Origin of the sequence: Moraxella caprae DSM 19149 (assembly GCF_000426885.1) — a bacterium.
GTDB lineage: Bacteria > Pseudomonadota > Gammaproteobacteria > Pseudomonadales > Moraxellaceae > Moraxella > Moraxella caprae.
On the sequence record NZ_KE384583.1, the window covers coordinates 31,061 to 119,321 of the forward strand.

81 protein-coding genes, 1 tRNA gene and 1 pseudogene are annotated in these 88,261 nt (G+C 45.6%); 36 read left to right on the forward strand and 47 right to left on the reverse strand.

Annotated elements, in window-relative coordinates; genetic code table 11:
* The coding region (locus K941_RS16020; protein WP_036388511.1) for a WG repeat-containing protein at positions 1-555 on the forward strand (555 nt) is incomplete at its 5' end.
* Between the two features lie 162 nt (positions 556-717).
* Here the strand turns inward: K941_RS16020 and K941_RS0112755 are convergent.
* On the reverse strand, positions 718-1,476 hold the full coding sequence (locus K941_RS0112755) for a sulfite exporter TauE/SafE family protein (RefSeq protein WP_029103884.1): 759 nt from the start codon (positions 1,474-1,476) through the stop codon (positions 718-720).
* A 10-nt stretch (positions 1,477-1,486) separates the two neighbouring features.
* Positions 1,487-2,701, reverse strand: a complete 1,215-nt coding sequence (gene coaBC, locus K941_RS0112760) for a bifunctional phosphopantothenoylcysteine decarboxylase/phosphopantothenate--cysteine ligase CoaBC (protein ID WP_036388479.1) — start codon at positions 2,699-2,701, stop codon at positions 1,487-1,489.
* Between the two features lie 107 nt (positions 2,702-2,808).
* Here coaBC and K941_RS0112765 point away from each other — a divergent pair, with 107 nt between their 5' ends.
* Both K941_RS0112765 and K941_RS16620 read left to right on the forward strand, forming a co-directional pair.
* Entirely contained in the window at positions 2,809-3,084 is a 276-nt protein-coding gene (locus K941_RS0112765) for a hypothetical protein (RefSeq protein WP_029103886.1), read from the forward strand.
* A gap of 102 nt (positions 3,085-3,186) precedes the next feature.
* Positions 3,187-3,456, forward strand: a pseudogene (locus tag K941_RS16620) (PIN domain-containing protein); the annotation flags it as partial.
* Positions 3,457-3,543: 87 nt separating this feature from the next.
* Here the strand turns inward: K941_RS16620 and K941_RS0112775 are convergent.
* Positions 3,544-4,293, reverse strand: coding sequence for a TSUP family transporter (locus K941_RS0112775; RefSeq protein WP_029103887.1), 750 nt, complete (start codon positions 4,291-4,293; stop codon positions 3,544-3,546).
* A 127-nt stretch (positions 4,294-4,420) separates the two neighbouring features.
* Between K941_RS0112775 and K941_RS0112780 the strand changes: the two genes are divergently transcribed.
* The 3 genes from K941_RS0112780 (at position 4,421) to K941_RS0112790 (ending at position 7,626) form a co-directional block, all read left to right on the forward strand.
* Positions 4,421-5,701 carry a dicarboxylate/amino acid:cation symporter gene (locus tag K941_RS0112780; protein WP_115341007.1) on the forward strand — a complete coding sequence of 427 codons (1,281 nt, stop codon included), beginning with the start codon at positions 4,421-4,423 and terminating at the stop codon, positions 5,699-5,701.
* A 213-nt stretch (positions 5,702-5,914) separates the two neighbouring features.
* Positions 5,915-7,144, forward strand: coding sequence for a Na+/H+ antiporter NhaA (gene nhaA, locus K941_RS16030; RefSeq protein ID WP_036388482.1), 1,230 nt, complete (start codon positions 5,915-5,917; stop codon positions 7,142-7,144).
* Between the two features lie 149 nt (positions 7,145-7,293).
* Positions 7,294-7,626 carry a hypothetical protein gene (locus K941_RS0112790; RefSeq protein WP_029103889.1) on the forward strand — a complete coding sequence of 111 codons (333 nt, stop codon included), beginning with the start codon at positions 7,294-7,296 and terminating at the stop codon, positions 7,624-7,626.
* Here K941_RS0112790 and K941_RS17295 read toward each other — a convergent pair.
* A complete protein-coding gene (locus tag K941_RS17295; protein WP_156892350.1) occupies positions 7,586-7,759 on the reverse strand; it encodes a hypothetical protein in 174 nt (57 codons plus the stop codon). The two genes, K941_RS0112790 and K941_RS17295, sit on opposite strands and share 41 nt — an antisense overlap.
* Before the next feature lie 275 nt (positions 7,760-8,034).
* Between K941_RS17295 and K941_RS16625 the strand changes: the two genes are divergently transcribed.
* On the forward strand, positions 8,035-8,508 hold the full coding sequence (locus K941_RS16625; protein WP_029103890.1) for an MliC family protein: 474 nt from the start codon (positions 8,035-8,037) through the stop codon (positions 8,506-8,508).
* 99 nt (positions 8,509-8,607) lie between these two features.
* The gene (locus K941_RS0112805) at positions 8,608-9,081 is read left to right on the forward strand and encodes a DUF2799 domain-containing protein (RefSeq protein WP_051226082.1); all 474 of its coding nucleotides are present in this window, start codon (positions 8,608-8,610) and stop codon (positions 9,079-9,081) included.
* Positions 9,082-9,290: 209 nt separating this feature from the next.
* On the opposite strand, the gene K941_RS0112810 is transcribed toward K941_RS0112805, so the two are convergent.
* Positions 9,291-9,887 carry a hypothetical protein gene (locus K941_RS0112810; protein ID WP_029103892.1) on the reverse strand — a complete coding sequence of 199 codons (597 nt, stop codon included), beginning with the start codon at positions 9,885-9,887 and terminating at the stop codon, positions 9,291-9,293.
* A 468-nt stretch (positions 9,888-10,355) separates the two neighbouring features.
* Between K941_RS0112810 and aroE the strand changes: the two genes are divergently transcribed.
* The 3 genes from aroE (at position 10,356) to K941_RS0112835 (ending at position 14,222) form a co-directional block, all read left to right on the forward strand.
* On the forward strand, positions 10,356-11,147 hold the full coding sequence (gene aroE, locus K941_RS0112820; protein ID WP_029103893.1) for a shikimate dehydrogenase: 792 nt from the start codon (positions 10,356-10,358) through the stop codon (positions 11,145-11,147).
* Positions 11,148-11,295: 148 nt separating this feature from the next.
* Positions 11,296-13,116, forward strand: coding sequence for an acyl-CoA dehydrogenase C-terminal domain-containing protein (locus K941_RS0112825; protein ID WP_029103894.1), 1,821 nt, complete (start codon positions 11,296-11,298; stop codon positions 13,114-13,116).
* 197 nt (positions 13,117-13,313) lie between these two features.
* A complete protein-coding gene (locus K941_RS0112835; RefSeq protein ID WP_115341008.1) occupies positions 13,314-14,222 on the forward strand; it encodes an exodeoxyribonuclease III in 909 nt (302 codons plus the stop codon).
* A 34-nt stretch (positions 14,223-14,256) separates the two neighbouring features.
* On the opposite strand, the gene K941_RS16040 is transcribed toward K941_RS0112835, so the two are convergent.
* The 6 genes from K941_RS16040 to lnt form a co-directional block, all read right to left on the reverse strand.
* Entirely contained in the window at positions 14,257-14,916 is a 660-nt protein-coding gene (locus K941_RS16040; protein ID WP_051226083.1) for an FKBP-type peptidyl-prolyl cis-trans isomerase, read from the reverse strand.
* Between the two features lie 104 nt (positions 14,917-15,020).
* A complete protein-coding gene (locus K941_RS0112845; protein WP_051226084.1) occupies positions 15,021-16,187 on the reverse strand; it encodes an HlyD family type I secretion periplasmic adaptor subunit in 1,167 nt (388 codons plus the stop codon).
* Positions 16,188-16,198: 11 nt separating this feature from the next.
* A complete protein-coding gene (locus K941_RS16045) occupies positions 16,199-18,409 on the reverse strand; it encodes an ATP-binding cassette domain-containing protein (protein WP_084137776.1) in 2,211 nt (736 codons plus the stop codon).
* 204 nt (positions 18,410-18,613) lie between these two features.
* Positions 18,614-20,173, reverse strand: coding sequence for a TolC family protein (locus K941_RS16050; protein WP_051226086.1), 1,560 nt, complete (start codon positions 20,171-20,173; stop codon positions 18,614-18,616).
* Between the two features lie 478 nt (positions 20,174-20,651).
* Complete coding sequence (locus K941_RS17300; protein WP_115341009.1) at positions 20,652-21,140, reverse strand: flagellar basal body-associated FliL family protein; 489 nt, start codon at positions 21,138-21,140, stop codon at positions 20,652-20,654.
* Between the two features lie 205 nt (positions 21,141-21,345).
* Positions 21,346-22,977 (reverse strand): apolipoprotein N-acyltransferase, encoded by a 1,632-nt coding sequence (gene lnt, locus K941_RS16060; RefSeq protein ID WP_051226094.1) that lies wholly within the window; start codon positions 22,975-22,977, stop codon positions 21,346-21,348.
* Between the two features lie 200 nt (positions 22,978-23,177).
* Between lnt and K941_RS0112880 the strand changes: the two genes are divergently transcribed.
* The 3 genes from K941_RS0112880 to K941_RS0112890 all read left to right on the forward strand — a co-directional run bounded on the left by K941_RS0112880 (position 23,178) and on the right by K941_RS0112890 (position 27,684).
* Positions 23,178-26,051, forward strand: coding sequence for a valine--tRNA ligase (locus K941_RS0112880; RefSeq protein WP_029103897.1), 2,874 nt, complete (start codon positions 23,178-23,180; stop codon positions 26,049-26,051).
* A gap of 91 nt (positions 26,052-26,142) precedes the next feature.
* Positions 26,143-26,340 carry a hypothetical protein gene (locus K941_RS0112885; protein ID WP_029103898.1) on the forward strand — a complete coding sequence of 66 codons (198 nt, stop codon included), beginning with the start codon at positions 26,143-26,145 and terminating at the stop codon, positions 26,338-26,340.
* A 129-nt stretch (positions 26,341-26,469) separates the two neighbouring features.
* Positions 26,470-27,684, forward strand: coding sequence for a hypothetical protein (locus K941_RS0112890; RefSeq protein ID WP_147287533.1), 1,215 nt, complete (start codon positions 26,470-26,472; stop codon positions 27,682-27,684).
* 6 nt (positions 27,685-27,690) lie between these two features.
* On the opposite strand, the gene K941_RS0112895 is transcribed toward K941_RS0112890, so the two are convergent.
* The 4 genes from K941_RS0112895 to K941_RS0112910 all read right to left on the reverse strand — a co-directional run bounded on the left by K941_RS0112895 (position 27,691) and on the right by K941_RS0112910 (position 30,481).
* Positions 27,691-28,590 (reverse strand): histone deacetylase family protein, encoded by a 900-nt coding sequence (locus K941_RS0112895; RefSeq protein WP_036388484.1) that lies wholly within the window; start codon positions 28,588-28,590, stop codon positions 27,691-27,693.
* Between the two features lie 5 nt (positions 28,591-28,595).
* Positions 28,596-29,270: a hypothetical protein gene (locus K941_RS16065; RefSeq protein WP_051226087.1), complete on the reverse strand. Its 675-nt coding sequence runs from the start codon at positions 29,268-29,270 to the stop codon at positions 28,596-28,598.
* A gap of 525 nt (positions 29,271-29,795) precedes the next feature.
* Positions 29,796-30,197: a hypothetical protein gene (locus tag K941_RS0112905; protein ID WP_029103901.1), complete on the reverse strand. Its 402-nt coding sequence runs from the start codon at positions 30,195-30,197 to the stop codon at positions 29,796-29,798.
* A gap of 44 nt (positions 30,198-30,241) precedes the next feature.
* On the reverse strand, positions 30,242-30,481 hold the full coding sequence (locus K941_RS0112910) for a hypothetical protein (protein ID WP_029103902.1): 240 nt from the start codon (positions 30,479-30,481) through the stop codon (positions 30,242-30,244).
* Positions 30,482-30,645: 164 nt separating this feature from the next.
* Here K941_RS0112910 and ccmA point away from each other — a divergent pair, with 164 nt between their 5' ends.
* The 5 genes from ccmA (at position 30,646) to K941_RS0112935 (ending at position 34,061) form a co-directional block, all read left to right on the forward strand.
* Complete coding sequence (ccmA, locus tag K941_RS0112915; protein WP_029103903.1) at positions 30,646-31,248, forward strand: heme ABC exporter ATP-binding protein CcmA; 603 nt, start codon at positions 30,646-30,648, stop codon at positions 31,246-31,248.
* Positions 31,245-31,904 carry a heme exporter protein CcmB gene (locus tag K941_RS0112920; RefSeq protein ID WP_029103904.1) on the forward strand — a complete coding sequence of 220 codons (660 nt, stop codon included), beginning with the start codon at positions 31,245-31,247 and terminating at the stop codon, positions 31,902-31,904. Before ccmA ends, K941_RS0112920 begins: the two co-directional genes overlap by 4 nt.
* Before the next feature lie 126 nt (positions 31,905-32,030).
* Positions 32,031-32,459, forward strand: coding sequence for a hypothetical protein (locus K941_RS0112925; RefSeq protein ID WP_029103905.1), 429 nt, complete (start codon positions 32,031-32,033; stop codon positions 32,457-32,459).
* A gap of 222 nt (positions 32,460-32,681) precedes the next feature.
* Positions 32,682-33,275 (forward strand): hypothetical protein, encoded by a 594-nt coding sequence (locus K941_RS0112930; protein WP_029103906.1) that lies wholly within the window; start codon positions 32,682-32,684, stop codon positions 33,273-33,275.
* A 96-nt stretch (positions 33,276-33,371) separates the two neighbouring features.
* Positions 33,372-34,061 carry a hypothetical protein gene (locus K941_RS0112935; RefSeq protein ID WP_029103907.1) on the forward strand — a complete coding sequence of 230 codons (690 nt, stop codon included), beginning with the start codon at positions 33,372-33,374 and terminating at the stop codon, positions 34,059-34,061.
* Between the two features lie 88 nt (positions 34,062-34,149).
* Here K941_RS0112935 and tsaD read toward each other — a convergent pair whose 3' ends face one another.
* On the reverse strand, positions 34,150-35,184 hold the full coding sequence (gene tsaD / locus K941_RS0112940; RefSeq protein ID WP_029103908.1) for a tRNA (adenosine(37)-N6)-threonylcarbamoyltransferase complex transferase subunit TsaD: 1,035 nt from the start codon (positions 35,182-35,184) through the stop codon (positions 34,150-34,152).
* Between the two features lie 354 nt (positions 35,185-35,538).
* Between tsaD and coaE the strand changes: the two genes are divergently transcribed.
* The gene (coaE, locus tag K941_RS0112945) at positions 35,539-36,186 is read left to right on the forward strand and encodes a dephospho-CoA kinase (protein ID WP_029103909.1); all 648 of its coding nucleotides are present in this window, start codon (positions 35,539-35,541) and stop codon (positions 36,184-36,186) included.
* A gap of 312 nt (positions 36,187-36,498) precedes the next feature.
* On the opposite strand, the gene lysM is transcribed toward coaE, so the two are convergent.
* The 6 genes from lysM to K941_RS0112980 form a co-directional block, all read right to left on the reverse strand.
* Positions 36,499-36,990 (reverse strand): peptidoglycan-binding protein LysM, encoded by a 492-nt coding sequence (lysM, locus tag K941_RS0112950; protein WP_029103910.1) that lies wholly within the window; start codon positions 36,988-36,990, stop codon positions 36,499-36,501.
* Between the two features lie 203 nt (positions 36,991-37,193).
* The gene (gene acpP, locus K941_RS0112955) at positions 37,194-37,427 is read right to left on the reverse strand and encodes an acyl carrier protein (protein ID WP_029103911.1); all 234 of its coding nucleotides are present in this window, start codon (positions 37,425-37,427) and stop codon (positions 37,194-37,196) included.
* A gap of 157 nt (positions 37,428-37,584) precedes the next feature.
* On the reverse strand, positions 37,585-38,313 hold the full coding sequence (fabG, locus tag K941_RS0112960) for a 3-oxoacyl-ACP reductase FabG (RefSeq protein WP_029103912.1): 729 nt from the start codon (positions 38,311-38,313) through the stop codon (positions 37,585-37,587).
* A complete protein-coding gene (fabD, locus tag K941_RS0112965) occupies positions 38,303-39,250 on the reverse strand; it encodes an ACP S-malonyltransferase (RefSeq protein ID WP_029103913.1) in 948 nt (315 codons plus the stop codon). The genes fabG and fabD overlap by 11 nt, the downstream gene beginning before the upstream one ends.
* Before the next feature lie 286 nt (positions 39,251-39,536).
* Positions 39,537-39,719: a 50S ribosomal protein L32 gene (gene rpmF / locus K941_RS0112975; protein ID WP_029103914.1), complete on the reverse strand. Its 183-nt coding sequence runs from the start codon at positions 39,717-39,719 to the stop codon at positions 39,537-39,539.
* A gap of 174 nt (positions 39,720-39,893) precedes the next feature.
* Complete coding sequence (locus tag K941_RS0112980) at positions 39,894-40,445, reverse strand: YceD family protein (protein WP_029103915.1); 552 nt, start codon at positions 40,443-40,445, stop codon at positions 39,894-39,896.
* Positions 40,446-40,555: 110 nt separating this feature from the next.
* Here K941_RS0112980 and K941_RS16070 point away from each other — a divergent pair, with 110 nt between their 5' ends.
* Positions 40,556-41,236, forward strand: a complete 681-nt coding sequence (locus tag K941_RS16070; protein ID WP_051226088.1) for an elongation factor P hydroxylase — start codon at positions 40,556-40,558, stop codon at positions 41,234-41,236.
* A 71-nt stretch (positions 41,237-41,307) separates the two neighbouring features.
* Positions 41,308-41,856 carry a Sua5/YciO/YrdC/YwlC family protein gene (locus K941_RS0112990; RefSeq protein ID WP_029103916.1) on the forward strand — a complete coding sequence of 183 codons (549 nt, stop codon included), beginning with the start codon at positions 41,308-41,310 and terminating at the stop codon, positions 41,854-41,856.
* A 91-nt stretch (positions 41,857-41,947) separates the two neighbouring features.
* On the opposite strand, the gene minE is transcribed toward K941_RS0112990, so the two are convergent.
* The 5 genes from minE to K941_RS0113025 form a co-directional block, all read right to left on the reverse strand.
* Positions 41,948-42,223, reverse strand: coding sequence for a cell division topological specificity factor MinE (minE, locus tag K941_RS0112995; RefSeq protein WP_029103917.1), 276 nt, complete (start codon positions 42,221-42,223; stop codon positions 41,948-41,950).
* A 1-nt stretch (position 42,224) separates the two neighbouring features.
* Positions 42,225-43,040 (reverse strand): septum site-determining protein MinD, encoded by an 816-nt coding sequence (gene minD / locus K941_RS0113000; RefSeq protein ID WP_029103918.1) that lies wholly within the window; start codon positions 43,038-43,040, stop codon positions 42,225-42,227.
* Positions 43,041-43,425: 385 nt separating this feature from the next.
* Entirely contained in the window at positions 43,426-44,265 is an 840-nt protein-coding gene (gene minC, locus K941_RS0113010; RefSeq protein WP_036388535.1) for a septum site-determining protein MinC, read from the reverse strand.
* A 262-nt stretch (positions 44,266-44,527) separates the two neighbouring features.
* The gene (locus tag K941_RS0113015; protein WP_051226089.1) at positions 44,528-45,634 is read right to left on the reverse strand and encodes a hypothetical protein; all 1,107 of its coding nucleotides are present in this window, start codon (positions 45,632-45,634) and stop codon (positions 44,528-44,530) included.
* 365 nt (positions 45,635-45,999) lie between these two features.
* Entirely contained in the window at positions 46,000-46,959 is a 960-nt protein-coding gene (locus tag K941_RS0113025) for an acyltransferase (protein ID WP_029103923.1), read from the reverse strand.
* A 600-nt stretch (positions 46,960-47,559) separates the two neighbouring features.
* Between K941_RS0113025 and K941_RS0113030 the strand changes: the two genes are divergently transcribed.
* On the forward strand, positions 47,560-48,204 hold the full coding sequence (locus K941_RS0113030; protein ID WP_029103924.1) for an OmpA family protein: 645 nt from the start codon (positions 47,560-47,562) through the stop codon (positions 48,202-48,204).
* 118 nt (positions 48,205-48,322) lie between these two features.
* Entirely contained in the window at positions 48,323-48,991 is a 669-nt protein-coding gene (locus K941_RS16075; protein ID WP_036388489.1) for a M48 family metallopeptidase, read from the forward strand.
* A 5-nt stretch (positions 48,992-48,996) separates the two neighbouring features.
* Here the strand turns inward: K941_RS16075 and K941_RS0113040 are convergent, their stop codons facing one another.
* Positions 48,997-49,893 (reverse strand): hydrogen peroxide-inducible genes activator, encoded by an 897-nt coding sequence (locus K941_RS0113040; RefSeq protein WP_029103925.1) that lies wholly within the window; start codon positions 49,891-49,893, stop codon positions 48,997-48,999.
* A 202-nt stretch (positions 49,894-50,095) separates the two neighbouring features.
* Between K941_RS0113040 and ahpC the strand changes: the two genes are divergently transcribed.
* Together ahpC and K941_RS0113050 are read left to right on the forward strand one after the other, a co-directional pair.
* Positions 50,096-50,662 (forward strand): alkyl hydroperoxide reductase subunit C, encoded by a 567-nt coding sequence (ahpC, locus tag K941_RS0113045; protein ID WP_029103926.1) that lies wholly within the window; start codon positions 50,096-50,098, stop codon positions 50,660-50,662.
* 165 nt (positions 50,663-50,827) lie between these two features.
* Complete coding sequence (locus K941_RS0113050; protein ID WP_029103927.1) at positions 50,828-51,430, forward strand: hypothetical protein; 603 nt, start codon at positions 50,828-50,830, stop codon at positions 51,428-51,430.
* A gap of 121 nt (positions 51,431-51,551) precedes the next feature.
* Here the strand turns inward: K941_RS0113050 and K941_RS0113055 are convergent, their stop codons facing one another.
* Positions 51,552-51,773, reverse strand: coding sequence for a YdcH family protein (locus K941_RS0113055; protein ID WP_029103928.1), 222 nt, complete (start codon positions 51,771-51,773; stop codon positions 51,552-51,554).
* Between K941_RS0113055 and K941_RS17305 the strand changes: the two genes are divergently transcribed.
* Together K941_RS17305 and ahpF are read left to right on the forward strand one after the other, a co-directional pair.
* Positions 51,772-51,936, forward strand: a complete 165-nt coding sequence (locus tag K941_RS17305; RefSeq protein WP_156892351.1) for a hypothetical protein — start codon at positions 51,772-51,774, stop codon at positions 51,934-51,936. The genes K941_RS0113055 and K941_RS17305 overlap by 2 nt on opposite strands.
* 100 nt (positions 51,937-52,036) lie before the next feature.
* Positions 52,037-53,593, forward strand: coding sequence for an alkyl hydroperoxide reductase subunit F (gene ahpF / locus K941_RS0113065; protein WP_029103929.1), 1,557 nt, complete (start codon positions 52,037-52,039; stop codon positions 53,591-53,593).
* 208 nt (positions 53,594-53,801) lie between these two features.
* Here ahpF and K941_RS0113075 read toward each other — a convergent pair whose 3' ends face one another.
* From K941_RS0113075 to K941_RS0113120, 10 genes are all read right to left on the reverse strand, one after another.
* The gene (locus K941_RS0113075; RefSeq protein WP_029103930.1) at positions 53,802-54,443 is read right to left on the reverse strand and encodes a hypothetical protein; all 642 of its coding nucleotides are present in this window, start codon (positions 54,441-54,443) and stop codon (positions 53,802-53,804) included.
* A gap of 100 nt (positions 54,444-54,543) precedes the next feature.
* On the reverse strand, positions 54,544-55,071 hold the full coding sequence (locus tag K941_RS0113080) for a cytochrome b (RefSeq protein WP_029103931.1): 528 nt from the start codon (positions 55,069-55,071) through the stop codon (positions 54,544-54,546).
* An 85-nt stretch (positions 55,072-55,156) separates the two neighbouring features.
* Positions 55,157-55,657: a hypothetical protein gene (locus tag K941_RS0113085; RefSeq protein ID WP_029103932.1), complete on the reverse strand. Its 501-nt coding sequence runs from the start codon at positions 55,655-55,657 to the stop codon at positions 55,157-55,159.
* A 126-nt stretch (positions 55,658-55,783) separates the two neighbouring features.
* Positions 55,784-56,893, reverse strand: a complete 1,110-nt coding sequence (locus K941_RS0113090; protein ID WP_228130424.1) for a chemotaxis protein CheB — start codon at positions 56,891-56,893, stop codon at positions 55,784-55,786.
* A gap of 30 nt (positions 56,894-56,923) precedes the next feature.
* Positions 56,924-65,068 carry an Hpt domain-containing protein gene (locus tag K941_RS16630; RefSeq protein WP_051226090.1) on the reverse strand — a complete coding sequence of 2,715 codons (8,145 nt, stop codon included), beginning with the start codon at positions 65,066-65,068 and terminating at the stop codon, positions 56,924-56,926.
* A 75-nt stretch (positions 65,069-65,143) separates the two neighbouring features.
* Positions 65,144-66,013, reverse strand: a complete 870-nt coding sequence (locus K941_RS16085) for a CheR family methyltransferase (protein ID WP_051226091.1) — start codon at positions 66,011-66,013, stop codon at positions 65,144-65,146.
* Positions 66,014-66,033: 20 nt separating this feature from the next.
* Complete coding sequence (locus K941_RS17895; RefSeq protein ID WP_036388490.1) at positions 66,034-68,097, reverse strand: methyl-accepting chemotaxis protein; 2,064 nt, start codon at positions 68,095-68,097, stop codon at positions 66,034-66,036.
* Positions 68,098-68,377: 280 nt separating this feature from the next.
* Positions 68,378-68,908: a chemotaxis protein CheW gene (locus K941_RS0113110; RefSeq protein ID WP_029103935.1), complete on the reverse strand. Its 531-nt coding sequence runs from the start codon at positions 68,906-68,908 to the stop codon at positions 68,378-68,380.
* A 3-nt stretch (positions 68,909-68,911) separates the two neighbouring features.
* The gene (locus K941_RS0113115; protein ID WP_029103936.1) at positions 68,912-69,286 is read right to left on the reverse strand and encodes a response regulator; all 375 of its coding nucleotides are present in this window, start codon (positions 69,284-69,286) and stop codon (positions 68,912-68,914) included.
* Between the two features lie 63 nt (positions 69,287-69,349).
* The gene (locus tag K941_RS0113120) at positions 69,350-69,697 is read right to left on the reverse strand and encodes a response regulator (protein ID WP_036388546.1); all 348 of its coding nucleotides are present in this window, start codon (positions 69,695-69,697) and stop codon (positions 69,350-69,352) included.
* Positions 69,698-69,931: 234 nt separating this feature from the next.
* On the opposite strand from K941_RS0113120, the gene K941_RS0113125 reads away from it, so the two are divergent.
* The 4 genes from K941_RS0113125 (at position 69,932) to K941_RS0113140 (ending at position 74,690) form a co-directional block, all read left to right on the forward strand.
* Positions 69,932-71,254, forward strand: a complete 1,323-nt coding sequence (locus K941_RS0113125) for an efflux RND transporter periplasmic adaptor subunit (protein ID WP_115341010.1) — start codon at positions 69,932-69,934, stop codon at positions 71,252-71,254.
* Between the two features lie 232 nt (positions 71,255-71,486).
* Positions 71,487-72,209 carry a response regulator transcription factor gene (locus K941_RS0113130; protein WP_029103939.1) on the forward strand — a complete coding sequence of 241 codons (723 nt, stop codon included), beginning with the start codon at positions 71,487-71,489 and terminating at the stop codon, positions 72,207-72,209.
* A 126-nt stretch (positions 72,210-72,335) separates the two neighbouring features.
* Positions 72,336-74,030 (forward strand): HAMP domain-containing sensor histidine kinase, encoded by a 1,695-nt coding sequence (locus tag K941_RS0113135; RefSeq protein ID WP_029103940.1) that lies wholly within the window; start codon positions 72,336-72,338, stop codon positions 74,028-74,030.
* A gap of 408 nt (positions 74,031-74,438) precedes the next feature.
* Complete coding sequence (locus K941_RS0113140) at positions 74,439-74,690, forward strand: helix-turn-helix domain-containing protein (RefSeq protein ID WP_029103941.1); 252 nt, start codon at positions 74,439-74,441, stop codon at positions 74,688-74,690.
* A gap of 88 nt (positions 74,691-74,778) precedes the next feature.
* Here the strand turns inward: K941_RS0113140 and K941_RS0113150 are convergent, their stop codons facing one another.
* The 7 genes from K941_RS0113150 to K941_RS0113180 all read right to left on the reverse strand — a co-directional run bounded on the left by K941_RS0113150 (position 74,779) and on the right by K941_RS0113180 (position 82,753).
* Positions 74,779-75,618 carry a 2OG-Fe(II) oxygenase gene (locus K941_RS0113150; RefSeq protein ID WP_051226092.1) on the reverse strand — a complete coding sequence of 280 codons (840 nt, stop codon included), beginning with the start codon at positions 75,616-75,618 and terminating at the stop codon, positions 74,779-74,781.
* A gap of 73 nt (positions 75,619-75,691) precedes the next feature.
* Entirely contained in the window at positions 75,692-78,499 is a 2,808-nt protein-coding gene (infB, locus tag K941_RS0113155) for a translation initiation factor IF-2 (RefSeq protein WP_029103943.1), read from the reverse strand.
* A gap of 198 nt (positions 78,500-78,697) precedes the next feature.
* Entirely contained in the window at positions 78,698-80,179 is a 1,482-nt protein-coding gene (nusA, locus tag K941_RS0113160) for a transcription termination factor NusA (protein WP_029103944.1), read from the reverse strand.
* A gap of 24 nt (positions 80,180-80,203) precedes the next feature.
* Positions 80,204-80,701: a ribosome maturation factor RimP gene (gene rimP, locus K941_RS0113165; protein WP_029103945.1), complete on the reverse strand. Its 498-nt coding sequence runs from the start codon at positions 80,699-80,701 to the stop codon at positions 80,204-80,206.
* 50 nt (positions 80,702-80,751) lie between these two features.
* A complete protein-coding gene (locus K941_RS0113170; RefSeq protein ID WP_029103946.1) occupies positions 80,752-80,931 on the reverse strand; it encodes a hypothetical protein in 180 nt (59 codons plus the stop codon).
* Between the two features lie 207 nt (positions 80,932-81,138).
* Positions 81,139-81,215 (reverse strand) — tRNA-Met (locus tag K941_RS0113175).
* Positions 81,216-81,520: 305 nt separating this feature from the next.
* Positions 81,521-82,753, reverse strand: coding sequence for a multidrug effflux MFS transporter (locus K941_RS0113180; protein WP_036388492.1), 1,233 nt, complete (start codon positions 82,751-82,753; stop codon positions 81,521-81,523).
* A 268-nt stretch (positions 82,754-83,021) separates the two neighbouring features.
* Between K941_RS0113180 and K941_RS0113190 the strand changes: the two genes are divergently transcribed.
* From K941_RS0113190 to K941_RS0113205, 4 genes are all read left to right on the forward strand, one after another.
* A complete protein-coding gene (locus K941_RS0113190; protein WP_036388497.1) occupies positions 83,022-84,329 on the forward strand; it encodes an MFS transporter in 1,308 nt (435 codons plus the stop codon).
* A gap of 139 nt (positions 84,330-84,468) precedes the next feature.
* Positions 84,469-85,104 carry a uroporphyrinogen decarboxylase/cobalamine-independent methonine synthase family protein gene (locus K941_RS17650; RefSeq protein WP_208854389.1) on the forward strand — a complete coding sequence of 212 codons (636 nt, stop codon included), beginning with the start codon at positions 84,469-84,471 and terminating at the stop codon, positions 85,102-85,104.
* A 65-nt stretch (positions 85,105-85,169) separates the two neighbouring features.
* Positions 85,170-85,610, forward strand: a complete 441-nt coding sequence (locus K941_RS17655) for a uroporphyrinogen decarboxylase/cobalamine-independent methonine synthase family protein (protein WP_208854390.1) — start codon at positions 85,170-85,172, stop codon at positions 85,608-85,610.
* A gap of 181 nt (positions 85,611-85,791) precedes the next feature.
* Positions 85,792-86,946, forward strand: a complete 1,155-nt coding sequence (locus K941_RS0113205; protein WP_029103949.1) for a cytochrome P450 — start codon at positions 85,792-85,794, stop codon at positions 86,944-86,946.
* A gap of 124 nt (positions 86,947-87,070) precedes the next feature.
* Here K941_RS0113205 and tuf read toward each other — a convergent pair whose 3' ends face one another.
* Positions 87,071-88,261 carry an elongation factor Tu gene (gene tuf, locus K941_RS0113210; protein WP_029102688.1) on the reverse strand — a complete coding sequence of 397 codons (1,191 nt, stop codon included), beginning with the start codon at positions 88,259-88,261 and terminating at the stop codon, positions 87,071-87,073.

Genomic DNA, 88,261 nt, shown 5'->3' on the forward strand with positions numbered 1-88,261 from the left:
GGCAAATGGGGGTTTATTGATAAAACAGGTAAAGTGGTTATTCCCATTCAATATGATTGGGCTTTGGGTTTTTCAGACGGCTTGGCAGAAGTCAGACAAAACAACAAATACGGTTTTGTTGATAAGACAGGTAAAGTGGTTATTCCCATTCAATATGATAATGCTTGGAGCTTTTCAGACGGCTTGGCAGAAGTCAGACAAAACAACAAATACGGTTTTGTTGATAAGACAGGTAAAGTGGTTATTCCCATTCAATATGATAATGCTTGGAGCTTTTCAGACGGCTTGGCAGAAGTCAGACAAAACAACAAATGGGGGTTTATTGATAAAACAGGTAAGGTGATTATTCCCATTCAATATGATGATGTTGAAAGCTTTTCAGAGGGCTTGGCAAAAGTCAAACAAAACGGCAAATGGGGGCTTATTGATAAAGCAGGTAAAGTGGTTATCCCTGTTCAATATGATAATGCTTGGGTTTTTATCGATGGTAAAGCCAAAGTGCAACTAAACGGCGAAGAATTTTATATAGACGAAACAGGCAAACGCCTAAATTGATTTTGGCACTAGATTTTTAAAATAAATCCAATAAAAAACACGGTGATTATCGTGTTTTTTATTGTCATCGTACCCAAAAATGATTGTTTTTACAGAGAGTTTTGTCAAATAAATTCAGGGCGAATTGCAATTCGCTCCTACACGTCCAAATCTTAAAAGAAGTTACAACCAAACCCCCTGCACCCCTTGCCAACCAACCTTAATCCCAAGTCCGATAAGCACCCACAGGATAAGCGTGCGGAATTTGTCGGACGGTAGGCGTTTGCCAAGTTTTGCTCCGATGACGATACCGACCACAGACAGCACGGTCAAGGCGATTATCATCGTCCAAGTTTGGGCAGGCACTTCTAATAAAACTTCTTTTAAAATAATGGCTTGTACCAATTTATTAACAAAATAACACAAATTACCGACCTTGATAATCGTGTCCTTATCATCAGTCATTGAACGTAGATACATCAAAAGCACGGACGACATCGCATTAGTTGCCCCGCCGACCACGCCTGCGACAAAGCCAATCACCACAAGCGATGTGGTGGCATTGGGTAGGACGATTTTTTTACCCATCAGACTCGTAGTCGCATACCACAGCACCACCACCGCTAGGGCAAGCATTAGATAAGCAGAATTAACCACCAAAAGCAAATACGCCCCCAACGCACTGCCAAGAATGGACACCACAACGAGCAACCAATATTTTTTAAGATAAAAAGTGGCGTTGCGCCATACACCGCCTGAGCCACCGACCCACGCAATCAGATTAAGCACCGCCGTTGGCACCAGCACCAGCACAATGGCAGAAGTCAGCCCATAAACCCCCGACAACGCCCCAATGGTAATCAGCGGAAAGCCCATACCTGCAATGCCGTGAAGTAGGCTTGCGATAAGAAATAGGGGAATGAGCCAAAGTTCAAATTTCATAAAAGTCCTTTTATTTTAATAAGTTGGCAACACACCCCACCAACCGCTCGGCAATCTTATCCTTACTCATTTTTGCCAAGTTGACCTTATCAAGCCCATATTTTTCGGCAAAAAATACCGTCATCGCATTGTCATCACTGCCAAAGCCAATCGTCTTATCCGAGACATCATTGACTGCAATCATATCCAAATTTTTGGCGATGAGTTTACCTTTGGCATAATTTTCAATATCTTGTGTTTCGGCAGCAAAACCAACGGTCAAAAGGTGCGGATAAGTGGTGGAAATTGTTGCCAAGACATCGGGGTTTTTGACAAGGTGCAAGGTCAAGCCGTCATTATCAGCCGTTTTTTTAAGTTTTTGTGTGGCGATATTGGCAACCTTAAAATCCGCTACGGCAGCGGTGGCGATAAAAATATCCGCCTTTTCACACACTTGTAAGCATACCTTTAACATCTCGTCCGCCGTACCAATCGTGCATTTTTCTGCTCCAAGTGGCGTGGGCAAGCTTACCTTTTCGCCTGCGATGATGATAACCTTCGCCCCTGCACCCACGCACGCTTTTGCCAGAGCATAGCCCATTTTGCCTGTGGAGTGGTTGGACAGATAGCGGACGGGGTCAATGGGTTCAAGCGTTGCCCCTGCGGTGATGACGACCATTTTGCCCGCCAAAGTTTGGGCGGTGTTTTGGACGGTTAAAAACTGGGAAATTTGCTCGCACAAGGTTTCAGGCTCAGGCAATCGCCCCGCCCCGACATCGCCACACGCCTGCTCACCGCTGTCGGGGGCAATGATAGTAAAGCCAAAACGGGCAAGTTTTGCCAAATTGTCCTGCACAATGGTGTTGCCCCACATCGCTTGGTTCATCGCAGGGGCGAGCATCACAGGGGCGGTGGTGGCAAGAATCACGGCAGTGACAAGGTTGTCGGCAAGTCCGTTTGCCAGTTTGCCAATGGTGTTGGCAGACGCTGGGGCAATGACAACCAAATCCGCCCATTTGGCAAGCTCAATATGCCCCATGCCACGTTCGGCTTGTGCGTCCAAAAGCTCGGTGTGGACTTCGTTGCCCGTCAAGGCTTGGAAGGTCAAAGGCGTGATAAACTCGCAAGCTGAAGGGGTCATCATCACACGCACTTGATGTCCGTTTTTGATAAGTAGGCGTGCCAAAATGGCGGATTTGTAGGCGGAAATCCCGCCCGTAATGGCAAGTAGGATTTTGGGGGTCATTGACTTAAAGATAAATTAAAAAAATGGGCTATTTTAGCATAAATTGGCGGTGTTTGCCATTTGGGGAGATTTTATTTATAATGGGAATAAATTTTGGAGCAATTACAATGCAAGTTACCGCTATTATTCAAAATAACACTTTAATCATTCCTAATGTGGATTTGTCGCAGTTAAAGCTATTGGCTGATGAAAATGGGTTAATTCATTTTGATTTGCCGATTTTGGATAGGGTTAAACCCACCCAAGCCGAAATACCCAAGCCAAGCAAAAAACTGTCTTTGGCTGAATTATTGGCAAAAAAGACCATCAAAACCGACATTGTGGCAACGATTGAAGAAATGAATGAGAGTATTGCCGAAGTATATGCAAGCAGGGAGATTTAAATGGTTTCTTTGGATACCAATGTGCTGGTACGATTTTTTACCCAAGACGATGATGAGTAATTTTTAAAAGTTACCCAACTATTTGCCAACTTAGAAAATGAAAATACCAAAGCCTTTATTCCAATGTTAGTTCTTTTGGAAGTTAATTGGGTGCTGTCGCATTTATACAAAATCAAAAGACAAGAAATTATTGATAATTTATTGTTATTATGCGACACAAAATTTTTGGTGGTAGAAAATGCCAATCACGTCAAAAATACTTTATTACTTGCCAAAAACAATACTTATGATTTATCCGATTTGTTAATTGCTTGTCGTTGTCAATCAGCAAATAATTTACCCGTGATGACTTTTGATAAAAAAAGCGTCTAAGCATTTGAATTTTGAGTTGCTTGAATAATGGTGTTATTTGGATTTTAAAGATTGCCTATTACGCACCTTCCCCCAATATCAATCCAATCAAAAGAAAACATATTTTACCACCATACAAAAACACACCACCACAATCACAGGGCGGATAAATTTTGCCCCGCCTTTAACCACAAAATGACTGCCCAAAAACGCCCCAATGATTTGCCCGACCATCATCACAAGCCCCACCACCCAAACAATCTGCCCGCCAATGATAAAAAATATCAAACTGGCAAAATTGGTGGCAAAGTTTAACAGTTTCGCCCGAGCGGTGGCTTGCACCAATTCTCGTCCACGCAAAACCACCTGCGACAGACTAAAAAATGTCCCCGTTGCAGGTCCAAAATAACCATCATAAAAACCAATCAAAGGGGCAATGGTGCGTTCGTAGGTTTTTTGGCTCATTTTTGGCGTGGTTTGAAGTTTGCCCAAATTGGGCGAAAACAGCGTATAAAGCCCCACCAGCCCAATGACAAAGGGCAACGCCTTTTTTAAAAAATCAGGGGGCGAGAGCTGTACTAAAATCGTCCCTACGCCTGAGCCAACAAAGGCAAAGAGTAAGGCAATTTTCATCATTTTGGGGTGGATTAGCCCCTTTTTTATCATCGCAAGGCTTGCCGAGAATGAGCCAGCGGACGCTTGTAATTTGTTGGTGGCAAGCACCGCCACAGGGTTCATGCCTGTCAAAAGCAAGGCAGGAATGGTCAAAAGTCCGCCCCCACCTGCCATGGCATCAATAAAGCCTGCAAATAACGCCACAAAAAAGAGTATGGAAATAAGCTGAGTGGTGAGTTCCATAAATTGCCTTTATTTTAAGTTTTATCACAAAAACTTATTTTATCATAATTTATCCCAAAAAATCCTTTTTATGTTAAAATACGCAAATTTTTGTTATTTTTAGTTATCATTCACATAGGGCATTTCAATGTCAAAACTTTTTTCATGGTATTTTAAGCCAAACTTATTATTAAGAATCCTAATCGGCTTAATCCTAGGCTCAATCTGCGGTATCATTTTTCAAAATGCCCAAACCGCCATTAGCATTTTATCGCCCATTGGCGAGCTGTTCATTCGTCTGCTAAAGATGATTGTCATTCCTGTCATTGCGTCCACGCTCATCGTGGGAGCAAGCTCAATCACACCTGCCCAGCTTGGGCGTATCGGCATAAAAACACTCATTTATTATACCATTACGTCCATTTTTGCCATTATCATCGGGCTTGGCGTGGGCAAGCTCTTTAACCCTGGTTTGGGGCTAGAACTCATCGCCGACACCGCAAGCGAAGGCAAAACCGCCGAAGCCCCAAGCATGCTTCAAATCCTGCTTGAAATCGTCCCCACGAACCCAATCGGTGTGATTAGTAGCGGTCAAGTTTTGCCCATGATTTTCTTTTGTTTGATATTTGGCATCGCCCTTGCCTTTGGGCGTGATAGCGATGATGAGAATGTCAAAAAAAGCTCGGATACCGTGTTTTATTTTGTGGACGGGGTTAGCCAAGCGATGTTTAAGATTGTCGGTTGGGTCATGCAGTACGCTCCGATTGGCGTGTTTGCGTTGATTTTTATTGTTTTTTCAAAAAATGGGGCAACCGCTTTTGGTTCCTTGGCAAGCGTTACGGCAACCGTTTATGTCGGCTTTATCATGCAAATCCTACTGGTGTACTGCGTGATTTGTGCGTTGATGAAGCTCTCCCCACTTGTCTTTTTGAAAAAGGCTCGCCCTGCCCTTATCACAGGCTTTGTAACCCGCTCATCAGGGGCAACCTTACCTGTGTCTATCCAGTCATCGCAAAGCATGGGTGTGCCTAAGAACATTTATAGTTTTGGCTTGCCTGTCGGCTCGACGATGAACATGGACGGCACGACTGTATATCTTGGCGTGTGTGCGATTTTTATCGCCAATGCGGTGGGTGTACCGCTTGACGGCTCGCAAATGCTGACCATCACGATGACTGCCGTGCTTGGGGCGATTGGGACAGCAGGTGTGCCAGGGGCAGGGGCGATTATGCTACTTATGGTGCTAGAATCCATTGGCTTGCCTGTGGAAGCTGGCTCGGCGGTGGCGATTGCCTATGGCATGATTTTAGGCATTGATGCCTTGCTTGATATGGGACGCACTGCCCTAAACGTTGGGGGCGATATCGCAGGGGTGGTAACTGTTGCCAAACAAGAAAATACGTTGGATAAAGAAGCGTGGGATTCTTGATTATTTTTGAAAAAACCGCTCATCTTTTGTTGGGCGGTTTTTACTTGCATTTGGCAAATATATAGAAAGAAAACTTACACAAATAATCACAAAACTGCTTTCGTATTATTAATTTTTGTGATATATTCACAAGATTGGTTAATTTTTATTTATAACTAATTTTTATAATTATGGGTTTTGTTCCTTCATTTATATTTATAGGAAAAGATAGTCATGTCGATGAGTCGCATAAAAACCTTTTTTGCCTTAGAAGCCGCTGGGGGCATCATCCTTGCCTTAGCTGCCGTACTTGCAATGATTGTTGCAAACTCACCTTTATCTGAACTTTATAATGCTTTTATTCATGCTCCTGTCGTGGTGCAAATTGGTCAATTTGAGATTGCCAAAGACGCTCATCATTGGATTAATGACGGTCTGATGGCGGTCTTTTTCTTTTTGGTGGGGCTAGAATTAAAACGTGAGGCTTTGATAGGTGAGCTGTCCGATGTCAAGCAAATCGTCCTGCCTGCCATCTGTGCCATCGGTGGCATGACTGCTCCTGCTTTGGTCTATTATGGACTAAATTATGGTGATGCTGAGGCTCTAAAAGGCTGGGCAATCCCTGCTGCCACGGACATCGCCTTTGCCATTGGCGTGCTTAGCTTGCTCGGCAACAAAGTCCCCAATGCCTTAAAAGTATTTTTGGTATCCATTGCCATCTTTGATGACATCGGGGCGATTATCATCATTGCCTTGTTCTACACGTCTGAATTATCATTGATATCACTGGGCGTGGCAGCGGTGTGTTTGCCCTTTTTATTCCTACTAAATCGTCTAAACGTTACCCGTCTCACGCCTTATCTGCTTATCGGGCTTATCCTATGGGCCGCCATGTTAAAATCGGGCGTGCATGCAACCTTAGCAGGCGTACTTTTGGCATTTTTTATTCCTTTGAAAAACAACGCCGACCCTGAGCATTCGCCCCTAGAAGAGCTAGAACACGATTTACACAATACTGTCGCCTTTGGTATCTTACCTCTATTTGCCTTTGCCAATGCAGGGATTTCGCTGGCGGGGACTAACATGGGCGAGCTCATGCACGGCGTACCCATGGGTATTGCCCTAGGTCTGTTTATTGGTAAACAGCTTGGCGTGATAATTCCTGTGTTTTTGGTCGTCAAAATGGGTTTGGTCAAACTGCCCACAGGCACAAACTTCATGCAAATCTATGGCGTATCTCTGCTTTGCGGTATCGGCTTTACCATGTCGCTCTTTATCTCAGGACTTGCCTTTGGTGGCATTCCTGAGGATTATGACCCACGCTTGGGCATTATCCTAGGTTCGCTTATCTCGGGCATTGTGGGTTATCTTGTCTTGCGTGCCAACATCAAAGACGCTGACCATCCCACCCTTGCCAAAAATGATGAGATGTATCTGGGTGTTGGCGAACCGCCCAAACATTAATCATGCCAAAAACAAAAAAACAAAAAGCGGGTAACATGTCCGCTTTTTGTTATCTGCTCTTTTCATTTATCCGTGTTTGTCATACAATAAACCAACTTCATCACCCATCAGTGCCATCATTATCAGCCCCATGATTTAAGGAAACTCCCATGTCTTATCGCACCGTCCTTGGTTTGGCGTCCGCCTTGTCTGATACGGACAAACTAAAACTGGCTCATCATCTGCTCGGGCAACTCATGCTCGCCCCAAGCTCATCATCCGCCCCTACCGAAAAACTGCCACCCTCTGCCGATTATGACTATTGCTTGGAGCGAGTGCTAAAAAGTAAGCCCAATCGCCTGCCTGCACTACGGACATTTTTGGAAGCGATTTTTAGCTTTCGAGGCGGTCAAAATACCGATATCGATGACATCATCAAACGTTTAGAGCTTAACCATGTCATCAAAAAAGACGGCGATAACGTGGTGTATTTGGTTGATTAGGGCATGCCGTTAGTCTTGCCACAAGCTCACTCATAGACTCATCACGGCAGTCCGCCACGCCCACACCATTCCATAGGCTCATCAGCTCGCTGTTTTGGGTGGTTGCTCCATAGGCTCGCAGGGATTTTGTCATGGCGTTTAGCGTGAGATCGTGTGGCAAGTCATTAAAATATAGCTTTTAGGCAAAACAAAGTCAAGGCATGATGGCTATTTTAAAAGAAAATGATGATTAGGGCATACCCGCCTTTTATCACATCAGTTTTTCACAATAAAAGTTGTGTTAAAGTTTTTTACAAGTTTACTCTTATTTTGAAAAAATTTGTTACAAAAGTCATTGGAATTTCATTTATAATAAATATATCATTTAAATGATAACTGATTTTATTTTTATCTTTTAAGGAGATTGTCATGCAAAAATTATTGATTGCGACTGCTGTGGGTGCCTTGGTATTGACAGGCTGTACCACGAATAACAGCCAAACCATCAAACAGCCCAAACCCCAAGAAATGCAAGGCAAGCACGCCCACAAATATGGCGACAAGCATGAGCATAAGCACGGCAAAAAACATCATTATGGCGAGATAACCGAAAAGTACCTGTGCGAAAAAGACGGTAAAGTCACCGCCAAATACAACCCTGACGCAGGTCATGCCCTGCTAAATATCACCGCTCCTAGCCTTGGGTTAGAAAGTGTTGATGTTGAAATGCAAACTGCCAAATCCGCCTCTGGCATGCTGTTTGTTAATGATGTCAATCCTGAGTCAAAATACGAATGGCACACCAAAAACAAATTTGGCGTGTTGGATGTAACCACTGCTGATGGCGCTGTATATAGCCTAAAATGCGAAGGTACTCGCCCCATGCACAGCCATGCTCACTGATGGTAGCGAACAAGTTAGCTTGTCTTGGCTAAATACAGCCAAATAAAACGCATAAGCCATGCTTGTGCGTTTTTTATCAATAATAAAAGGCAATCCGTCATGAAACCTATCACAAAACCTATCACAAAAAAAGCATTCCTACTCACCGCCCTACCCATGCTCGCACTCACAGGCTGTGCTACAACTGCCACATTAAAACAAGCCGACTGCTCGTCCGCCAATTGGGAGCAGGTGGGTCGTGCTGACGGTCTGCGTGGGGCAAGCAGTCAAGAGATATTACGCCATGCCAAAACCTGCCAAGGGCTTGCCACGCCTGACCGCGCCTTGTGGGAGCAAGGTCGCCAAGCAGGGTTAAAATCCTACTGCACCATAGACAACGCCTACAACATGGGGCGAATGGGCTACACCCTACAAGGCGTGTGTGATGTCGGCGACAGCAAGACCCTAGAAGAGCTACACCGTGCCAATATGATGGGCTTAGAGCAACATCAGATGAGCGAACGCATGACCCGCATGCATTATGGTTATGGCGGTTGGTATGGCTATCCTTACCGTCCTTATTGGTGGTGGTAGAGCCAATTTGGGTGATTTTTAAAATATCAGTCCAATAAGCAGTGTGTGTTACACGCCCTACGGTTGCTCATGATAATAGACTTCTTTCCAAACCCCGATTTTTGTAGATTTTTAAAAACTTCAAACCCAGTGTTTATCAGGGTTTATTTTTAGTTTGAAAAGAGATTTAATATAGACAATGTAAAATACCCTTACACCTTTTTATTTGTCTATTTTTTCATGATAAGCTGGCAGGTATAATTGACGCATTCTGCCTTTAATATGCCATGTTTTTGTAGTAGCTCCGCCCCGACCGATTGCTCTGTCAGCATTTGCTCCAACACCGCTTTGCCGTCATCGCCATATAAGGCGGTGGCAAGGGCGTGGGCTTTTTGGGCATGGGCGTGGCTTGCCTGCTTGATGGTATCGCTGTCTTTGGGGTGAGCGTAGTACCATGCCAGCTCAAAGAGTTTATCCGACTCGATGACATATAGAGGCGGTTCGTGTCCTGATGTATAGCTGTATTTGTCCGCCATAGCCCCATGAAAATCCAAGGCGTCCGACTTGGTGGCGGTCAGAGCTATCAGCGTTTTGGCACGCTCAAACCTGCCTCGCCCTGTCTCATTGATGGTAGGATTTGCTTGCCAATTTGCCACGTCATAGACCACTTTTTCATAAACCTTTGGCTCGCCGTCATCTTGCACCACATCCTTGTGCGTGGCAGGACGAAAAAACAACGCCAATACCACGGTACAGGCGATGATGACCGCCCAAATGATGGGGGTTTTAAAGGATTTTTTGGCAGGAGCAGAATTGGTGTCGGTCATGGCTGATATAAATGGTAAAATGGCTTGTGTTAATGATAGGGCGTGCCTGCCTTTGGTATTTGCAATGAAAAATAGGGGAAATCGCCCGTTTTTCAAGGAAAAGTCCGCAGTTGATATTGCAATATCAACAAGGATTTTGACGAAGAAAAACCAGATTTAGCCATTTTTCATGCAAAAATGGATTGAAATCATCAAATCTTTGTCATATCCTATAACAATGTTATCAATGGCAGGCACGCCCTACATATATGGGAAAATAATGGCAGTTATTGTAGCCGTTTTTGGGTCATTTTAACAGTTTTTATTTTGGTAGTAGTCTAAAAAGTATGCCAAACTAGGTTTTCCGTTCGCCCTGAGCCTGCCTACGGGTAGGAAAACCGTTAGGTTTCCCAAGCTCGCCACGAACAGTTTTCTTTGTAGCATACTTTTTGAACCAGAGCCTTTATTTTAAATTCATCAGGACAATGTATGCACCACTTTATCGTCATCGGCAACCCAATTAGCCACTCTAAAAGCCCTGCCATTCATACCGCCTTTGCTCGCTCTGTGGGGCTTGACATCAGCTACAACCGCCAATTTTGCCCTGATGATTTTGGCAGTTTTAAGGCGGTCATCGAAGCGTTTTTTCATGGCGGGGGCGTAGGGGCGAATGTAACCTTGCCCTTTAAAGAAATGGCGTTTGACATCTGCCAAGAAGTCGGCACATTAAGCGAATACGCCAAAAACGCAGGGGCGGCAAACACACTTGCCATAAAAGACGGTAAGCTCTATGGCGATAACACGGACGGTCGGGGGCTGGTGGCGGATTTGGTGGGGCGTGGCGTGGATTTGAACGGTAAAAAAGTCGCCATACTCGGGGCAGGTGGGGCAACTCGGGGAGCGATTTTACCGCTTATCCAAAGTAGTGCGGTGGTGTCGGTGTTTAATCGCACACTTACCAAAGCCCAAATACTCGCCCAAGATTTTGCCAAGCAGGGCATTATTATCAACGCCCACGGCTTAGACGAGCTGACAGGACATTTTGATGTCATCATCAATGCCACGTCCGCCACGACCACAGGGCAAAGTCTGGATTTGGGTGGTGTGTCGGCTGATGTGGCGTATGACATGATGTATGGCAAACCGTCTGCTTTTTTGGAGCATTTTAACACCGCCAAACAGATAGATGGCATGGGCATGCTTATCAATCAAGCTCGCTTATCCTTTGAGCTGTGGACAGGTCGGGCGGTGGATTTGGATAAGGTGGTGCTAGATTTATAATTTATTTTTATAAAAATAATAAAAATGTATGAAAAATAGTTATTTTTAACACAAAACCCCTAGTATAAATCACAAAATAAGGTATAGTAAGGAAATGATGTTTTCACACATTTCCCCTATCTTATTTTTATCACAAAGGAGCTGTCTTATGCTAACGTACAAAGCCCCCCTACGGGACATCAAATTTCTCATCAATGAAGTCTTTGATTATCCAAGCCACTACAAAACCTTTGAGCATGGCAAAAATGCCGACAGCGAAACGGTTAGCATGATTTTAGAAGGCTTTGCCGACTTAGCCGAAAACGTCATCGCCCCCCTGTATCAGTCAGGCGATGCCGAAGGTTGTCATTTTAAGGACGGCGAGGTTACCACGCCCCAAGGCTTTAAAGAAGCGTACGAGCAGTTCGCCCAAGGGGGCTGGCAAGGCATTGCCTACCCTGAACAGTATGGCGGTATAGCTCTGCCAATGTCGCTTAATCTCATCAAATCAGAGATGCTTGGCACCGCCAACTGGTCATTTGCCATGTATCCAGGGCTATCGCTTGGGGCGGTCAATACCATTTTGGAGTACGGCACGACCGAGCAAAAAGACCTATACCTACCTAAGCTCGTTACTGGCGAGTGGTCTGGCACCATGTGTCTGACCGAAGCCCAGTGCGGTACCGACCTAAACCAAATGAAAACATCCGCCAAGCCTAACAATGACGGCACTTATGCCATTAACGGCTCTAAGATTTTCATCAGTGCTGGCGAACATGACCTAACCGAGAACATCGTACATATCGTACTGGCACGCCTGCCTGATGCCCCTACTGGCACCAAGGGCATTTCACTATTTATCGTGCCAAAATTCCTGCCTGACAATGACGGCAACATGGGCGAGCGTAATGGCGTGAGCTGTGGCTCTATCGAACACAAAATGGGTATTAGTGCGTCCGCCACGTGCGTGATTAACTTTGACAACGCCACAGGGTTTTTGATTGGTGATCCAAACAAAGGGCTAAAAGCGATGTTCACCTACATGAACACCGCCCGTGTCGGCACTGGCATTCAAGGCTTGGCTCACATGGAGCTTGCTTTCCAAAACTCACTGCCCTATGCCAAAGAACGCCGTTCTATGCGTGCCTTGTCTGGCACCAAAGAGCCTGACAAACCAGCTGATGCCATTCACTATCACGCCGATGTCCGCCGTATGCTATTGACCCAAAAGGCATTTACCGAAGGGGCAAGAAGCATGATTTATCATGTTGGGCGTTATTCGGACAAACTGGCGGATGCGACCGTGCGTGGCGACAAAAAAGAGATTGAGCGTTGGGAAGACAAAATGGGCTTTTTCACGCCTGTACTAAAAGGCTTTTTGACCGAAATCGCCCAAGAGTCTGTGAAAAACGGCTTGCAAATCTTTGGCGGTCATGGCTACATCAAAGAATGGGGCATGGAACAAATCGCCCGTGATGCTCGTATCAGCACGCTGTACGAAGGCACGACAGGCGTACAAGCCCTAGACTTGCTCGGTCGCAAGGTACTGCTACAAGGCGGTGGTAAAGTGGTGCGTGATTATACCGCCAGTATCATGAAGTGGTGTGGCGACTATGCTCTGGATAAAGACATGCGTAAATACGTCTGGGCATTGACCAAACTGTGTGCCGAATGGAACGCCTTGACCTTACGCCTTGCCATTACCGCCAAACGCAAAAACCGTGAGATTATCTCGGCAGCGTCCGAAGACTATCTCATGTACTCAGGCTATGTGATGATGGCGTACCACTGGGCAAGAATGGCGGTGATTGCCTTTGATAAGATGAAAAATGGCGGTGAACAACCCCGTGAGTTCTACCTTGCCAAAACCCAAACGGCAGAGTTTTACTTTGATAAAATCCTACCACGCACGAGTGGGCTTGCCGACAGCATGACCGCCCCAAGTGAAGTGATGACCGACATGGACATTGAGCATTTTATCATTGATTAATTATTGGCTTACAAATCATCAAAAACCACTCATCAATTTGGGTGGTTTTTGTTTGGCTTGGGCGTGATAAATTTTTATAAAATACAAATAAATGTTATCAATATTCAATACGCCCTTATCAATCACGATTTACACAAATATTCATGACATTTTGTGGTAAAATTTGCCTTTTGCAAATCTTTTAAATAAACGACACCATGACCGACATCAACCCATTACACCCCAACCCACAAGCTCCAACCGCCCTAAACCCCAAGCCCAACGACATCATACCGCCAAAATCCGCCCACCTTGCCAAACATGGCGACAAGCGTATCCTAAGGGTGGTATCTATCAATGTCAATGGACTAAGAGCGTCCGAGAAAAAGGGCTTATTTGACTTTATCATCAACTCAGACGCAGACGTGATATGTATGCAGGAAACACGGATAACCCATGAACAATGGACGGATAAATTTAAGCCTGTGGGTTATCATACTCATCTATTCCCTGCCGAGCGAGCGGGATATGCAGGGGTGGCGATTTATAGTAAATTGCCCTTTGTCCCAACGGACGGGCTGGGCTTTGACATTGCCGACACGCAAGGGCGGTTTACCTGTGGGCAGTTTGACCTAAGTGAATGGGGACTAGATACGCCTATACACATTGCGTCTTTGTATTTGCCGTCTGGCTCGTCAGGCGATGACGCTCAGGCTCGTAAAGATGAGTTTTTGGAAAAATATAAAGCCATTTTAAAACGCTGGCGAGACGAGAACAAATCCATCATCGTCTGCGGTGATTATAACATTGTGCATAAACGCATTGACATCAAAAACTGGTCGGGCAACCAAAAAGCGTCTGGCTGTCTGCCCCACGAGCGGGCGTGGCTTGACCATATTTATGATGATTTGGGTTATGTGGATACGTTTCGGCTGGTGCGGTTTGACAGCGACATTTATTCGTGGTGGAGCAATCGTGGGCAGGCTCGTGCCAAGAATGTCGGCTGGCGGATAGATTATCACGCTTGCTCGCCCGACTGGAAGGCTCGCACAGTAGGGGCGTGGGTTTATCGTGATGAATGGTATTCTGACCACGCCCCTGTGGTGATTGATTATGTGATTGGTTGATATTGGGTTAAAAAGTTGGGCGATTTTTTCGCCCTTATTTTACTTCCAATAATTTGATTTTAAAAATCAAAGTCTCCCCACCCTCAAACAATGGCGTCCCCATTTCTGCATACGCCAAATGGTCAGGGATATACAGCTCAATTTCGCCACCTGCTCCAATATATTGTAAACCTTCATTAAATCCTTGAATTAAATCTTTGCCAATCCGTGCCTCAAATGGAGGGCGACCATAAGAACTATCAAACTCTTTGCCGTCTATCGTCCACCCTTGATAGTGGAGTGCAACCTGCGAATTTGGCTTTGGTTTTTTGCCTGTGCCTTGTTTGATGATTTTGTATTGTAAGCCTGATTTTGTGGTGATGATGCCTGACTTTTTGGCGTTTTCGGCTAAAAATTGCGTGCCTTTGGTGCGATTTTCTGCAATTTTTTCAATCCGTTCATGCTGTCTTTGCTGTTCAATATTTGCCATTGCCAGCAAAAATTCTTCATCAGAATAACGGCTTGGATTGCCTGCCAAAGCATCTTCTACTGCTTGCTTGATTGCGTCAGGATAATTTTTTAGCTCATCTGACGTGGCGATGTCTTTTAAATATTCATAAACCGCTCGGTAGGTATAGATTTCGCCGTCCATAGGTTTGGCATAACTTGGGCTGGCAAACAAACATAATGCTAAGGCTAAAATTTTATATTTCATGTCACCTCCTAACATATGGATTTGATTGGCTTTTTATAAACAGAGTTTGGGGTTTATTGTTGATAAACCGCCATTTTAACTCTTTGCACATTCACGCTTTTTTATCATCGCTCGCCCAGACCCTCGGACAATGTCTTGGTAATCGGTTTGGTCAGATAGGATAATACCGTCCGCTCCATTGCCTTGATGTCTACACTGGCGGTCATACCCGGCTTGATGACAATCTCATCTTCACGAGCCGCCACCTGAGCCCCTGCAATACGAATCTGCACCCGATAATAGGGCTTATCTCCTTGCGGGGTTTTCTCCATGAGCGTGTCTGGGCTGATGTAGATGACCTCGCCATTCATCGCCCCAAAGATAGAATAATCATAAGCGTCCAGTTTGACACTGGCGGTCTGACCTTCTTTGACATAGGCGATGTCCACAGGCTGAACCTTTGCCTCCACAATCAAATCACTACTGGTCGGAAGCAGTTGCATGATCGTATCGCCCGGTCGCACCACCCCGCCAATGGTCGTAACAGCGATGTTATTCACCTTGCCATCCACAGGAGCAAATAGCCGTTTTTCTTCTAATACTTGCGTGCGGTCTCTGAGCTGTTCGCTCTCAGATTCTAGCTCTTCTTGGGCTTTGGTAAGCTCGGTTTGGGCATCTTCAAAGTATTTATTGCGTTTGTTGGTAATCTGCGCCTCGATGTCTGCCACTTGACGGCGAAGTCTGATCACGTCCGCCTGACTGACGTCGCCATGAGCCAATAGCGGTTCGTTCATGGCAAGCTCTCGCTTGGCAAGGTCAAGCATTTTTTGTAATGACGCCACATCTTGGGTGATGGCTTGGCGGCGACGGTTGTATAGCTCGGTTTGGTTTTGGACGTACTCGGTGTACTTTTGCACTTCTTCTGGGAAATTTAGTGGGCGGTCAAAAATCTCCGCCTCCAAACGTGCCACTCTCGCACGCAGGGCTGCCGCTTTGGTTGCTGAGTTATCCAATGCCGCCTTAGCACGCTCTTCTTCTAATATCGCCAATAGGTCGCCTTTTTTGACATCATCGCCCTCTTTGACCAGCAGTTCTGACAAAATACCATTGTCCGCCGCCTGAATCTCTTGGGTGCGGTCAGATGCGATGACAGTCGCCTGAGCTCTGGTCACTTGGTCGATTTTAGCAAATGATGCCCATGTAATAAGCACAATGATGGTCACCAGTGCCACCCAAATAATCGCACTGGGCTTACTGCGTGATTTGGCTTTTTGATAGTTTTTTTGACTCACAGTATCTCCCTTTATGGTTGCTTGGGTGTATTAGGGTTGATGCCGATATTTTGTGTGGCACTAGTCTGCTCTACTTTTTTCATGGCATCTTTGGCATTTTGCTCATTTTGGATAAGTCGTGATAGCACCGCCTGCTTAGGTCCATCCATGACCACTTTACCATCTGCCATGATGATGATGCGATTCACCAATGCCAAGAGTCCCATTTTATGAGTTGAGACAATAAGTGTCTTGGTGGGGTCTTGGAGTTCTTGGGTAAGCACTTGCAAGCATTGATTCTCTTGCATGTTATCCATGGATGCCGTTGGTTCATCAAGTAGCCACACCGATGGCTTGGTCAGCACTAAGCGGGTGAAAGCAACCAGTTGTTTTTGCCCGCCTGACAGACCCTTGCCACCTTCGCTAATGGGCAAATCTAGACCGCTAGAATGCCCTGACACCAAGCGGATAAGCCCCGTGCGATGTAGCTCTTGCCTGATGACATCATCAGGCGGAGCAGGCATGCCAATGAGCAAATTCTCGCGAAGCGTCCCTTGGAACAGACGATGGTCTTGTTGTAGATAGCCCACCTGTTCGCTCATAGATTCACGACTGATGTGACTGATGTCTAGACCATCTAATAATACATGACCGCCTGTGGGCATATACAGACCTGATAGGATTTTTAGCAAAGTGGATTTGCCAGAGCCGATAGAGCCCAATATCGCCACCCGCTCGCCTGCCTTAATGTCCAAATGCTCAATATTTAGGGCATTTCGCTCATTGCCCGCATAGCTAAAAGTCATGTTATGGCACTGATACCAGCCATGAATGCGAGATGGGGCAAGTGGGTGAGCGACGTCGTTATTGTCTTGCTCTAGCTCAAAGAGTCGCTCAATGTTAGCTTTGGCGGCTTTGGCGTGCGAATATTGCACCAATAGGTTCGGGGCATTCATAATGGGAGCCAAAATACGTCCGCCCAAAATAGTACAAGCAATCAAGCCACCGATGGTCATGGCTTGCGACATCACCACAAATGCCCCCGTGATGACAATCCCCACATAACTGATTTGTTGGAGCATTTGTACGCTATAATTTAGATTGTCATTGGCGTGACGCATTTTTAGGTCATTATCAATGGTATCGCCTGTTACATCTAGCCATTTGGACAAAAACTTCCAGTTACCCGAACCTGCCTTGATGGTCTCCACGCCCTCGACCGTCTCCACCAAAATCCCCGTTTTTAGATAGGATGCGGTGGCATTTTCAGCAGAGATTTTGTCAATCTTTTTACGGCTAGATAAACCCAACATGATGCCAATTACTGCAGCGACAAGTGGAATGACAGCAACAATGGGCGAGCCGATGACCGCAATCAAAATGATGAACAAAATACTCATCGGGATATCGACAAGCGTAAAGAGCGTACTTGCCGTAAAGAATGAACGCACCTGCTCATAACCACGAAGCTGTGCCGCCAGCGAACCTACCGAACCTGGCATTTTATCCACACGCACCGCAAGCAGTCGCTCAAAGATACTGCGAGAGAGCCTCTCATCAACACCAATGACCATCTTATCCATGACTTTTGAGCGAGCAAATTTCATCGCTGCCTCAAATAAAATCATGATTGCCACACCTGACGCTAGAATGATGAGCGTGTATTTGCTGTTTGTCGGGATAACGCGGTCATAGACCTGCATGGAAAATAATGAGACAGCAAGGGCAAGCAGGTTAATGATGAGAGATGCCACAACCGCCTCCACCACCACACGCTTGTGTCCTTTAAGGTTCTCCATAAGCAGGTCGTGAAAGCTGACCTTTTTTTCACTAACCAACCTGTCAGACACCCTAATTTTTGCCACAAAATCCAAGTCCGAACTCTGACAACTCACTCGCCCTTCGGCACTCTCAAACAGCCAGCTTAGACCGTATTTTTGTACAATGCGACCATAGCCTAACTTTTGGTGATGAGCAAACAGGGGCATGTAAGCAGCATCTGGCTCATCCATGACATCTGGCTCATCGAGGATGCCCAAGATGCCAAGCAAATGGGTCAATCGCTCTTCATGATCATCAAGGTCTGACACACGACCAAGTGCGGTGTCCAGACGATTTTTATCCACGGTCACGCCCACGTCTTTTAAAAGTTCAAACACCGCAATGCCCAAGGCATTATTACTGGTGTATTGTTTTGGCAGTTGTTGGTTGTCTGGGTGGTCAGTGGTTTGGTTTAACGACATCAGTTATCCTTGGCTTGTCACACTTTGGCATGACAATATTTGATAAATATAATTTGTAAATATGGGTAAAAAACTTAATTACGACACCATTTGGCTTAAAATAGACTTGCACCTGCCGGTGTTGAAACATGCCGTCATCATTTTGTCAGCCGATAAGTTTAATACAACCATTTTTTATAGGCTCAGATTGAGTTATTGATTTGCTTATTTAAAGTCATCAGTGGTCAAAGGCGGTATTGACTCATCCACAGACTGAACTTGCTCGCCCATTTGCACACCTTCACCATCAATAATATGCTCCATCTGGGCATCTGATGAATGAATCTCATCAATCTCGTTATCCATCTCATCTGCTAAGCGAGGTGGCTCTATCCATAAATCCTGCTGATTAACAAAACTGCCATCAGCCATTGGAGTGCTTAGCTTTGGTGTTGGCTGAGCATTGGTCTTACGCCATGCCAAAAATGTGCGATAAGGTCGAAACTCACTGACAGGTGCATGGATACTACCGTACTCCGACTGCCAATCCATCGCCCCAAAATCTACTTGTAGCTTATAAAAGCTTGCCACCATCTGACTTTGCACTTCCAAGAGTTGCTGTTCGTATTGGGTGTGTTCACGCACCGCATTTAGCACTTCAAGCCATGATTTTCGCCCTGCGATGAACTGACGACCATAAGAGTCCACCACCAATTTTGCCCCATCGATGGCAAGATTGATGGACTGCTCCCTGTCTCGTGCTGAAGTAAATTCTTGATACTGAGTCTGCAAACCCTCCATAACCGTTCGTCGTGTCGCTTCTTGGGTTTGGATTAGGCTCATGGCACGAGCATTGGCAGCACGGGTTAAGGCAAGTGATGAAAAACCCGCCCCCGGGTCATAGGACATACCCACCGAAAAATCGCCATCATCTTCGTTATTCTCATGCTCAAAGGTGTGTTGGTATTGGGCATAGATATTAGGATAACGCCCTGCCGCCTGAGCTTTGGCTTCTTGTTTGGCAGCTTCTACCTGAAAATATTGACGCACTACGCTAGGGTGATGACTGCCTGAATTGCCAAACACCTGCGTCTCAAAATTTACCGACTGTGCTTTGGCATAGTCTGTTAGGGACTTCATGGTGATGTTGTATTTTTTTTCGCCCAACTCTTCACCGATAAGCTGTGAGAGTCTGGCGGCAGCAACTCGCTCTTGTTCTATGGCATTTTGCAGTGAGTTTTGATCTTGATAGATGCGATTTTTGACCAAATCAAGCTCAATCTTTGCCGACACGCCTTGAGCCACCCGACGCTCCATCATCGCTTCAAACTCTTTTAGGCGCGCCAAGCTGTCAGCATACAGCTCCTGCAAGGCAACAGCGTAGATGTAGCCCCGCCAGATGTCGATGGTGTTTTTGGCGACGGTGTTTTGCTGTTCAAATACATAAGCATTAGCGGCTTTATTATCATAAATACTTTGGTTAATTTGTGCTGTCAGTCGCCCCCCTGTCCACAGTGGCTGACGAATGGCGATGGTACTCACCAGTCCATCATCCTTATCATGTCCTGCACTAATGGTCGGTGTGGGCAACAGACCCAACTTTGCCGCTTTCATGCCTTCAACCGCAGCCATCTCGTCCGCTTTGGCTGCATTCACCAAGGGGTGTGTTTGAGTGGCACGGATGAGTAATGCATCCAAATCCAAAGGATTAATGTCGGCAGACACCAACACAGGTAGCAGTCCCAATCCTAAGAGCAAGCATTTTTTTAAATTATGGTGAATCATCAAGAAGTCCAATTACTTATCACTAATAATAAGCAAAGATTATGCCAATATTGGGGGCGTATTGAATATGAATAATATTAAACTGCCTGCAAAACCAGTTTTGCGTTCACTCTAAGCTTATCAAAGGGTGGTGGAAAACAGTTAGATTTTCCAATCTCACCATGAACGGTTTTAATTTGGAGTTTTGTAGGAAATTCATTGGGGCGTGCCTACCATTGATAACATTCTTATAGATATGGTAAAAGTTGACAATTTCAATCCATTTTTGCATGAAAAATGGCTAAATCTTGTTTTTTATTACAAATGTTAAAGTTAAACACGCCTTTGCATATGATAACAAATTTTACAAATAATTGCTGAAAAATTTGGATAAAGTGCAGGATTTACCCCATCGATTCAAGTTTATTACCTTGTCAAATACAAACAAAAAACCCACCCCAAACTGACCTTCAGCATGGCGTGGGCTTATATCTGCCAATCAGTTGGTTGTTTCTTCTGCTTTTGGCTCTGCTTCGGCAGTTGCTGTGTTATCGGCAACCTTATCTTCGGCTGTTGTGTCATGTGGTGCATCGCTTGTTGCCACGTCACTGGCAACAGGCTTATCCTCTACCGCTTTTTCTTGGACAGGTGTTTGGGCATCGCCATTTGAATCCGCTACTTGGGCAGCTGCTTCTTGCTCTGAGGCGGGGCTGGCAGGAGTATCTGCGGTCGCATCCGGTGCGGTCGCTTCTGCCACAGCTTGTGCTTTTTGGGCATCAGTCGGGTTTGCCTCTTTTTGAGCAAGTTCATCCAAGGCTCTGCCCGCAGGTGTGGCTGAGACGGTTGCAGGCTCATGATTGCCCGCTGGGCGTAACCATGCAAAAACGGCAATACCGCCGATAATCACCAAAAGTAGAACCACGCCAATCAAAGCATGAATGATTTCTTTGGTTGGGTTATTTTCAGAAGCATCATGTGCGTGTGCCATAAATCACCTGTCGTGTTGATGGGTTTGATTTAACCATTTATTTGGCATTTGATTTTATTTAAAATTTTAACATTTTAAAAATCACTCATCAAATGCGTGAGTTTTGTTTTTAAACGAAATAAACTTTGCCCTATTATATACCAATTTTTACCATTTTGTACAATCCCCCATTAAAATTATGGGTAATTTTTACATTTTTATGCCATCAATCTCGCACACCCTCACCCTGATAATACAGCTCATGACTGGCATCATAGCGACTTTGACGTTTGACGATAAAGCTAAGCCCGACCAAAATGAACGCCAACAGCAGTATCGGGTAACTGCCCCATCGCATAAAAGGCGTCACCCCCATCATCATAGGCACCTCCCCACGCAGGACGGTCGGCACAAAGGGGGTCGCTTGGCTGACGATACGCCCCTTATCATCGATAAAAGCCGTCACCCCCGTATTGGTCGCTCGTGCGAACCACCGCCCTGTCTCCATGCTTCGCATTTGCACCATTTGTAGGTGTTGCAAAGGGCCTGCGCTTGTGCCAAACCATGCATCATTTGAGACGGTCAAGAGAAATTGGGTGTCTTTGGCATTTTTGCGAGTGGTGTCAGGGTATGCCACTTCATAGCACACCGCCGACCCCATGGGCTGATTTTTGACCAGTAGTGGCTTTTGGTTGTCATCACCACGGCTAAAACTGGCCACATCTTGCATGCCTGCCAAATCAGGTAAAATATTCAACATCCCCTCAAAAGGAATGTACTCGCCAAAAGGGACAAGATTTTGTTTTTTATACAGACCGCCACTGTCCTCGCCCAGTGCCAACACACTGTTATACAAATGCGGATATTCTCGTGTGGCAGGGTCAAAGTTTTCCACATCCTTATAGGGAATGCCCGTGACCCACGTCGCCCCCTGCATGCGTGCGTGCGTATGCACCTCGTTGATAAACTCCCACGCCTCATCTTGGAACATGGGAATGGACGCCTCAGGCCACACCACGACATCTTGCCCCCACTCGCTCGCTGACAGCTCGGCATAGATTCTTAGGGTCTCGTAGCGGTACTCGGTCAGCCATTTTAAATCTTGGGGAATGTTGCCCTGTATCAAGGACATGGATAGTTTCTCGCCCGTAGGGGTGGTCCATTTGGGGCTGATGACCCACATCATCATGGCAAACAGCACCAAAAAAGCACTGATGAGCAAAAAGCCCAGTTTTTGGCGAAAGACTTCCACCACACTCGCTCCAAACAACACCGCCACAAAGCTAATGGCAAGCACCCCAAACATCGGTGCCAGTGAACTTATCCATGCCACATCAGTAAAGGCATAACCCACAAACAGCCACGGAAAACCAGTCAGTAACCATGTCTTTACCCATTCTTGTAACACCCACAACGATGCAAATGCCAACGGCTGACGACCCACAAAACGCACAAACGCCCACGCCATGACCGCATGAAATAGCCCCATGATAAACGCCATCAAAGCTATCATGATAAGGGCAAGCCATGTCGGGATGTTGCCGTACTCATGAATGGATGTGTAGAGCCAAAACGCACCCACCACCCACAGCCCAAACCCATACGCCTGCCCTATCCAAAACGCACGCCCTGCCCTATCTTCACCCACCAAACAAGCATACAGCACCATGGGCGAGAGTATGGCTATCGTCCATAGCTTATACGGGGCAAGCGACAGTGAGAACATCGCCCCCACCCCCAGACACAGCAGGATAGGAATGATGAGTGGTAGGCGTTTTTTGGTGGCAATTTTTTGGCGAGTGGCGCGCTTGGCGATGCCGACGGTTGGCGTGGTGACAGGGTTTGATTGGTAAGTCATGATAAAAAATTGGGGCAAATAACCGCTTATTTTAGCAAATTTTTGGGGCAAATGCTTATCTTTTCATTTGCAATCCAATCTGAGTGTACTGTCAAAATTACTCCAATAAACAAAAATACCCTTTCCCAAACCCCCAATTTTACGGTAAAATTAGGGGTTTTTATTTTTATAGTTAATTCAAAGCATTTAAAGGTACTCTCATGACCCTACCCACCACCTACACCCCGTCCGACATTGAACAAAAATGGTACACCACTTGGGAAGACAAAGGCTATTTTCGTCCCACCCTTGACAAGCCAAAATCCTTCTCTATCGCAACTCCCCCGCCAAACGTAACAGGCTCGCTCCATATGGGACACGGCTTTAACAACACCATTATGGACGCTCTGACTCGCTTTCATCGCATGAAAGGCTACAACACCCTATGGCAACCAGGCACCGACCACGCAGGGATTGCCACGCAAATGGTGGTGGAGCGTCAGCTAGGTTTGCAGGGCATTAGCCGTCATGACTTGGGACGTGAGAAGTTCATTGAAAAAGTGTGGGAATGGAAAGGACAGTCAGGTGGCAACATCACTCGCCAAATCCGCCGTCTAGGCTCGTCTGTGGACTGGTCTCGTGAGCGCTTTACCATGGACGATGATTTGTCCAAAGTGGTCAAAGAAGTCTTTGTGCGTTTGTATGATGAAGGGTTGATTTATCGTGGCAAACGCTTGGTAAACTGGGACTGTAAACTACACACCGCCCTATCTGACCTAGAAGTGGAAAGCGTGGAAGAGCAAGGTAATTTGTGGCATTTTAGATATTATTTTGCCGACAAAAGTTTGACAACCCAAGACGGTAAAAATTACCTTGTCGTGGCAACCACACGCCCCGAGACCCTGCTTGGCGACAGTGCGGTGGCAGTACACCCTGATGATGAGCGGTATGCCCATTTGATTGGCAAAACCATTGTCCTGCCGATTAGTGGACGTGAAGTGCCGATTGTGGCGGACGATTATGTAGAAAAAGACTTTGGCACAGGGTGCGTCAAAATTACCCCTGCTCACGATTTTAACGACTATGAGCTTGGCAAACGTCATGACCTGCCACTTATCAATATTTTTGATGAAGATGCGTGCGTCAAGACCGAGTTTGACTTTATTGCCAAAGTGGGCGAGCAAATTTCCGACCACATTACCGCACCAGCCGAGTATGCAGGACTTGACCGTTTTGTCGCTCGTAAAAAACTCGTGGAGCAAGCCCAAAACGAAAACTGGCTTGAAAAAATTGAACCCTACACCCTAAAAGCCCCTCGTGGCGACCGCTCTGGCGTGATTGTTGAGCCACTTTTGACCGACCAATGGTACGTCAAAATCGCCCCCCTTGCCGAGCCTGCCATACAAGCGGTGCAAAATGGCGACATCAAATTCGTCCCTGAGCAGTACACCAATATGTACATGGCGTGGATGCGTGATATTCAAGACTGGTGTATCAGCCGTCAGCTGTGGTGGGGACACCGCATTCCTGCGTGGTATGATGATAATGGCAATTTTTATGTCGGTCGCAGTGAAAACGAAGTGCGTGAAAAATATAATCTGGGCGATATTGCTTTACGCCAAGATGACGATGTTTTGGATACTTGGTTTTCATCAGCTCTTTGGACTTTTTCAACGCTTGGCTGGAAAGGAACGGATGAAGATTTTGATAATGCCATTTTACAAAACTTTCACCCCACAAGCGTCCTAGTTACAGGCTTTGACATCATTTTCTTTTGGGTTGCCCGTATGATTATGATGACGCTTCATTTTGTCAAGGACAAGGACGGCAAGCCACAAGTGCCATTTCATACCGTCTATGTACATGGCTTGGTGCGTGATAGCGAAGGGCAAAAGATGAGTAAATCCAAGGGCAACGTGCTTGACCCCTTGGATTTGATTGATAGTATTGACCTAGAAAGTCTGGTCGCCAAACGTACCACGGGGCTGATGAACCCCAAAGATGCCGTTAAAATTGAAAAAGCCACTCGCAAAGAGTTCCCCGAAGGTATTCTTGCCTATGGCACAGATGCGGTGCGTTTTACCTTTGCAAGTCTAGCCAGTACAGGGCGAGACATCAATTTTGACCTAAAACGTGTGGAAGGCTATCGTAACTTCTGCAACAAAATTTGGAACGCCACTCGCTTTGTCTTGATGAACGTAGAAGGCAAGCCAATCAGCGACACGCCCCGCCCCGAGTTTTGGGAATTATCCGAAAAATGGATAATAAGCCGACTACAAAAATGCGAACAAGCGGTAAACTTGGCGTTTGAGACCTATCGTTTTGACTTGGCAAGCCAATCTATTTATGACTTTATTTGGAATGAATACTGCGACTGGTATGTGGAGCTTGTCAAGCCTGTCCTAAACGATGAGAGCGTGCCTGATGAGCGTAAAGCCGAGATTCGCCGTGTGCTGTTGTCAGTGCTGGAAGTCGCCTTGCGTTTGACACACCCCATTATGCCGTTTATTACCGAAGAGATTTGGCAAACGCTTGCCCCCATGCTTGGGCAGACAGGCGAGAGTATCATGCTCGCTCCATTCCCTGTGGCGGACGATGAACGCATTGACGAGCAAGCCGAAAATGATATGGCATGGCTACAAAGCCTTATCGGTGCGGTGCGAAACATTCGTGGCGAGATGAAACTGGGCAATGCCGTGCGTTTGCCTGTGCTACTGCAAGGCGTAACGGACGAAGAGAGAGCAAGCCTTGCCCGCATTGAAAGTCAGTTTAAAGCCCTTGCTAAGGTTGAGCGTTTGGAATTTTTAGGCAATGATGAAAAAGCCCCGTTATCATCATCTAGCGTGATTGGGCAAGCGGTTGTTTATGTGCCGATGAAAGGCTTGATTGACCCTACGGTGGAATTGGCTCGTCTCAATAAAGAACTGGAAAAACTTACCAAACAATACGACCAAATCGCAAATAAACTTGCCAATGAAGGTTTTGTTGCCAAAGCACCGCCTGCGGTTGTTTCGGCTGAACGAGAGAAATTAAGTGAGCTTGAAGGGCAGATTGGGAAGGTGAAAGAGGGTATGGGGGAGATTGAGGGGTTGTAAGTTTGAAAAATACTTCCATTATCATCCTAGTATATACTCTTTTGGAGTTGAATGCTCCAAAAGATATAATTTAATTAAATGAGGTAATTTTATGTTAGTTTATGCAAATCATTTTGAAATCATAGGCAAAGACCGTGAAAGTGAAGTTTTTCGAACGATTAAAGGTTGGTTAAAAAGTATCACAAAACTTGATTTATCTATCAATGACCTAAAAAGTGGTAGTGATTTTTCGGATGAGAGTAAGTATTATTTCATTAGAACAATCAAAGATGATGATAGCAAACAGTAATCAATCTCTTTATTTCATTATGATATAGAAATAAAAGGTAGAGAGTGGAAAACGGAAATTGGTATTAAAAATAATACAGATACTTTATTTATGTCATTAAAGGTTGAAACGATAGAGCAAAGCACACTTGTGAGTGTTCAGCCTCAATCTACACGACCTAAATTGATTAATTTTTTACAACAAAATTGTAATTTTAACTTAAATACAATAGGTTCAAGTCATGTTAATGTAGATAACTTTAATGATTTTAAAAATATAGTTTTTGATCCTAATAGAGATTATCCAATAGTCTTGGTTAGTTGTATGAATGACAGTGGATTGTCATTTGTTGATTGTGAAAAACTACAAGAGCATTTGTTTGGGTTAGCTCAGGTTTATTTTTTAGAAAATAATATCAATTCTTACGAATTTGAGAGTTTTATGGGTACTACCAAATGTTGTGCTTGGGATGGTGCAATAAATATTATTTACCCGATTAATAAATACAGCAATATTTCCAACACACTATTTTCCAGATCGAAATTAACTGAACTTGATAAGGAATCGAGTGCTATTTTTAGAAGTATTTTGTCTTATGTTACAAATTATACAAATATCCGTAAAAAATCTAGACATTTGAGCCCTTATGACGTAAAGTTAGAAGGCTTGAAAAATCGTAGAAACAAACTGAAGGCTGAAATTAGAAATTTAAATTTTGAAAATAGTTCTGATGAGTTAGTTGAATATAAAAAATTGGCTAATGAATTATTTGAAGAATTAGCAAATGCGGAAGAAAGTTTTTCAGAAAAAATTAAGCAGCAGGAAAATAGTTTTCTTGAAATGTTATCTCAAAGTGAGGAACAAGTTAATAAACTGTCTGATGAAAATAATAGATTGAATTCTAGAATCTATCAACTTGAATATTCTAATTCTAATACCATTCAAAACAAAGTTGGGGACAATTCTATTATTATAAATTTAAATGAAAATGATTTATATAATAATGAAATTAAACTTTTTATTTTGGAGGCAATACAAAACTATTTTAATAGTTTGCCCCAAGATGATAAAAGCACAAGAAAATATCATATTTTCAAAAACTTATTGGATTGCAATCAAGGTTTTTTAAGTCAAAAAGATGACTTTTTTAATAGATTGAAAGTTGAATTTAAGGGTTATACTAAGTTAAACAAGAAACAAAGAGATGTGCTATCAGAATGCAATGTCGAGTTAAAAAATGAAATCTCTCATAATACTATTGGGTTTATTGGGGATGATAGATACACAATGACATTCGCAAAAACAGCTAGCGATGCCAAAGCTGGTGATAACATTGTTCGAGATATTAAGAAACAGTTGTTTTAACATTTCTTAAAATATCCCCACCACCCCAAACACCACACTATGCCCCTGCACAATCACATCAATATCAGGGGCATAGCCACCACCCATTGTTACCGCCATTGGAATTTGCCTATTAAACATCGTCTCTACCACATAGCGTTCTCGCTCGTACAGTCCATCCATTGTTAGATTTATCCGCCCAAGCCTATCATCAGCCAGCACATCCACCCCTGCTTGATAAAAGACAAAATCAGGGTTAAAGTCATCCAGCACTTTGGGCAAATGGTATTTTAACAAACTTAAATACTCATCATCGCCCACACCGTCCGCCAAACCAATGTCCAAATCCGACTTAGGCTTATGATAGGGATAATTTTTCTCACCGTGCATACTCATCACAAAGACATTGGCATTATCCGCCATGATAGACGCATTGCCATTGCCCTGATGAACATCTAAGTCAAGGATTAAAATGCGTTTGGCAAGCCCTTCTTTTAACAGCACATTGCTCGCCACACAAATGTCATTTAAAATACAAAAGCCCTCGCCACTGTCCGCAAAGGCGTGGTGCGTCCCACCCGAAGTGGACAGGCTAATGCCGTCCGTCAAGGCATAATTGGCACATTCTATGGTTGCCCCAACCACCAGCCGTTCACGGTCTATCAGGGACTTACTCATTGGCAAGCCAATTTTTCGGCAGTCTTTGGGCGATAAGGTCAGATTATCAAGGGCGTGCCAATACTCCACCGTGTGCGTGGTCAAAATCTCGTCCACGCTTGCCATTTTTGGGGTAAAAAACTGCTCGGGCGTGGCAATGCCGTCCGCAATCAGTTTTTTGGGCAAAAGTTCATATTTTGCCATGGGGAAACGGTGTCCATCTGGCAAGGGCAGGGCAAACTCGGGGCAATGAGCGATTTTAAAGAACATAAAGATTATTGGGCGGTGTGAGTGGGCAGAAAAAACGTCCGCTTTTCATCGTCCACAACCGCCTTTATCTCATCGCCCACGTCCACATAATCCCCTGCAAACTGGCTTGGCTCATCGTCCGCCAGCACGAGCGTCATGATACCCCGAGCCACTTCGGTAAGTCCTGCTAGGGCTTGTAGATAACAGCCGAGCGATTTGTCGGTTAATGGGTTAAACTCCACGTCAAAGGCAATCTTGGCACGCACTTCGCCGTCTGTGGGGTCAAACTCAATCCCGCCAAAACTTACGTTCATGTTCATCTTGGCAATCTCCATAAGCATGGCGGTATAATGACTCGCAGGCACGCTGTCGTCTAATATGCCAAATGCCGAGACAAGCTGATTGTCTTCGTTGATACGAAACACGCACGTCCAGTCGTTCTCACGGTCGGTAAAGCCCATGATAAGATGATGTGTGTGTCCGCCGTCATCAGGTGGGCGGTGGTCGTATTTCCAGTCTTGTTTATCAAGCCATGCCATGATGTCACGGGTTATGGGGTGCGATGTGGGCTTGGCGGTTGGAGCGGTTAGGATTTGTTTGGGTTTGGCGGTTTTTAGGGTGTCTTTTGCCTTGCCCGCTACTTTATCCGCTGTCGTGTCGGGATTGGGTTTTTTAAATAGACTTTTGATTTTTTTAAACATAAGATTGCCTTGGTTGTATTTTAAAAGATTGATATTTACCGCGGATTTGTAGGGGTTGGCTCCGCACACCCTTTGATGACATTACCGTACAAAGCGTGCTTGGCACGCCCCTACATCCACACATCATTGCGTCTGTAATAATTTTAAAATTTCTTGGGCGTATTTCAAGAATTAGCATAACAAAAAATAAGGAAATTAAAAAGCATTATTTGGGTTTTTTGGGGATTTTTCGATTTGACAGATTTTAACAAGGCATATTTTAAATCATCATTTACTTACTAGACTTCCTGCAAAACTAGGCTTTCCGTTCGCCCCGAGCTTGTTGAGGGGTGGCGGAAAACCGTTATGGTTCGACAAGCTCACCACGAACGGTTTTCCTTATTTTGGGTTTTGCAGGAAGTCTACTGTTAAATACTGTGGTGTAGGCAACCAAAATGATTTACACTCTACAAAATGAAAAAGTACCACGGTTTCCGTTCGTGGTGAGCCTGTCGAACCATGACGGAAACCGACCCTTCGACAAGCTCAGGGCGAACGGTTTCCGTAGTAAAATTCAATTTTGTTAGCTGTATCATAACGGTAATGGTCGGTACAATCCACGATGATGATACTGTCCTGCTTTTCATGCCAAATAAAGTGTAGCACCATATCAGACGTGTGATAACGCCCCGTTGGGCTTAGGCGGTAGGACGGTATGCCAATGTGATAATGCCACAAATGATTAGTGTAGGTATAGGTATAATTGGGGTCGGTTGGCGATAGATTTTTCCAAGACGGGCTGATTTTGCCTTTATAATGACAAAAAACGGCATGGTTAAATCCATGTTGCTCAACCAAATAAATAAAATCCACAATCGCATTTTGTAAATTGGGCGGAAAATTAGGATATTCTTTTACAAATTCATCGCCAAGTAAAATATCGGTCATAAAAAAGCCCTGTTTGTCATCAGGGCGTATTATATCAGGATTGTTTAGGCATGGTTAATTTGTTTGGCACGGTTTAACAAAAACGCATGAATTTGTGATTTTTCCAGCCCTTTTGGCAAAGCAACCCTATCAGCACGAATGGCTTTATCCATACGCTGTCGGTCTAAGGCAATGGGCGAGTAATCGTCCGTCATATGTTTATCATAATAATATGCCACGATAGACGTGCGTACATATTGATGATGTACGGCATGGGTATTGTCAATGATAGGGGTAAATAACATGAAAAACTCATAAATACTATGCAGTAATGCATATTTTAAACATTTTTAACTGATAACACAAGTTATCATTTTTAATCCCACAAAACAATCATCATTTTTGCCGTCATCATTCAAATTTCCCCCAAAATTTGCTATGATAATACTTTATAATCAAGAACAGCCCCATGACCCATTCAGCAACCCTACAACTGCACCAAGTCGCCATTGGACGGGGCGATTTTATCTTGTGCGATGACGTCAATCTTACCCTACACGCAGGCGATGTGTGTCATCTGGTCGGCGAAAACGGACTGGGCAAGACCACCCTACTTAACCAAATCGCAGGACTACTCCCCACCACGCACGGCACAATCACCAAATCCCCACTGGTGTACGTCTCTCATCAACTGGGTATCAGTCCTGTCTTGACGGTCGCCCAAAATTTGCGGTTTTTGTTTTCGCTGTATGATGTACAAGCGGATAATGACACCATTGACACCGCCCTAGACATGGTTGGACTGTATGGCTTGGGCGATACGTCCAGCGTTCAGCTATCAGCAGGACAAAAAAGACGGATCGGACTGGCACGGCTGTTTATCATGACCCCCACCCATGCCCCCTTATGGCTACTTGATGAGCCTTTGACTGCCCTAGATGTGGCAATGGTCGCCAAATTAGAAAAACGCATGGGCGAGTTTGCAAACATGGGCGGAGCGGTGCTTGCCACAAGCCACCAAGCTATGCAAGGGGCAAACCGTGTGCTAGACTTAGCGGAGTTTGCCCTATGAAAGCCCTACTACAACGAGAATGGCAAATCAAACGTCAAGGGGCGGTGCAATGGCTCTACCCCTTGGTGCTGTTTTTGCTTATCATCACGCTGTTTCCCTTGGCTATCGGGGCAGAGCCTGCCACACTGTTACGCTTAGCAAGTTCGGCGGTGTGGATAGCGGTGCTGTTGTCGCTCGTTATGGGCATAGAAGAGCTGTTTCGCCCCGATTTTGACAATGGCACGCTTGCCGAGCTTGTCGTCTCAAACGCCCCACTTGCCACATGGGTAGCCGTGCGGTTGGCGGTGCATTGGCTGTTTAGTGCAGGCTTTGTGGCGGTGTTGTCATTTCTAGCGATACCGCTGTTTGGCTTGCCTATGGGCGACACGCTCATGCTTGCCGTCTCTATCGTAGTCGGCTCGCCCATGCTTCTCATGCTGTCCGCCATCGCAAGCTCGCTCACATTGACCCTAAAAAACGGGGCGGTACTTGTGCCACTCATCGCCCTACCCATGCAATTGCCTGTGCTGATTTTTGCCACAGGGGCGGTGGATTTGCACGCCACAGGGTTAAATGGCTTACCCATTCTTGCCATGCTCGGGGCGGGCAGTATTTTGGCAGTGATGATAACGCCTTTTGTGATTGCAGGGATTTTAAAAATGGCGTGGGCGGATTGATTGTGATTTAACCACCGCTTGATATATTTACAATACATTACAAAAAATTTATTAACTGTGGATTGACAAAAAAAAAATCAGATATCCTATAATTACATTTTTGTTACTTTATTTAGGGTATATTTTATGTTAGGTTTTTTACTCTTGGTTGTCATTCTCTTGGCTGTCATTCCAGTATTTATTGGTGCTAAATACTATGACTTTAGGAGATACACAAAAGGATATGCAGATGCAATTGAATATGCAAGGAAAAATGCAGGTGTTGATTTTCAGCCAGACTATCTATTAAAAACTAGCATTTTAAAAGTCCCTGTATTTGGCATTGACTCTGAAAAAAAGCTTTTTTATATTTATGGTCGTAAAAGCTGTGGAATATTTCACGCATCAGAAGTTACCAATATCAGCCTTGATCAAAGACCTAGCGGCAATGCTTTTAAAACGTTCTTAACTTTAACTGTAAAAGACTTAGATGAACCTAAGCGATATGTCATATTTGGCAATATGATTGAAGCGGAAACTTGGTTTGGTAGAGTACAAGCCGTTTGGAATAGTTAATTTGAATCAGTCCAATAACATTTTAATCGACAATGAATTAAGGGTAAAGCTCGTGTTTGGATGGATTGGGTAGTTTTGCAGGAAGTCTATTATTTGATATGGTAAAATAACGCTTATCAAATTCACGTTATATTTATTAAATAAAGCACCCGAATTATTCAAACACTGGTTTCACCGCCAATTCACCAAAATATTTGTAATTTTGATTTAAAGGATTTAGTAATGAAAAGATGTTTTTTATTATCTTTAATGGTTGTTGGTTTATCAGCTTATGCCAATAACGCACACGCCAATGACACTGCCACGATTGATGGCTATAAATTACACGGTTGTACCACAGGCGGAGGCAAAAATTACTGCACGACTGATAAAAAAGAAATTTCCAAAATTATCGGCAAAAGTAAAGAGTTAAAGACAGCGAATTTCGCCCAAAATAAAAAGCTAGTACAGCTATTTTATCAAGGAAAAAACTCCCCCATCACAGACATCTTTGTCATTGATGATAAAGCAAAATCCATCTATCTTTATCCGCAATTTGCTTGGTTTAATTGGAGCATTGAGGAAAAGCAAACCTACCCCAAAAGAGCCCCAAAGGTCATTTCAAATAAAAAAAGTAACACTTTCTGTCTGCATCAGCCCTACGCATGGTTTGATAGTTACGAACAAGAAGGGCAAATTGTCACAAGGGCGATGGTGGAATATGACATGGATGATGAGTTGCGGTATGTATGTACCAGTTTTGACAAATATGGCGACAAAGAATTTACATCAGATGAGCTCATCAAAGCCAAGGACTATCTTAAAATGGTAAAGTAATTTTAATTAAGGGGCTTTTTAAATGCTGCAGAATGCCTAGCACACCCCCCTTTTAAATGAAAAGGCATATTAAAGCGTAAACACTTAGGATTTTTTATGAAAAAAATTATTTTTTGCACCTTGATGATGGCTTTGGCAATGATGAGTCATGCTGATGAGTCGTATTGGTACGACATTCACTCTAACATCCCCCAAAAAACCATGAACAGCTATCGCATTCAGTGCTATTCAAAAGATGACATCTATTTGAAGATCGAGACCCTTGACAGTCAGCACCAGCCCTTTAACTTCTGTGCACAGCCTGTGGTGAATGAAATTTTAAAGACCGCTCATGACATCAAGTCTCCGAATTTTGCCAAAGATTTAAAACTCATTGAATATCGACCTTATAATAACAAAACCTATAAAATGGCGGTCATCATTGATGAAAAAGACAAAAAAATCATTCCATCAACGTTTGTGTATGGTCATAGGGAATATTTTTTAAATAACACTAAAAAACCAATCAAACCTACATTAAAGGCATCTAAAGATTCCTATATGTACTGTTTTTCAGGTGATGCGAACGTTACTACCATAGATGAAATGATGGCGGGTTCCAATCGCTCAAAAAATCATCTCTGTACGGTATTTTTGGGAGAGATTGATGGTTATTATGATTTTTTAGTGTTAGAAAGAGGCTATTATTTCGGTGCAAAACTACCTGAACAGGACAAAGAAATCTCACAGATGATGACGCACCGAAACGCCAAAGAGCTAATTAAAAAAGCCAATCGCAAAAAATGATTGCTTAATATTGAGGGTGTGGGGCGAGATAGAATATAAACCCCCACATCATCAATAGTATTTAAGACTCCTTACAAGCCTAAGCCTTTCACACGCTTAGGCTCTCCATGCTCCACCGTGGCACGCACGCCACCGACAAATCGTCTGTTTGTCCCATGCTAAGACGGCAATACCCTGCATAGGCTATCATCGCCCCGTTATCAGTGCATAGGTGCAACGGGGCATAATGCACGCTCGCCCCCATCTTGGCAAGGGCGATCTCCAAATGCGCGCGTAGGCTCGCATTGGCGGACACACCCCCTGCAATGACGAGCTGTGTTAGCCCTGTTTGTTTTAGGGCTTTGGTGCATTTTTTGACGAGTGTATCCACCACCGCATACTGAAAACTTGCCGAAATGTCCGCCCGCACCACAGGATCAGTATCACTCCCTTTGGTGTCCTTGATGAGATTATGCACGGCTGTTTTCATGCCACTAAAACTAAAATCTAGCCCACGACCCATCATCGGACGTGGCAAATCATAGGCATGGGGGTTGCCCCCTTTGGCAAGTCGCTCCACGTTCGGCCCCCCAGGGTAAGGCAGACCGAGCATTTTGGCGGTTTTATCAAAACACTCACCCACCGCATCATCAATGCTCTCGCCCAATATCTCATACCGCCCCACGCCGTCCGCTCGCACCAGCATAGTATGACCGCCCGAGACAAGCAGACAGACAAAGGGAAAATTGACCCCCTTATCATTTTCTATCATCGGAGCCAGCAGGTGCCCTTCCATGTGATGAACGCCAATGGCAGGCACGCCAAGCCCATAGGCAAGCGTCCGCCCAAATAACACTCCTGTCATGAGCGCCCCAATCAGCCCCGGCCCTTTGGTGTAGGCGACCGCATCAATGTCGGATTTGGCGATATTTGCCTTATCCAGCAGCTCATTAAATAATGGTACAAGTTTACGAATGTGGTCTCTACTGGCAAGCTCAGGCACGACCCCGCCATAAGTGGCGTGTAGCTCAATCTGGCTATACAGCACCTGTGCCAACAACCCACCTTGACCGCCGTTTAGCTCACTGTCATAAATGGCAAGTCCTGTTTCATCGCAGGACGTTTCTAAACCTAATACTTTCATGATTTCTTTTCCAAAAATTTGGGGTATTATAGCATTTTTTAGATGATTGACATTCAGATAAAGATTTTTGATTTTTAATATTGTTAAATTTTATTTTATAAATCATTGATAAGATTAAAATTATTTAAAAATCACAATCTACCCCTACCAATTGCCAAACCTTTATTATAAACTACACCCAGCGAATTTGATATTTACCACGGCTTTGTAGGAACTGGCTCCGCATGTCCTTTGATAACAAATCAATTTTTATAGGCGTGCTCAGCACGCCCCTACACCCACACATCATAAATTTGTGGTAATTTGAAAGTTCTTTGATTATAAACATCCTTTGATCATTTAAAAAGACAAACCATGCCAAACACCCCCACCCCCCCTTTTATCATCGGCTTAACAGGCGGTATCGGTAGCGGAAAAACCGCCGTGAGCGACCATTTTGCCACGCTTGGCACAGATGTGATAGACGCTGATGTCATCAGCCACGCCATCACCGCCAAAGGCTCACCTGTGTTAGACGAGCTTGCCCACGCCTTTGGGACGGATATTCTTACAGACGGCGTGCTTAACCGAACTTACCTGCGTGAGCTTGTCTTTGCTGACCCTGCCAAACTTGCCACGCTAAACGCCATCACCCACCCTGCCATACGCACCCAAATCAAGCATGAGCTTGACCACGCCAGTAGCCCCTACGCCATATTATCCGCCCCGCTTTTGTTAGAGAGTATCAAGGGCGATGATAAGGGCTTGACCGCCCTTTGTGATAGGATTTTGGTTGTGGACGTGCCGACAGAGTTGCAAGTTCAGCGAGCTGTCAAGCGAGACGGACAGGGCAATAAGGACATTTTGGCAATCATTGATAAGCAAATCAGCCGAGATATACGCCTATCCTATGCCGATGACGTGATAGATAATTCAGGCAGTTTAGATGATTTATACCGCCAAATCAATGCGTTACATCAAAAATATCTGGCTATGGCAAACGATTTGGCAAAAGACAAATGATTTAAAAAGCACCTTGTAAGCAAATGCTTACACGCATTGATGACATTGGCGTATTTTCTTAGGGGCTAGATTTTGGCATAATACACCCATCAGCAAGGAGACGGCAAATGGATAAGCCAACATGGACGAGAGCTGATATTATGGAAGCCTTTACGGATAACGCAAGTAGCAAAACCCCTATAAAACCACAAACTCCCCCAAGTTTGTGGTTTTGTTTTTATGGTTTCATGCCATTATTAACTTTTAAAATTATCAGCACACCAAAAATAAAAAAGACAAACATTGAAGTTTGTCTTTTTTATGAGTCAGTGATTAAGCAGGGATACGCAACACTTGTCCCACATAGATTTTGTCAGGGTGTGATAGCAGTGGCTGATTCGCTTCAAAGATTTTGTTGTAATCATTGGCATTGCCGTACATTTCTTTGGCGATTTTAGATAGGGTATCGCCTGATTTGACGGTATAAAAACGAGACTCAGGCTCAGGGGTTGCTAAGGTTAATTGGTCGTCCACTTGGGCAACGTGCTGAACGTTACCTGCGGCAAGTACCGCTTTTTCACGGTCGGCTTGTGAAGCGGCGGTACCTGACAGCACCACCGTGTCAGTGTCGCCATTGTAGCTGACTTTTAAGCCGTCAATCTTGGCATTGGCTTGCACACGAGATAATAGCAAGTTGGCAATCTCTTGGGCATTTGGCTCAGCAGGGGCTGATGGTGTCGCCACAGGGGCTGGGACCGACTCTTCTTTTTTGTTACGGTTAAATACTTTATCGCCGATGTCTTTGGCAAAACTAAAAATACCCATGATGACTCCTTATTTGGATTTGATAGAAAGTGTGTTGACATTTAGATGATTTGTCTAGCAACCATCCTTAAAAAACTCCTTACTATCTTAGTATAAAATGATAAAAATTTGCACTGCATTTATGCGTAAAATTGTTATACTTATGTAATAAAAAAACCACTTTTTAAAACTAAAAAGTGGCGTGTGTTTGACTTCTACCTAATTTACACTTTGGCAGACACGTAGTCAATGGCTTTTTGAACGGTGGTTAGCTCAGCTGAATCTTCGTCAGGAATGGTAATACCAAACTCATTTTCAAACGCCATCACAAGCTCCACTAAGTCAAGAGAGTCTGCACCTAGGTCGTCCATGAAAGACGCTGCATTGTTAATTTCGTCAGCATTTAGGCTAAGTTGCTCGGCAACGGCCGCTTTTACTTTGGCTTCGATATCGCTCATAAGAGTATCCTTTTTAACATGGGAATTTAAGAAAATCAGCACCAATGATTTGATGACTGAAAACTTGTGTATGATAAAACATTTTTGTCATTTATGCAAGTGCTATTAGTACGCTCGTTCACAAATTTACATAAAATCGTGACGTACACGTGACAAATCACATGTACATGCCACCATTGACCGCCAACACTTCGCCTGTGATGTAGCTTGCCCCATCACTTGCCAAAAACGACACCGCTGCGGCAATCTCCTCAGGCTGAGCCATACGCCCAAGCGGTACAGCATCTAGCATAGAGTTTACCAAACGCTCGTCTAGCTCTTCGGTCATGTCCGTCTCGACAAAACCAGGGGCGACACAGTTTACCGTAACCCCACGAGAGCCAATCTCACGAGCCAACGCACGGGTAAAGCCTTCCACGCCTGCCTTGGACGCGGCATAGTTGGTCTGACCTGCGTTACCCATCTGCCCGACCACGGATGTGACGTTGATGATACGTCCAGAGCGGGCTTTCATCATGCCACGCACCGCACGGCGACTCATGCGATAGATGGCGGTTAAGTTGGTATCAAGCACGCTCGCCCAGTCTTCATCTTTCATACGCATGAGCAGACCGTCTTTGGTAATGCCTGCGTTATTGACCAGTACATTGACCGAGCCGTACACGCTGTCAATCTCTTCAAAGAGTTTATCAATCGCCGCATCATCACAGACATCAAGCACACGCCCGATACCCCCCGACTCGGACAGATACTCTTCTATCGCTTCCGCTCCACGCTCGCTGGTGGCGGTACCAATGACAAAATGCCCTTCACTGGCAAACTGCTCGGCAATGGCACGCCCGATACCACGGCTCGCCCCTGTGACTAGGATAATCTTACGACTCATGTAATTGCTCCAATTTTTCTAAACGTGCTAATTTGTCCGTCGGCAAAGCGACAATCGGTGTCTCTTGACGTTTGGCAAGATTAGACAGGACATTGCCCGGCCCGCACTCAATCACAACATCGATTTGTTTATCGGCAAGTTTTTGCATGGTTTGTGACCACAGCACTGGCATGGAGAGCTGTTCGGTGAGAGCGGTCTTGATGTCGCTGACATGCTTATGCACTTGGGCATGACGGTTTTGGATGACAGGGATTTGGGCGGTGGCAAATTCGGTCGTATCCAAAAGTTTTGCCAATGCGTCGCTGGCAGGGTTCATCAGCTCACAGTGCGACGGCACAGAGACTTTGAGTGGCACCGCCTTTTTGCCCAGTGACTCTACCGCTGACAGCACATGGCTCACACCCACTTGTGTGCCTGCAATCACCACTTGTCCGGGGTTATTAAAGTTGGCAGGACCCACAATGCCTGCGTTTTCGGTAGCATCTTCGCACAGACTGGCAACCTGCTCATCATCCAACCCCAGCACCGCCACCATCTGCGTGTCTATCCCTGCCACCGCCCCTGTCATGAGCTTGCCACGCTCATGCACGAGCTTGACCGCATCTGTCAGGCTAAGCACGCCACTTGCCACCAGTGCCGAGTACTCACCGAGCGAATGCCCTGCCAAGCACAGCGGTGTTATCCCCTGTGCTGACAGTTTGTCTTTGACAATCTGCCAAATCGCCACGCTCGCTGTGAGCAGAGCAGGCTGAGTAAATTCGGTCTTATTAAGACGGCTCTCATCATGGGTTATCTCCCACAAATCCACGCCCAACGCACCACTTGCTTCGTCAAACGTAGTCTTTACCACACTAAAATGCTCGGCAAGCTCATCCATCATGCCAATGGTCTGCGACCCTTGACCAGGGAAAATCACTGCCACACGTTTTGTTGTCATGTTACACCATTTTTTATCAAACATTCATCACGCTGATGAACGTATCATTTTACCATAAATAATAAACATTTGTTTACAAATTATCGATTAAATTTACAAACAAATTTTTTACAATTTAATGTCCGATAACCATTTTTATAAAACAGCTCTTGTTTAAAGCAAACTACACCATAAAAGCAGGCACGTCCCACTAATGGCAATCAATAATTTAAAACAAAAAAGCCAAGCTCATGCGGTCATGGAACTTGGCTTAGGCTTGGTTTTTACAAGGTAGAAACCAAACAAATTAGCTTTCGGCGGCTACTTTAAATAGCTGACGACCACGGTAAAAACCGTCTTTGGTCGCATGATGACGAATGTGTTTTTCGCCAGTGGTAGAATCAATGCTTAGAGTGGCAACGCTGATACGGTCGTGAGAACGACGCATATCACGGCGTGAACGGCTTTTGCGGTTTTGTTGAACTGCCATGATAGCTCCTAAAATAAAGTACGGCAAATGACTGCCAAATTTAATGAAAGTGGGTATCTGTGGCGGTAGCATCATTTTCGCCTAATCAAATGGGTGCAGATACATTAAACGCCCTATTATACCAAAAATTTGACATTTTAAAAGCCTATTTTTGCAAAATTTACAAAATATTGCTTAGCCCGACAGTTTACCCTTTAACTGCTCCAACACAGCAAAGGGGTTTTCGGCAGGTTCGTCCGCCACATCGCCCACGCTGTCCGTGTGCATGTCGCAGTCGTCATGGCGTGGCGAGAGCGGAATGGCAAGCAGTAGCTCATCTTCTAGCATGTCCTCCACAGGGAGTATTTTTTTGCCATCGGGACAAATCTCATCTAGCAGGACATAATCTGCCGTCTCATCTAGGGCTTCTAGGTAGCCAATCTTGTTTTCGCTCTCTAAGATTGCCATGCGGTAATTGCCCGAGACATCCACAGGCATGGAGTTAAGACAGCGTTGGCACGCCACGGACAGCACCGCTTTGACATCATAGGTTAGCCACAGGATTTTGTCTTGTCGGGCGAGCGTTAAGGCAACGCTTAGCACATCATCACTAGCGATAACCTGCCCTGCTAGGCGTGGCAAGGCAGTCACAGGAACATCGCCCTGCCATGTAAAGCCGATGTCTGCCCATTTGTCAAAGGCGATGTTTTGGGGCAGTGTGGCTGATTGGTGCGTGGGTGCGGTCATCTTGTCATCATCATAAAAATTTGGCTTATTATTTCATAAAACCTGCCAAAATTCACGCAAAATTTGTGGAGCGTGGTATAATTTTTGTTTTTAGATTCAGATAACACCCCATGAGCACCACTGATTTTAGCAAGCTGGGTCTGCACACCCAAACATCACTCTGGCAAGCCTTTTATGATGACAAAACCATACAGGCGTGCGTGGCAGACGTGTGCCGTTTTGATGAGACATATCGCACGCTAAAACAGACATGGCAAACCCTAAGCGATGATGAGCATGAACAGACCGACTGGCTCATCACCCTATTTAATCATCTCTATCAGCACAGCGCCATGCCGACCCTACTTGTACGTGGTAAGAGCGAACCTGAATACTTTGCTGGCAAAGACGGCATGCCTGCTCGCATTGAGTTCGCTCACGGGTTTTTCCAAAGTGCGTTGCATGAGATAAGCCATTGGTGCGTGGCAGGGGCGACACGCAGGGGACTTGATGATTTTGGCTATTGGTACTGCCCTGACGGGCGAGATGAGATGACCCAACGCCAGTTTGAGAAGGCAGAAATCAAACCCCAAGCCATCGAATGCCTGCTGTCATTGGCGTTGGGGCGGTATTTTTATGTCTCAGCGGACAACCTAAATGCCGATTTTGACACATCAAACAGCACCTTTGCCACAGACGTGTACGCCCAAGCTCATGCCTATTTGCAAAATCCACACGCACCGTCTTGCCTTTTATCCAAAGATGCCAAACGCCTGATTTGGGTGTGTTTAGACATGAATATGGCAAGGTAAACGGGGAATTTATAAATATCATTTGCCCCCATAAACCCATCTAACACATTATCAATTTGTAAGGACAATCCATGAAAACACTCTATATCCATCCCGACAACCCCCAACCCCGCCTGATAGACGAAACGGCAACTACCTTATCATCAGGCAAAGTCATCATCACACCGACCGAGTGTGGCTATCGTTTCGCCTTTGGGATGAATGCCAAAGACGCCTTTGAACGCTTGGTGCGTCTGGGACTAGATGAGTCCGATTTGCTACTGGTGTGCCAAAACATCAGTCAGCTGTCGGACGTGGCGGTCGTGGCAAATGATGCTTTTCGTACCCTAAAAAGCGACTTTACACCCCATCACGCCTTTGTCTTGGAGCCGACCAAAGTGGTCAATAAAAAAATCATCAGCAAAAAATCACTTCGCTTTACCACGTCCGCCACGCCCGTGATGATGGCACTGTTAGAGCAAATTGGCGAGCCGTTTTTCATCGCTCCACTCGTCTATCAAGGCGAGCCTGTCAGCGAACATTATGACATCACGGACAAATTAGACTCACAAGCAGACATTTTTGTGGATGTGGGCGTGATTGATGATATTGAGATAAGCGTGGTTGATTTGATGGATTAGGATTTATTTTTAAAATCCAAACCTTAACTCAATAATACCAATTTTAAAAAACAAAAAAGTGCAAATCGCACCTTTTTATCTGCCCTGCCTGTTATTTACGGTCGGGCAAATTGATGTTCATTTCAAGCACATCAAGGCTTTCTTCATGACGCTGTTTGATATTGACATCATCAATCTGTACGCCACTAATGAATTTATTGACCACCGCCAAAATCTCACGCTTCATCTCATCCACACGCTCAGGGGTCAGGCGAGTGTTTAGGCGGTCGTGGCTTGCGACGATGACTTTTAGGCGGTCTTTGGCGATAGACGCACTGGTTGGCTCATCGCCCCCACCAAATAACGTACTCCAAAATCCTTTTTTCATATCAGCCCCCGAACAACTTAGCAAAGAAACCTTTCTTTTTGACATCAATGTGACGCAAAGGACGGTTTTCACCCAAGAATCGTGCCACGATGTCATCATAGCATTGACCTGCTGCCGAGTCTTTAAAATAAATGACAGGCTGACCGTGGTTTGACGCTTCTAGCACGGCATTAGACTCTGGAATGACACCGATGAGTGGCACTTTTAGAATGTCATTGGCAATGTCATCAATGCCCATCATCTCGCCGTGGGCGGCACGCTCTGGGTTGTAGCGAGTAATGATGAGATGTTCTTTGACGCTACCACCTTCTTCGACACGTTTGGTGCGAGACTGCAAGATACCAATGATACGGTCAGAATCTCGCACGCTCGATACTTCTGGGTTGGTGACAATCAAAGCTTCATCGGCGTGATACATGGCAAGCTGTGCCCCACGCTCAATCCCTGCCGGACTGTCGCAGATGATGTAGTCAAAGCCCAGCTCATCAGACAGCTCTTTCATGACCGCCGCCACGCCTTCATCGGTTAAGGCGTCTTTGTCACGGGTTTGCGAGGCAGGCAGAATGTACAGATTTTCCTGCTGTTTGTCTTTGACCAGTGCTTGTGAGAGCTTGGCATTACCACTGATGACATCCACAAAGTCATAAACAATGCGGTTCTCACAGCCCATGATAAGGTCAAGGTTACGCAAACCCACGTCAAAGTCGATGATGACCGTCTTATACCCACGCTCTGCCAGACCTGCCCCAAAAGACGCACTGGTGGTGGTTTTGCCCACACCGCCTTTACCTGATGTTACTACGATGATTTTTGCCACAGGGCAACTCCTTATAATTTGGTATTGCTACATTTAGCAATTTAAAAATACTTTGTGCTCAACTGTCTTTTTTATCATTGCTGTTATTTTTACTCTATTCATCAATGATTTGCCACCAGTTAAGATTTAGAAAAAATTTATCTATTTTACCATAATTTTAGGGCATGTTGAACTTTTGTATTTGCAATGAAAAATGAGAAAAATCGCCCGTTTTTCAAGGAAAAAGTGAAGTTTGATAGTCATTCTATCAAACGAGCTTTTGACGATGAAAAACAAGATTTAGCCATTTTTCATGCAAAAACATCATTTTATTTTTTAAACTTTCTAAAATGTAAATTGTGTTACAAAGGTTCAACATGCCCCGAACAATAATAAACCAAACCCATCACGCCATGAGCGTAAAGATAAGTCCCTTATCTTCATCATAGCTGACCTGCACTGCCTTATCTATCATCTCAGGCGGAATGGCGTCGCTTAGGCAGTAGGTGCCTGCCACTGAGACCAGCGTGGGGTTGAACTTTTGGCAAAAAATACGGGCGTGTTTGTCGCCTGTTGCCCCTGCCACCAATCGCCCTTGTCCATGTCCATAGATGTGCAAACTGTTGTCAGTAATGGCTTCTGCCCCTTTATTGACCCCACCAATAACAATCAAATCACCGCCCAAATGTTGCAGGCTCTGACCCGAGCGAAGCATTTGGCTGTGTACGCTACTGGTGACGCCCTGCTCTTGTTTGGAGGTGTTATCGGCAGTGTCCAGCCCTAGGGGGGCGGTTTGAGTTTGGGTGGCGGTCGCTTCTTTTTGGGCTACGGGCTGATTGGCGGACTCGCCTGCTTGTCCTGATGGCGTAGCTTCTGATGACTGAGTTTCTGGTGATTGGGCATTATTGGCATTTGTATCGTCCGCCTTTATGGAGGCAGGACGTGAATCGGTCGGCTTGATACGCTCCATGCGTTTGCCATCGGCAGGAAAAGTCGCCAGTCGCAGGGCGTTTGCCTGCTCGCTTAGCACGCCATCAACCACACCTATCGGCTGTACGCCCATCTGCCACAACATCTCAATCAATGCCGACAAATCAAGCTTACACTCACTGTCTAGCACCACAGGCACGGACGTGTTGTCTTTTAATAGAACACTTAGTTCATCTTGAATGGCGGTCAGGTCGTCAGTGTGCAGTTTTAGACGGCTAAAACTGAGCATTTTGCCAAATAAAGTAATCGGTTTCATAACATCATCACCTAAAATTTTGCCAATTTTACCATTTTTTTGGTGTTTTGGGGCAAAATCATCGCCTTTGGGTGGCGATTTTGGCATTTTTGGTGATGAGTGGCGTGGGTTTATTTGGCAAAATGATAAATCCTTTGCCTCATTCTCACTTTGTATCAGTGATTGATTTATCAAGGGCGAATGTAATTCATCCCTACAATCCGAAAAATAATCATTGAAAAATCAATAAGTTGCAACTTTAAATTGAGATTAAAGCACCCTCTTATAAATGCAACTGCTCTTTGTGCTTCCACTGCTGGACTTTGACTTGCTTTTCAAAGGCATTTAGAGCGTCATCAATCACCCCACTCACGAGCTTTTGTAGTTGTGGGTGTGTGGTATCAATGCTTGCCACCCCTTTGGCGACATTGACCATCAGGGCGTCTAGGGTTTTTTCATCAAACAAATGCTCATTGACCGCCATGGTAACATTCTCGCCAATATGACGACCCACACTCGTAATCTGCGACTCTATCATGCCCCCTGCGATGGGAATGAGTTTAAGATAACGTCTTAGCTCAGGCGTGTCAAGCAGTGCCTGCTCAACGGACGTGCCGATGTCATGCGAGAGCTGTTGCCCTGTCTGTGACAAAAACGCCTGCTGTAACTTCGGGGCAAGCTCACGGCGAAGCAAATCAAGCACCACACTCTCAAACTCAGCACGGTTACGGTCAATGGTCGTCTGAATCAGCGTGCCATGCGTCTTGGACTGCGCCATCTGGTCACGAAAGTTATCAATGGCGGTCAAAATCACCCTGTCCGAGAGTTCTTCTAAGATGACATGGTAATAAAACTGGGCGGATGTTATCCATTTTTTGGGAATGACCATCACACCTGTGTCGTGCAAGCGTTTGATGATAATCCCTGCTCGCAGTAGCCTTAACGCACGAAGCATGGGAAAACACGCCAGCACTTCATACCAATGCACAAAAGGAAAAAAGAACCAACGATAATAAGTGCGACGCTTGATGGTAAGCAGCCACCGCACCAACAGCTCACTCACCCAAAACAGCGTAAACATCCCCCCGATGGCGGATAAACTAACATGGTATCGCTCTTGATAAGCACTAAGCATGCCACTAAATCCGCCCCACTCGGCAAGTTTGGTCACAAGTCCGCTCATCAAAATGTTATCGGCAAATATCAAACACAGGTCAATAACCAGCAGGATAAGCATGCCGACATCGTAGATGATTTTGGTGCGACTTTGCTTAGCGGTCGGCTCTCGCTCGTCTTTGTCCGTGCCAAAGAGCGGAATGACATCATCTGGCACATCAGATGGTTGGGGGATTTCTAGGTCGGACAAATGGGGTGTGTGTTTGCTACTCATGGTGTTTTGCTATGATTAAACTTGTAAACATTGGGGTATTGTAAAACTTTTTGGGCGGTTTTAAAAGGTTTGGTTTTTCTGTCTTGTTTTCAGCTTTATACACCCAAAAAACTTCAAAATTACCACAAACGCAAGATGTTTGGGTGTAGGGGCGTGCTGAGCACGCCCCTAAAAATGACATATTAAAAGATGTGTGAAATGACATATTAAAAGATGTGTGGAGCCAATCCCTACAAAACCGTGGTAAATATCAGGTTTGTTGGGTATAGGATATGGGGCAAATATCATTTACCCCACCATGAAAAATAATCACTGATAAATCAATAGGTTAGAATTTTAAGCTAAGATTGGCATTTTAAGCCATGCTAGACCTGCTCAAACTCACGCATCATCTGCCCAATTCGCTCATCTTTGGCAGTCCACGCCTTATCCAAAAAGTCAAACAGCTCCGCCTTGACCGTCTCATCGCTGTCGTATTTGCCATCTTTTAAATCAGCAAATAACCGCTCATCCATTTCCAGATGACGAATGTCCACGCCCAAACGGGTCATCTTACCTGCCCACAGCTCGCCATAGTCAGGCACGCCATCAGGATAGACCACCGTCATGTCCAGTATGCCGTCTATCTTATCGCCCAAACTGGCGATGGCTAAGGCAAAGCCCCCTGCTTTGGGCTTTAATAGGTGCTGATAAGGCGAGTTTTGGCGGGCGTGCTTGTCCTTACTAAACCGTGTGCCTTCTAGGTAGTTGAGCAGAACAAATGGCTTATCAGCGAGCAGGCCACAGGCACGTCTGGCTTCTTCCAAATCCCGAGTGGCAAGGGCAGGATTTTTGGCGATTTGTGCCTTAGAGTGGCGTTTCATCATCGGAAAATCCAAAAAATAAAACGCCTGCCCCACGATAGGAATATAGAGCAGTTCATGCTTGGCAAAAAATCGAGTAATCGGCAACCGTGACTCGCTCACATACTGCACCACGCTTGTATCCACCCATGACTGATGGTTGCACACGAGCAGATACCGCCCGTCTTTTTTTAGGTCGTCAGGCATCGATATCCGCCAGTCACGCTTTGGCATGAGCGTATCTAGCAGGCGGTTATTGGTGTTAATCCAGTGATTGGCGATAGATAGTACCGCCTTATCGCCCTGCTTTGAGCCAAGCAATGTCTTGGCAAGCCCCGCCCCATATAACGGCACGCTGATTGCCACGCTGTTAGCAACCATCGTCCCAAGCCCCGTACCTAGGCGGAGTTTTTGGGCAAGTTTGGGGTGTTTGTCATGGATTTTTTGAAAAAAGGAGGTGGTATTAGGGTTATTTTTATGCATACGAAAACCGCCCATCAGATAAATATAACAACTTGTGTCAAAATCTACTCGTCATCAACCCATCAGGATAAGTACCATACCGCACCCCGATGTCGCTTGATGATGGGTGTATTATTATGCACTATTTTAGCAAATTTTTATCAAAATAATCAAAAAAACATCAAAAAAAATAATTAAAAACCATCAAAGTTTTCAAAGGCTTTTTAAAAAATGACTTTAAAAACTAAATAAGTCGATTTTACCATCGTTATTAATTTAAAATAAGTAAAAAATCTTGGTAAAAACCGCCCTTTTTGACAAATTTTGATACAATTTTACCAAAATTTTATGCATTTTCCTGTAAGGATTGTCCCTATTTTAGGGCGATTGTGCAAAATGCCAGTCCATTTTTACAATTAAAATAACCGATTAACTACATACTTATAACAAATAAGAGAGTTTTTTACGGCATAATAGTCTCATCACTCATCAAATGGTTTGGGCTTGGTTTAAATGCGTTTAAATATCTGTTTAGATTTTAATATCTAAACACCCATATCAAAGTTAAGCCCAAACCGCATTTGAGGACTTTCATTTTACCATCTCTAATAGGAGTATCCCATGAAAAAAATTCTTACCATCACCGCCGTTTCTGCAAGCATGATTTTGGCAGGTTGTGCCAGCACTGGTACCACGGGTGTGAATGACACCACCAAAAAAGCAGGTCTTGGTGCATTGGGCGGTGCTGTCCTAGGTGCTGCCATCTCTAAGGCGACAGGTGGCGAACACACAGGTCGTGATGCTGCCATTGGTGCTGCCATTGGTGCAGGTGTTGGTACTTACATGAGCAAGCAAGAAGCCAAATTAAGACAGCAAACCGCAGGTACAGGCATTGAAGTACAAAGAGACCCTGTCACCAACAACATTAACTTGTCTATCCCAGAGGCGATTACCTTTAATGTTGGCAGATATGACATCAAGCCTAGCTCGTACAACACCCTAAACCAAGTGGCGAGCACCCTAAACCAATACAACCAAACCACGGTTATGGTAAACGGCTATGCGTCTATTGAAGGTAACGCCAACGCCAACCAAGTACTATCACAAAACCGTGCCGCTGCTGTTGCCAACTACCTAGCAGGTCAAGGCGTGAGTGCTAGCCGCATCAGTGCTGTTGGACGTGGTGCAACCACTCAGTTTGGTAGCAGTTATGAACCAAACCGCCGTGTTGAGCTAACCATCCTAGCCCCACAAAGCATGAACTAATCTTATCCCCTTGGGTAAACCAAAACAGGTCATGTATGTGACCTGTTTTTTGTTTTTTAATTTTTCTTTTTAAAAGCCATCATGTTAAAATATTTTTAAACTCAATACATCACCATCCATGCCCCACACCGATTTATTCGCCCATTTTGACAAACATGACATCACGCTCATCATCCACAAAAAAGCCGTCAAAAACGTCAATTTTCGCCTAACATTCATAAGCGCTCGCCCCTGTTTTGCTGTCAGCGTGCCACGTCATCTGTCTGATGGTGACATCCACCGCCTTATCATGTCCAAGTCCGCATGGGCAATGGCTCACGCCCACAAACGCAAACATACCCACGCCGACCACAGCTCAAGCCATGCCCATTCCAAGCTGTGGGGCGAGTCTTTTGATGTGGCAGATTATCTAATACAGCACCCCATCAGGCCATCAAAACAGCAACGCCAAGACCTCCACGCCTGCCGACTTGTCATCTATGAGCATGAACTCAAAGCTCGCCTGCCTGCTCTGGCAGACACATGGCAACCTGTGGTCGGTCACTTTGCCGATGAGATTCGCACCAAGAAAATGCACACTCGCTGGGGCAGTTGCAACACCCATGAAGCTCGCATTTGGCTATCCACTTATCTGCCTGCCTATCCCTACCCCTGCACCGAATATGTCTTTGTGCATGAACTGTGCCATCTTATCCATCCCAACCACAGCCCTGCTTTTTGGCATGAAGTCAAAAAAGCCATGCCTGACTATCAGACATGGCATAATTTGCTAAAAGGTAAGCCCTAATTGGCTTAGCCTTTGGCTTCATGGGCGGTTAAGGCTTCATTAAAAATCTCGCTTAGGATTTTGACGTCATTGACCCGTGCATAGTTTAGGCGAGTAACGAACGCGAGTCGTCTGTGTGGTCCTGTCTCATTTAGGGGTAAGGCAGTTACGTCATCGCCGATTTGCTCTAACGCCATCTTAGGTACTAGGGTTGTCCCCATGCCCGCTTTTGCCATCTGAATGAGTGTATTAAGACTGGCGTCCGAAAAGCCTGATTTTAGCTCGTTTTTATTCATGGTACAAACCGACAGCACTTGGTCGGTCAAACAATGCCCTTCACCCAGTAGCAACACGTCATTTTCAAACAGCTCCATGCTTGAAATACTCACTTTGTCATACTTGCCATCTTTGGGGAAAATGGCATAAAAATTCTCCGCCCAAAACTCAAAGGCATGCAGACCATCAACCGCATAAGGCAGTGCCACGATGGCGGTGTCAATATACCCATAACGCACCTGCTCTAACAGGCGTTCGGTCTGCTTTTCGGTCACCGCCATCTCAAACTGGGGGTACTTGTCTTTGATTGTTGGCAAAACTTTGGGGAGCAGATACGGAGCGATGGTCGGGATAATGCCTATCGTCATCGGGTAGGCAAGGGGCAACTGATGGCTGTGGGCTCGGGTCGTTAAGTCGCTAATCTCGCTAAACACCCGCTGGGCTCGCTCCAACAGCTCTTCGCCGATGGGCGTGATAAGCACCTGCTTGTTATTTCGCTCAAAAATCTGCGTGTCTAGCTGTTTTTCAAGCTCGGCAATGCCAAGACTTAGGGCAGATTGGGAAATGTTACACTCTTCGGCAGCACGTTTAAAATGCTTGTGCTTGGCAACGGCAAGGGCGAACTCTAACTGACGCAAGGTAATCATCACGCATTCCTTATTTTAAAAAATCGTACCTGCTATTTTACACCTAAGTTTGATAAAACAAAACCTTTTATTTAAAACTTTTAACTGCATAAACCGTTAATTTTTGTTATCATATAATGCTTTCAAGGGTTTTCCCTTTATGACAAAGCTACTTTTACTCTTTTTGTCGCACCATTTTGAACAACAAACCATAGGTGACAATATGACTGCTATCATCAACCAACAAATTCCAGAATTTACCACCGAAGCTTTTGTAAATGGTGAGTTCAAAACCATCTCATCAGAAGACACCAAAGGCAAATGGTCTATCTTCATGTTCTATCCACACGACTTTACGTTCGTCTGCCCAACTGAGCTTGAAGACATGGCTGACCACTACGAAGAGCTAAAAGCCCTTGGTGTAGAAGTGTATGCCGTCTCTACCGACAGCCACTTCGTTCACAAAGCATGGCACGACTCATCTCCTGCCATCGGTAAAGTAAAATACCCAATGCTAGGCGACGGCACTGGTAAAATCACTCGTGGCTTTAACATCATGATTGAAGACGAGCACGCCGCATTGCGTGGTACTTTCTTGGTAGACCCAGACGGTCTTATCAAAGTTGCCGAGATTCACGACCTAGGTATCGGTCGCTCTGCCAAGGACATGATTCGTAAAGTCAAAGCTGCCCAATACGTGCGTGAAAATGACGGTGAAGTCTGCCCAGCCGCTTGGGAAGCAGGTCAAGAGACCTTAAAGCCAAGCCTAGACCTAGTTGGTAAAATCTAATCTAATAATTTAGTTACTCTGAGATTTTAGATAACCCAAACCGCTTAGCCATCAGGTTAGGCGGTTTTTATTTTATGACAAAAACATCGGTCAAGTTGGTGAATGTGTGTTAAAATTGTTGCTCTCCATTTTTAGACATTTTGTTAACAACATTGAGACAATTATATGAAGCTCTACCGCACCCTATTGGCAGTTGCCGTTTCTGCCACCCTACTGACCGCTTGTAACAAGACCGAAGCCCCAGCCGAACAGCCTGCCAACACCGCAGAGACCACCCAAACTACCCCTGCTAAGACCACCAGTGTCAATTTGGATAACTCACCAAGCATTGCCATGATGAACAAAATCTTGCAAGCGTCCACGCTCATGCATTTGGCACAGACCAATCCTAACATCACCGACGAGCAAGGGGCTTGTCTGATGTCCAAAGACGGCGAAGCGACCTATCATGAGACCAGCAAGCAGACGCTCGTGGACGCTGTTGGCGTTGAAGGCATCCAAGAAGCAGATAAATTCTATGAAAGCGAAGTCGGTCAAAAGGCACTAAAATACACCGAACAACAAGAAAAACTGGCTCGTGGCGAGAGCATTGATGGTGAACCTATTGTCATGACCGAAGAAGACCAAGCCAAGATGGTAGAGATGAGTCAGAGCGAAGCCAATCAAAAGCTAGAAGCTGCCATACAAGAGAGCATTACCCCCGAGAAGATGAAAGCACTCATCGAAGACTTTGCCACCAAAGAAAAAGCTCGTTGCAACATCAGCTAATTTTGATAAATCACAAAAATCGCTCAATATGTTGGGCGATTTTTTAGCATCAAAAAATTACAGCCAAACAAAAACACAGGTCGTCTGGCCTGTGTTTTTTATCACTTAAACAAGCGATTGATTATGCTTTGGTCAAAAGATACTGATAAAGTTCATCTTTTAGAGCCAATTTTTTGCGTTTTAGCCCTTCGATTTCTTCGGCACGGCTGTTGGCGGCAACAGGGTCATTTTCAAGCTTGGTGATTTCTTCGTCAAGCTCGTTATGCTCATCAAACAGCTTAACAAAGTGCAAATCATTTTCGGTTTTTAGTTTGGTGATGAGTTCACGGTATTCTGGGAACATGAAAATTCTCCTAATTTATCAATGGGTTAGTAATATTCCAATAGCTGATTTGATGGCAACTTACCCACCAAATCCACTTATTTGGCATGGCTTTATCTTAGCAAGAATTGACGGTATAAGCAAGCAAAATTATGGCTTTTTATGGCTTTTTGCAATTAATTGACTTTGATAAATATTGTCTTAAAAACATTTAATTTCATCAATGGTAAAAAATCCCTTATAATATAGTCAAGTTTATTGACCATGATACAATAAGGCTCCCTATGCTAGACAAATCTTTACTTGATGCCATCAAGACTTACAGCACCAACATGACTCGCCCCATTGCCATGATTTTGGGACAAGGCGACCATGCCAAACGTGCCGAGCTTGTGGACTTTTTGGAGCAAATCGCAAGCTGTTCAGACAAAATCGGCTTTGATAAAACCGTTGTGGACACCGACCTGTCGCCCATGAGCTTTAAGATTACCACCGACAACCGTGATACGGGAATTGTGTTTAGTGGCATCCCCGGCGGTCATGAGTTCACGTCCCTGCTACTTGCGATTTTGCACGCAGGCGGTCATACCATGAAGCTAGACGAAGGCATTCAAGAGCTTGTTAAACGCATTCAAAAACCACTTAAATTTCAAACCTTTGTCTCGCTATCGTGCCACAACTGCCCTGATGTCGTGCAAGCGTTAAACCAATTTGCCATCTTAAATGACGGCATTGAAAACGAGATGATTGACGGTGGTGTATTCCCCGAGCTTGTCGAAGCCAACAACATTCAAGGCGTGCCTGCGGTATTTTTAAACGGCAAGCCATTTTTAAACGGTAAAGTCGATACCGCCCGTATCATTGACAAACTACAAGCCGAGTACCCCGACTTACTTGCCGAAGGTCAAAGCGAAGAGCTAGAAACCCAAGACGTAACCGTCATCGGTGGTGGACCTGCGGGCAGTGCGGCGGCGATTTATACCGCTCGCAAGGGACTTCGTGTGGCACTCGTTGCCGACCGTATTGGCGGGCAAGTCAAGGATACCCAAGACATTGAGAACTTAATCTCAATCCCACTCACCAACGGCAACACCCTAGCAAGCAACCTTGCCACACATATTAAAGAATACAACATCACGGTCAAAGAACACGTGAGCGTGTCGTCTATCGAAGAAGTCAAAGGCGGTTATCAAGTTACCCTAAACACAGGGGCAAGTTGGACTTCACGCACGCTCATCATTGCCACAGGAGCCAAATGGCGTAAACTTGGTGTCAAAGGCGAAGATGAAAACATCGGCAACGGCGTGGCGTATTGCCCACACTGCGATGGCCCCTTCTTTAAGGGCAAGCCTGTGGCGGTCATTGGGGGCGGTAACTCAGGCGTGGAAGCGGCGTTGGACTTGGCGGGTATCGTTGCTCACGTTACCGTGTTAGAGTTTGGCGATAAACTACGTGCCGACCAAGTCCTGATTGACAAAGCGAGTGCCAAAGACAACATCACAATCATCAAAAACGCCACCACGCAGGAAATCACGGCAAATGGCGGTAAAGTAGATGGTCTTATCTATCAAGACCGAGTGTCGGGCGAGAATGTAACTTTGCCACTATCGGCGGTATTTGTGCAAATCGGACTGGTGCCAAACTCTGATGTCGTCAAGGGCTTGGTCGATGTTACCGTTCATGGCGAGATTGAGATTGATGTCAAATGTTGCACGAGCAAAGCAGGCGTGTTTGCTTGTGGGGACGTAACCACCGTGCCTTATAAGCAAATCAACATTGCCATGGGCGAAGGCTCAAAGGCAGGGCTGTCGGCATTTGAGTATCTCATGATGAATTCTTGATTTTTTAAGCAATAAAAACACGCTCCGAGTTTGGGGCGTGTTTTTTGTGATTGGGATATTCCTGCCCTTTATAACACAATTTACATTTTAGAGCGTTTAAAGAAAATGATGCTTTTGCATGAAAAATGGCCATCCGACCACTTAATTTAAAAAAAGTTAAGCTAAAATTCTTAAAATTTACATGACTAAGTGGTCGGACTGTTTTTCATCATAACCCCTGCAAATCTGGGCGTACTGCGTGGGTTATCTCATCAGTCAGATAACCTTGCACCGTACAAGCAAGGGCGACTTTGTCCTGATACTCTTCGACAAATAACACCTTTTCTGCCGAACCTTTGACAGGGGCGGTGCCACCTACGGCATTGTCGTTAATTGTCCAGTGGGTTGATTGGTTAACATCATCAATAATCCATGTCTTACCTGCCCAATGTCCATCACTTTGGGCGGTCAGGTGTAATTGTGGTAGTCTTTTGGCAAGCTCAGCAGGGCGAGTTGTGCTATGCAAACCCCAATAATAGACATCAATGGTATTCAACGGCAATGCTGTATGCTCTTGATAAAACCCTGTAAACGCCACACCATTGACCATCATGGGTCGTTTAAAGGTAATGCGGTTGTTTTTGGGGTCGCCACTGGTTTTAAAATAGGCAATGCCATTTTTACGCTCAATGGGAGCATATTTTTCTAAGGCTCGCTGATTGGCATGAATAAACTCAAATAATGACGCATCGCACACGGCTAATTTTTGTACAAATTGCATTTCAATGCTTGGCGTGGCTTGGGGTGCTTGGTCAGGACTAGCACCCAATACCGCCAATAACCCCGCCAACGAAAATGATGAAAATTCCATAAATAACAACCAAATAAGAATGATGATTGATTATAACAAAACCACACCCAAAAACAAGCCCCAAACAAATGTTGGGGCTTTTTACCATTGCATTAACACTTTACTTCATGCGACTTATCAAATTATCTTTTATCACAAACTGATGATACAACGCCCCACCAACGTGGGCGATGACCAGAAATACCAACACATAAAACACCGCCCCTGTGTGCAGTCCGTTCATCACCTTTGCCATCTCTCTGTCAATACCCACCACGCTCGGGAAACTAAACAGCCCAAACACGCCCACGCCACGACCGCCATACATACTCATGAGCATACCTGTAATAGGCATGGCAAGCATGGCAACATACAAGCCCAAATGGGTCAGATGGGCCATCGCCGTTTGCCATTTTGGCATGGGCGGGTGCGGTGGGACTTTGATGACAAAGCGGTTAATGATACGCAAAACCGTCCAAATAAAAAAGCTCGCCCCGATGGATTTGTGCAGACCGATATACTCATCGCCCATATTAATAGTCACAAATGCCACGATGATAAGTAACACCCCCATCCAATGAAAAATGCGAGTGGCAAGGCTGTATTTATCGGTGTGGCGTGTCGGCTGGCTCGTGGCTGGCGTGGTCATGATGCTTCCCCTAAATAAAAAACTTCGTTTTATTATAACGAAGTTTTTGGTAAAAATTATAAGACAAAAGTAGCTTTTTGGTAAATCAGCTGTCCAAATCCACCAAGCGGTGAGCGATTAAGTCCAAATCAGGCACGACATACATCTCGCCATCTAACATGACCGCTTGGTACAGATAGTTTTCTTGTCTTTGCTCACGGTTAGGTAGATTAGGAATGGACAGCTGAATGTTAGCAATCTCTTCATCACTTAGAATAATATCTGTCACATCTGAGATACGAACCCTTCTGGTTGTCAGCTCGCCTGCGGTTTGTAGTGCCAAACGGTGAACGTCCGAGTTACCTTCTAAGATGACGAGCTTGTCCACTTCGATGTCTTTGGGAATCAGATGGTACACCGAGACCTCTTGACCTCGCCACAGATATGTCCAGATTCGCTCATGGTATTCGTCCACGCTTATGATAAGGGCGGTTGGCACCAGCCAATCAGGCTGACCGATGGCAGGAATGGCGGTCACCTCAATGGTACCATGCTCAGCGGTAAGCAAGCTTACAGGTTCAAACTGGTGTTTTTGAATTTTTCTCATAACTATTCTCAATCAATGGTAAATGATGACATCATCTTTAATATTCATCATGCTATTTTGCCAAGAATCATCCATCCGTGATACATTTGGTGGCACGCTTAAAGCAAATTTAGGCATCTCTGTTTGTCATTGTGAACATTTAAGACCCCGAAGCATGTGATTGATGCGTTTGGCAAGTTCCAAAGGTGTCCCAAAAAATTGGCAAAATCCTGAATCAATCATCGCTTGGGGCTGGCTAGGACAACCACTACTCTCAGGGCTTTGAGCCCACAGATGGCTTTTGTTTTGGGCAATTTGGGCAAGATAGGCAGAACCATCATCACCCATGCCAGAGAATATGATGCCAATAAGTTCACTGCCATACACGTCGCTGGTGTTTTTAAGGAGCTGACTGATGTTTGGCTGATATTCACCCTCCCACGGCTTATCGAGTAAAATCACTCGCCCTTCACTGTCACAGACGATTTGTTGCTCAATCGGGGCAATCAAGCAAGTCCCCGTTTGTAATCGCTGACTGATGCCAATTACCCGACATCGCCAGTCATTATTGCGAGTGAGTATCTTTGGCAGACCATGAATCATCTCTTTATCAAAATGATGAGCAATTAAAACAGCAAGCGGCAACTCAGGGGAGATGTTATCCAAAAATACCTTCAAAGCATCAGGTCCGCCCATCGATGCTCCCAAAAATAGCACGTATCTCCAAGGGCGTACAGACACATGGGAGATGGCCGTGGATTTTTTATCCGTAGTCTTTATCGTGGGCATGCCAAGCGAGTTACAAAGACGGCGTAGCAGTGAACGTTGCCATTTTTTATAACTCTCATCATGCTTTGGATTGGGAGCCTCTTGAAAACCCACCAACATCAGGCGTGGCTTATGACCATCAATGAGTACCTGCAACCCATCCAATAAAGGTGGCTCCACTAGCCACACCATCGCTTTGGGCAATTTTGACTGTATCATCACATCAAGCTGTTCGGTGCTAAAACAGCCAATAACGTCAAAGCCTGCCTCACGCAAACCATCATCAAAAGCAAGTCGCTGACTGCGTTGGTCACTTATCACAATGACCTTAATATCCTTAATCTGCTCGTCAGATGGCATGATTTGATGGGTGCAAATATCATCAACATCCGAGTGCTGAAAAGTAGGGCTAACACCAATCTTGCTTTGCCAGTACCGTGCCGCCACACTCAAAGGTCTTTGTTTCGACACATCTTTGTTAGATTCCATCGCCCACCATCATCTTTCATGAACGAACCGCTAAATGTTTAGCAGTTTGCCAATACGTTCCAAAAGCTCCACTTCTTGGAACGGCTTACCCATGTAGTCATTAACACCAATCTCGAAGGCACGGTCTCGATGCTTTTCGCCCGTTCGCGATGTAATCATGATGATTGGTAGGTGACTCAAACGGGGACTGTGACGCACCTGAGTTGCGACCTCAAAACCATCCATGCGTGGCATCTCAATGTCAAGTAGCATCAAATCGGGAATATTGTCTTGTAAAATCTCAATGGCATCAACGCCATCTTTGGCAACGATAACCTCAAAACCTTGACGTTCTAAGAAACGAGATGTGACCTTGCGTACTGTCACAGAATCGTCTACCACCATGATGAGGTGACGACGACTGACGACAGGTTCCACCTCTTTGTTTTCTCGTTTCGCCTGAGCGGTACGCATGAGTGCCAACAGATCAAGGATGAGCATGACCGAGCCATCACCCATGATGGTTGCTGCCGAGATTCCCGATAGGTTAGAAAGCTGACGACCTAATGGCTTGACCACAATCTCAATACGAGAACCCACAATCTCATCCACCTGCAAAGCAAGGGCTTGCCCTGTCTGAGTTTTGATGATAATCACAGGCAAACTCACTCCTGAGACAATCTCATTAAAATAATTGCCTGTTAAGATTTCATTAAGATAACGCAAACGATAGTTTTTGTTATCAATCTTGATGGTGTTATTGCCCGATTGATGATAGGTTAATAGTTCTGTGGCATTCATCTGCACCACACGCTCAATCTGCACCAGCGGGATGGCGTATTGGCGGTCAGCCACACGCACAATCAGTGCATCTGACACAGATACAGTCAATGGCACACGGATGATAAAACGAGAGCCCCTACCAAACTCCGACTCCACCGATACCGAACCACCCAATTGACGAATCTCTGTACGCACCACATCCATACCCACGCCACGACCTGAGATTTGGGTTACTTTGTTTGTGGTGGACAGACCTGCATTAAAGATATACTGCATGATGTCGTTATCAGCAAGCTGTTCGTCGGGGTGAATCAATCCTTGACTGATGGCCTTATTACGTACCGCATCTACATTCACGCCTGCCCCATCATCAGATAGCAAGATAACCATCTCACCCCCTTCACGTAGCACCTCTAACGTGATATGACCTGTTAATGGTTTGCCAAGCTCACTACGCTTAGCAGGCATTTCAACACCATGATCAACAGCATTACGAAGCATGTGTTCTAGCGGTGATGTAATGCGGTCAAGAATACTTCTATCCATCTCATCATCAGCATTAATCACCGTCAGCTCTACGTTCTTGCCAAGCTCGCTTGCGGTTTGACGCACAATGCGTTGGAGGCGTGGGGTCAGTCGTGAAAATGGCACCATCCGTGAATTCATCAGACTGTCCTGCAAGTCTGCTTGGGTACGTGATAATTGTAACAACAAGTTTTCACCATCACGGGTTTTGTCTAGCATGGTCGCTTTAATGTCTAGCAAGTCTGATGCTGACTCCGAGAGTGATTTGGACAACTGGTTAAGTGACGAATACTGGTCCATCTCCAAGGGGTCAAAATCTTCATCAAACGTACCATCATCAATCTGTGCCAGAATCTGCTCTTCTAGTTCAATATCCATGCGACGTAGCTGGTCAAACAGACGCTGAACCGTAACCCCCATCTCCTCGATACTGCCTGTGATACTAGCAAGGTTCATGTCAATACGAGCACGGTTAATCGCCGCCTCGCCTGACAAGTTAATCATGCGTTCAAGCAGTGGGGCTGAGATACGAATCATCTCATTGTTACTGCTACTGTCCACACTTTCTCCAAACACACCTTTCATGGGTGGCATGCGGCTGATATCACGGGTATTTTTTGATTCTGCCAAGAAGGCTTGATATTCACTGATGAAATCAATTTCATTCTCAAGCGACACCACAGGCACTTCGTTTAGGTCATCGGGGTTTTTGATGAAACAGTGCAAAGCATCTACTAACGGCGTAGGGCGAGGTGGGTTGTAGTTATGTTCTAGTAGCCCAACCGCTGATGTGATCCAATCATGACATGCAAAGAGTAGATTTGCCACCATACGTGTTGCAGGCAGACGGCGGTTACCCAAGCCCTCATAGACCGTTTCCATCTCGTGAGCGAGGTCAGCCACACCATTGGCAGAGACCATTCTTGCTCCACCTTTGATGGTGTGTAGCTTACGTTGCAATGCTTGCAAACTTGCCACGTCCGATGTGTTATTACGAAATGCCGCAAAGTTCTCACTACTGCTCTCAGCAAGCTCTTTAGTTTCTTCTAAGAATACACCCAAGATGTCTTTGTCAGGCAAGTTGCCCTGCCAAGAGTCTTTAATAAAACTTTGGTATCTGGCTTCTTCATCAAGCTCAGGTGTAGCAGGTTGGGCAGATGCACTCTCTTCTTTTTTGGCATCAAGCACAGGAATGGCAATCACAGCCCCCTCTGGCACTTCTCCTGCGGATAAATAAGCCTGTAAATCAGCAATGGTGTTATCTGCAAAGAAAGACTGCTTGGTATTTTTAACCGCATCTAGCTGCAAGGATAATACATCCTGCACACGTTGCATGGTGCGAACCCACGGGTCGGTGACGGTCATTTGTTTATTGGTAAAGCGTTCGTATACACTCTCTGCTTCGTGAGTTAGATCGCCAATACTGCTAATACCTGCCAGTCTCGCTCCACCTTTTATGGTGTGCAAATGTCTTTGCAGGGTTTTTAGATGGTCAAGATTTTCCTTATCATCTCGCCATTGACCGAAAACTTCAGTTACCTCAGCATCAAGCTCCAACGCCTCATCTAAAAAGATCTCCAACAGCTCATCATCTGTGGCAATCATCTCTAAACGAATAGGTGCTTGAGAATCAGACTGTGATACTCCCTTATCAATTGATGCCTTAGATGAATCGGCATCCTCTTTAATCTTAGACTGCTCTTTTAGAGTATTGCCAAGCTCTTGATAATAATTCTCTCGCTCTAACGTAATGGTACTTAGGTTATTTAGAATTGATTTATCCACCGTTAACGCCATGCTACCTGCCATGGCGTCAAAGAGCCCAATGAGCTCATGATGAACCGCAAGCAAGGCATCAATAAAACTGTCATCTTTGGCTTGTTCGGCATGCTCTGCCATCAGTTCATAGGCAGGCTTTAAGGACGCAAGCAGGCTTTGAAATTTTGGCAAATCTTGCGTACGCGCTAAAAGCATGTCAATCTGAGTAAGCTGTGTTTTGGCATAATCACAAATCACATTTTGTTCTTTGGCACTCATGCCCTCCAATTCAAGCTCAGCATCAAGCAGCTCATCAATCCCATCAATCAGACTCTCTACATGATAAACATTAGTCTCATCAAGCATGAGCTCTTCAATTTCTTGCTTATCCTCAGCCAATTCCCCCAACTCTTGGGCGGTGATGAGACCGCCATCGGTTTGGTTGTAGGCATCAAGATAGCCATCAATAAATGCCACTGCATTTTTGAGTGCTTGTTTGTGCTTATCACCCATCGGTGCATCATGATGTTGCAAACTTTGCAAACCACGCTCAATAATAGCACCCACCTCACCCACTGCCACCAGTGGTGCCAAGCCTGATGCTCCACGCAAGGTGTGAAATGCACGCACCACCTTATTGTCCACGGGTGTCTGAGTATCTGCTTCATGTGCATTTAAAAATATTGTCACCTCCGCCAATAATTCTCTGGCTTCTTCGATAAAGATTTGGCACAGCATGTCCTCTTCATCATCTACAGGACTGCTTGGCGTGGTGTTAGACATGATCTGACCTGCCTGCTCCACCAAACTAAGTGCTTCGTGAGTGGGCTTGGTCTTCTTGTCAGTCTCATCATCTTGGGTGCGGTCTGTTTGTTCAGTGGTTTTGTCATTGATGACGTCTAGATTTGACTCACCTTCTACTGATGACGCCACCAAAACAAGCTCAGGCACCAATACTCCATCATCTAATGACTGCAAAGCGCCATTATCGGCAACACTGTCAATGTCATCACCGTTTTCTGTATTGGCATTTTGTATATCGGTGTTTTTGTCCAACCCATCAGCTACATCCAATGTGCGATAGTCAAACTCCTTGCCATGCCCTTTGCTATAAGCGTGAGCGACCGCCTCCCACAGTTTTATCTTGGCAGGGTAATCGTCAGATTTGGATTCAAAGATGGATACCAACGCACCAAACTCGCCCAACACGTCACCGATGAGTGCCTGCATGCCATCATCCATCGGCACGGTCTCATCTAGGACACGGTTTAGCATGTTCTCAATCGACCAAGCCAGCTCACCAAGCTCATACGCCCCAACCATACGTCCTGAGCCTTTTAGGGTGTGAAAGCCCCGGCGGATATCGGTCAGCGTGCCTTTGTCAGGACTGCTTTGGTATTTATCAAAAAGCGGAATGATGGTCTCTAAGACCTCGCCTGCCTCTTCGATATAAATCTCGCGAATGTCTTCATCGACCTCCATCGGCTCATGCGTGGTTGCTTTGGCAGTCTCGATAAATGGCAATAGTACCGCAGGCATGTCCGCTGTTTGGACTTGCTCATCATTGGTGGTATCATCAACAATCTCCTCAGAAACACTTTCGATTTCATCAGCATTTGCCAACTCATCACCAATAGACTCATCGTCATCCTCGCCAATCATGATGTTGTCATCTGCCACATCATCACCGACCGACTCGTCTGTCTCTACTAATGGCTCGTCTTGCACCTCATATTCTATGCTCTCGCCTGCTAGGTCAGGTCTGCCTTCATCCATGGGTCTACCCGCCAAGATATTATTGGCACGCATGACTACCAGTGCATTATCCACGCTCGGGGGTTGACTGCTTGCAAAGTCCTGCACCATAACAGGGATAATTTCGGCAGTCTCACTAACGATGGCCACCACATCAGGACTGACTTTGATCGTCTCGTCTAGAACACGGTTAAGCATATTTTCAATGGCCCAAGCAGTCTCACCCACTTGAAATGCCCCAACCATACGCCCTGAGCCTTTTAGGGTGTGCCAATTACGGCGAATCTCTTTTAGCGGTTTGAGATTTTGGGGGTCAGCTTGCCATTTTGGTAGGTGCGTGTGCATCTCTTCCATGACTTCATCGACCTCTTCGATGAAAATCTCACGGAATTCTTCATCATGACTAAAATCATCTTCTTTTAGGCTTGCCTTGGCAGCAAGATAAACCTCACTTAGCCCATCTGTAGCCTGCCCCTCTGCTACGTCTTGTTTTGTCTCACCAAGAACTACCACTTGCTCATCAGACTCTTTTTGGGCAAGTTTTTCATCGGCAATATCAGCAATATTGATATTATTCGTATCGTCTGCATCATCTATATCGTCAAAAATAACATCAGCTTCGCCAATCATCTCATCATCAAAGACGACTTCATCAAACACATCTTGGTCTGGCAAATCTTGGCTATTGTCGGCTTGAACAACATCTACATCATCGACAACCATCTCATCTTCGTTGGTGCCATTTTCAGGTAGCTCATCAGTCAATAACTCACTACTTGCAAGACTTGGTACAACATTATCCACCGTGCCTTCATTGACATAATCAGACAACAAAATTTCATCATCTTCTTGGGTTGCATACACACCATCTTCTGCCGTGTGAGGCTCTTGGTCGGGCAACTCATCCACCATAAGTTCATCGTCGTCAAGCTTCTCATCATCCAAGGTCAATGCAATACTGTCATCAAATAAATCTAACTCAATATCTTCATCAGGCAAATGATTGATGATTTGTGGCTCATCTTGGACTGGGTCATCATCTAAGCGTGGATTTTGGCTTTGGTCGCCTACTTGACCGACTGCCAAAACTGGTTCATCAACAAAAATATCATCAAACAGCTCATCATCTGCCACATCAAAGTCGACTGTTTCACTCTTTGTGGATGTTTTGATGTCATCAACACCAAAATTATCATCAAAGGTAAGCGTATCATCAAACAAATCATCAAAATCATCTTGGCTGATTTGGTTGTCTTGGGCGACTTGATGGCTGATATTAATACTCTCATCAGGTGTTATGATGGCTGTCTTATGAGCATCATGAATGTCTAGACCAATCTCATCCAAAGTCTTATCATGCATGCCATCAATGCTAACGTCAATAACATCAACATCATTCTCTGCTTTGGCATCATCCAAAGACATGTCATCCGCTGGCAACTCATCGATGGTCAATGTACCATCTAACTCAAAATCATCAATAACCTGCTCGGTTTGATTTTCATCTTGGGCATTTTTTTGCACAGACGGCTCAACCATCTGACTTTCAAAGACGACATCATGAGCCAGTTCTCGCCCATCTTCTGCTTCGCTGTCTTGCCCATCATTAACATCTAGATTGACATCAATACCTAATCCCAAATCCACATTTGTATTTGTGTCTGTATCCAAAACATCTTGGATGCCATCTTGAGCGTCGTCAAGGTTTGTTTGTGATGGCAAAGTGGGGACATGCTCGCCTGCGTCATCATAAACCGTGACATGCTGATGAGCAGAGTGACGTGCCATCTCCACATCATGCAGTTCAGGCTCGCTTAGATTGGCATCAAGCAGTAGTCTTTGAGCATCATCGGTGCATTCTTCTGTTCGGATGAGTAGAGCATGGTCAAATACTTGTTGTGCCAAATTATCAAGAAACATCTCAAACAAAGACAAACACTCGGCAGTCTTATGAGCGATTTGCCATGGGATATGATTTGGTGATTTTTCTTGGAGCAGGGTAAATACCCCCGCAATTTTTGTTGCCACTGTCGCCGCATCAAATAACCCTAGGTCATTAAAGTTTTTAACCAGTAACTCAAAATTCTTAGATGATGGCAGTTTATCAGCTTGTTTATGGTTTAGGTAATCTGAGAACTTATCTTTGACTTCTTCTATTAAGATACGAACTTCACGAAGCACATCTCGCTCATTGGCAACAATGTCATCATGACGACCGCCTTTGGTGTTGATAACCTCGGCGGTACTGGCGATGGCAGTATACAAATCTTGGAGCTGAGTGTTGAGTTGCCATTGCATTTGGGCAAACATCTCATCACTGCTTTGGGCGGTGGTTGCATCACTAATGATTTGCTCCACATAACGGGCATAGAAAGACCAACCACGTGCTGACAGTTGCTCTTGCAAGGCGTGTAGCACATCCATCTTAATCTTGTTGTCCGCCAACGAAAATACCAGCCCCTCCACGGTCGCCAATACATGGGGAAAGAAAGCTTGGTCGTCTGCCAACATCTCATTGAGATGCTTTAAGAGGTTTTGAGCTTGCTCATTTAACACGTCCAGATTAGCAAGTACTACATAAATATCAGCAATAACATTTTCAAGCCAAATGCTTGCTTCAAGCTCTGGGGCAATGTCTGCCTTTTGAAAAGCAATCACACGATCAAGTTCGCCCAAGATATGAGCATAATAAGATGGCAATGGCTTGGTGTTTAATGAGGTGTTTTCAAGCCATAGTACCGTGATGAGCCATAGCTTTTGTAGCACAGGCTCCGTTGCTGCTCCTGCTAGGTGCGTGCCAAGATTACGCAGTTTGGTTAGTTGTTCGCCATTAGCCCCACTTTGGATAAGCTGTCCTGCCAACGCCCGCCAAGCCTGATTAATCTCTTGATAGCTTTTGTCATCTAGCGTGCCTGACTGAACCACTTTTAAGTCTATTTGCTCGCTAAACCGTTCATGAACCACCGACTGCAAGATGCTTTGTTTGTCTATCTTGCCGCCCACATGAGCCCCTACCAAGTTAAGATAATAAATGCGTGAATTTAGTAAAGGACGTCGCAAAAAACCTGTGGTGGCATAGCGTTTTATCTCATTTTGCAACAGATGGCTGGCGTAGATGATTTTTGGCGCCAAAACCGCAGGGTTGCCCGTTTTTGCAAAATACTCAGCAGTCTCACCGATGGTTTTGGCAAGTTTGGTAAACTCAGGCAGATTTGCCATGACAAGCACATTGCCAATAACACCATATTGGCGAGCAAAATAAGCCAACATCTCAGATGCTGACGGGGCTGTATGGGCGTGCAATGCTTGAAATTCTTGGTTTAACGGGTCAATCAGCCATTCTAATGCCACTAATTCATTGGACTGCTTAATCATATTATCATCCTAAAACAATACTTTAATTGGCTTGTGCCATTTTTTAAATCATCATTTGACATGGGTACAAGTCAGTCATTGGCTTATTTTTTGCCAAGCGTTAATCTGACCGTTATCGACACGCCTCATATTAGGGTGTTGCCAAAACATGGCTTCATTAGGAGCAAACAAAACACAACCGCCAATATCTAAATTCTGCACAAAATATGCCAAAATGTCTCTTTGGTCAAATTTTCTAAAATAAATCAGCACATTTTGACAAATAATCACCTGTTGCTTGGGCAAGTCAAGCGGTTGTTTTGCAAAAAGGTTATGCCAAAAAAATTGGGTGTGTTGCCGAGTTTTTATGTCCACCTGCCATATTTTTTGGTGATTAAAAACGCCCACCCCATCGTGCGTGGCATGAAGCTGGGAGTGGTAACGGGCAGGGATTTCATTAATTTGTCTGCCTGTATACTCGCCTTTTTTTGCCAACGTCAGCGAGCGTACGGACAAATCCGAGCCATTGACCTGAAACGGCAAAGGTCTGACAAACTGCCGAGATATCAAGTCAAGTGTCATTGCCAACGAATACGTCTCTTGACCTGTAGAACATCCTGCACTCCATACCGAAAACATCGACGGAACATCAAACGATGGTGTTGCCTTATGCCACTTAGTAATATAAGATTTGTACAGCTCTCCTACGAATGTCAAAGACGGCTCATGGCGAAAAAAACGACTCTCCGCAATGAGCAAGTTATCAAGTAGCGACTGAGTCAAGGCTGGCAATGGTTCTGATGGTACAACAATATCATGTTGCAAAGCATCATACAACTCATGTACGCTCATGTTGTGACTTTGGGCGGTGGTCGTGATGGCATAAATGAGCCAATTATGTTGCACCGACGGCAACACAAATCCACAGATTCGCTCTATGTACGCTTGCCACAAAGGCAAATTCATCACGCCCCCCATGCTAACAATCAGTTGTCAGCAAAAACATCATCGTTGGATAGCTTAAAGCCAGATACTGACTCTTGCAAGGCTGCCGCCATCTCGTTTAGACGACCCACCGAACGAGCAGTCGCCATCGTACCTGATGAAGTTTGCGAGGTAATATCTTGAATGATGTTCATCGTGCTAGAAATATGACCTGCAGAGGTGGCTTGCTGACGGGCAGCGTTTGAGATGTTTTGGATTAAATCTGCCAGTGTGTTCGATACGGTTTGTACCTCGTCTAGTGCCTCGCCTGCGTCTTTGGCAAGTTTTGCACCTTTTACAACTTCTGCAGTGGTAGACTCCATCGATGATACCGCTTCATTGGTATCCGCCTGAATGGTCTTAACCAGTGTCTCAATCTGACGAGTCGCCGCAGCCGAACGTTCTGCCAGTCGCTGTACCTCGTCGGCAACGACCGCAAAACCACGACCTGCCTCACCTGCCATCGATGCCTGAATGGCGGCGTTCAAGGCCAGAATATTGGTTTGGTCGGCAATGTCGTTAATCAATCCAACAATATCACCAATCTCTTGAGACGATTCACCCAGACGCTTAATACGCTTAGAGGTTTCTTGAATTTGATTACGGATGGTGTTCATGCCCTCAATAGAGCGTTGTACCACGTCCGCACCGTTTTGAGCAATGGCAACCGAACGCTGGGCAACCGAGGCAGACTCTGAAGCGTTGGCAGATACTTGGTCAATCGACACCGCCATCTCATTAATCGCGGCAGACACGCCTGCAATCTCTTGGGCTTGATGCTCGGACGCTTCGGCAAGCTCTACCGCGGTCATCTGTGTTTGTTGTGATGACTGGGCAACTCGGTCGGCAGTGGTGTTAATGGCAAGTACCAGCTGACGCAGTTGGTCGATGGCGAAGTTCACCGAGTCGGCAATCGCCCCCGTAAAATCTTCTGATACGGTGGCGTTTACGGTCAAGTCACCTTCTGCTAGGTCGCCCAATTCATCAAGCAGTCGCAAAATCGCCATTTGTGAGCGTTCGTTTTCTTCTTGGATTTGTCTGGCTCGTGCCGCTTCTTTTTCCATCTCTTGACGCTGACGCATGTTTTCTTTTTCACTAATGCGTAATTCTTGACTGTTTTGCTGTCTTAGTAAACGATACAAAGCAAATGCCAAAGCAAGAGCACTAAGTAGCAACAAAAGTGCAGGGATTAGAATGCTTTTTTGGGTAATAATGCCACGGTCAATCTTGGAAAGTTGCTCTTGGGTCTTAGTAGCAAGATCAGTGAGTGCTTGGGCAGATTCACGGGATTGGATGGTGGGGTTACTTAGGTCAGTCAATTGACTGATGACAGGCTTCACCATCTGCCGATAGGTATCATCAATGGCTTGCAAGGATGGGGAGGCTTGCCCATAGACTACTTGCTGGTTTTTTAAGATGCGTGCAAAATTTGACACTTCTTCTTTAAACTCATCGGTATTGGTGCCTGTACTGCTGGTCAATGCCGCCATTTTTTCGCTGATGCGTTCAAGGCGTAAAATCTGCTCTTGGATTTCTTTGATGGTGGCAGATGACAGCCCTACTTTTATCGCCTGATCGGTAACACTCGCATACCGCTCTTGCATTTGACGAGCGGCATCTTGAACCTGATTTTGTAAATCTTGCAAAGCGTTGACGTCGTTTTGATGTGTGACGATATAATCGACACTGCCTTTTTTAGACTGCCAATCACTGCTGATGGCGTTGATCGCCTCTGCATCGCCCACCATTTTGTTATTTTGCAGGCGTGATAATGCCGACTCATAGGACTGTACGTCTGTCAGTAACTTGGCATAAGCAGCTTTACTAACATCAAAATCACGAGAAAACGTGGCATCATTGACATCTTTGACGATATTTACCGCACTGACTTCCAGCTGATTGACATCGCCAAGATAATCGGTTACTTTTAGAAGTGAATACGCCAAATACGCCAAGCTAAACATGGCAATGAACCCAGAGATGATGAGTAGCGTCCACCACTTTTTCTCTGAATCTGACGTTGGTGCGACCACTAGGGGTTCTGAGACTTTGCTCACATCATTCATTTTGCTTATCCTTTTAAAACCGAGCCACTTATCAATATCGCCCGCTTCTTACTTAACTGATACAACTCATCAATTCCACCACTTGTTGATGAAATGCTTTTGATTGGTTTTACATTTGCTCAAATATACTGGGCGTGACCACCCTATAACACAAATGATATTTTTAGAAATATTTATGACACAATTTGTCATTGGCAAAAAAAATTTTAGCATGCTAGCAAGTTTTGATTTTATAGCAAACACTTAGGCTGTCAAAATCAACAACACACCACCAGCATAATTAGCCTAACGCTGCATTTAGATACTCTGTATCATGAAACAACAAAGACGGCATAACCACATGCCATGCCTTATCATCTTTGACAAATCTGCCGTGGTTATACGGAGCAAAGGGCGACTCTTCAGGCAAAGGTACATCTTGGTACTCACTGCCTGAAAACTGCACCATGCCTGTCACTTGATCCACCAAAATACCCGAAAAAAAGCCGTCTTGGTCGACAACCATCACCTTTTTGTTTTTAAGGCGCTCATGGCTGTCAATGTTTAAAAATTTTGCCAAATCCGCCAAAGGCAACAGCCGTCCCCGTACGTTCGCCACGCCGAGTAGCCACGGCTTGGTCAAGGGAATGGGGGTTAGTTCAGGCACCGCCAAAATCTCAGACACCTCGCCCATCGGAGCGACAAATTCTTGCCCGCCCACTTCAAAGGCAATGCCAATCCACTGTGTATAATCCGAGTCATGTCGCCCTGTCGCCCGAGCCTTGGCAAGGTCGGTAAGACGCAAAAGCTCAATAAAACCAAAAGATGCCATGATTTACCCCGCAGATACACTCGTGACAGAACGAATGACTCTGATGAGTTCTTCTTCGTTAATGGGCTTAGTTAAGTATTCTTTTGCCCCTTGACGCTTACCCCACACACGGTCTGTCTCTTGGTTTTTGGTGCTGACAATAACCACAGGAATGTGGGCAGTCTTTGGCTCACGGGTGATTTTACGGGTTGCTTGAAAGCCGTTCATCTCAGGCATGACGATGTCCATAAGCACCACATCGGGCATGACTTCAATCGCTTTGGCACAGCCATCTTCGCCATTGTCTGCTTCAAACATCTCAAAGCCGTTTTTGACCAAAATTTCACGAAATCGCAACATTTCTGTTGGCGAATCATCCACAACTAACACTTTTGCCATGCCTGTCTCCTATATTAAATGAATTTAACTTCTAACTAATCATCAAGAAGTCAAGAGAGCCGACTAGCGAAAGCGACTGATGGTCGCAAACAAGTCTTCTTTACTAAATGGTTTGGTCAAATACTCGTTTGAGCCCACGATACGTCCACGAGCTTTGTCAAACAGACCATCTTTGGACGATAGCATGATGACAGGTTTTTGGGCGTATTCTGGGTGATTTTTAATCATTGAGCAGGTTTGATACCCATCAAGGCGTGGCATCATAATGTCCACAAAGATGATGTCAGGGTTAGTCTCAACGATTTTTGATAAAGCATCAAAGCCATCAACGGCAGTAATCACTTCACAGCCTTCTTTTTGGAGTAGGGCTTCGGCGGTACGACGGATGGTTTTTGAGTCGTCAATAATCATGACTTTAAGACCAGCAAATTCACTCACGGGATTATCCTTTTGTTTGGAAATGGATTGTAAATTAGAAATTGGTTAAATTTTGACAATATTTTAGTCAGTAAAAACCTACTTTACTTTTTAGCACAAATAAGGCAAATTTTCCACTCTTTTTTGATAAAACAAAGGATTTATGGGCTAAAAATATGATACGATAGCAAGATATTTTTAGCGACCTGTTTTTATTGTCTTGTTATCATGAACTTACCTTTTTGCTCATTGTTCTGCCAGTCATCTTGGCGGTCTCTGTCCGCCCTTGTGGTGCTGTCCTTGTTGGTGAGCGCCTGCGAGCCTGTACCTGATGCCAAACTGACCGATTTGGAGAGCTTTGATGACAAGCACGAGCGAGATGGGCTGGTGCATGGCAACACGGCTGTGCGTCCGCCCACCGATGCTGATAACGCCAAAATCACCATCAATGGCGACAACGTCACCCTTGCCACTGCTCATGTCATGGCAATCAAGTCCGAGCGTTATCAGCCTGTCTTTCGCCTAGAAGGGGTCATCATCCCCCACAAGCAGACAACCATCTCCCTACCCCAAGATGGCAAACTTGACCGCATGCTCGTCAAAGTAGGCGATACGGTCAAGGTGGGCGACATCGTGGGCAAGTTTTATCAAGAAACCGTCACTTTTGCTGATAACCCCGATAACATCTCCGATGACAGTCTCAATGATAACCCAAGCGATGACGACACCATCGCCGATGATACGGGCAAGCCTGCTGACAATGCCAATACCGACAAGCAAAACACAAACAAAGCAGAAAATACAAAAACATCCGAAAAATCAAAAGACCAATCCAAAAACACAGGCAAAATCAGCCCCCAAGAGCAGACTGATGACACCGATGATGAGATACCAATAACCCCCATCATCACCAAAACCCCCTTTGATGTCAAAAGTCCGATGACAGGCAAGGTAGATGCAATATTCATCAATGATAAAGACAAAACCCACCCCCAGACCACGCCTGTGCTTGTCATCTCCGATGAGCGGTTTATTAAGTTTATCAGCCCCTTGCCTGCCGACTTTGCCGATTATCTTGCCATCGGCGATGGGGTGAGTTTTGACACCGAGGATGGGCGAAGTTTTGGCGGTCAGATACAAGAGATTGCCCCCAACCCCAAAGTGCGTGGCATGATGGAAATCCACGTCGCCATTACGCCCGAACAAGTCAAAAAAGCCCAACTCACGCTTGGCGAGCGGGTCGGCGGTTATGTCAATTATGGACAAATCGATGTGGGTGTACTTGTGCCTGCTTTTGCCATTTTTGATGATGAGCTAAACCCCATGGATTTGTCCGAGCTGACCAAACCACCCTATCGCCCTGCCACACCCCGCCCTGCATGGCTGTGGACAGTAGGACAAGATGAACGCTTGGCTTTATCCAAAATCGTCGTCATCGAATACCAACCCGAAAGCGACCAATATCTCATCGCAGGCATTGCCTTAGATGGTTTGGTCGTTCTTGCCAACTTGCCCAAACAGGCTCATGGCGGACGAGTACGTTTAAAATAATCCATAGGTTGTCATCCGCCCTAATCTCACAATCATCTGTAACAATAGTTACAAAGAGTGGGTAAATGTAGGCAAAATCGGCTAAAATACACCCCGTCATTTTAATTAAATAACAATTTACCCCTTGCCAAAGTGAATAAATATTGGCAAGATATAGCCATGATTTTTTCGCCCTTATTTTTGGGTTTTTTATAAAAGATAATTTAAATACTATTTGACATAAGGCATGACCATGACCAAGCAAATCCTACTCATCGAAGACGACCCAGATTTGGCAGAGCTTATCAGCGACTATCTGTCCATGAACTATTATGAAGTTCATCACGCCCCCACCGCCCAAGAAGGGCTTGACCTACTAGAAGCCAAAGAGCGTGATATTAACCTTATCGTGCTTGACCTAATGCTCCCTGACATGGACGGCATGCAGGTCTGTCAAAAGGTGCGAGCCTCCAAGAATGTGATGATTAATAAAGTGCCAATCGTCATGCTCACCGCCAAGGGCGACACCACCGACCGTGTGCTGGGCTTAGAGATGGGGGCGGACGACTACATCGCCAAGCCGTTCGAGCCCCGTGAACTGCTCGCTCGTATCCGTGCGGTGCTACGCCGTCATGAGACCCCCAATCAAGCCGACACCAATTCAGGCAGTCTGACCTTTGGGCGTTTGACGGTATTCCCCGACAGTCATGAAGTGACCATTGATGATAAAATCGTCCGTCTGACCACACACCAATTCCAGCTCCTGCACTACTTTGCCACCCATGCCGGCAAAGTGCTAAACCGTGAACAGCTCTGGCAAGCCATGCCAAACGATGACAGCTCTGAGAACATCGACCGTGCCATTGACGTTCATATCTCACGCCTTAGAGCCTTGATTGAAGACAATCCCCGTCAGCCCAAACGTATCATTACCGTGCGTGGCGTGGGTTATCAGTTCGCCACCGACCAAGTATAATCACCACCAGACATCCAATTCCTATGGGATTGGATGTTTATTTTTTATGGCAGTTTAGCAAATACACCAGCCAAACCAATACCCTGTTAGACTGCCATGTTATTTTAAATCCACCTGCTACTATCCATGCCCCACAGAAACAACCCACCGCCCAGCTTTGGTTTTCGCTCGCTGTTTGCACGGCTGTTTATCAGCGTGTTTTTGGCGATTATCGCCTTTGCCATTGCCATGATTTTGCTTGCCCAGCTTGTCCATAACAACTCCGACAGCATGAAATCCAAAGTCATCGCAGGGCAAATCGTGGGGCAAATTGACCCTTTTTTGGTTGAAGTGGATAAGCTAAGCAAAGACAATAACCGCTTGCAAGCCCGTTTTATCCTTGCCGTGGTCAAAAAAAGCTTTGATATTTTTGATGAAAGCCTAAACGCCAAAATCGGACTCTACGACCCCAGTCGCAGGCTTATTTTGCAGACCGAAGACACCGAACTGCCCGAACGTCTGCCCCCTACCCCATCATGGCTTGCCGAGACATTACCCACCCTATCAGGCAAAGAGCCACATCATGTCATCTTAAAGACCAGCTCGGGTTACTCGGTGTGGTATGAGAGCCGAAAACCACCCAAGGAACGTCCGTTTTTGGGCATGTTTAACTTCTTTACTGGCACGTTTTTGCTCATTCTTATCATGACGGCGGTGCTGTGGGGTATTGCCCATAACATGACGTGGCGACTCAACCAGATGAGTCGCAAGATGGCAAAAATGGGCGATGGGGATTTTAGTGTGCGGGTCAATCAGACGGGCAATGATGAGATTGCCATGCTCGCCTATGGCTTTAACCAATCTGCCGAGAAAATAGAGCGACTCATCAATGCCAACAGCCTACTGCTCGCCCACGCCAGTCATGAGTTTAGAACGCCGATTACTCGCATTCGCTTGCAGATTGAGATGATGGACATGCTCACCCAAAAGCTTGACCCTGTCGACAAAGCCAAATTTGACAAGCGCGCCAATGCCATCAATCGTGACTTAACAGGGCTTAATGATTTGGTTGAGAGCATTTTATTAGTCAGCCGTCTGGACGCAGGTCATGCTCTGCAAGCCAATGAAAGCGTGGATTTGGTAGAGCTTATCAAAAGCGAATGCCAACACTATACCGAAGCGACGCTCTTTGCTGAGCCTGTGACGATGATGGCACAGCCCAAACTGCTGACACATTTAGTGCGTAATCTCATCAATAACGCTCTCATTCATGGCGCACCCCCTGTGGAAGTCTATGTCTATGGCTCGCCCAGTCTGGAAGAAGCAGACTTTATCCCCAAAGCACTCATCGACCTTGGCAAAGACGATGACTACATGAACACGCCTGCCACTCATGACATCACAACCACCCACGGCAGTGACCATGATGAGCTGGCAAGCCATCTTAATGTCAATGATGACTTGCCAAAACAAACCGAACAAATAGACAATAAAGAAGAGAGCGACAGCAAAGAGCAAACACCAACCACCCAAGATACGCCATTAGAGAAGCATACCCGTGCCTTCTTTAAACTACTCTCTCGCAACAAAGACAAAGATGATGGCAAAAAAAGCCACCATGCCGTACTGGCAATCATCGACCAAGGAGCTGGCATTCCTGTGGATAAGCGTGAAGATATATTTAGCCCCTTTGTACGACTAAAACAGGAGAAAAAAGGCTCGGGGCTTGGGCTGTCGCTGGTCGCCCAAATCGCCGAAGCCCATGGCGGACATATTAGCACCGACACATGGCAGGGCAAAACTCGCTTTTTGGTGGTATTGCCGATAAATCAGGATGGTTAATGCCAAGCATATAGCACCCAAGAAACTTTAAAATTACTACAAATACAATGATGTGTGGACGTAGGGGCGTGCTGAGCACGCCTTGTATAGTAATATCATCAAAGGGTGTGCTCAGCACACCCCTACAAACCCGTGGTAAATATCAAGTTGGTTGGGTGTAGCACCCCATATTCCATAGGGCGTGTTGAACTTTGGTATTTGCAATGAAAAATGCCTGTTTAAAAAAAGCAGGGGAATCGCCCGTTTTTCAAGGAAAAAACTTGAGGTTGATAGTCATTCTATCAAGCAAGTTTTTGACTTCGAGCCACAAGATTTAGCCATTTTTCATGCAAAAATTGATTGAAACTGTTAAACTTTCATCTTATTTTATAAGAATGTTATCAATGGTAGGCACGCCCTAATAACCCCATGAAAAAATCCAATCAAACACCCCATTTATATCGCCTAATCTTCGCCCAAAACATGAGGCAACTTCGGCGTATCAAAGAGTTCTCCCAAGAAGAGCTGGCATTTCAGGCAGGCATCAGCAAAACTTATGTTTGTGAGATTGAAAATGGTGGACGGGCGGTATCCATCGACCTGATGGGGCAGATTGCCGACGCCCTAGAAACTCCGCTGGATAAATTACTCATAGAGCAAGATTTAACCAAGATGTTTTAAGTAAACGCTTTTGAAAAATATTCAAGCATAAAAAATCGCCCGACATGACTGTGGGCGATTTTGTGGTATTTATCATCAAACCAAAACATTAACTCTCACGTCTGTAAGGACGTTCACGCACCCATTTGGTGGCGATAAATTTCACACCTGTAATGACAGGTACACCTGCATGCAAGGTCAGTTTGTCTACATCCCCCTGCTCGTCTACATCAGCAAAGAACACCGCACCACCCTTTTTGGGCTTGACTTCCATACCCACACTGGGAAATGACGTTCCGCCCCCTGCCTGCACATCTGACAGATACATCACACAAGTGCCGACACGCTGCCCGCCTACTTCCAAATGCTTGCGACCGCCCACGCTGTCACCAAAATAATCAAAATGTGGACGGTATTCTCCGCCTTTTTGATAACGCAGTACCTGCAAACCCTCGCCATTTTCCACAGGCCAGTTTAGCAGGGTCGCCAATCGTCTCTCCACGCGGTCAATGACCTCAAACTCACCCAAAGTGAACTGGGCGTTATCACTACTGCGGTGAGCGTGCAGACGTGAATTACCCGTTTTGTCATCAACAACCTTACCACGCTCCAACCTACCATCCGCCAATGCAATCAGCTCATCGCACTCCGCCTGTGTGAGCAGGTTGTCAAACACCACCACTCGGGGCGATTTTAGAGTGCAGACCACCTGCACGACATGCCCATCAATATCAACAAAATTCTCATCATCATTGGTGATATTTGGACGTATGGCAGGCAGATACTTGCTTGGCAATTTTTTATTGTCTGCCAAAACTTTTGCGATGCTGGCAGGGCTACACCCCCGCTCAATGTTAGTCTCTATCCACGCTCTCCAACTGTCATCAAGTGTCAAGCTCAATGCCAGTAAGTCTTCATGAGTTAATGATGAAAAGACAGATGATGTCATATGAATACTCCTATTTGTGCAACTTATTATCAAAAAACCGCTCACCCTAGGGCAAGCGGTTTTTGTCATGACATCACAGGGTGCGCGCCACTTCGTGAATCTCAAAGACTTCAATCTTATCGCCAGCAGCGACTTCATAGCCTTTGACTGCCAGACCACACTCCATGCCTGCCTTGACCTCGTTCACATCGTCTTTGTAGCGACGCAAGGATTGGAGCTGTCCTGTAAAGATGACTTTATCATCACGCAGAACACGGATGGGCTTGTTACGATAAATCGCACCCTCTTGTACCATACAGCCTGCCGCCGCCCCGAATTTGCTAGAACGGAACACTTCACGCACCTCGGCAATACCCAAGATTTTCTCACGGTGCTCAGGGGCAAGCATGCCACTCATCGCTGCTTTGACATCGTCAATCAAGCCATAAATCACGCTATAATAACGAATGTCAAGCCCCGCTTCATCTGCTTTACGCTTGCCGGCATTGTCAGCACGCACGTTAAAGCCAAGCAGAACCGCCTCACTAGACTCCGCCAAGATGACATCAGACTCAGTGATGGCACCCACGCCCGAGCTAATCACACGCACTTTGACTTCATCGGTTGATAGCTCATCTAACGCACTAAGCAGGGCTTCTAGCGAACCACGCACATCTGTTTTTAGGATAAGATTTAGGGTTTTTGCCTCACTGCCCATGTTGGCAAACATGTTTTCTAGACGCATTTTGTTTTGGCGTTCAAGCAAGCGTTCACGCTCACGAGCGATACGAAAATCCGCCACTTCACGGGCTTTTTTCTCATCAGAGACAACCAAGAACTCAGAACCTGCCATCGGAGCATCAGGCAAACCCAAAATCTCCACAGGAATAGAAGGCCCCGCCGACTTGATACGCTCACCATTCTCATCGGTCATGGCACGCACTTTGCCATAGAACTCGCCTGCCAGTACAAGGTCGCCTTGTTTTAGCGTGCCTTTTTTGACCAGTAGGCTTGCCACCGCACCACGCCCTTTGTCTAGACGAGATTCGATGACCACGCCTTGGGCAGCACCATCCACAGGGGCGGTAAGCTCCATGATTTCGGCTTGGATACTGATGGTCTCTAACAACTCATCGATGCCCATGCCTGTTTTGGCAGAGACCTTGACCAGTGACGTATCCCCACCCCAAGCGTCCGTGATGATTTCTTTGACTGACAGCTCATTTAGCACACGCTCTGGGTCAGTGGTGTCTTTATCCATCTTGTTCATGGCGATGATGATTGGTGTACCAGCCGCTCGTGCATGGTCGATGGCTTCTTCAGTCTGTGGCATAACCCCATCATCTGCCGCCACCACGATGACCACGATGTCGGTCGCCTGAGCCCCACGTGAACGCATGGCGGTAAAGGCGGCGTGACCAGGGGTATCAAGGAAAGTAATCACGCCACGGTCAGTCCCAACATGATACGCCCCGATGTGCTGGGTAATACCGCCAGCTTCGCCACTTGCCACTTTGGTTTCACGGATTTTATCCAGTAGTGATGTCTTACCATGGTCAACGTGACCCATGATGGTAACGACAGGCGGACGGGTTTGGACGTTGCCTTGTTTCTCGGTGGCGGCCTCTTGTAGGTCGTCTTCTAGTTGGGTGTCAGACACAGCGATGAAGTTATGCCCAAACTCTTCGATGACAAGGGCGGCAGTGGTTTGGTCGATGATATCGCCCTCACGCACCATCTCGCCCATTTTCATGAGCGACTTGATGACTTCACGCACTTTGACCGCCATTTTTTGGGCAAGGTCAGACACGACAATCCCTTCACCCACTTCAACATTATGGATGATTTTTTCCACAGGCATCTCAAACTTATGTTTGCTTGCTTGTGATGATTTTAGACCACGTGACTTAGGTCTGATTTCAAGCTCTTCTTTGCCTTTTTTCTTACCGCCTTTGGCACGGCTTGAGGTACTGCTGGTACCACGCTTAATCTCACGACGCTCTTTTTCAAAAGACTCTTCTAATGCCGCTCCGACCAGACCTGCCGCCAATGGCTCATCTTTACGCACGACCGCACTTGGCACCTCGTCTTTTTCACTATAACGATTTGCCATTTGTTTCATCTGCTCCAAAGTGCGATTTTGGGCGTCAATGGCAGCACGGCGACGGTTTTCCGCTTCTATCTCACGCAGTTTTTGCTCTTCGGCTTCACGGGCAAGGCGAGCTTGACGCTCTTCTTCGGTCTCGCTCTTGGCAGGTTTGGCAGGTTGTTTTTTGGCTTTGTCTGTCTTGGTCTCTTTTTTGTCAGATTTTACGTCACTCTTGGCAACTGTGCCTTTTTTGACCACAGATGAGCTGACCACGCTGTCGTCTTTATCGGCTTCATCTTTTTTGGCTTTTTTGACGACCACAGACGCACTGGGCTTACTCTCGCCACCATTTGCACCGCCCGAGTTGGCGCGCATGGCAGCCAATGTCGCCTCTTGGCGTTTGGCGGCTTCTTGTTTGGCACGCTCTTCGTTTTGTTTGGCTTCTAGGGCGGCGATGGCTTTGGCTTGTTCGGCTTCACGCTCTGCTTGGGCTTTGGCTTTTTCAGCAGATAGGTCGGGTTTTTGGATGTCAAACTGCTTTTTCTTGGCACGCACGACGTTGATGTTTTGGGCTTTGCCGGTGGTGGTGGTGATTTTTTTAGTGGTGGTGGTTTTTTGAGTCATGCCAATGCGTGTCTTTTGGGCTTGACCATGACTTTGTTTTAAAAACGCCACGAGTGTTGCCTGCTCATCGGTTGAGACAGAATCATCTTCGCCACGAGTGGGCAGACCTGCGTCTTTTAGTTGTTTTAAAAGCACGTCAGTGGTAATGTTAGAGTCTTTTGCTAATTCTTTTACGGTTTTTGTCGCCATTGGGTTACCTAAATTTATTTGGTTATCTGATGAATGATTTTATCATAAAATGATGAATTTGGTGAAAATGGATGGGCAGGATGAGTCTTGTTCATCCCCATTTTACCCTCCATTTTTACAAGTTGCCAAATTCTCACCAACCAAATTTGGCAACGTCCTTACGTACTCATGACAGTACGCCCCATGACGCACGCATGGTCATTCAAACCATGACTGACGTGCTGCCATAATCAGCTTGCCCGCCAGCTCACTGCCCATGCCTTCAATGTCTTCGATGTCAAACACCGCTTGTTCGGCTAGGTCGTCAAGGGTAATGATGTCACGCTCCGCCAATTTATAAGCAATGGCAGGGGTCATCTCTTCTAGGGCAAGTAGCTCGCCACTAGGTTCTTTGATGTTTTGCTGTTTGATAAGTTCATCATTAATGATGACTTCTTTGGCACGCTCTTGGATGGCACCGATGGTCTCATCATCAAGCCCGTCAATGTCATAGAAAGTCTCAGCAGGCACATAAGCCACTTCTTCGATGGTGGTAAAACCAATCTCCGCCAACGCTTCTGCCAAATCTCTATCCACTTCCAAACGCTCGTAGAACAGCGTGATAATCGCCTCAGACTCGCTTTTTTGGCGTTCTAGGTATTCAGATTCTAGCATCATGTTGAGCTTATAGCCGGTCAAATCAGACGCCAAACGCACGTTTTGACCTTGTGAGCCAATGGCACGAGCCAACTGGTCGTTCGCCCCAAAGATAATGTCGGCAGTTTGGTTGTCCTCGTCTAGCACGATACTAGACACGTCCGCAGGCTCCAATGAGCTGATGATGTACTGGGCAGGGTCATCGCTCCACACCACGACATCGATACGCTCGCCATCTAGCTCTTGTTGCACCGCTTGGATACGAGCGCCACGCATGCCGATACACGCCCCCACAGGGTCGATACGGCTGTCGCCTGTTTTTACCGAGATTTTGGCACGCAAACCAGGCAGACGAGCCACATCACGAATCTCAATAATCCCTTCGCTAATCTCAGGGACTTCTTTGGTCATCAAGGCAACAAGCATCTCATTGCTCGTACGAGATAGCACCAGCTGACTGCCACGCCCATCACGATTGACCTTGGCAAGTAGTGCCGTCACACGGCTCTTAGGGCGTAGCATTTCACGGGGCAAGGTTTGGTCTTTGGCAAGATAACCCTCCGCTCCGTCACCTAAGTCAATGACATAACCATCACGGCTTGCTTTTTTGACTTCGCCCGTGATAAGCTCGCCCACACGAGCTTCAAAAGCATCGGCAATCAAGGCACGCTCGGCTTCACGGATTTTTTGGATGATGACCTGCTTGGCTTGGGTAGCGGCGATACGCCCAAACTCAATGGACTCAATCTGCTCTTCGATGATGTCGCCAATTTGGTATTCGTTTTCGTCCAAATCGCTAATCGCCTTTTGGCAAGCAGGCATCTCATGGTCTTCATCTGCCACCACTGTCCAGTAGCGATAAGTGTCATAATCGCCTGTCTTACGGTCAATGGCAACACGGATTGCCACTTCTGGCTGTTCGGTATAGACTTTTTTCTTGGTTGAAAAAACAAGTGCTTGTTCAATCGCCCCAAAAATATCATCAGGGTCAAGCCCTTTTTCATTACTGACGGTCTCAACAACGGTCAAAATCTCACGGCTCATCTTATCTACCTTTTTGGTTAAATTTTAGTCTTGATAAATCAAGTTGGCTTTGTCTACATTATCAAAAGCGATGTCAAATTCTAGTTTATCTTCGGTGACCACATTCATGCTCGTCTCACTCGCACTCACCAGACGACCGACGACCTTACGGCGTTTGGTGTCGCCTTGTCCGATGGCGTGAATCAGACGCAAACTGACGGTCTCTCCCACAAACATCGCCACCTGCTTGGGGGTAAATAGCGGACGGTCAAAGCCAGGGCTTGACACTTCTAGCACATACTCGCCTGCGATAGGGTCATGCACTTCTAGTACGCCTGAGACTTGGTGATTGACCGCTGAGCAGTCCTCGATGGTGATATGCTCGCCACGCTCACGGGCATCGGCATTGACTTCAATATAAATACGAAGCAGTGATTTACGCCCTTGGGGCATAAACTCAATCCCCCAAAGCTCTACGCCACAAGCGGACACCGCAGGGGCAATCATTTGGGTAAGTTCAGCAATCTTGCTAGATGGTTTCATTTTGGCTTGGTTAATCCTATGTTAAAGCACAAATTAAAAATCAAAAAGAGTTAGGGCGTGTTGAACATTGATAACATTTTATTGGAATTTGATAAAATTTGATGGTTTGGTCTATTTTTGCATGAAAAAATGGCTAAATCTGGTTTTTCTGCGTCAAAAACTTGTCTGATAGAATGACTATCAGCCTGCATTTTTTCCTTGAAAAACGGGCGATTTTTCTCATTTTTCATGGCAAATACCAATATTCAACACGCCCTAAGCGGTTTGGCAAATTGCAAATACAAAAAAACCCACAAAACACGTTGGTGGGCTAAAATCATTGCTCGCCGACATCTGAACCATGTTTAATTTATCAATTTTAAAATTTGATGATAAATTTATGGAAAGATACCTTATTTTTACAATTTTAAAATAATTTTAAATAAGGATTTAAAAAGTGGTAGCGGGGGCTGGATTTGAACCAACGACCTTCGGGTTATGAGCCCGACGAGCTACCAGACTGCTCCACCCCGCATCAATTTAGAACGCCATTATAACATGGTTTTTGGTATTGTCAAGAGAAAATTTGATTTTCTTTGCGATTTTTATTATTTTTCATGACAAATGTAAAAGGCAGGCACGCCCTGATTTTTTATAAAATAAATCATCGCCCGTTTGGGTCATTTTCTTACACTCTTTAATTGGATTTGCTAATCCATGCCCCACTCTCAACTTTGTACAGTCCATTGATGTACCAAGGGTAAATTGCAATTTGCCCCCACAATCTGAAAAATAATCATTAAAAAATCAATGGTTCATAAATTTAAATTGAGAGTCGGGTTAATCCATCTTTGACAAATCCATCTTAGGGTCAAGCTGATACACCAAAAACGTCCCAAGCGACACCAGTGCCGTGATAACAATACCCAGCTTTAACACAGGACTGACATCAAACAGGCTTAGCAGTAACCCCCCAAAAATCCCCACGCTAAACTGCAATGCCCCTTGCATGGCAGACGCCATACCTGCCCGCTTTTTTTGATACGCCAAAGCGATGGCGGTAGCATTAGGCTGAGTAAACCCAAGCCCTGCAATACAGCAAAATACCGCCATAAACACCAGCGGAAAATACGCAAGCCCCGTCAATGCCAGCATCAGCAGACAACTGGCAGAGACAAGTTGCATGAGAGCCCCAAAGCGTAGCAGCTGCACAAGGCGAAAACGACTGGTCAAAAACTGATTGACCTGCGTTAAGGCGATAAAACCAAAGGCATTCGCCCCAAAAGCGATGGCAAACTGCTTTTCAGACAAGCCAAAATTGACCATAAACAGCTCACTGGAAATGGATAAATAAATGAAAAATGCCCCTTGTAGTACGCCCCCTGCAACCGCAGGAATGATGAACGTCTTGTCCTTGGCTAAGTCAAGATAAGAGGCAAAAGTTTGGCTGATGGGCTTGGTATTGCGATTTTCTGGAGCGAGTGTTTCTTTTAAAAACAGCTTGGTCAAGATGATATTAAATACCCCATAACCCGCCAAAAACCAAAACAGAGCATGCCAGTCGGCAAATCCCAAAATCAATGCCCCCAAACTCGGGGCAAGTATTGGAGCCAATCCCATGACCAGTACCATAAGACTAAACGCCCTTGCCCCTTGTATGGGGTTTAGGGTGTCACGAATGGCGGCACGGGTTACCACGGCTGTCACGCACGCCCCCAACGCCTGCAACGTACGGGCGGCAAACAGCACCAGCTCGCTCGTGGTGGTCGCGCAGATGACGGACGCAATCACAAATATCGTCATACCCATGTACATGGGTAGCACTCGCCCGACACGGTCAGAAAATGGCCCATAAAACAGCTGTCCAAACACCAAACCAATAAAGTAAAACGGCACTGATTTGGACACCTCGGACACGCTCACGCCAAAATCATCCGCCATGGTCGGCAGAGCAGGCAGGTACATGTCAATGGCAAGCGGACCGATGGCAATCATCACGCCCATCATCATCACCCACAGGGTGGGAAAGGGCTTGGCGTGTGCGGCTTGGTCTTGGGGGGTATTATGTGGCATATCAATATCACTTATCTTAATGCTGACTGATGGGTATGGTTATTGGTTATTATTATGTCAATCAGCCAAAATTTTTTAAAACAAAAACAAATGAGAAAATCCGACTATTTTACCATGATTTGCCCCATTTGACGGTAAAAATTGCAATACCGACATTGACATTTTAACCTTAAAAATGTTCACCATATATTGAAAACATTGAAATTAATTAACCCTAAACTTTTTGTTATAGTAACGCACTCTTTATCAGCATTTATCATCATACACCATGACCACGCACCAAACCGACCTAGCCCACGCCATTAACCACACGCCCATGAGTGCCTACCAGTGGCTCATCGTTGCCTTAGCCGTTATCTTAAATATGCTAGACGGCTTTGACGTGCTGGCGATTGCCTTTACCGCCAAAAGCATTCAGACCGAGCTTGGGCTAACGGGTGCGGAAATCGGCACACTCATGAGTGCCGGCTTTATCGGCATGGCGATTGGCTCTATGGGACTTGCCCCTTTGGCGGATAAATTTGGCAGACGTCCACTACTTATCATCGCAACCGCCCTATCGGCGGTGGGTATGCTGATGACGTATTTTTCGCACAGTGTGGAGACTATCGGCTTTTGGCGTGTGATAACAGGGCTTGGCTTGGGCGGTATTTTGCCATGCACCAACGTCATCGTGAGCGAATACGCCAGCCAAAAATGGCGTGGGCTTGCCATTGCCATTTATGCGTGTGGCTTTGGGGTGGGTGCAATGCTTGGCGAATTGTCGGCGGTCATGCTCCAAGATGAGTTTGGCTTTCGCTCGGTATTTATGACAGGGGCGGTGTTGACGGGGCTGGCACTCGTGACACTCATCGCCCTATTGCCCGAATCGGTGGATTTCTTAAACCAAAAACAACCTGCCAACGCCCTTACCAAACTCACCAAAATCGCCCACAAAATCGGCAAACAAGGCAACTGCCAACTGCCTGCCCAAACCCAATCTACCAAACCCAAAGCCCCCATTAGCCAGCTCTTTGCCAAAGGTCAATTAAAGACCACTCTACTCATTTGGGCAGCGTTCATTGCCGTGATGTCGTCCTTTTATTTTATCAGCTCGTGGACGCCTGCCCTGCTAGAATCATCAGGACTTGCCAAAGAACAAAGCCAAAAGGTCGGCATGGCAATCAGCATTGGCGGTACGGTAGGCTCGCTCATCTTTGGCTTTTTGGTGAGCAAATTTGCCCCAAAATCCACGCTCATCGCATTTATCGTACTGTCGTCCCTTGCCATTATCGGCTTTGTGTTTAGTCCCACTTTGACGCTCGCCCTCATCTTTGCCATTTTGGTCGGTAGCCTTGTCAATGGCTGTATCACGGGGCTATACACCATTAACCCCACGCTGTACGCCCCTGAATTTAGAAGTACAGGGGTCGGCACGGCAATCGGCGTGGGACGGATTGGTTCTATCGTCTCGCCCATTTTGGCAGGCAAGCTCTTGGATATGGGCATTGGCAAAGATGATTTGTATCTGGGGGCAAGTGGGTTTATTTTGCTTGCGGTGGTGGCGCTTTATTTTTTAAAGCCGAATGAGCGTTGATTTTTACAAGATTTTTGGGACAATAACAATGTTTTCAGCATTGCTGATAGCCCCAAACTGACACCCAGCAATTTTACAAATTATTTTTACCTTACAATCATATTTTAATAACTTTTAACCAGCCCAAAGAGAGTAAGCCATGAGCCAACTTTTCCCAACTGCAAAACCCCGCAATGTCGCCCCTTATCGTAATGATGTGGTCGGCTCGTTTTTGCGTACCGACACGCTAAAAAATGCCAAAACCAAGCTAAATGCTGGCGAGCTAAGTCAAGATGAGTATGACGTTATTCTAAAAGATGAGATTGGCAAACTGGTCGCCAAACAAAAAGAAAACGGTTTGCACGCTGTCACGGACGGTGAGTTTAGCCGTGTGTGGTGGCATTTGGACTTTATGGCGGAATTGGACGGTGTGGAATGGGTGGAAACCGAGAATTTTTCGGTGCAATTTAAAGACGCCAAACCCAAAAGTTATAGCGTCAAAATCGTGGATAAGATTGATTTTTCGGATTCACACCCCTTTGTCAAAGCCTACCAAATTCTAAAAGACCGTGCTGGCGACACCCCAACCAAATTCACCATTCCGTCTGCGTCCATGCTACATCTTGTGGCGTGCGTGCGTGATGTGAACTATGAACCGATTGAGCTGTACCAAGACGAGAGCCGTCTGTACAACGACATTGCGGACGCTTATATCAAAGCCATGCACAAGTTTTATGACATGGGTCTGCGTAATTTGCAACTGGACGACACAAGCTGGGGCAATTTTGTGCGTTAGACAAAAAGGCAGAATTTGCCGAGCGTGGCATTGATTTTGACAAATTGGCGGTGGACTATGTCGCCATGCTAAACCGCATCGTGAATGCCAAACCTGCTGATATGCAAATCACCATGCACATCTGCCGTGGCAACTTCCGCTCAACGTGGTTCTCAGAAGGCGGTTATGCACCGATTGCTGAAGTGCTGTTTGGCACCTGCCGAGTGGACGGCTTTTTCTTGGAATATGACAGCGAGCAAGCAGGCGACTTTGCCCCACTTGCCCACATCAAAGACCAACAAGTCGTACTAGGCTTAGTAACTTCAAAAACAGGCGACCTTGAAAACAAAGACGACATCATCGCCCGTATCCGTGAGGCCACACAATACGTGGACATCAACCAACTGTGCCTATCACCACAATGCGGATTTGCGTCCACAGAAGAAGGTAATATCCTAACCGAAGAAGCTCAGTGGGCAAAGGTGAAGATGATTAGACAAATTGCTGATGAAGTTTGGGGTGAATAATTTCCCTAAAAATATTGTTTTAAATAACAAACAAAAAGCGAAACTGACTAATTTGGCGATTTCGCTTTTTGTTAAGTTTATTGGCAAAACAAAATCATCACACCCTACCCCTAAAGGCTAATAGCAGGATTATCATGCGTTGATTACAATGGCAAGACCATTCACCGCCCAAGGATAATTTATGTCCACTTCTATCAACTGGCAATCTGATGATGAACAAGTTCAGAAAAATCAGCGTCGTACTTACGACGACATGCGAGCACGCTGTCCCATCGCCCATGATGACAAGCTTGGTTATAGCGTGTTTTCTCATGCCGATGTCATGCACATTCTAAACAACCCTGCGACATTTTCCAATCACGTATCAGACCGTCGTATCGCTGTGCCAAACGGCATGGACGCACCTGTTCATACGGCATTTCGTGCGATTAATGACAAATATTTTACCGCTGACCGCATGGCGAGATTTCGCCCCATCGCCAAAGAACTGATTGACAGCTTAGTAAGCCAACTGCCCAAGGGTCAGCCCGTTGATATCATGGCAGAGTTTGCCAAAACTTATGCCGTCAAACTACAAAATGCCTTTATGGACTGGGGCGATGAGACCGAAGCACCATTAAACGCATGGATTGAGAAAAACCGCAAAGCCACACTGAGCCAAAATCAGGATGAGATTGCCAGTGTCGCCTTAGAATTTGACGGTTATATCAAGGCGATTTTGGATGACAAACGGACAAAACGCCCTGATGATGTGACCTTTGAACTGATGAACGACGTGGTCATGCTACCACAAGGCAAGCGAGTGATGAGCGATGAAGAGCTTGTCTCACTCATTCGTAACTGGACAGTGGGCGAGCTGTCCACCATGTCGTCAGCGGTCGGGATTATTTTTGAATTTTTTATTCATCATCCTGATGTCTTGACTCATCTAAAAGCCAACCCCCAAGACATTGATAATGCCGTCTTAGAAATACTGCGTTTACACGACCCGCTCATCACCAACAGACGACGCACCACCTGCCCTGTCACTCTACATGGCATAGACATTCCCAAAGATGCCAAAATCACGATTAACTGGCAGTCCGCCAACCGTGACCCCGAAGCCTTCCATCAAGCGGACAGTTTTGAGCTACACCGAAGCCAAGCTAACAATCTGGTCTATGGACATGGCATTCATGTCTGCCCTGGTAAGCCATTGGCACAGCTTGAACTGGGACTGTTGGTAGAATGCTTGGTAGAGCAGGTCAGTAAGATTCGCCCTGTGTCTGATGACTACTTTGACCATGCCATCTACCCTGCGTCAGGTTTTAGTCGCTTAGAAGTCATACTCCATTAACTTCACTCCCTTTTTCCTTTTCCAAACCCAACTCCCCAAAAACCCAAACCCCCCACCATCTCTGGCAGGGGGGTTTGGGTTTGACTTGGTTAGTCTTGTTTGCTGTTAAGCCAATCTTGTTAGATTAGTTCTTAACGTTAGCAACAACACCAGCACCTACGGTACGACCGCCTTCACGGATGGCGAAGCGTAGACCTTTGTCCATGGCGATTGGGTGGATAAGCTCAACACTCATCTCAACGTTGTCACCAGGCATAACCATTTCAGTACCTTCTTGTAGAGTGATGGCACCAGTTACGTCAGTGGTACGGAAGTAGAACTGTGGACGATAGCCGTTTAGGAATGGCGTGTGACGACCACCTTCTTCTTTTGACAGTACGTATACTTCTGCATCAAATTGGGTGTGAGGGGTGATTGAACCGGGTTTGGCTAGTACTTGACCACGTTGAACTTCTTCACGCTTGGTACCACGTAGTAGCACACCACAGTTCTCGCCCGCACGACCTTCGTCTAGTAGCTTACGGAACATCTCAACACCAGTACAGGTAGTCTTGGCAGTGTCTTTGATACCCACGATTTCAACTTCGTCGCCCACTTTGATGATACCAGACTCAACACGACCGGTTACCACAGTACCACGACCAGAGATTGAGAATACGTCTTCGATTGGCATTAGGAATGCTTTATCGATGTCACGCTCAGGCTCAGGGATGTAGCTGTCTAGAGTGCTTAGTAGCTCTAGGATGGCAGGCTCGCCGTATTGACCTTGGTCGCCATTTAGACCTAGAAGGGCAGAACCTTTGATGATAGGCGTGTCATCACCTGGGAAGTCGTAGTCAGACAGAAGTTCACGTACTTCCATTTCTACTAGCTCTAGTAGTTCTTCGTCGTCTACTAGGTCGCACTTGTTCATGAATACCATGATGTAAGGTACGCCAACCTGACGAGATAGAAGGATGTGCTCACGAGTTTGTGGCATTGGGCCGTCAGTAGCTGCTACAACTAGGATAGCGCCGTCCATTTGAGCCGCACCAGTAATCATGTTTTTAACATAGTCGGCGTGACCGGGGCAGTCTACGTGTGCATAGTGACGGTTAGCAGTGTCGTACTCGATGTGAGAGGTATTAATGGTAATACCACGAGCTTTTTCTTCTGGTGCTGAGTCAATGGCAGCGTAGTCTTTTGCTTCACCACCGTGATGCTTAGCAGCAACAGTTGCGATAGCAGCAGTTAGGGTGGTTTTACCGTGGTCAACGTGACCGATGGTACCTACGTTAACGTGTGGTTTGTTACGTTCGAATTTGGCTTTGGCCAT

What these genes read in the sequence shown, in the direction of transcription:
- K941_RS0112755 (WP_029103884.1), bottom strand. Translation starts at nt 1,476, where the DNA reads ATGAAATTTGAACTTTGGCTCATTCCCCTATTTCTTATCGCAAGCCTA.
- coaBC (WP_036388479.1), bottom strand. Translation starts at nt 2,701, where the DNA reads ATGACCCCCAAAATCCTACTTGCCATTACGGGCGGGATTTCCGCCTAC.
- K941_RS0112765 (WP_029103886.1), top strand. Translation starts at nt 2,809, where the DNA reads ATGCAAGTTACCGCTATTATTCAAAATAACACTTTAATCATTCCTAAT.
- K941_RS0112775 (WP_029103887.1), bottom strand. Translation starts at nt 4,293, where the DNA reads ATGGAACTCACCACTCAGCTTATTTCCATACTCTTTTTTGTGGCGTTA.
- K941_RS0112780 (WP_115341007.1), top strand. Translation starts at nt 4,421, where the DNA reads ATGTCAAAACTTTTTTCATGGTATTTTAAGCCAAACTTATTATTAAGA.
- nhaA (WP_036388482.1), top strand. Translation starts at nt 5,915, where the DNA reads ATGTCGATGAGTCGCATAAAAACCTTTTTTGCCTTAGAAGCCGCTGGG.
- K941_RS0112790 (WP_029103889.1), top strand. Translation starts at nt 7,294, where the DNA reads ATGTCTTATCGCACCGTCCTTGGTTTGGCGTCCGCCTTGTCTGATACG.
- K941_RS17295 (WP_156892350.1), bottom strand. Translation starts at nt 7,759, where the DNA reads ATGACAAAATCCCTGCGAGCCTATGGAGCAACCACCCAAAACAGCGAG.
- K941_RS16625 (WP_029103890.1), top strand. Translation starts at nt 8,035, where the DNA reads ATGCAAAAATTATTGATTGCGACTGCTGTGGGTGCCTTGGTATTGACA.
- K941_RS0112805 (WP_051226082.1), top strand. Translation starts at nt 8,608, where the DNA reads ATGAAACCTATCACAAAACCTATCACAAAAAAAGCATTCCTACTCACC.
- K941_RS0112810 (WP_029103892.1), bottom strand. Translation starts at nt 9,887, where the DNA reads ATGACCGACACCAATTCTGCTCCTGCCAAAAAATCCTTTAAAACCCCC.
- aroE (WP_029103893.1), top strand. Translation starts at nt 10,356, where the DNA reads ATGCACCACTTTATCGTCATCGGCAACCCAATTAGCCACTCTAAAAGC.
- K941_RS0112825 (WP_029103894.1), top strand. Translation starts at nt 11,296, where the DNA reads ATGCTAACGTACAAAGCCCCCCTACGGGACATCAAATTTCTCATCAAT.
- K941_RS0112835 (WP_115341008.1), top strand. Translation starts at nt 13,314, where the DNA reads ATGACCGACATCAACCCATTACACCCCAACCCACAAGCTCCAACCGCC.
- K941_RS16040 (WP_051226083.1), bottom strand. Translation starts at nt 14,916, where the DNA reads ATGAAATATAAAATTTTAGCCTTAGCATTATGTTTGTTTGCCAGCCCA.
- K941_RS16045 (WP_084137776.1), bottom strand. Translation starts at nt 18,409, where the DNA reads ATGTCGTTAAACCAAACCACTGACCACCCAGACAACCAACAACTGCCA.
- K941_RS16050 (WP_051226086.1), bottom strand. Translation starts at nt 20,173, where the DNA reads ATGATTCACCATAATTTAAAAAAATGCTTGCTCTTAGGATTGGGACTG.
- K941_RS17300 (WP_115341009.1), bottom strand. Translation starts at nt 21,140, where the DNA reads ATGGCACACGCACATGATGCTTCTGAAAATAACCCAACCAAAGAAATC.
- lnt (WP_051226094.1), bottom strand. Translation starts at nt 22,977, where the DNA reads ATGACTTACCAATCAAACCCTGTCACCACGCCAACCGTCGGCATCGCC.
- K941_RS0112880 (WP_029103897.1), top strand. Translation starts at nt 23,178, where the DNA reads ATGACCCTACCCACCACCTACACCCCGTCCGACATTGAACAAAAATGG.
- K941_RS0112885 (WP_029103898.1), top strand. Translation starts at nt 26,143, where the DNA reads ATGTTAGTTTATGCAAATCATTTTGAAATCATAGGCAAAGACCGTGAA.
- K941_RS0112895 (WP_036388484.1), bottom strand. Translation starts at nt 28,590, where the DNA reads ATGTTCTTTAAAATCGCTCATTGCCCCGAGTTTGCCCTGCCCTTGCCA.
- K941_RS16065 (WP_051226087.1), bottom strand. Translation starts at nt 29,270, where the DNA reads ATGTTTAAAAAAATCAAAAGTCTATTTAAAAAACCCAATCCCGACACG.
- K941_RS0112905 (WP_029103901.1), bottom strand. Translation starts at nt 30,197, where the DNA reads ATGACCGATATTTTACTTGGCGATGAATTTGTAAAAGAATATCCTAAT.
- K941_RS0112910 (WP_029103902.1), bottom strand. Translation starts at nt 30,481, where the DNA reads ATGTTATTTACCCCTATCATTGACAATACCCATGCCGTACATCATCAA.
- ccmA (WP_029103903.1), top strand. Translation starts at nt 30,646, where the DNA reads ATGACCCATTCAGCAACCCTACAACTGCACCAAGTCGCCATTGGACGG.
- K941_RS0112920 (WP_029103904.1), top strand. Translation starts at nt 31,245, where the DNA reads ATGAAAGCCCTACTACAACGAGAATGGCAAATCAAACGTCAAGGGGCG.
- K941_RS0112925 (WP_029103905.1), top strand. Translation starts at nt 32,031, where the DNA reads ATGTTAGGTTTTTTACTCTTGGTTGTCATTCTCTTGGCTGTCATTCCA.
- K941_RS0112930 (WP_029103906.1), top strand. Translation starts at nt 32,682, where the DNA reads ATGAAAAGATGTTTTTTATTATCTTTAATGGTTGTTGGTTTATCAGCT.
- K941_RS0112935 (WP_029103907.1), top strand. Translation starts at nt 33,372, where the DNA reads ATGAAAAAAATTATTTTTTGCACCTTGATGATGGCTTTGGCAATGATG.
- tsaD (WP_029103908.1), bottom strand. Translation starts at nt 35,184, where the DNA reads ATGAAAGTATTAGGTTTAGAAACGTCCTGCGATGAAACAGGACTTGCC.
- coaE (WP_029103909.1), top strand. Translation starts at nt 35,539, where the DNA reads ATGCCAAACACCCCCACCCCCCCTTTTATCATCGGCTTAACAGGCGGT.
- lysM (WP_029103910.1), bottom strand. Translation starts at nt 36,990, where the DNA reads ATGGGTATTTTTAGTTTTGCCAAAGACATCGGCGATAAAGTATTTAAC.
- acpP (WP_029103911.1), bottom strand. Translation starts at nt 37,427, where the DNA reads ATGAGCGATATCGAAGCCAAAGTAAAAGCGGCCGTTGCCGAGCAACTT.
- fabG (WP_029103912.1), bottom strand. Translation starts at nt 38,313, where the DNA reads ATGAGTCGTAAGATTATCCTAGTCACAGGGGCGAGCCGTGGTATCGGG.
- fabD (WP_029103913.1), bottom strand. Translation starts at nt 39,250, where the DNA reads ATGACAACAAAACGTGTGGCAGTGATTTTCCCTGGTCAAGGGTCGCAG.
- rpmF (WP_029103914.1), bottom strand. Translation starts at nt 39,719, where the DNA reads ATGGCAGTTCAACAAAACCGCAAAAGCCGTTCACGCCGTGATATGCGT.
- K941_RS0112980 (WP_029103915.1), bottom strand. Translation starts at nt 40,445, where the DNA reads ATGACCGCACCCACGCACCAATCAGCCACACTGCCCCAAAACATCGCC.
- K941_RS16070 (WP_051226088.1), top strand. Translation starts at nt 40,556, where the DNA reads ATGAGCACCACTGATTTTAGCAAGCTGGGTCTGCACACCCAAACATCA.
- K941_RS0112990 (WP_029103916.1), top strand. Translation starts at nt 41,308, where the DNA reads ATGAAAACACTCTATATCCATCCCGACAACCCCCAACCCCGCCTGATA.
- minE (WP_029103917.1), bottom strand. Translation starts at nt 42,223, where the DNA reads ATGAAAAAAGGATTTTGGAGTACGTTATTTGGTGGGGGCGATGAGCCA.
- minC (WP_036388535.1), bottom strand. Translation starts at nt 44,265, where the DNA reads ATGAAACCGATTACTTTATTTGGCAAAATGCTCAGTTTTAGCCGTCTA.
- K941_RS0113015 (WP_051226089.1), bottom strand. Translation starts at nt 45,634, where the DNA reads ATGAGTAGCAAACACACACCCCATTTGTCCGACCTAGAAATCCCCCAA.
- K941_RS0113025 (WP_029103923.1), bottom strand. Translation starts at nt 46,959, where the DNA reads ATGCATAAAAATAACCCTAATACCACCTCCTTTTTTCAAAAAATCCAT.
- K941_RS0113030 (WP_029103924.1), top strand. Translation starts at nt 47,560, where the DNA reads ATGAAAAAAATTCTTACCATCACCGCCGTTTCTGCAAGCATGATTTTG.
- K941_RS16075 (WP_036388489.1), top strand. Translation starts at nt 48,323, where the DNA reads ATGCCCCACACCGATTTATTCGCCCATTTTGACAAACATGACATCACG.
- K941_RS0113040 (WP_029103925.1), bottom strand. Translation starts at nt 49,893, where the DNA reads ATGATTACCTTGCGTCAGTTAGAGTTCGCCCTTGCCGTTGCCAAGCAC.
- ahpC (WP_029103926.1), top strand. Translation starts at nt 50,096, where the DNA reads ATGACTGCTATCATCAACCAACAAATTCCAGAATTTACCACCGAAGCT.
- K941_RS0113050 (WP_029103927.1), top strand. Translation starts at nt 50,828, where the DNA reads ATGAAGCTCTACCGCACCCTATTGGCAGTTGCCGTTTCTGCCACCCTA.
- K941_RS17305 (WP_156892351.1), top strand. Translation starts at nt 51,772, where the DNA reads ATGAAAATTCTCCTAATTTATCAATGGGTTAGTAATATTCCAATAGCT.
- K941_RS0113055 (WP_029103928.1), bottom strand. Translation starts at nt 51,773, where the DNA reads ATGTTCCCAGAATACCGTGAACTCATCACCAAACTAAAAACCGAAAAT.
- ahpF (WP_029103929.1), top strand. Translation starts at nt 52,037, where the DNA reads ATGCTAGACAAATCTTTACTTGATGCCATCAAGACTTACAGCACCAAC.
- K941_RS0113075 (WP_029103930.1), bottom strand. Translation starts at nt 54,443, where the DNA reads ATGGAATTTTCATCATTTTCGTTGGCGGGGTTATTGGCGGTATTGGGT.
- K941_RS0113080 (WP_029103931.1), bottom strand. Translation starts at nt 55,071, where the DNA reads ATGACCACGCCAGCCACGAGCCAGCCGACACGCCACACCGATAAATAC.
- K941_RS0113085 (WP_029103932.1), bottom strand. Translation starts at nt 55,657, where the DNA reads ATGAGAAAAATTCAAAAACACCAGTTTGAACCTGTAAGCTTGCTTACC.
- K941_RS0113090 (WP_228130424.1), bottom strand. Translation starts at nt 56,893, where the DNA reads ATGGAATCTAACAAAGATGTGTCGAAACAAAGACCTTTGAGTGTGGCG.
- K941_RS16630 (WP_051226090.1), bottom strand. Translation starts at nt 65,068, where the DNA reads ATGATTAAGCAGTCCAATGAATTAGTGGCATTAGAATGGCTGATTGAC.
- K941_RS16085 (WP_051226091.1), bottom strand. Translation starts at nt 66,013, where the DNA reads ATGAATTTGCCTTTGTGGCAAGCGTACATAGAGCGAATCTGTGGATTT.
- K941_RS17895 (WP_036388490.1), bottom strand. Translation starts at nt 68,097, where the DNA reads ATGAATGATGTGAGCAAAGTCTCAGAACCCCTAGTGGTCGCACCAACG.
- K941_RS0113110 (WP_029103935.1), bottom strand. Translation starts at nt 68,908, where the DNA reads ATGGCATCTTTTGGTTTTATTGAGCTTTTGCGTCTTACCGACCTTGCC.
- K941_RS0113115 (WP_029103936.1), bottom strand. Translation starts at nt 69,286, where the DNA reads ATGGCAAAAGTGTTAGTTGTGGATGATTCGCCAACAGAAATGTTGCGA.
- K941_RS0113120 (WP_036388546.1), bottom strand. Translation starts at nt 69,697, where the DNA reads ATGATTATTGACGACTCAAAAACCATCCGTCGTACCGCCGAAGCCCTA.
- K941_RS0113125 (WP_115341010.1), top strand. Translation starts at nt 69,932, where the DNA reads ATGAACTTACCTTTTTGCTCATTGTTCTGCCAGTCATCTTGGCGGTCT.
- K941_RS0113130 (WP_029103939.1), top strand. Translation starts at nt 71,487, where the DNA reads ATGACCAAGCAAATCCTACTCATCGAAGACGACCCAGATTTGGCAGAG.
- K941_RS0113135 (WP_029103940.1), top strand. Translation starts at nt 72,336, where the DNA reads ATGCCCCACAGAAACAACCCACCGCCCAGCTTTGGTTTTCGCTCGCTG.
- K941_RS0113140 (WP_029103941.1), top strand. Translation starts at nt 74,439, where the DNA reads ATGAAAAAATCCAATCAAACACCCCATTTATATCGCCTAATCTTCGCC.
- K941_RS0113150 (WP_051226092.1), bottom strand. Translation starts at nt 75,618, where the DNA reads ATGACATCATCTGTCTTTTCATCATTAACTCATGAAGACTTACTGGCA.
- infB (WP_029103943.1), bottom strand. Translation starts at nt 78,499, where the DNA reads ATGGCGACAAAAACCGTAAAAGAATTAGCAAAAGACTCTAACATTACC.
- nusA (WP_029103944.1), bottom strand. Translation starts at nt 80,179, where the DNA reads ATGAGCCGTGAGATTTTGACCGTTGTTGAGACCGTCAGTAATGAAAAA.
- rimP (WP_029103945.1), bottom strand. Translation starts at nt 80,701, where the DNA reads ATGAAACCATCTAGCAAGATTGCTGAACTTACCCAAATGATTGCCCCT.
- K941_RS0113170 (WP_029103946.1), bottom strand. Translation starts at nt 80,931, where the DNA reads ATGAAAAATGAGAAAAATCGCCCGTTTTTCAAGGAAAAAATGCAGGCT.
- K941_RS0113180 (WP_036388492.1), bottom strand. Translation starts at nt 82,753, where the DNA reads ATGCCACATAATACCCCCCAAGACCAAGCCGCACACGCCAAGCCCTTT.
- K941_RS0113190 (WP_036388497.1), top strand. Translation starts at nt 83,022, where the DNA reads ATGACCACGCACCAAACCGACCTAGCCCACGCCATTAACCACACGCCC.
- K941_RS17650 (WP_208854389.1), top strand. Translation starts at nt 84,469, where the DNA reads ATGAGCCAACTTTTCCCAACTGCAAAACCCCGCAATGTCGCCCCTTAT.
- K941_RS17655 (WP_208854390.1), top strand. Translation starts at nt 85,170, where the DNA reads ATGCTAAACCGCATCGTGAATGCCAAACCTGCTGATATGCAAATCACC.
- K941_RS0113205 (WP_029103949.1), top strand. Translation starts at nt 85,792, where the DNA reads ATGTCCACTTCTATCAACTGGCAATCTGATGATGAACAAGTTCAGAAA.
- tuf (WP_029102688.1), bottom strand. Translation starts at nt 88,261, where the DNA reads ATGGCCAAAGCCAAATTCGAACGTAACAAACCACACGTTAACGTAGGT.